The 115,343-nt window shown below is 71.7% G+C and carries 99 protein-coding genes and 1 riboswitch (2 of these 100 running past the window's edge); of the genes, 66 read left to right on the top strand and 33 right to left on the bottom strand.

Translation table 11 applies throughout. From position 1 onward, the window contains the following. Both ACQVFL_RS17450 and ACQVFL_RS17445 read right to left on the bottom strand, forming a co-directional pair. Positions 1-315: the 5' portion of a tetratricopeptide repeat protein gene (locus ACQVFL_RS17450; protein WP_431727023.1), read on the bottom strand. The gene continues 1,500 nt to the left of window position 1, outside the view; 315 of the gene's 1,815 nt are visible here — the first part of the coding sequence; its start codon is at positions 313-315; its stop codon lies off the left edge, out of view. A 368-nt stretch (positions 316-683) separates the two neighbouring features. Then, the gene (locus ACQVFL_RS17445; RefSeq protein ID WP_431727022.1) at positions 684-1,064 is read right to left on the bottom strand and encodes a hypothetical protein; all 381 of its coding nucleotides are present in this window, start codon (positions 1,062-1,064) and stop codon (positions 684-686) included. Between the two features lie 244 nt (positions 1,065-1,308). Here ACQVFL_RS17445 and ACQVFL_RS17440 point away from each other — a divergent pair, with 244 nt between their 5' ends. Continuing rightward, a complete protein-coding gene (locus ACQVFL_RS17440; RefSeq protein ID WP_396699399.1) occupies positions 1,309-1,437 on the top strand; it encodes a hypothetical protein in 129 nt (42 codons plus the stop codon). Between the two features lie 241 nt (positions 1,438-1,678). Here ACQVFL_RS17440 and ACQVFL_RS17435 read toward each other — a convergent pair whose 3' ends face one another. Then, entirely contained in the window at positions 1,679-2,029 is a 351-nt protein-coding gene (locus tag ACQVFL_RS17435) for a hypothetical protein (RefSeq protein WP_431727021.1), read from the bottom strand. Between the two features lie 322 nt (positions 2,030-2,351). Between ACQVFL_RS17435 and ACQVFL_RS17430 the strand changes: the two genes are divergently transcribed. Then, entirely contained in the window at positions 2,352-3,155 is an 804-nt protein-coding gene (locus tag ACQVFL_RS17430; RefSeq protein ID WP_431727020.1) for an AfsR/SARP family transcriptional regulator, read from the top strand. Positions 3,156-3,184: 29 nt separating this feature from the next. Then, a complete protein-coding gene (locus ACQVFL_RS17425) occupies positions 3,185-3,637 on the top strand; it encodes a nuclear transport factor 2 family protein (protein WP_396699395.1) in 453 nt (150 codons plus the stop codon). A gap of 46 nt (positions 3,638-3,683) precedes the next feature. Here ACQVFL_RS17425 and ACQVFL_RS17420 read toward each other — a convergent pair whose 3' ends face one another. Next, positions 3,684-4,391: an SDR family NAD(P)-dependent oxidoreductase gene (locus ACQVFL_RS17420; RefSeq protein ID WP_431727019.1), complete on the bottom strand. Its 708-nt coding sequence runs from the start codon at positions 4,389-4,391 to the stop codon at positions 3,684-3,686. Between the two features lie 82 nt (positions 4,392-4,473). Continuing rightward, positions 4,474-5,385: an MBL fold metallo-hydrolase gene (locus ACQVFL_RS17415; RefSeq protein ID WP_431727018.1), complete on the bottom strand. Its 912-nt coding sequence runs from the start codon at positions 5,383-5,385 to the stop codon at positions 4,474-4,476. Between the two features lie 95 nt (positions 5,386-5,480). Between ACQVFL_RS17415 and ACQVFL_RS17410 the strand changes: the two genes are divergently transcribed. The 7 genes from ACQVFL_RS17410 (at position 5,481) to ACQVFL_RS17380 (ending at position 11,728) form a co-directional block, all read left to right on the top strand. Beyond that, a complete protein-coding gene (locus ACQVFL_RS17410; protein WP_396699390.1) occupies positions 5,481-6,335 on the top strand; it encodes an AfsR/SARP family transcriptional regulator in 855 nt (284 codons plus the stop codon). A 14-nt stretch (positions 6,336-6,349) separates the two neighbouring features. After that, entirely contained in the window at positions 6,350-7,423 is a 1,074-nt protein-coding gene (locus ACQVFL_RS17405; RefSeq protein ID WP_431727017.1) for a phosphotransferase family protein, read from the top strand. 65 nt (positions 7,424-7,488) lie between these two features. Further along, positions 7,489-8,022, top strand: coding sequence for a flavin reductase family protein (locus tag ACQVFL_RS17400; protein WP_396699386.1), 534 nt, complete (start codon positions 7,489-7,491; stop codon positions 8,020-8,022). Further along, a complete protein-coding gene (locus tag ACQVFL_RS17395; RefSeq protein ID WP_396699384.1) occupies positions 8,019-9,071 on the top strand; it encodes an LLM class flavin-dependent oxidoreductase in 1,053 nt (350 codons plus the stop codon). The genes ACQVFL_RS17400 and ACQVFL_RS17395 overlap by 4 nt, the downstream gene beginning before the upstream one ends. An 8-nt stretch (positions 9,072-9,079) precedes the next feature. Beyond that, positions 9,080-9,997: an amino acid ABC transporter permease gene (locus ACQVFL_RS17390; RefSeq protein WP_396699382.1), complete on the top strand. Its 918-nt coding sequence runs from the start codon at positions 9,080-9,082 to the stop codon at positions 9,995-9,997. Between the two features lie 8 nt (positions 9,998-10,005). Beyond that, positions 10,006-10,791, top strand: coding sequence for an amino acid ABC transporter ATP-binding protein (locus ACQVFL_RS17385; RefSeq protein ID WP_396699459.1), 786 nt, complete (start codon positions 10,006-10,008; stop codon positions 10,789-10,791). Positions 10,792-10,801: 10 nt separating this feature from the next. After that, on the top strand, positions 10,802-11,728 hold the full coding sequence (locus tag ACQVFL_RS17380; RefSeq protein ID WP_396699380.1) for an ABC transporter substrate-binding protein: 927 nt from the start codon (positions 10,802-10,804) through the stop codon (positions 11,726-11,728). A gap of 13 nt (positions 11,729-11,741) precedes the next feature. On the opposite strand, the gene ACQVFL_RS17375 is transcribed toward ACQVFL_RS17380, so the two are convergent. Further along, positions 11,742-12,773: a ketoacyl-ACP synthase III family protein gene (locus ACQVFL_RS17375; protein WP_431727016.1), complete on the bottom strand. Its 1,032-nt coding sequence runs from the start codon at positions 12,771-12,773 to the stop codon at positions 11,742-11,744. Between the two features lie 260 nt (positions 12,774-13,033). On the opposite strand from ACQVFL_RS17375, the gene ACQVFL_RS17370 reads away from it, so the two are divergent. Genes ACQVFL_RS17370 through ACQVFL_RS17355 form a run of 4 tightly spaced genes read left to right on the top strand, consistent with a single transcriptional unit; the run spans position 13,034 to position 16,820 of the window. Beyond that, the gene (locus ACQVFL_RS17370; protein ID WP_431727015.1) at positions 13,034-14,038 is read left to right on the top strand and encodes an acyltransferase domain-containing protein; all 1,005 of its coding nucleotides are present in this window, start codon (positions 13,034-13,036) and stop codon (positions 14,036-14,038) included. A 23-nt stretch (positions 14,039-14,061) separates the two neighbouring features. Beyond that, positions 14,062-15,330 (top strand): beta-ketoacyl-[acyl-carrier-protein] synthase family protein, encoded by a 1,269-nt coding sequence (locus tag ACQVFL_RS17365; RefSeq protein WP_396699374.1) that lies wholly within the window; start codon positions 14,062-14,064, stop codon positions 15,328-15,330. Further along, on the top strand, positions 15,327-16,538 hold the full coding sequence (locus ACQVFL_RS17360; RefSeq protein WP_396699372.1) for a ketosynthase chain-length factor: 1,212 nt from the start codon (positions 15,327-15,329) through the stop codon (positions 16,536-16,538). The genes ACQVFL_RS17365 and ACQVFL_RS17360 overlap by 4 nt, the downstream gene beginning before the upstream one ends. A gap of 30 nt (positions 16,539-16,568) precedes the next feature. Then, a complete protein-coding gene (locus ACQVFL_RS17355) occupies positions 16,569-16,820 on the top strand; it encodes an acyl carrier protein (RefSeq protein ID WP_396699370.1) in 252 nt (83 codons plus the stop codon). Positions 16,821-16,872: 52 nt separating this feature from the next. On the opposite strand, the gene ACQVFL_RS17350 is transcribed toward ACQVFL_RS17355, so the two are convergent. The 5 genes from ACQVFL_RS17350 to ACQVFL_RS17330 form a co-directional block, all read right to left on the bottom strand. Next, complete coding sequence (locus tag ACQVFL_RS17350; protein WP_431727014.1) at positions 16,873-17,823, bottom strand: aromatase/cyclase; 951 nt, start codon at positions 17,821-17,823, stop codon at positions 16,873-16,875. 84 nt (positions 17,824-17,907) lie between these two features. Further along, the gene (locus ACQVFL_RS17345; RefSeq protein WP_431727013.1) at positions 17,908-19,098 is read right to left on the bottom strand and encodes an amidohydrolase family protein; all 1,191 of its coding nucleotides are present in this window, start codon (positions 19,096-19,098) and stop codon (positions 17,908-17,910) included. 41 nt (positions 19,099-19,139) lie between these two features. After that, entirely contained in the window at positions 19,140-22,229 is a 3,090-nt protein-coding gene (locus ACQVFL_RS17340; protein ID WP_431727012.1) for an AfsR/SARP family transcriptional regulator, read from the bottom strand. Positions 22,230-22,306: 77 nt separating this feature from the next. Next, positions 22,307-23,338, bottom strand: coding sequence for an LLM class flavin-dependent oxidoreductase (locus tag ACQVFL_RS17335; protein ID WP_431727011.1), 1,032 nt, complete (start codon positions 23,336-23,338; stop codon positions 22,307-22,309). A gap of 16 nt (positions 23,339-23,354) precedes the next feature. Beyond that, positions 23,355-23,813, bottom strand: coding sequence for a MarR family winged helix-turn-helix transcriptional regulator (locus tag ACQVFL_RS17330; protein ID WP_396696669.1), 459 nt, complete (start codon positions 23,811-23,813; stop codon positions 23,355-23,357). A gap of 198 nt (positions 23,814-24,011) precedes the next feature. Here ACQVFL_RS17330 and ACQVFL_RS17325 point away from each other — a divergent pair, with 198 nt between their 5' ends. The 3 genes from ACQVFL_RS17325 to ACQVFL_RS17315 all read left to right on the top strand — a co-directional run bounded on the left by ACQVFL_RS17325 (position 24,012) and on the right by ACQVFL_RS17315 (position 28,184). Beyond that, positions 24,012-25,502: a DHA2 family efflux MFS transporter permease subunit gene (locus tag ACQVFL_RS17325; protein ID WP_396696671.1), complete on the top strand. Its 1,491-nt coding sequence runs from the start codon at positions 24,012-24,014 to the stop codon at positions 25,500-25,502. A gap of 94 nt (positions 25,503-25,596) precedes the next feature. Continuing rightward, a complete protein-coding gene (locus ACQVFL_RS17320) occupies positions 25,597-26,574 on the top strand; it encodes a quinone oxidoreductase family protein (protein WP_431727010.1) in 978 nt (325 codons plus the stop codon). Next, positions 26,571-28,184: an FAD-dependent oxidoreductase gene (locus ACQVFL_RS17315; RefSeq protein ID WP_431727009.1), complete on the top strand. Its 1,614-nt coding sequence runs from the start codon at positions 26,571-26,573 to the stop codon at positions 28,182-28,184. Before ACQVFL_RS17320 ends, ACQVFL_RS17315 begins: the two co-directional genes overlap by 4 nt. On the opposite strand, the gene ACQVFL_RS17310 is transcribed toward ACQVFL_RS17315, so the two are convergent. Beyond that, positions 28,161-29,543: an AfsR/SARP family transcriptional regulator gene (locus ACQVFL_RS17310; protein ID WP_431727008.1), complete on the bottom strand. Its 1,383-nt coding sequence runs from the start codon at positions 29,541-29,543 to the stop codon at positions 28,161-28,163. The genes ACQVFL_RS17315 and ACQVFL_RS17310 overlap by 24 nt on opposite strands. Before the next feature lie 198 nt (positions 29,544-29,741). Here ACQVFL_RS17310 and ACQVFL_RS17305 point away from each other — a divergent pair, with 198 nt between their 5' ends. Further along, the gene (locus tag ACQVFL_RS17305; RefSeq protein ID WP_431727007.1) at positions 29,742-30,662 is read left to right on the top strand and encodes a zinc-binding dehydrogenase; all 921 of its coding nucleotides are present in this window, start codon (positions 29,742-29,744) and stop codon (positions 30,660-30,662) included. 26 nt (positions 30,663-30,688) lie between these two features. Beyond that, complete coding sequence (locus ACQVFL_RS17300) at positions 30,689-31,477, top strand: SDR family NAD(P)-dependent oxidoreductase (RefSeq protein WP_431727006.1); 789 nt, start codon at positions 30,689-30,691, stop codon at positions 31,475-31,477. A gap of 50 nt (positions 31,478-31,527) precedes the next feature. On the opposite strand, the gene ACQVFL_RS17295 is transcribed toward ACQVFL_RS17300, so the two are convergent. Together ACQVFL_RS17295 and ACQVFL_RS17290 are read right to left on the bottom strand one after the other, a co-directional pair. Next, on the bottom strand, positions 31,528-31,833 hold the full coding sequence (locus ACQVFL_RS17295; RefSeq protein WP_131054866.1) for an antibiotic biosynthesis monooxygenase family protein: 306 nt from the start codon (positions 31,831-31,833) through the stop codon (positions 31,528-31,530). Further along, positions 31,803-32,918, bottom strand: a complete 1,116-nt coding sequence (locus tag ACQVFL_RS17290) for an alkene reductase (protein ID WP_396696682.1) — start codon at positions 32,916-32,918, stop codon at positions 31,803-31,805. Before ACQVFL_RS17290 ends, ACQVFL_RS17295 begins: the two co-directional genes overlap by 31 nt. A gap of 312 nt (positions 32,919-33,230) precedes the next feature. On the opposite strand from ACQVFL_RS17290, the gene ACQVFL_RS17285 reads away from it, so the two are divergent. From ACQVFL_RS17285 to ACQVFL_RS17225, 13 genes are read left to right on the top strand one after another with little or no spacing between them, the layout of a single operon-like run. Continuing rightward, positions 33,231-34,886, top strand: a complete 1,656-nt coding sequence (locus tag ACQVFL_RS17285) for an ABC transporter substrate-binding protein (RefSeq protein WP_431727005.1) — start codon at positions 33,231-33,233, stop codon at positions 34,884-34,886. Positions 34,887-34,904: 18 nt separating this feature from the next. Beyond that, a complete protein-coding gene (locus ACQVFL_RS17280) occupies positions 34,905-35,915 on the top strand; it encodes an ABC transporter permease (protein ID WP_396696686.1) in 1,011 nt (336 codons plus the stop codon). Beyond that, a complete protein-coding gene (locus ACQVFL_RS17275; protein WP_396696688.1) occupies positions 35,915-36,799 on the top strand; it encodes an ABC transporter permease in 885 nt (294 codons plus the stop codon). The genes ACQVFL_RS17280 and ACQVFL_RS17275 overlap by 1 nt, the downstream gene beginning before the upstream one ends. A 2-nt stretch (positions 36,800-36,801) precedes the next feature. Next, positions 36,802-38,835: a dipeptide ABC transporter ATP-binding protein gene (locus tag ACQVFL_RS17270; protein WP_431727004.1), complete on the top strand. Its 2,034-nt coding sequence runs from the start codon at positions 36,802-36,804 to the stop codon at positions 38,833-38,835. After that, on the top strand, positions 38,832-40,883 hold the full coding sequence (locus ACQVFL_RS17265) for a hydantoinase/oxoprolinase family protein (protein WP_431727003.1): 2,052 nt from the start codon (positions 38,832-38,834) through the stop codon (positions 40,881-40,883). Before ACQVFL_RS17270 ends, ACQVFL_RS17265 begins: the two co-directional genes overlap by 4 nt. After that, the gene (locus ACQVFL_RS17260; protein ID WP_431727002.1) at positions 40,880-42,568 is read left to right on the top strand and encodes a hydantoinase B/oxoprolinase family protein; all 1,689 of its coding nucleotides are present in this window, start codon (positions 40,880-40,882) and stop codon (positions 42,566-42,568) included. The genes ACQVFL_RS17265 and ACQVFL_RS17260 overlap by 4 nt, the downstream gene beginning before the upstream one ends. Beyond that, complete coding sequence (locus tag ACQVFL_RS17255; protein ID WP_431727001.1) at positions 42,561-44,246, top strand: hydantoinase B/oxoprolinase family protein; 1,686 nt, start codon at positions 42,561-42,563, stop codon at positions 44,244-44,246. Before ACQVFL_RS17260 ends, ACQVFL_RS17255 begins: the two co-directional genes overlap by 8 nt. Beyond that, positions 44,243-45,490 (top strand): amidohydrolase family protein, encoded by a 1,248-nt coding sequence (locus ACQVFL_RS17250; RefSeq protein ID WP_431727000.1) that lies wholly within the window; start codon positions 44,243-44,245, stop codon positions 45,488-45,490. Before ACQVFL_RS17255 ends, ACQVFL_RS17250 begins: the two co-directional genes overlap by 4 nt. Continuing rightward, positions 45,487-45,900: a nuclear transport factor 2 family protein gene (locus tag ACQVFL_RS17245; RefSeq protein ID WP_431726999.1), complete on the top strand. Its 414-nt coding sequence runs from the start codon at positions 45,487-45,489 to the stop codon at positions 45,898-45,900. The genes ACQVFL_RS17250 and ACQVFL_RS17245 overlap by 4 nt, the downstream gene beginning before the upstream one ends. Further along, positions 45,897-46,901 (top strand): zinc-binding dehydrogenase, encoded by a 1,005-nt coding sequence (locus ACQVFL_RS17240; RefSeq protein WP_431726998.1) that lies wholly within the window; start codon positions 45,897-45,899, stop codon positions 46,899-46,901. Before ACQVFL_RS17245 ends, ACQVFL_RS17240 begins: the two co-directional genes overlap by 4 nt. Further along, positions 46,898-47,227, top strand: coding sequence for a TIGR04076 family protein (locus ACQVFL_RS17235; protein ID WP_431726997.1), 330 nt, complete (start codon positions 46,898-46,900; stop codon positions 47,225-47,227). The genes ACQVFL_RS17240 and ACQVFL_RS17235 overlap by 4 nt, the downstream gene beginning before the upstream one ends. Beyond that, a complete protein-coding gene (locus tag ACQVFL_RS17230; protein ID WP_396696704.1) occupies positions 47,227-48,225 on the top strand; it encodes an LLM class flavin-dependent oxidoreductase in 999 nt (332 codons plus the stop codon). The genes ACQVFL_RS17235 and ACQVFL_RS17230 overlap by 1 nt, the downstream gene beginning before the upstream one ends. An 11-nt stretch (positions 48,226-48,236) precedes the next feature. Beyond that, positions 48,237-49,331 carry an alpha/beta hydrolase family protein gene (locus tag ACQVFL_RS17225; protein ID WP_431726996.1) on the top strand — a complete coding sequence of 365 codons (1,095 nt, stop codon included), beginning with the start codon at positions 48,237-48,239 and terminating at the stop codon, positions 49,329-49,331. A 54-nt stretch (positions 49,332-49,385) separates the two neighbouring features. Here the strand turns inward: ACQVFL_RS17225 and ACQVFL_RS17220 are convergent, their stop codons facing one another. The 12 genes from ACQVFL_RS17220 to ACQVFL_RS17165 all read right to left on the bottom strand — a co-directional run bounded on the left by ACQVFL_RS17220 (position 49,386) and on the right by ACQVFL_RS17165 (position 62,333). Then, positions 49,386-50,030, bottom strand: a complete 645-nt coding sequence (locus tag ACQVFL_RS17220; protein WP_131054526.1) for a helix-turn-helix domain-containing protein — start codon at positions 50,028-50,030, stop codon at positions 49,386-49,388. A gap of 50 nt (positions 50,031-50,080) precedes the next feature. Continuing rightward, positions 50,081-50,704 carry a GNAT family N-acetyltransferase gene (locus tag ACQVFL_RS17215; RefSeq protein ID WP_431726995.1) on the bottom strand — a complete coding sequence of 208 codons (624 nt, stop codon included), beginning with the start codon at positions 50,702-50,704 and terminating at the stop codon, positions 50,081-50,083. Next, positions 50,701-52,281, bottom strand: coding sequence for an ABC transporter ATP-binding protein (locus ACQVFL_RS17210; protein ID WP_431726994.1), 1,581 nt, complete (start codon positions 52,279-52,281; stop codon positions 50,701-50,703). The genes ACQVFL_RS17215 and ACQVFL_RS17210 overlap by 4 nt, the downstream gene beginning before the upstream one ends. Next, positions 52,278-53,111, bottom strand: coding sequence for an ABC transporter permease (locus ACQVFL_RS17205; protein WP_431726993.1), 834 nt, complete (start codon positions 53,109-53,111; stop codon positions 52,278-52,280). The genes ACQVFL_RS17210 and ACQVFL_RS17205 overlap by 4 nt, the downstream gene beginning before the upstream one ends. Continuing rightward, positions 53,108-54,052 carry an ABC transporter permease gene (locus tag ACQVFL_RS17200; RefSeq protein WP_431726992.1) on the bottom strand — a complete coding sequence of 315 codons (945 nt, stop codon included), beginning with the start codon at positions 54,050-54,052 and terminating at the stop codon, positions 53,108-53,110. Before ACQVFL_RS17200 ends, ACQVFL_RS17205 begins: the two co-directional genes overlap by 4 nt. After that, complete coding sequence (locus tag ACQVFL_RS17195; protein WP_396696718.1) at positions 54,049-55,596, bottom strand: ABC transporter substrate-binding protein; 1,548 nt, start codon at positions 55,594-55,596, stop codon at positions 54,049-54,051. The genes ACQVFL_RS17200 and ACQVFL_RS17195 overlap by 4 nt, the downstream gene beginning before the upstream one ends. Positions 55,597-55,625: 29 nt before the next feature. Next, a complete protein-coding gene (locus ACQVFL_RS17190; RefSeq protein ID WP_431726991.1) occupies positions 55,626-56,918 on the bottom strand; it encodes an MFS transporter in 1,293 nt (430 codons plus the stop codon). After that, positions 56,915-57,943, bottom strand: a complete 1,029-nt coding sequence (locus tag ACQVFL_RS17185; RefSeq protein ID WP_431726990.1) for a dipeptide epimerase — start codon at positions 57,941-57,943, stop codon at positions 56,915-56,917. The genes ACQVFL_RS17190 and ACQVFL_RS17185 overlap by 4 nt, the downstream gene beginning before the upstream one ends. After that, complete coding sequence (locus tag ACQVFL_RS17180; protein ID WP_431726989.1) at positions 57,940-58,995, bottom strand: PLP-dependent cysteine synthase family protein; 1,056 nt, start codon at positions 58,993-58,995, stop codon at positions 57,940-57,942. Before ACQVFL_RS17180 ends, ACQVFL_RS17185 begins: the two co-directional genes overlap by 4 nt. Further along, on the bottom strand, positions 58,992-59,819 hold the full coding sequence (locus ACQVFL_RS17175; protein WP_431726988.1) for a Rossmann-like domain-containing protein: 828 nt from the start codon (positions 59,817-59,819) through the stop codon (positions 58,992-58,994). The genes ACQVFL_RS17180 and ACQVFL_RS17175 overlap by 4 nt, the downstream gene beginning before the upstream one ends. Beyond that, positions 59,816-61,114 carry an ATP-grasp domain-containing protein gene (locus tag ACQVFL_RS17170; RefSeq protein WP_431726987.1) on the bottom strand — a complete coding sequence of 433 codons (1,299 nt, stop codon included), beginning with the start codon at positions 61,112-61,114 and terminating at the stop codon, positions 59,816-59,818. The genes ACQVFL_RS17175 and ACQVFL_RS17170 overlap by 4 nt, the downstream gene beginning before the upstream one ends. A gap of 697 nt (positions 61,115-61,811) precedes the next feature. Further along, positions 61,812-62,333, bottom strand: coding sequence for a levansucrase (locus ACQVFL_RS17165; protein ID WP_431726986.1), 522 nt, complete (start codon positions 62,331-62,333; stop codon positions 61,812-61,814). Positions 62,334-62,753: 420 nt separating this feature from the next. On the opposite strand from ACQVFL_RS17165, the gene ACQVFL_RS17160 reads away from it, so the two are divergent. Continuing rightward, positions 62,754-63,899 carry a helix-turn-helix domain-containing protein gene (locus tag ACQVFL_RS17160; RefSeq protein WP_431729842.1) on the top strand — a complete coding sequence of 382 codons (1,146 nt, stop codon included), beginning with the start codon at positions 62,754-62,756 and terminating at the stop codon, positions 63,897-63,899. Between the two features lie 1,012 nt (positions 63,900-64,911). On the opposite strand, the gene ACQVFL_RS17155 is transcribed toward ACQVFL_RS17160, so the two are convergent. Next, positions 64,912-67,884, bottom strand: coding sequence for an NACHT domain-containing protein (locus ACQVFL_RS17155; RefSeq protein WP_431726985.1), 2,973 nt, complete (start codon positions 67,882-67,884; stop codon positions 64,912-64,914). Positions 67,885-68,622: 738 nt separating this feature from the next. Between ACQVFL_RS17155 and ACQVFL_RS17150 the strand changes: the two genes are divergently transcribed. The 3 genes from ACQVFL_RS17150 (at position 68,623) to ACQVFL_RS17140 (ending at position 71,413) form a co-directional block, all read left to right on the top strand. Beyond that, the gene (locus tag ACQVFL_RS17150; protein ID WP_431726984.1) at positions 68,623-69,852 is read left to right on the top strand and encodes a helix-turn-helix domain-containing protein; all 1,230 of its coding nucleotides are present in this window, start codon (positions 68,623-68,625) and stop codon (positions 69,850-69,852) included. 213 nt (positions 69,853-70,065) lie between these two features. Beyond that, positions 70,066-70,233 (top strand): hypothetical protein, encoded by a 168-nt coding sequence (locus tag ACQVFL_RS17145; protein WP_158573684.1) that lies wholly within the window; start codon positions 70,066-70,068, stop codon positions 70,231-70,233. Beyond that, positions 70,223-71,413, top strand: coding sequence for a helix-turn-helix domain-containing protein (locus ACQVFL_RS17140; protein ID WP_431726983.1), 1,191 nt, complete (start codon positions 70,223-70,225; stop codon positions 71,411-71,413). The genes ACQVFL_RS17145 and ACQVFL_RS17140 overlap by 11 nt, the downstream gene beginning before the upstream one ends. A gap of 81 nt (positions 71,414-71,494) precedes the next feature. On the opposite strand, the gene ACQVFL_RS17135 is transcribed toward ACQVFL_RS17140, so the two are convergent. Then, positions 71,495-71,956, bottom strand: coding sequence for a GNAT family N-acetyltransferase (locus ACQVFL_RS17135; protein WP_431726982.1), 462 nt, complete (start codon positions 71,954-71,956; stop codon positions 71,495-71,497). Positions 71,957-72,265: 309 nt separating this feature from the next. Between ACQVFL_RS17135 and ACQVFL_RS17130 the strand changes: the two genes are divergently transcribed. After that, positions 72,266-73,651, top strand: coding sequence for an RICIN domain-containing protein (locus tag ACQVFL_RS17130; protein ID WP_431726981.1), 1,386 nt, complete (start codon positions 72,266-72,268; stop codon positions 73,649-73,651). A gap of 85 nt (positions 73,652-73,736) precedes the next feature. Here the strand turns inward: ACQVFL_RS17130 and ACQVFL_RS17125 are convergent, their stop codons facing one another. Then, positions 73,737-74,507 carry a FadR/GntR family transcriptional regulator gene (locus ACQVFL_RS17125; protein WP_396696741.1) on the bottom strand — a complete coding sequence of 257 codons (771 nt, stop codon included), beginning with the start codon at positions 74,505-74,507 and terminating at the stop codon, positions 73,737-73,739. A gap of 147 nt (positions 74,508-74,654) precedes the next feature. Here ACQVFL_RS17125 and ACQVFL_RS17120 point away from each other — a divergent pair, with 147 nt between their 5' ends. From ACQVFL_RS17120 to ACQVFL_RS17105, 4 genes are read left to right on the top strand one after another with little or no spacing between them, the layout of a single operon-like run. Continuing rightward, positions 74,655-75,920 carry an ABC transporter substrate-binding protein gene (locus ACQVFL_RS17120; protein ID WP_431726980.1) on the top strand — a complete coding sequence of 422 codons (1,266 nt, stop codon included), beginning with the start codon at positions 74,655-74,657 and terminating at the stop codon, positions 75,918-75,920. A 4-nt stretch (positions 75,921-75,924) separates the two neighbouring features. Next, positions 75,925-76,890: a carbohydrate ABC transporter permease gene (locus ACQVFL_RS17115; RefSeq protein ID WP_431726979.1), complete on the top strand. Its 966-nt coding sequence runs from the start codon at positions 75,925-75,927 to the stop codon at positions 76,888-76,890. Continuing rightward, a complete protein-coding gene (locus ACQVFL_RS17110) occupies positions 76,890-77,717 on the top strand; it encodes a carbohydrate ABC transporter permease (protein WP_396696747.1) in 828 nt (275 codons plus the stop codon). The genes ACQVFL_RS17115 and ACQVFL_RS17110 overlap by 1 nt, the downstream gene beginning before the upstream one ends. A gap of 1 nt (position 77,718) precedes the next feature. Beyond that, a complete protein-coding gene (locus ACQVFL_RS17105) occupies positions 77,719-78,975 on the top strand; it encodes an enolase C-terminal domain-like protein (RefSeq protein ID WP_431726978.1) in 1,257 nt (418 codons plus the stop codon). A 190-nt stretch (positions 78,976-79,165) separates the two neighbouring features. On the opposite strand, the gene ACQVFL_RS17100 is transcribed toward ACQVFL_RS17105, so the two are convergent. Then, positions 79,166-82,711 carry a ThuA domain-containing protein gene (locus ACQVFL_RS17100; protein WP_431726977.1) on the bottom strand — a complete coding sequence of 1,182 codons (3,546 nt, stop codon included), beginning with the start codon at positions 82,709-82,711 and terminating at the stop codon, positions 79,166-79,168. A gap of 437 nt (positions 82,712-83,148) precedes the next feature. On the opposite strand from ACQVFL_RS17100, the gene ACQVFL_RS17095 reads away from it, so the two are divergent. From ACQVFL_RS17095 to ACQVFL_RS17070, 6 genes are all read left to right on the top strand, one after another. Further along, a complete protein-coding gene (locus ACQVFL_RS17095; RefSeq protein WP_396696753.1) occupies positions 83,149-84,660 on the top strand; it encodes a sugar ABC transporter ATP-binding protein in 1,512 nt (503 codons plus the stop codon). Continuing rightward, positions 84,657-85,631, top strand: coding sequence for an ABC transporter permease (locus ACQVFL_RS17090; protein WP_396696755.1), 975 nt, complete (start codon positions 84,657-84,659; stop codon positions 85,629-85,631). The genes ACQVFL_RS17095 and ACQVFL_RS17090 overlap by 4 nt, the downstream gene beginning before the upstream one ends. After that, a complete protein-coding gene (locus ACQVFL_RS17085; RefSeq protein WP_431726976.1) occupies positions 85,628-86,611 on the top strand; it encodes an ABC transporter permease in 984 nt (327 codons plus the stop codon). Before ACQVFL_RS17090 ends, ACQVFL_RS17085 begins: the two co-directional genes overlap by 4 nt. Before the next feature lie 10 nt (positions 86,612-86,621). Beyond that, complete coding sequence (locus ACQVFL_RS17080) at positions 86,622-87,806, top strand: substrate-binding domain-containing protein (protein ID WP_396696759.1); 1,185 nt, start codon at positions 86,622-86,624, stop codon at positions 87,804-87,806. Positions 87,807-87,812: 6 nt separating this feature from the next. Next, a complete protein-coding gene (locus tag ACQVFL_RS17075) occupies positions 87,813-88,664 on the top strand; it encodes a sugar phosphate isomerase/epimerase family protein (protein WP_431726975.1) in 852 nt (283 codons plus the stop codon). Between the two features lie 70 nt (positions 88,665-88,734). Further along, entirely contained in the window at positions 88,735-91,128 is a 2,394-nt protein-coding gene (locus tag ACQVFL_RS17070) for an RICIN domain-containing protein (RefSeq protein ID WP_396696763.1), read from the top strand. An 81-nt stretch (positions 91,129-91,209) separates the two neighbouring features. On the opposite strand, the gene sodN is transcribed toward ACQVFL_RS17070, so the two are convergent. Continuing rightward, complete coding sequence (gene sodN, locus ACQVFL_RS17065) at positions 91,210-91,614, bottom strand: superoxide dismutase, Ni (RefSeq protein ID WP_396696765.1); 405 nt, start codon at positions 91,612-91,614, stop codon at positions 91,210-91,212. A gap of 243 nt (positions 91,615-91,857) precedes the next feature. On the opposite strand from sodN, the gene ACQVFL_RS17060 reads away from it, so the two are divergent. Both ACQVFL_RS17060 and ACQVFL_RS17055 read left to right on the top strand, forming a co-directional pair. Next, entirely contained in the window at positions 91,858-92,784 is a 927-nt protein-coding gene (locus ACQVFL_RS17060; RefSeq protein ID WP_431726974.1) for a CDP-diacylglycerol diphosphatase, read from the top strand. A gap of 481 nt (positions 92,785-93,265) precedes the next feature. After that, the gene (locus ACQVFL_RS17055; RefSeq protein ID WP_396696769.1) at positions 93,266-93,934 is read left to right on the top strand and encodes a Crp/Fnr family transcriptional regulator; all 669 of its coding nucleotides are present in this window, start codon (positions 93,266-93,268) and stop codon (positions 93,932-93,934) included. A 97-nt stretch (positions 93,935-94,031) separates the two neighbouring features. Here ACQVFL_RS17055 and ACQVFL_RS17050 read toward each other — a convergent pair whose 3' ends face one another. Then, a complete protein-coding gene (locus tag ACQVFL_RS17050) occupies positions 94,032-95,324 on the bottom strand; it encodes a hypothetical protein (protein WP_431726973.1) in 1,293 nt (430 codons plus the stop codon). A 375-nt stretch (positions 95,325-95,699) separates the two neighbouring features. Further along, positions 95,700-96,239, bottom strand: a complete 540-nt coding sequence (locus ACQVFL_RS17045; RefSeq protein ID WP_431726972.1) for a DUF4240 domain-containing protein — start codon at positions 96,237-96,239, stop codon at positions 95,700-95,702. 103 nt (positions 96,240-96,342) lie between these two features. Then, positions 96,343-96,471: riboswitch (cobalamin riboswitch) on the top strand. Positions 96,472-96,570: 99 nt separating this feature from the next. On the opposite strand from ACQVFL_RS17045, the gene ACQVFL_RS17040 reads away from it, so the two are divergent. The 17 genes from ACQVFL_RS17040 to hydA all read left to right on the top strand — a co-directional run. After that, positions 96,571-97,626, top strand: a complete 1,056-nt coding sequence (locus ACQVFL_RS17040) for a peptidase (protein WP_396696775.1) — start codon at positions 96,571-96,573, stop codon at positions 97,624-97,626. A 41-nt stretch (positions 97,627-97,667) separates the two neighbouring features. Further along, positions 97,668-98,156, top strand: a complete 489-nt coding sequence (locus ACQVFL_RS17035; RefSeq protein WP_431726971.1) for a hypothetical protein — start codon at positions 97,668-97,670, stop codon at positions 98,154-98,156. A 346-nt stretch (positions 98,157-98,502) separates the two neighbouring features. Then, positions 98,503-99,951 (top strand): cell wall anchor protein, encoded by a 1,449-nt coding sequence (locus tag ACQVFL_RS17030; RefSeq protein ID WP_431726970.1) that lies wholly within the window; start codon positions 98,503-98,505, stop codon positions 99,949-99,951. Continuing rightward, entirely contained in the window at positions 99,948-100,886 is a 939-nt protein-coding gene (locus tag ACQVFL_RS17025) for a hypothetical protein (protein WP_431726969.1), read from the top strand. The genes ACQVFL_RS17030 and ACQVFL_RS17025 overlap by 4 nt, the downstream gene beginning before the upstream one ends. Further along, positions 100,879-102,117, top strand: a complete 1,239-nt coding sequence (locus ACQVFL_RS17020; protein WP_431726968.1) for a CbiQ family ECF transporter T component — start codon at positions 100,879-100,881, stop codon at positions 102,115-102,117. Before ACQVFL_RS17025 ends, ACQVFL_RS17020 begins: the two co-directional genes overlap by 8 nt. Further along, positions 102,114-103,742 (top strand): ABC transporter ATP-binding protein, encoded by a 1,629-nt coding sequence (locus ACQVFL_RS17015; protein ID WP_431726967.1) that lies wholly within the window; start codon positions 102,114-102,116, stop codon positions 103,740-103,742. Before ACQVFL_RS17020 ends, ACQVFL_RS17015 begins: the two co-directional genes overlap by 4 nt. After that, entirely contained in the window at positions 103,742-104,653 is a 912-nt protein-coding gene (locus tag ACQVFL_RS17010; protein ID WP_431726966.1) for an ECF transporter S component, read from the top strand. Before ACQVFL_RS17015 ends, ACQVFL_RS17010 begins: the two co-directional genes overlap by 1 nt. A gap of 376 nt (positions 104,654-105,029) precedes the next feature. After that, entirely contained in the window at positions 105,030-105,986 is a 957-nt protein-coding gene (locus ACQVFL_RS17005; RefSeq protein WP_396696789.1) for an ABC transporter permease, read from the top strand. A 38-nt stretch (positions 105,987-106,024) separates the two neighbouring features. Next, positions 106,025-106,816 (top strand): ABC transporter ATP-binding protein, encoded by a 792-nt coding sequence (locus ACQVFL_RS17000; protein WP_396696791.1) that lies wholly within the window; start codon positions 106,025-106,027, stop codon positions 106,814-106,816. Next, complete coding sequence (locus ACQVFL_RS16995) at positions 106,813-107,634, top strand: ABC transporter permease (protein ID WP_431726965.1); 822 nt, start codon at positions 106,813-106,815, stop codon at positions 107,632-107,634. The genes ACQVFL_RS17000 and ACQVFL_RS16995 overlap by 4 nt, the downstream gene beginning before the upstream one ends. A 21-nt stretch (positions 107,635-107,655) precedes the next feature. Next, entirely contained in the window at positions 107,656-108,834 is a 1,179-nt protein-coding gene (locus tag ACQVFL_RS16990) for an ABC transporter substrate-binding protein (protein WP_396696795.1), read from the top strand. Between the two features lie 112 nt (positions 108,835-108,946). After that, a complete protein-coding gene (locus ACQVFL_RS16985) occupies positions 108,947-109,738 on the top strand; it encodes an IclR family transcriptional regulator (protein ID WP_161594958.1) in 792 nt (263 codons plus the stop codon). Between the two features lie 51 nt (positions 109,739-109,789). Then, complete coding sequence (locus tag ACQVFL_RS16980) at positions 109,790-111,274, top strand: NAD-dependent succinate-semialdehyde dehydrogenase (RefSeq protein ID WP_396696798.1); 1,485 nt, start codon at positions 109,790-109,792, stop codon at positions 111,272-111,274. Then, positions 111,268-112,149 (top strand): nitrilase family protein, encoded by an 882-nt coding sequence (locus ACQVFL_RS16975; RefSeq protein WP_431726964.1) that lies wholly within the window; start codon positions 111,268-111,270, stop codon positions 112,147-112,149. Before ACQVFL_RS16980 ends, ACQVFL_RS16975 begins: the two co-directional genes overlap by 7 nt. A gap of 106 nt (positions 112,150-112,255) precedes the next feature. Then, positions 112,256-112,819, top strand: coding sequence for an amino acid synthesis family protein (locus ACQVFL_RS16970; RefSeq protein ID WP_199489138.1), 564 nt, complete (start codon positions 112,256-112,258; stop codon positions 112,817-112,819). A 30-nt stretch (positions 112,820-112,849) separates the two neighbouring features. Then, positions 112,850-114,211, top strand: a complete 1,362-nt coding sequence (locus ACQVFL_RS16965) for an aminotransferase class III-fold pyridoxal phosphate-dependent enzyme (RefSeq protein WP_396696802.1) — start codon at positions 112,850-112,852, stop codon at positions 114,209-114,211. Positions 114,212-114,258: 47 nt separating this feature from the next. Continuing rightward, positions 114,259-115,343, top strand: the 5' portion of a protein-coding gene (gene hydA, locus ACQVFL_RS16960; protein WP_431726963.1) for a dihydropyrimidinase. The gene runs 331 nt beyond the window's last position; the window shows 1,085 of its 1,416 coding nt (coding positions 1-1,085); its start codon is at positions 114,259-114,261; its stop codon lies off the right edge, out of view.

Genomic DNA, 115,343 nt, shown 5'->3' with positions numbered 1-115,343 from the left:
CGTCGGTAGGGGACCCACGTCGAGCAGCCGCGCACCGTCGGGAATCAGACCGGTCAGCCGTCGACGGCTGGTCACCACGACCATTGCGGACTCCGAGGCCGGCACCAGTGGGCGGACCTGAGCCGCGGAGAACGCGTCGTCGAGCACCACCAGGATGGACCGGTGCGCGGTGACCGTCCGGTACAGCGCCGCCTGCTCCGGCAGATCCATCGGGATCCGTTCTGCCGCGACGCCCAGTGCGCGCAGGAAGGCGGCGAGAGCCGCGCCGGGGTCCAACGGCGGCTCACCGCTGAATCCACGGAGGTCGGCGTGCAACTGTCCGTCGGTGAACCTGTTCCGTACGGTGTATGCCCACTGGCGGGCCAAAGCGGACTTCCCGACGCCACCGGAACCACAGATCACGACGACCCTGCCGTCCCCGCAGAGAAGATCGTCCAGTGCCGCTATCTCGGTCGTCCGGTCCGTGAAGTGCCTCGACGGCGCGGGAAGTTGTCGGGGAACCATCCTCGATTCTCCCGTGCCGGCGAAATGGATGCCACCGTGAACGATCCCGGCCTGCACGCTCGGCCCGATAACCGCCCCGGAAAGCTCGTTGGTCGTTCCGCTCGGTGTGCTCTGATCAATTCCGTTGTGTGGGAATTCCAACCGACCATGCCTTTCGCCCACGACATGCGACTCGACGGCTAGAAGACCACGTCCCCCTTGATGTCGCGTGCCTGGACCACTCGCTCCGCCGTCCCGTTGAAATTGTTGACCACATTGTGCCGCGAGCTGTTGTCGATTTGATTCGACAGGCGATGCCAAGCCGCCCGCACGGCCGCGTCGAACGTCGGGTCACGGGACATCTCGCTGGCCAGGAACGAGGCCAGGGCGGCTTGGAGCGATCGGTCGTCCGGGTGCGCCATGGCGGCGGTGAGAGCATCGCCTTCCCGGGTCCCGCTGCAGAAGCGACCGCGGACGAGGCGGACGAGCGTGCCGGTCGCACTGCGCGCTCCGGACACGAGAGCCTCGGCTCCCTTGCTCGCCAGCGTGGTGGTGACGGCCAAGACCAGCTGATCGTCCATCGGCCCCCCGCCGAGTCGCAGATAGATAGGTCTCAGTGCTGTGGCGGCCAGCCTACCGTCCGTGAGCCAGTGGTCGGTGAGCCGTGCACCTGGTGTGGACTCTCGACTATGGCAAATGTTGACACATAAACAACCTTGTCCGACATTGCTTACTTTCTGTTATTTGACTATGTCAATTCGGTAAAGATATCCCATCTGGTGAAACGTCACGTCGCTCGCCATGATCGCTCTGTAGCCTTCGCCCATGGAAATGATCATCCCTACGGCGGTCGCCGCGTTGGCGGATTTTGTCGCCGACCCGCCGAATCTCGTGGCGTCGGTGGCGGCGCTCGGCGAAACTTTGCACGTCATGTGGGTGAAGTGGGTGTCGTAATAACCTATTGTTACTGTCTAACTACTATCTGATGATGTGCCGCCTATTGCTGGGCGGCACATTGTCGTTCGGGGCCTGCTGCGCCGGTCAGCGCACGTGTTGGCCGGCGCACAACCATCCCGGCTCGACGACCTCGGCGTAGACACCGAAGCAGGCCGCCTGGCCCAATCCGACCACGGGGACGCGATAGCCCGGGCCAGCGCGCTCGACACGCCCCGATCAGCGGGTACCTCCGGTTGGGTCAGCCCGGGCACCACACACCGACGAGCACCCGCAGCAACACGTCACCGAGGCGCAGTTCCTGACCCGGCTCGGGATCGCCGGGCGCGTCGAGCAGCAGGTTCGGCCGGAAACGGGCCGCGACCGCGCCGGCTCCACCGGGCCGTGCGCCCAGCGTGGACAGTGCGCCGGTGGTGACCAGGTGGACGGCACCGAAGTCGACGAAGCGTCCGCCCGGCTGCGCCCCGGCGAGCGCCGTGACGGTGTCCTGGCCGGGACCTGTGTCGTCCATCCGCTGCGGCACCAGGCCCGCGTCCTGCGGCAGTGTCCGGTGCAGCCTCGGGTCGGACGGCACCTCCCGGGTCAGTCGCACCGGGGGCCGAGGTGGTGGCCGAGTACCGTCTCCGCCTCGATGGTCCCGGCCCGTACCTCGCGGTCGCCGACGCGCAGCGTCAGCGTCGGATGCTGGCGAGTCCGCTGCTCGCGGCGGCCGGACGGATGTAAGGAGGGGTCCCCTGCTATACACCAGGCGATAGCAGGGGACCCCTCCTTACACCCCCGGCGCCTCGGTAAAGCCTATCTTTTCGGTAGGTTTTAGGAGGTCAGTGAGCTGGGGGCCGTCCGGCGGTAAGGGGATCGAAAGGGCTCCTCGGCATAGTCCTGGTCGCTGCGACAACGCGCGACAAGGGGGAGACATGCGGTTCAAGGTGTTGGGTCCGTTGACCATGATGCCGGGGCGACTGCCCAGCGCGCCGAAGCAACGGCAGTTGCTCGCACTCCTGCTCCTGCACGCCAACACCGTCGTCACCATCGACGACTGTGTCGACGAGCTGTGGGGCGAGCAACCTCCACACAGCGCGCACTCGACACTCCAGACGTACGTGATGAACCTGCGCCGGGTGCTGCGCCTGGAGGCGGAGGCACCGGGCGGCGGTCGCATCGTCACCCGGGAACGCGGCTACGCCCTGCACCTGGAGCCGGGCGAGCTGGACCTGGAGGACTTCCAGCGGGTGGCCGGCGACGGCAGCGAGGCGCTCGCCGCCGGTCGCCACCCGGAGGCGGCCCGGCTGCTGCGCGCCGCGTTGGAGATGTGGCGCGGACCGGCCCTGGTCGACGTGCAGGCCGGCCCGATCCTGCGGGGCCGTCTCGACGGTCTGCGCGAGGTCCACCTCGCGGTGCAGGAGGAGCGGGTGGAGGCCGACCTGCGCATCGGGCGGCACCGCGAGCTGCTGGGCGAGCTGCGCACGCTGGTACGTCGGCACCCCACCCACGAGAACCTCTGCGCCCAACTGGCGCTGGCGTTGTACCGCAGTGGTCGCACCACCGAGGCGCTGGCCGTGCTGCGGCACCTGCGCACCACGCTCGGCGAGCGGTTCGGGCTGGAGCCGTCACGGCGACTGCAACGCCTGGAACGGGCCGTGCTGCGCGCCGAACCGGCGCTGGACCTGCCCGCCGCGTCGTCCGCCGACCGCAGCGTGCACCACCTGCTCGTCAACTGATCCTCGTCACCGTCGCGAAGGAGGCAGCCATGCCGGTCACCGAGCCCGCCCGCACCCGACCGCCCGTCATCGACGCCCGTACGTACGCCGAGATCCTGCAGTTCTACGCCTGGCACTTCCAACTCCTCGACGAGGGACGGGCCGAGGAGTGGGCGGACCAGTTCACCGAGGACGGCGAGTTCGCCCAGAACGTCAAACCCGAACCGCGCCGGGGCCGCTCCGCGATCGCCGCGTCGATGCGCCGGGGGATGGACGGCATCGCCGAGCGCGGACTCGTCCGTCGCCACTGGTACGGCGGCGTGACCGCCGAGCCGGCGGGGGAGGACACGGTACGGACCCGCTACTACGCGACCGTGTTCGAGACCTCGCGCGGCGGTGGTGAGGCGCGGGTGTACCTCAGCACCACCGCCGAGGACGTCCTGGAACGGCGTGGCGACGGCTGGTTCGTCCGTCGTCGCCACGTCGCCCATGACGGGACCTGAGCCGGGGCGGCGGCCCGCACCGGGCCGCCGCCACCAGGCATCCGGGCTAGTAGTCCAGGCCGCCGTCGACGTGCAGCACGTGCCCGTTGACGTACGAGCTGTCCGGCGAGGCGAGGAAGAGCACCGCGCGGGCCACCTCGTCACCGGTCGCGGCCCGGCCCGAGGCCAGCGAGCCCCGCAACCGGCCCCAGAGCCGTTCGTTGGCCAGGATCTGGCGACCCATGCCCTCGTCGACGACGCCGGGGGCGACGGCGTTCACGGTGATGCCGTCGCCACTCAGCTCGGCGGCGAGCACCCGGGTCAGCGTCTCGACCGCCGCCTTCGACACGCTGTACGCGCCGGCTCCCACGACCGGCCGCCGGGCCAGCAACGAGGAGACCGTGACGACCCGCCCGGCGCCGGAGGCCCGCAGCAGCGGCGCGGCGGCCTGTACGCAGTGCAGCACGCCGGTCAGGTTGGTGGCGAGCACCTCGTCCCACTGCGACACCGGCAGGCCGACCAGCGGACCGGGCCGGCTGATCCCGGCGTTGGCGACCAGGATGTCCAGCCCGCCGTACCGGTCCTGCACGCCGGAGACCAGCGCGTCGACCGAGGCGCGGTCGGCGACGTCGACCGGGAACCGGTCACCGCTCGCCGGTGCGCCGCGCGACGCGGACACCACGGTGGCCCCGGCGTCGGTGAGCGTACGTGCGATGACCCTGCCCAGGCCGGCGGTGCCGCCGGTGACCACCGCGACTCTTCCCTTGAGGACCATGAGAACTCCCTTCCGCGTCTGCCGGACCACCGGTCCGGCCGTGTCGTGGCCGGTGTCGCGCACCGGCCGTCGCCGCCCACCGCTACACCGACGTGACGAGCGGGCCGCCGTGCAGGTGGACCATGTCCCGGACGACCGGCCGCGACGACAGGTACGCCCCGGGTGCCTCGCCGCGTTCCTCCGCGTACGCCCGATGCAGGTTGGCGACGAGCCGCTCCGCCTCCGGCAGGTGGGCGAACGGATGGCCGGTGGCGCCCCGGGCCGCCGCCAGCGCGGGCAGCCGGTCGGCGACGCCCTGTCGGGCCAGCCCCCGCAACCAGTGCAGGTACGCCTCGGTGGCGTCGAGGACCTCCGGCCCGCTCACCTCACCGTGCCCGGACACCACCACGCGCGGCCGGAGCGCCCGGATCCGTGCCAGCGCGTCCAGCGAACCGGTCACCGACCCCATCAGCACGAAGGGCGTGCGTCCGGAGAAGACGACGTCCCCGGCGAACAGGACCCGCCGTTGCGGCAGCCACACCACCACGTCGTTGGTGGTGTGCGCGGGACCCAGGTGCATCAGCTCGACGCGTACCCCGCCCGGGTCCAGCGTGAGCTGCTCGCGCAGCGTGACGCCGGGCAGCCGCAGCCGGATCCCGGACCAGTCCACGTCGGGCCACAGCTCGCGCATGGCCAGCCCGGTCCGCGCCATCTCGGCGCGTGCCTGCTCGTGCGCCACGATCTCGGCGTCGGCCGGGAAGACGCAGTTGCCGAAGACGTGGTCACCGTGGTGGTGGGTGTTCACCACCACCTGCGCACGGCCCGGCGCGACCCGGCGTACCTGCGCGAGCAACGCCTCGGCCCGGTCCCGGGTGGCGGCGGTGTCCACCACCACGACGCGGTCGGTGCCGACGACGATGCCCGCGTTGCCGATACACCAGCCGCCCGGCCGCTGGACGTACGCGTACACGTCCGGTGCCACCGGCACCAGCGTGGCCTCTGGCCTGGCCGTCATCTCACCTCCGGTTCCACGGCGGGGTCACCGCCTCCAGTGAGCCCAACCGGGCTCGGTTCCGGCTGGAGCCGCCGTCTCGACCGGGAGGTCCGGCGATGACCATCGACGTCCTGGGTGGCCTGCGGGTCGGTGGCCCCGGCGGGGACGCCGGCCCCACCGCGCCCAAGCAACGTCAGTTGCTCGGTCTGCTGGTGCTGCGGGCCGACGAGGTGGTGCCGGCCGCCACCTGCATGCGGGAGCTGTGGCACGACCATCCGCCGCGCAGCGCGGCGACCACCCTCCAGACGTACGTCATGCACCTGCGCCGGGTCCTGGTTGACGCGGACGTGCCGGCGCGGGTGGTCACCTGTGAGCGCGGCTACCGGCTGCGGGTCGACCCGCTCGACACCGACCTCGGTGTGGTCCGCGCGCGGGTGCGGGAGGGCGAGGAACGGGCCGCGGCCGGCGACCCGACCCGGGCCGCCCGGTCGTGGCGGCAGGCGCTCGCGCTGTGGCGCGGCGCGGTGCTGGCCGACGTCCGCACCGGCCCCGTCGCCCAGCAGATCGCCGGTCACCTCGACCAGTGGCGGCTGTTGCTGGTCGAGCGGTACCTGGAGGCGGAGCTGCGCTGCGGCCGACACCGGCAGGTGGTGCCCACGGCCACCGCCCTGGCCGGCCGCCATCCGCTCAGCGAGCCGATCCACGCGAGCCTGATCACCGCGTTGCACCGCAGCGGTCGGCAGGCCGACGCGATTCGGGTCTACGAACGACTCGCCGCCGCGCTTGGCCGCGACCTCGGTGTCCCACCCTCGGAGCCGCTGCGGCGACTCCACCAGGCCGTCCGCACCGGCGCGGCATGGCTCGAACCGCCGCCGCCCGCCGCGCCGGTGCTCAGCCTGGACGCGCTCGCCGCGCTCGACGCCGGGCGGCGGCCCTTCCTCGTTCCCACGCCACCCGCTGGCACATCCTGATCGGAGGCGGCCCCGTGCCGATACCCGTGCAGCGTGACCCCGAACTGACCCGTACCCGGCTCGCGCAGTGGCTGCGGGACACCCTGCCCGCCCGCGACGTGGTGGTGGGGCCGGTGACCGTGCCACCCACCGCCGGCTTCTCCGCCGAGATCCTGCTCTGCGACGCCAGGTGGCGTGAGCACGGCCGGGAGCGCACCGTGCCGCTCGCGGTACGGGTCGCACCGACCGGGCATCGCATCTTCCCCGACCTGCGGTGGCGGGAACAGGTCGCCGTGCAGGTGGCGCTCGCCGACACGGCCGTGCCGGTGGCGCCGGTGCTCGGCCACGAACCCGACCCGCAGCCGCTGGGCGCGCCGTTCGTGGTGATGGCCCGCGTCGTCGGCGACGTGCCGGCGGACCTGCCGTCGTACCACCGGCAGGGCTGGCTCGCCGACGCGACGCCCGCGCGGCAGCGGGCGGTGTGGTGGCGGGCGCTCGCCGCGATGAGCCGCCTGCACCGCCTCGACCCGGCGACCCTGCCGGTCACCGCCGCACCCACCGGTGACCTGGAGTTCTACGCCGGACACCTGGACCACTTCGGTGCCGACGGCAACCCGGCCGTCGCGGCGGCGTTGGCGTGGCTGCGCGCCCACCGGCCACCGGCACCGACCGCGCCCGCACCGCTGTGGGGCGACGCCCGACTGGGCAACATCGTGTTCGCCGGGGACCGGCCCGCCGCCCTGCTCGACTGGGAGATGGCCGACGTCGGCCGCCCCGAGAGCGACCTGGCCTGGTTCCTGCACATGGACCGCTTCCTGAGCGCCGGCATCGGCGCCGCGCGCCTGCCCGGCCTGCCGACCCGCGCCGAGACGGTGGCGTACTACGCCCGGCTGCTCGGCCGCCCGCTGGAACACCTGGCGTACCACGAGGTCGATGCGGCGTTCCGGTTCTGCGTCGTCACCGCCCGGGTGGTGCGGCTGCTGGAGGCAGGCGGCGTCGTGCCGCCGGGGTCGGACTTCCCGCTGCACCGCAACGCGACCGCCCTGCTGCGCCGTCGCCTCGCGGAGGCCGGTGTCGATCTCTCCAGCGCCGGTGTACCTGGCCTCTAGCGAGGACCGCCAGTGTCGGCGGAGCGCGGGCCGGCCGCGCAGCACGGCGGGTGGGAGGGGTACGCATGGCGGTCGACGCGTCCACGTTCCGGGCGCTGTTCGGCACGGTACCCGGCGTCGTGGCGGTGGTGACCACCCTGGACGGCGACGAACCGGCCGGACTGACCACCAGCGCGGTGTGCGAGGTGTCGCTGGACCCGCCGCTGCTGCTGGTCTGCCTGGACGAACGGTCCCGCACCCTGCCCCGGATCCTGCGCAGCGGCGCCTTCACGGTCAACTACCTCGCCGGGCACCGGCGCGATCTCGCCGCCCGCTTCGCCGGCAGCGGCGTGGACAAGTTCACCGACGTGCCCTGGACGGGTTCGCCGGGGGCCCGGGGCGCACCACGGCTCGACGACGCGTCCGCCGCCCACGCCGAGTGCACGGTGCGGCACGCGGTGCCGCTCGGCGACCACACCGTGGTCGTCGGCCTGGTCGAGGCGGTCACGGTGACCGGGCACGCCCCACTGCTGTACCGGCGCGGGACGTACCGCGCCTGGTCCGACGCCGCCACGGTCGCACCGGTCGTGGCCCGTCCGAACCCGAGGGAGCTGGCATGAAGTTCGGCATCAACCTGTTCCCGACCGTCGGCCCGCAGGACAAACCGGCCGGGCAGTACTTCTCCGAGAGCCTGCGGCTGGCGGAGCTGGCCGACGAGTTGGGCTTCCACCACGTCAAGACCGTCGAGCACTACTTCTCCCCGTACGGCGGCTACAGCCCGGACCCGGTCACCTTCCTCGCCGCCGCGGCCGCCCGGACCCAGCGCATACGCCTGGTCACCGGCGCGGTGCTGCCCGCCTTCACCCACCCGGTCAAGCTCGCCGGCAAGCTCGCGATGCTCGACGGCATCTCCGGTGGTCGGCTCGACGTCGGCTTCGGCCGGGCGTTCCTGCCCGACGAGTTCCACGCGTTCGGGATACCGCTGGACGAGAGCCGGGCCCGCTTCGACGAGGGGGTGGCCGCCTGCACGCTGCTGTGGACCACCGAGAACGCGGTGTGGGAGGGCAGTTTCCACCGGTTCGGCCCGGTCACCCTGCTGCCCCGGCCGGTGCAACAGCCGCACCCCCGGATCCTGGTGGCCACCGCCAAGTCACCGGAGTCGGCCGAGGCCGCCGGCCGCAACGGCCACGGCGTGATGCTGGTGCCCTCGATCAACTCGCGGGAGCAGGTGCAGGACGTGCTGGCGCTGTACCGCAAGGCCGCGGTGGCGAACGGCTTCACCCCGACCGACGAGGACGTCCACATGAGCTACAACGCGTTCCTGGCCGAGGATCCCGACGAGGCGCGCAGGCTCGGGCGCGGCTACTCCGAGCAGTCCCACCGGACGCTCGCCGACGCGGTGTCGGCCTGGGCGCACACCCGCAGCACCGACTACCCGGGTTACGAGAAGATCGTGGAGCGGGTCGGCAAGGGCGACTTCGACCGGCAGGTCGCCGCCGGCAAGGCCCTCGTCGGCTCACCGGAGCAGGTGATCGCGGCGGTGGAGAACATCCGCGAGTGGTTCGGCGACGTGACGCTGAGCCTCCAGGTGGTGTCCGGCAACGTCCCGTACGAGCAGGCCGCCCGCTCCCTGCGGTTGTTCGCCTCGCACGTGCTGCCCCGGTTCTGACGGCACCGGTGACCACCCGCACGGTCGTACCGACCGACACCTACCTCACCGCCCCGCCCGCCCCACCGGCGTACCGGCGCAGCCGCCGGGTGGCCGCACTGGCCGGCCTGGTGGTGCTGCTGCTCGTGTTGCAGAACCTGGCGCGCAATCCCGCACTCCAGTGGGACGTGGTGGCGCAGTACCTCACCGCCGACGTCATCCTCGACGGGCTCCGGATCACTCTCCTGCTCACCGCGATCGCCCTGGTCGGCGGCTTCGCCCTGGGTACGCTGCTGGCGGTCATGCGGCTCTCCGGCAGCCTGCTGCTGCAGTCGGTGAGTTGGGGGTACACCTGGCTGTTCCGGTCCGTGCCGATCCTGGTGCAGCTCCTGTTCTGGTACAACATCTCGCTGCTCTACCCCCGCATCACCGTCGAGGTGCCGTTCGGTCCGACCCTGCTGGACGTGCAGACCCGAGGTCTGATCAACGGCTTCCTCGCCGCGGTCATCGGGCTGACGCTGCACGAGGCGGCGCACGCCAGCGAGATCGTGCGCGCCGGCCTGCTGTCGGTGGACAAGTCGCAGACCGAGGCGGCCCAGGCGCTGGGGCTGTCGCGGACCCGGACGTTGTGGCGCATCGTGCTGCCACCGGCGATGCGCGCCATCGTGCCGCCCTCGGCGAACCAGGCCGCCGCGCTGCTCAAGGGCACCTCGGTGGTGAGCGTGATCGCCGGACAGGATCTGCTCTTCTCGGTCCAACTGATCTACAACCGCAACTACCTGGTGATCCCGCTGCTGCTGGTGGCGACGCTGTGGTATCTGCTGTTCACCACCATCCTTAGCGGACTCCAGTACCTCCTCGAACGCTACTTCGGACGCGGCAGCGGCCGGAACGGCCTGCCCCTGCGCGCCCGCCTGCGGGCCCTCGCCGAGGGAGCGGAACGGTGAGCACCACGATGCACGACGACGACCCGCTCCGGCCGATGGTGCAGCTCGTCGGCGTCCGCAAGGCGTTCGGCGCCACCACCGTGCTCGACGGGGTGGACCTCACCGTCGACCGGGGGACCGTCACCTGCGTCGTCGGCCCGTCCGGCTCGGGCAAGAGCACCCTGCTGCGCTGCGTCAACCGTCTGGAACGCGCCGACGCCGGCATGGTCCTGGTCGACGGCCGACCGGTCGGCCAGGTGCTGCGGCGCGGCCGACTGGTCGAGGCGTCGCCACGGCTGCTGGCCCGGCACCGCACCGAGGTCGGGATGGTGTTCCAGGCGCTGAACCTGTTCCCGCACCTGACCGTCGTCCAGAACCTCGTGGAGGCACCCATCGCGGTGCAGCGGCTGCCCCGCGACGCGGCCCTCGCCCGCGCCCGCGAGCTGCTGGACCGGGTCGGCCTGGCGCACAAGGAACGCTCCTACCCGCGCGAGCTGTCCGGCGGCGAGCAGCAGCGCGTCGCCATCGCCCGCGCCCTGGCGCTGCGTCCCAAGGTGATGCTCTTCGACGAGCCGACCAGCGCGCTGGATCCGGAACTCATCGGCGAGGTGCTCTCGGTGGTCCGCGACCTCGCGTCGGGCGGCATGACGATGCTGATCGTCACCCACGAGCTGCGCTTCGCCGCCGAGGTCGCCGACGAGATCGTCTTCATGGACCGCGGTCGCATCGTCGAGCAGGGGCCACCCGCCACGATGCTCGACCGCCCTCGCGAGGAGCGCACCGCGCGGTTCTTCGCCACCATCCTCAACCGTTGAAGGAGACAATGTGTATTCGTCGCGTCACACCCGCTGGATGGTCGCCGTGACGGCGACCGCCGTGCTCGGCCTGCTGACCGGATGCGTCCACGCCGCGCCGGCCCCCACCGGTGGGGAGGCGCCCGCCGACCTCGGCGCCCAGGACGTGGTGTCGCAGGTGCAGGCCGCACCGGACATCGCGGCGCTGCTGCCGGCCGAGATCCGCGAGCGCGGTCGGTTGACCGTCGGCTCGGCGGTGGGTACCCCGCCGATCGCCTTCCACCCTCAGGACGGTGGCCCGCCGCGCGGCGTCGACATCGACATCGCCGACGCCGCCGCCCGGGTCCTCGGCCTGACCGTCAGCCGCGAGCAGGTCAGCGGCGCGTCGCTGCTGACCGGGCTGACCGCCGGCCGGTTCGACGTCGGCACCGCCAACTTCGCGGTCACCGAGGAACGCAAGAAGGTGCTGGACTTCACCGTCTACCTCACCGACGGCACCGGTTTCATGGTCCGCGACGACAGCTCGTTGCGCGAGGTCACCGACGTGTCGCAGCTCTGCGGGCTGACCATCGGCACCGGCGTGGGCAGCACCTTCGAGCAGGACCTGCGCCAGCGGGAGCGGGTGTGCGTCGACGCCGGCAAGCCGTACAAGATCAGCACCTACAGCGACGCCGCTGCGCACTTCCTGGCCCTGCGGGAGGGACACGTCGACATCCTGGTCAGCACCTCCAGCGTGCTGCGCTACGCCGCGAGCCAGCAGCCCGGGCTGCGCTTCGTCGGCGAACTCGGCCGCCGTGACGTCGGCCTGGCCACCAGCAAGGGCGCCGGTCTCGCCGAACCGCTGCGGGCCGCGGTGGACCGGCTGATCGCCGACGGTACGTACCGCCGGATCCTGACCAAGTGGCACCTGGAGGCCAGCGGGGTCGAACGGTCCACGGTGAACCCGGCGGCGGCCTGAGGCGTAGCGCCGCTCACCCCGCCCACCCGGGCACCTCGTCGATCTCCAGCACCGCACAGGTCCACGTGTATCCCGCTCCGACCCCGGCGAGCAGCACCCGCTCGCCGGGGCGCAGCGTTCCACTCTCCACCAGGTGCGCGAGCCCGCTGAACTGGTCGCCGGCCCCCAGGTGCCCGACCGTGCTGGCCCAGGCCCAGGTGGTGACGGCCCGATCCAACTGCCACGGTCGCAGGTACGAGGAGGTGAGCCGCCGCAACCCGAAGTGCGGCAACACGAACCGGTCCACGTCGGCGAAGGTCAGCCCCGCCTCGGCGAGCGCCCGGTCCACCGCCTCCGACTGGCCGGCCACCACCCGACTGATGCTGTACGACACCCCGGTCCGGGCGACGAACGCCTTCTTGACCGCGTCCAGGTCCACCGGCTGCCGCTGGGCCAGCGGCGCCGCGCCGAACGGGTCGTCGCCCCGGTGTAGACCCTCCAGGTCCGACTCGGAGACCGTCACCAGACTCAGCAGGCGCGCGAACCCGGCGTGTCGGGAGAGCACCAGCGCCGTACCGGCGTCGCCGTAGACCGTGCCGGGATCGCTGTTCCACCTGTCGAAGCCCGGTGGGCAGAAGCGGTCCCCGGTGGTGAGCAGCGCCGCAGCCCGTCGCGGCGCGGCGGTGAGGTACGCCGCCGCGAGATCGAGGGCGGCGAGTCCACCGTTGGAGAGCTGCCGCACCTCCAGCGCCGGACAGCGGTTGCCGAGCACCATCCGCTGGATGTACGACGCCGGCGCCCACACGTCGTGTCCCTGGTGATAGACGGTGGCGTGCAGCAGCAGCGCCACCTCGTCCGGGGTGTGCCCGGAGCGTTTGACGGCCAGCTCGGCGGCGCGTACCGCCAGCTCCGGCCCGGACTCATCGCTCGACACGCTCACCGCGTCGAGGCCGGTCTGCGTCGCGAGCCGCTGACCGCACCGGCCGTCGGCTACCGCGTCGCGCACCCGCGTCCGCCCCGGCACGTACGCGGCCACGCCGGCCACCCGAACACCGTCGAATCGCATCTGTCTGCCGCTCCCTCGGATCGCCGGATTCGCGACGGGCTCCGGGCGTCCACCGCCGCCGGAACGTCGCTCGTGGCGTCGGTCCGGCGGCGGATCGCCGGCCGGTCGTGGGGCGGGCGATGGCGCGGAGCGCCGGGGTTCGCCTCGGCACCGCCGTCGCGTACCGCCACGGTCGCGCGCCGTGCTCGGCCGGGACTCGAGAACCCGTCGAGCGGGTACGGCTTCAGTCGCCCTCAAGGGGCAGGTGCGACGGTCGGGGCATGTCTGCACCCACGACCCGACGCGTGGCCCTGCTCTTCCCCGGGCAGGGCGCCCAACGATCCGGCATGGCGGTGGGCCTCTACCACGGACACCCGGGCTTCCGCCGCCACGTCGACGAGGTGTTCGCGCTCTGGGGCCCGGAGGGTGACGCGATCCGCGCCGACTGGCTCGCCGCGCGCCCGGCCGTACCCCTGGACGACCTGCGCCGCGCGCAGCCGCTGTTGTTCGCGATCGGCTGGGGGCTCGGGCGGACACTGCTCGACGACGGCCCGGAGCCGGTGGCCCTGCTCGGCCACAGCGTCGGCGAGGTGGTGGCGGCGACCCTCGCCGACGTGCTGAGCCTGTCCGACGCGGTACGCGTGCTCCGCGACCGGCTCGGGCACCTCGCCGACGCCCCGCCCGGCGGCATGCTCGCCGTGGCGGCCACCCCCGAGCAGGTGCGGCCGTACCTCGGTGACGGGGTGGTCGTCGGCGCGGTCAACGGGCCGGGACAACTGCTGCTCGCCGGCCCGGAGGCACCCCTGACCGATGTCGAGCAGCGGCTGCGCGCCGCCGCCGTGACCTGCCGTCGGGCCCGGTCGACCACCGCGTTCCACAGCCCCGCACTGGCCGTCGCCGCCGCGCGTGCCGAGCCACTGCTGCGCACCCTGCCGCTGCGTCCGCCGCGCCTGTCGCTGTTCTCCTGCTACACCGGCCGCCGGATGACCGCCGAGGTGGCCACCGACCCGGCCTACTGGGCCGCCCAACCGGCCGCACCGGTCCGGTTCGGCGCGGCGCTGGACGCCCTGCTGGCCACGGAGCCGCAGGTGCTCGTGGAGGCCGGTGCGCCGCACGGACTGACCGCGCTGGCCCGTCGGCACCCGGCGGTGCGGCAGGGCCGCTGCACGGCGCTGGCGGTGCTCCCGACGCACGCCGGCAGCCGCGACGCGGACCTGGTCGCCGTCGCCACGGCCCGGACCGCCGTGGACGGCGTCCGTTTCCAGGAGGGCTCGACCGTCGCTTGAGCACCCGCTGCGACCGTCGGACCATGAGCCGTCGCGTGGTCGTCACCGGACTCGGGGCCGTCGCCCCGGGTGGTAGCAACGTCAAGCAGTTCTGGGACCTGCTCTCCTCAGGCCGCACCGCAACCCGGGGCATCACCGCCTTCGACCCGTCGCCCTACCGCTCCCGGATCGCCGCCGAGTGCGACTTCGACCCGGTCGAGGCCGGGCTCAGTCCACAGGAGGCCCGGCGGATGGACCGGGCCACCCAGTTCGCCGTGGTCGCCGCCCGGGAGGCGGTCGCGGACAGCGGCCTCGACCTGCCGGGCGAGGAGGGGCACCGGGTCGCGGTGTCGCTGGGCTGCGCGGTCGGCTGCACCACCAGCATGGAGCGGGAGTACGTCGTGCTCAGCGACGGCGGCCGGTCCTGGCTGGTCGACCCGACGTACGCGGTACCGCAGCTCTACGACTGGTTCGTGCCCAGCGCGGTGGCCGCGGAGGTGGCACACGTCGTCGGCGCGCAGGGCCCGGTCGCCCTGGTCTCCGACGGCTGCACCTCCGGCCTCGACGCGGTCGGGCACGGCGCCGAACTGATCCGCGAGGGCAGCGCCGACGTGGTGGTCACCGGCGGTACCGACGCGCCGATCTCACCGATCACCCTGGCCTGCTTCGACGCGATCAAGGCCACCAGCCCGCGCAACGACGATCCGGAGCACGCGTCGCGCCCCTTCGACTCGACCCGCAACGGCCTGGTGCTCGGCGAAGGGGCCGGGGTGCTGGTCCTGGAGGAACTGGAGCACGCCCGCCGCCGAGGCGCCCCGGTGTACGCCGAGGTCGCCGGCTTCGGCAGCCGCTGCAACGGCTACCACATGACCGGGCTGCGCGCCGACGGCGTGGAGATGGCCGAGGCGATCCGGGTGGCGCTGGCCGAGGCGCACCTGGCACCCGAGCAGGTCGACTACGTCAACGCCCACGGGTCCAGCACCAAGCAGAACGACCGGCACGAGACGGCGGCCTTCAAACGCAGCCTCGGCGAGCACGCCTACCGCGTGCCGGTCAGCTCGATCAAGTCCATGATCGGGCACTCGCTCGGCGCGATCGGTGCGCTGGAGCTGGTGGCCTGCGCCCTGGCGATGGAGCACCACCTGGTGCCGCCCACGGCCAACCTGCACGTACCCGACCCCGAGTGCGACCTCGACTACGTGCCGAACGTCGCCCGCGAACACCGCACCGACACGGTGTTGAGCGTCGGCAGTGGATTCGGCGGCTTCCAGAGCGCGGTGGTGCTGGCCCGGCCCGATCGGCGGGCGGCGTGAGCGCCCCGGTCGTGACCGGACTCGGCGTGGCCGCGCCCACCGGTCTCGACGTGGAGGCGTACTGGCAGGCCACCGTGCAGGGGCGCAGCGGCATCCGGTCGATCACCCGCTTCGACGCCACCGGCTACCCGCTGCGGGTCGCCGGTGAGGTGCCCGACTTCGTCGCCGAGGAGCACCTGCCGGGACGGCTGCTACCCCAGACCGACCGGATGACCCGACTCAGCCTGTACGCGGCCGAGCAGGCCCTGAGCGACGCCGGGGTGCCGGCGGTCGAGGGCGTCCGGTACGACGTCGGCGTGGCCACCGCCTCCTCGATGGGCGGCTTCGAGTTCGGGCAGCGGGAACTGGAGAACCTCTGGAGCAAGGGCGGCAGCCACGTCAGCGCCTACCAGTCCTTCGCCTGGTTCTACGCGGTCAACTCGGGACAGATCTCGATCCGGCACAACCTGCGCGGCCCGGGAGCCGCCCTGGTGACCGACCACGCGGGCGGGCTCGACGCGATCGGGCACGCGCGACGGCAGATCCGTCGGGGCACTCCGGTGGTGCTCACCGGCGGCGTCGACGGCGCACTATGCCCGCTCGGCCTCGCCGGCTGGCTCAGCACCGGCGGGTTCAGCAGCCGTACCGACCCGCGACGGGCGTACCTGCCGTTCGACTCGGACGCCGACGGTGCCGTGCCCGGCGAGGGGGGCGCACACCTGGTGCTGGAGGACGCGGACTCCGCGCGGGCCCGGGGTGCCCGGGTCTACGGCGAACTGGCCGGCTACGTCGCGACGTTCGACCCGGCCGGTGTGCCCGCGACCGGGCTGCGCCGCGCGATCACCGGCGCGTTGCGCGACGCCGGCATCACCCCCGACGACGTGGACCTGGTCTTCGCCGACGGCGCCGGGGACCGCGCGGCCGACCGGACCGAGGCGACCGACCTGGCGGAGGTGTTCGGGCCACGGCGGGTGCCGGTCACCGCGCCCAAGAGCACGGTCGGCCGGCTCCAGGCCGGCGCCGCCGCTCTGGACCTCGCCACCGCGCTGCTCGCCATCCGCGACGGCGTCGCGCCGCACACCGTCGGCGTCGACGCCCCCGCTCCCGACTGCCCGATCGACCTGGTCACCGGCGAGCCCCGGTCGCTGCCACTGCACCACGTGCTGGTGGTGGCCCGGGGCCGGGGCGGCTTCAACGCCGCCGCCGTGCTCCGCCGCGTCGCCTCGTGATCCGGACCGACCCGACCCGAAAGGACGATCATGACCGCCGACCAGCCGCTCCACCTCGACGATCTGCGCCGCATCCTGCGCGCGTCGGCCGGCGAGGACGATTCCGTCGACCTGGACCGCGAGATCCTGGACACCCCCTTCGTCGACCTGGGTTTCGACTCGCTCGCCCTGCTGGAGACCGTCTCCCGGATCTCCCGCGAGTACGCCGTGACGCTGCCGGACGAGGTGGTCGAGAGCTGCGACACGCCACGATCGCTGCTGGACTACGTCAACCGGGTCTGAGCAGCGTGACGGGCGCGGCGAACCGACCGGTTCGCCGCGCCCGTCACGCTGCTCAGTCGGCGACCGGTTGCAGGTGCCGACGCGCCTGCTCCAGCGTGCGACGACTGTTGGTGCCCAGCGAGCGGCGGACCAGGTCCCGGGCGTCGGCGAGGGTCGCCGATTCGCCGAGCAACGCGCCGACCCGGTCCGGGCGCAGCACCACCGTGTGCTGCGACGTGGCGACCACGCCGTCCCGCTCGGGGCGCAGCGTCCAGGTGCCGGTGTGCGCCGCGAGCAGCGGCGGCAGCACCGTCTGCTTGTAGACGATCCGGTCGGCGGGGAAGCAGACCCGCACCGACCTGGTGGTGTGCACGCTGTCGTCCGGCGCGACCGTGTCCATCTCCAGGATCTGCACGCCGGGCTCGTCCTCGGTCAGCTCCACCCGGGCCACGTGCGGCAGCCGTTCCCGCCACCGGTCGGCGTGGTACAGGAAGTCGTACACGTCCTGGGCCGGAGCGGCCACGAACACCTCGTCGGCGAAGGAGAGCAGCGTGCCGTCCTCGGCGGACTCCGCCGCCGCGCGTAGCGCCGCCAGCTCGGCGGTGCTGTTGTGCTCGACGGCCCGCGCCACCCACTCGGCGGCCTCGGGGTCGTCGTCCACCACGGAGTAGTCGTGCAGCAGGACGACCCGGGTGCCGCCGTCGATCGGTTCGAGTCGCCATTCGCCACCCATCGAGGCCACCGGCGCTGCCGACACCTCCTGCCGGAAGGCGATCCGGCCCTGCGCCGGTGTCAGCGTACGGCGGGAGACCCAGGAGCGGACCACGCCGTTGGCGGTGGCCCACAGCCGGAGGCGTTCGCGGTGCTGCGGCCCGTCGGCCGCCCGCTCGATCAGGTCCACGTGGACCGTGGGAGCGAACGTGTACGGCCAGCGGGTGACGTCGGCGATGATCGGGTACACCGCGTCGACGGGTGCGCTCACGTCGACGGTGTGGCGTGTGGTGTGGACGGTGGGATCGGGCACGGGGGACCTCCTGCCGGCTCGGTCGGGATACCCGCCGAGCCTCCCGCGCGCCGATCGACGTCCGGTCCAGCACCGTTGGAGGAGCTACCGCACCCGCCGTCCGGCGCGCAGGACGGCGGCGACGCGCCGCAGCGCACCGGGCTCGACGGTCGGGTCCCCGTGCACCGCGAGCAGGTCGGCGTCGTACCCCGGTGCGATCCGGCCGATCCGGTCGGCGAGTCCGCAGACCTGCGCGGCCCCGGAGGTCACCGCCCGCAGCGCGGCCGTGGGCGGGACGCCGAGACCCACCATCGCCTCGACCCCGTACGCCAGCGAACCGTGCGGCTTGCCCGGACCGCAACCGGCGTCGCTGGCGCAGGCGACGGGTACGCCACAACCGGCCACCCGGCGCAGGGCCGCGTGCACCGCCGCCCGGCGCGGGTCACCGCCGCCACCGCCGCCACCGCCGCCACCGCCGCCACCGCCGCCACCGGGTCCGGCGGTGCCGAGGGTGAGCGTGATCCGGGTCCCGGCCGCCGCCATCCGGGCCAGCAGCGGCGGCTCCGCGCGCACGCCGTCGGCGGTGACGAAGGTGCAGTGCTCGATGCCGTCGAATCCGGCCGTGACCGCGGCGGCGATGCCGTCGGCGGCATGACAGTGTCCGGTGACCGGCAGCCCGTACCGGTGCGCCTCCCGCACGATCGCGGCCAACTCCACCGGCCCGAACTGCATCTCGTGCGGCAGCGAACCGGGGGTGAGCTGGCCGCCGGTCACCACGACCTTCACCACGTCGACCCCGCGTTCGGCCCGCTGGCGCACCGCGGCCCGGATCGCGTCGACGCCGTCGACCTCCCCACCGAGGAACCAGCAGTGCCCGCCGTACGACGTGATCGGTGGTCCGGCGACGAGCAGCCGGGGCCCCCGGTGCGGCGTGTCGGCGGTCTCGGCCCGGACCCGGAGCCCCAGGTAACCCCGGTCGCCGAGGTCGCGCGCGGTGGTGACACCGGCGTCGAGCGTCGCCGTGGCGGCGCTCCGCATCCGGGTCAGCAGCGTGTCGTCGTCGGCGACGGCGAGACTGCCCATGGTGTCCGGCGACGCGTCGAAGGCCAGGTGGACGTGGGCGTCGACGAGACCGGGCAGCAGGGTCGTGTCACCCAGGTCGACCAGCTCGACACCGGATGGCGGTGGGCCGTCCAGGACCGCTTCGATCACGCCGCCGGAGAGCACCACGGTGGGCCGCGCCATCGGCACCGGGTGGACCCCGTCGAACAGTCGCCGTGTCCGTAGCGCGAGCATGTGCCCCCTCCGGGTGCCGCCGTCGTTGCCGGGGCAGCGTGTCAGCTCGCGCTAGAGGTTCGCCGGAGCCCGGCGCTGACCTGCCGGACGTGCGCCTGTAGACGCACCGAGGCGGCGGCGCGGGCCGCGCCGGCCGCCTGCCGGACGTTCTCGCGTGCCTCCCGGTGGTGGCCGCGTCGCTGGGCCAGCACGGCCAGCCCGATCAGCGCCTCGCATCGGGCCTGCGGGTGGCCGACGCGCTCGGCCTCGCGCAACGCTCTCCGGTACTCCGGCTCCGCCAGATCCGCCCGGCCCTCGTCCTGGTGCAACGCGGCGCGCAGGTTACGGGTGTTGACCAGCAGCGCCACGTACCCGCCCTCCTCGGCGAAGGCCATCGCCCGGCCGACGTGCCGGTGCGCCCGGTCCCGGTGCCCGGTGGCCCGACCGACCCGGGCCAGGCCGTAGGAGGCGAGCGCCACGGAGTGCGCCGACCGGGCGCACCGCCCGAGCCGCAACGCCTCCCGCAGCCACCGGACCGCCTCCCGGTGCGCGCCCAGGTCACCGCAGACCGTGCCGAGCCGGGCCAGGATCTCCGGCTGGGCCGAGCAGGAGCCGATGCGCTCGCCGATGCGCGCCGCCGTCATCAGGTGTCGGCGGGCCATCCGCAGGTCACCGCGCCCGTGGTGGGCCATCCCGAGATACAGCAGGCAGCGCGCCTGCGCCTGGCGCAGGCCGAGTCGCCGACACAGCCGCAGGCCACGGTGCAGCAGACGGATGGCCTCGTCGAACCGTTTCCGGGGGCGCTGGAGCCGATGCATGGCCAGCGCGGTGACCGCGACGATCTCCAGCGGGGCCGGCCCGTGTCGGTGCAACCGGTCGCGGGCGTACCGCAGGTGCGGCTCGGCGGCGGCCAGGTCGTGCAGGCCCTGCAACGCCAGGCCGAGGTTGAGCCGGGCGATCGCGGCGTGCACCGGCTCGCGGGCCGGATCGGTCGCGTCGACAGCGGCCTCGGCGGCCAGCCGCCAGTCGGCGTGGTGCCGGTCGGCTCCGCACGGACCGCGCAGCGCGTCGGTCAGCCGGACCGCCAGCGGCACCAGACCCGTCGACGCGGCGTGCACCGCGACCGCGACCAGGTTGCGCCGTTCCCGGGCCAGCCAACCACGGGCCGCCCGGCGCCCGTCGAACGTCGACGTCCGATGGGTGGTGGGCAGCCGCACCACGTCCGGGTGGCACAGCCGCACCGCCTCGTCGGCCGTGCGCAGATACCACTCGCCCAACCGGCGCAGCGCCGCCCGACGGTAGGCGGGTGCGTCCTCGGCGCGTCCCCGCTCGGCGGCGTAGCGCGCCATCAGGCTGTGCAGCCGGACCGCCCCGTCGCGGCCCTGCTCGACGAGTTGGGCGCGGACCAGTTCGTCCAACCCCTGCGCCGCGGTGGCGACCGGCAGACCGGCCAGCTCCGCGACGGTCTCGGCGCGGTGCGACACTCCCGGCACGAGCGCCAGCAGCCGGAAGATCCGCCGGGTACGCGCCGGCAGCGCGGTGTACGCGAGGTGGAACGCGGTCCGTACCGCCGCGCGCCGGCTGCCGGGCAGACTCAGCGCGTCGAGCGGATTGGCCCCGAGCAGCTCGACGAACTCGCCGATGCCCTGGGTCGGATGGGTGGCGAGGTGGGCCCCGGCGATCCGTAGCGCCAACGGCAGCCGGTCGCAGTGGACGACGAGCGCGTCCAGCGCGGCGCGTTCCCGCGTCACCCGGTCCGCACCGATCATGACGGTCAACAGTGCCGTCGCCTCGGCGGGGGAGAGCACGTCGAGGGCGACGACCCGGACGCCGGGACATGCGACGAGCGCCTCCGGCCGGCCGCGGTGCGTGACGAGGACCGCGCAGTCGGCGGCGAGCGGGAACAGGCCGCGCAGCGCCGAGGCGTCGTGCAGGTCGTCGATGACGATGAGGACACGGCGGCCGGCGAGGCGGCGCTGCAACGCGCGGGCAGCGGCGGCGGGGGTGGTCGGTGGACGGTCCTCCCCGGCGGCAGTCAGCAACTCGGCGAGGAGCTGCGACCAGTCACGGCCGGCGCCGTCGGCCTCGCTGGCGTGCACGTACCACTGGCCGTCGGGGAACCGGTCCCGCAGCCGGTGTGCGGTCCGGACCGCCAGCGCCGACTTGCCGACGCCGGGCGCTCCGGTCAGGCAGACCACCGGTGGCCCGTCCGCAGTCGACCGCAACGCCGCGTGCAGATCCGCCAGGAGGTCGGCCCGACCGGCGAAGTCGGCGACGTCCGGCGGCAGTTGGCACTGTGCCCGCCAGCCGGTGCGGGCGGCCCCCACGGGCGGGTCCGCCAAGGCGCGCGGCGTCCGGGTTCGCGCGGTGTCGCCGGTCTCGGCGAGCAGTCGGCGGTAGCGCTGCCGCAGCTCCAGGCCGGGCGTCGCGCCGAACTCCTCGCGCAGCCGGTCCCGAGCCCGGTGGTACGCGGCGAGCGCGGCGGCCCGGTCACCGCTGCCCGCGAGCGCCTCCATGAGCTGCGCCCACAGGCGCTCCCGCTGTGGATGGGCGACCACGGCGGTACGCAGTTCCCCGACGACCTCGGCGTGCCGGCCGAGGGCCAGTTCGAGCTCGAAGCGCCGTTCCGTCAGGTGCAGGAGGTCCGCCACCAGGCCGGTGACCACCTCCTGCCGGATCCGCACCGACGGCACCAGCGCCAGCGGTTCCCCGCGCCACTCCGCCAGTGCCTGCCGTACCCAGTGCACCTCGACGTCCGGACGTCCGACGCGTCGGGCCTCCCGGGCCCGGATCGCCGCCTCGCGGTAGCGGTGCAGGTCCAGGGACCCCGGCGGCACGACGATGCGGTAGGCCCCAGGTCGTGCCTCGATCGGCGCGGGGACGTCGGGGCGGATCTCGGCGAACAGCGACCGCAGCCGGGAGAGGTGCACGTGGAGAGCGGCGCGGGGATTCTCCGGCGGCCGGTCGTGCCAGGCCGCGCCGACCAGTTGCGGCGCGCCGACCCAGGTGTTCGCCCGCAGCAGCAGGGTCGCGAGGAGGACACGTTGCTTCGGGGCGGTCACCGGCACCGGGCGGCCGGAGAGCGTCGCGACCAGAGGTCCCAGGACCCGGTAGTCGTCGTCGGTATGCCCGATGCCGGCTGTCGCGCTCACGCGGCCTCCTGGACGGTGGGCCTCTTACCGTCGCGGCTCGGTGTTTCCGGACGGGAAATGCGTGCCGGTCACATCTGTCATGTGGGTTGCAGGGTGGCGAGCGCCGACCGTCGGGGCACATCGCGTGGACGCAGACCGCACGCCTGGGCCAACAGCGCGTACGAGCGCACCCGCGCCCGGTGATCGTGGATCGTGGACAGGACGACGAACTCGTCCACGCCCACCGCCTCGCTCATCGCGGTGAGCTGTCGCGCCACCTCGTCGGGGGAGTCGACCAGGTAGCGCGGCCACTCGGTGCGCTCGGTCAGCAGATCCTCGCCGAGACCGGGCAACTGGGCGAGCGCCACCTCGGCGGGCGGCACCGGACGCAGGTCGCCACGGGACATCCGGTGCCGGAACAGGCGCTGGCTGGCGAAGACGTGCTCCGCCTCCGCGCGCGTCGGCGCACAGTAGACACCGATGCCGACCATGACCCGAGGGGTGCCACCGGTTCGCGGGTCGAAATGCCGCCGGTAGGTCTGCACCGCCTCGGTGACCAGCTCCGGGCGGCCGAAGTGCGCGAACGAGTACGGCAGCCCGAGTCGACCGGCCAGGGCCGCGCTCGGTGGACTGGCGCCGAGCAGCCACACCTGGGGCGTGTCGTCCACCGACGGCATGATGCCGCCCTGGTCGCCGGCAGCGCCCAGGAAGGCCCGCACCGCGTCGACCTGCTCGCCGAAGGCGGCGTCGGAGGAGGTGTAGAGGTGCGGGTTGAGCAGCCGGGCGTCACGGGAACTTGCTCCGGCGCCCCGCCCGATGCCGAGGTCGACCCGGCCCGGCGCGAGAGCCTGGAGCACCCGGAAGGTCTCGGCGACCTTGAACGGGCTGTAGTACGGCAGCAGCACCCCGCCGCTGCCGATGCGGATCCCGCTCGTCTCGCCGCTGAGCCGAGCCACCATGACCTCGGGCGCGGGGCTCGCGAACGACGGCGTGGCGTGGTGCTCGGCGAGCCAGTAGCGGTGATAGCCGAGTGCGTCGGCCGCGCGGGCCAGGTCGAGAGTGTGGTGCAGGGCCTGGGTCGGGGTGGACCCCTCCGGGATCATCGACTGGTCGAGGATCGACAGATGCACGGGTGCTCCCTGCGGGTCAGGCGTCGGCGGGTAGGCCGACGGGGCGGGTGAGCCGCGCGACGACGGAGGCCAGGCGCTCGTCGAAGGCGGCGGCGTCCAGTGCGGTGGCCAGCTCCGACCGGCACGCCTGTGCGGCCTGGTCGTGCCGTTCCAGGCCGGACTCGGTGATCTGGCAGTAGACCCCACGGCGGTCGTGTGCGCAGCTCACCCGGGCCGCGAGCTGCTTGGCGGTGAGGCGGGTGACCAGGCGGCTCATCGAGGACTGGTCGAGGGCGACCGCGTCGCTGAGGTCCTGGATGCGCATGCCCCGGGGGTTGCCCCGGGTCAGTTCGTCGAGCACGAGCAGCTCGGTGAGGGTCAGGTCGAAGTCGCGGGTGAGTCGCCGGTCCAGCGTCTGCCCGAGTCGGCCGGTGAGGACGGTCAGTTGCCGCCACAGGGCGAGCAGGTCGGGCTGTCCGTCGCGTCGCTCCGCCATCGCGCCCCCTTCGTCTGCTGACGCCCTACCCTACATGTCGCTGCTCATTCAATGTAACAGCATCTTTTATTCGTGCCTTCCGGCAAGTTCGAACAGGGAAACAGGCGTGCGGGACGACGTGGTGCGCCAGAATATGTGTGCACATGCATGTAGTATCCCAGCGTCAATCCCCGATCACCCGGCTCGGAGGTCCACATCATGTCCAGCGACACGCCGTCCCTGGCGGCAACCGACGGGGCCGCATCGCGGCGGGCACCCGACGACGCACCAGATCCCACCGGCCCGGCCGTCGACGACCGCCTCGATCCGGCGTTCCTCAAGATGGCCGGCGTCCTGCTGCTGGCCCTGCTCATGGCGCTGCTCGACGAGACGATCGTCAACGTCGCGGTGCCCCGCCTGACCGCCGTCTTCGACGCGCCCCTGTCGACCATCCAGTGGGTCACCGCGGTCTACCTGCTCGCCGTCGCGATGGCCACCCCGGTCGCCGGATGGGGGGTGGACCGGTTCGGCGGCCGACGGGTGTGGATCTTCGCCGTCGTGCTGTTCACCCTCGGCTCGCTGCTGTCCGGCCTGGCCTGGTCCGCCGAGAGCCTGATCGCGTTCCGCGTGGTCCAGGGCCTCGGCGGCGGCATGATCTTCCCGGTCGTGCAGGCGCTGATCGCCCGGGCCGCCGGCCCCGCCCGGGTCACCAAGGCGATGGGCCTCATCTCGATCCCGCTCACCGTCGGCCCGGTGCTCGGCCCGATCCTCGGCGGCTTCTTCGTCGACGACATCAGTTGGCGGTGGATGTTCTTCATCAACCTGCCGGTCGGCGTGGTCGCGCTGGTGCTCGCGCTGCGCGTACTGCCCGCCGACGGTCCCACCGGGGACGCCGCGGCACCGAAGCTCGACCTGCTCGGCCTGGCCCTGCTCTCGCCCGGGTTCGCCGCGCTGATCTACGGCCTCGTCACCGCCGCGCACCGTGGTGACTTCGGCGACGGGCGGGCGGTCACCGCCTTCGTGGTCGGCGCGGCCCTGCTCGTGGCGTACGTGCTGCACTCCCTGCGCACCGCCGCGCCGCTGATCGACGTACGGCTGTTCCAGAAGCGCGGGTTCACCATGTCGGTGGTCACCATGCTGCTCGTCGGCGCGGTCGCCAACGCGCTGCTCTTCCTCACGCCGCTCTACTACCAGCAGGCACGCGGGTTCGGGGCACTGCACGCCGGCCTGCTGATGGTCCCCTCCGGCATCCTCGGTGCGGCCGGCGCCATCGCCGTCGGCAAGGCCGGTGCCCGCCTCACCGCGCGGGCCACCGCACCGATCGGCATGCTGCTCGCCGCACTCGCCGCCGTGGTGCTCTCCGGAGTCGGCCCCGACACCTCGCAGACGGTGACCGCAATCGCGTTCGGTGTCGGCGGGTTCGGCATCGGGTTCACGGTGCCGGGCGTGATGGCGTTCATGTACCTCGCCGTCGGTGCCGCCGACGCGCCCCGGGCCACCAGCGCGCTGTTCATCCTCAACCAGATCGGCGGGTCGCTGGGCATCGCCGTGGTGGCGGTGGCCCTCCAGGACCGTCTCGCCGCCGCCGGCACCTTCGCACCCGACGCGTACGGCCGGACGTACTGGTTCGTGGTCGGGTTCGCGCTCGTGGCCGGACTGGCCGCCGCGTTCGTGCCCGGACCGCTGCGCGCGCCACGACAACCCGCGTGACGCTGGGGGCGTCCTCGACCCGGCCGCGAGTGCCCGCGGCTAGAACCGGCGGTGGCGGCACCGCGCCGCCGGTCGACGGAAGGGGAGCCCCCGCATGCGCGTCATCCGTTACTCCGAGCACGGCGGTCCCGAGGTGCTGACCGTCGACAAGGTGCCGGTGCCGGAGCCCGGCGAGGGTCAGTTGCGCGTCCAGGTCGAGGCCGTGGGCGTCAACTTCATCGAGACCCAGCTACGCTCCGGCACCGCGCCGTTCCCGTCCCCGGTGCCCAGTGCCCCGCGCGGGGACGTGGTGGGCCGGGTGGAGGCGGTCGGACCGGGCGAGCACCGCTTCGCGGTCGGTGACCGGCTGGCCGCCTGGGGCGTGGCCGACGCGTACGCCGACCGGGTCCTCGTCACCGACGGGCAGGCCGTCGCCGTACCCGACGACGTGTCGGCACCGGTCGCCACCGCGCTCGCCTCGACCGCCCAGGTCGCCGCGAACGTGCTCAGCGTCGGCCGGCTCGCCCCCGGTGAGTCGGTGCTCGTGCACGCCGCCGCCGGGGCGATCGGACATCTGGTGACCCAGTTGGCGAAGCTGCGCGGCGCCGGGACCGTGATCGGCACCGTCGGCTCGCCGGAGAAGGCGGCGTTCGTCCGCGAGCACGGTGCCGACGTCGTGGTCGACTACACCGCACCCGACTGGTCCGAACAGGTGCGGGCGGCGACCGGCGGCGCCGGGGTGGACGTGGTCCTGGACAGCGTCGAAGGGCCGGTCTTCGCGCCCAGCCTCGCGCTGCTGAAGCCGCTCGGCCGCCTGGTCTACTACGGATTCGCGGGTGCCGACGGCGACGTGGCGCGGGTCGCCCTGACCGACCTGCTCGGTCTCAAGAGCATCGTGGGCACCGCGTTCGACGCCTGGCTCGCCGCCGCGCCCGAGGAGGCGCGACGCAATCAGCGGGAACTGACCGAACTGGTCCGCGACGGTCGGCTGCGGGTGGCGGTGCACGCCGTCCTGCCCCTGGAGGAGGCGGCGCAGGCCCACCGGCTCATCGAGGACCGCCGCCAGCTCGGCCGCGTGGTGCTGGTCCCGTGACCGCCGCCGAACACCGGCCGCTGCTGGTGGTCGGTGCCGGCCCGGCGGGCCTGAGCACCGCCATCTTCGCCGGCCTGCACGGGGTGCGCCCGCTGGTCGTGGAGCGCCGGGCCGGTACGTCGACCGGGGTCAAGGCCACCGGCCAGTATCCGCACACCATGGAGGCGTTGCGGGTGGCCGGTCTGGTGGACCGGATCCGCGACCTGAGCCGTCCGGACCGCACCGAGTTCTCCATGGTGCTCGCGCCCCGGCTGGGCGGGCCGGTCACCCGGACGCTGGTCAGCGGCCGAGAGCTGACCATGCGACACGTGTCGCCCGAGGACTGGGGGACGGCCAGCCAGTCCGGTGCGGAGGCGGCCCTCGCCGAGCGGGCCCGAGGGCTCGGCGCCGAGGTGCGCTTCGGCACCCGGCTGCTCGGGTTCGCGCAGGACGAGGACGGTGTCACCGCGTTCCTGGAGGACACCGAGACCGGTACGCGCCACCGGGTGCGGGCGTCGTACCTGGTCGCGGCCGACGGGTGGCGCAGTCCGGTGCGGGAGTCGCTCGGCGTACCCCTGCGGGGGCGGGGCGTGGTGGGGCAGGTCCTGCGGGTGCTGTTCAAGGCCGACCTCAGCGAGCCGCTGGCGCACACGCCCGGTGCCGCCGACGGCTCCCGGTTCGCGGCCTTCCACGTCGACCGGGCGGTGCTGTTCAACACCGAGATCCCCGGCCTGTACGGCTACTTCCGCAACCTCACCCCGGAGCTGCCGGAGGGCTGGCACCGGTCCCGGGAGGCGATCGCCCGACAGATCACCGTCGACCTGGGACTCGACCCGGACCTCCCGATGGACATCACCGAGTACGGCGAGACCTCGATCGCCTGCGCGGTCGCCGAGCGGTTCCAGGTGGACCGGGTGCTGCTGGCCGGCGACGCCGCCCACGTGATGCCGCCGACCGGTGGGCTGGGCGGCAACACGGCGATCATGGACGGGTGGTACCTGGGCTGGCGGCTCGCCGCGGTGATCCAGGGCTGGGCGGGGCCCGACCTGTTGTCGACGTACCAGGCCGAGCGGGGGCCGTACGCCCGGCTGCTCGTCGAGCAGCAGTTCGCCAACCTGGTCGAACGGATCGCACCGGAGCTGCGCGACGACGAGGTGCCCGCCCCGCTGCCACCGGCCGTGCTCACCTTCGGCTACCGGTACCCGGCCGGTGCGGTCCTGCTCGAACCCGGCGACGACGGCGCGCTCGTGGAGGACCCGACCACGGCCACCGGCCGACCCGGATCGCGGGCGCCCTTCCTGCCGCTCACCGGCCCCGACGGCACCGACACCTCCACGACGGCGTTGTTCGGCACGGGGTTCGTGCTGCTGACCGGGTCGGCGGGGGCGGCCTGGGCGGAACCGGCCACGCGGGTCGCCGAGCGGCTCGGCGTGCCCCTGGTCGTGCACCCGATCGGTCCGACGGGGGAGTACGCCGACCGGGACGGCCAATTCGGCGCCCGCTACGGCATCGAGCCCGACGGCGCCACGCTGGTGCGGCCGGACCGGTTCGTGGCCTGGCGGTCGGTCGGTCCGCTGCCCGATCCCGAGACACGGCTGGAGCAGGTGCTACGGACCCTGTTGCGTCGATGAGACGCGTGCGGTGGCGGCCGGCGGCTCCCCGGTCCTGTGGTGTCGGGAGGCGTGCGGGTCGCCGCCCCACGCCTGCGGCGCGAACGGTCGGGCACCGCGCAGCGCCACCAGCTCCGGCACGATCGTGTCGCCGACGGTCAGCACCGCGCACCGGGAGGTGCCCGGCAGCAGGTCGTACACCTGCTCGGCGTCGCGGACGTCGTCCAGCACCAGCAGCACGCGCCGGTCGGCGAGCCGGGCCCGGTACGCGGTGACCAGTTCCCGGCGGCGCAGGGGCACCGCGTCGGCGGCCACGCCGGAGCGGCTCAGCAGCCCGGCGAGCACCTCGGCCGGGTCACGGGGCCGGCCGGCGGGGTCGGTCAGTCGTACGTACCACTGCCCGTCCGGGAACGCCGCGCGTAACCGTCGGGCCAGCGCCGCCACGTCTGCGGTGCGGTCCGGTCCGGGCGGACCGGCGAGACACACCAGGGGCAGCGCGGTGCCGGCGTCCCGGCCGGCCAGCGCGGCGGCGACGGCCGGCCAGCCGGATCCGCGCGGCTGCCGGTCGGCGTCGACCGGCGGCAGGTCGGTGTGGGTGTGCCAGCCGTCCCCGGCGATGCGTCGGTAAACCGCCTCCAGTTCCGGCCCGGGTGTCAGACCCAGTCGGGTCCGCAGCGTCGCGCGGGCCCGCTCGTAGGTGGCCAGGGCCGCCGCCCGGTCACCGGCGCGTTGCAGCGCGGTGACCAGCAGACACCACAGTCGCTCGCACACCGGGTACGCGACGACCAGGGCCCGCAGCTCCGTCACGAGTTCGCCGGGCGGTCGGGTGGCCAGCTCCAGTTCGTAGCGTCGTTCGAGCAGCCGTAACCGCTCCTCGACCAGTACCGGGGTGACCTCCTCGGCGAGCGAGGGAACCACCGCGAGGGAGGCCACTGTGGCCGGTCGCGCCGGATCCGCGTGCCACTGGGCCAACGCCGCCCGGACGTGGGCGAGTTCCCCGGCCGGATCGTCGCCGCGTCGGGCCTGCTCCGCCCGGCGGGCGGACGCGCGGAACCGGTGCAGGTCCACGGTCTCCGGTGGGGTGCGCAACGCGTAGCCCCCACCGAGGGACCGGACCCGGGGGCGGGGCGAGGTCACCGGTGCGCCGGGGCGGTCACCGAGCACCGCGCGCAGCCGGGCCACGTGCACGTGCAGCGCGGCGGCGGGTCGGGCCGGTGGGCGGTCGCCCCACAATCGCGGGTAGAGCTCGTCCAGTGGCACCTCCTCGTTGACCCGCATCAGCAGGGTCAGCAGGAGGGCCTGTTGCTTCGGGGCGCCGATCCGCACCGGTCGCCCGTCGATCGTGACCTGTAGCGGCCCGAGAATGCGAAAGTCGGTCACCGATGTCCCCCGTCGAGCGGCGGAATGCACGCACAGTGTCAGGGCGACTACCGTCGCCCGCCTCGGACATCGTGCTCGGGTCGGGCGGCACCGGCAACGCGAATCCCAGTGACGCCCATCTCACCGGCGACCCTCCACCAGGACTCCAGCACCCGCCGGTACGAAGGGCGGGAACCCGTCGTACCGGTGGAGGTCGATGTGAAAGCACTGGTCACGTCCGTGGACGAGCCCGACGGACTCCGACTGGAGTCGGTACCCGAGCCGCGTCCTGCGCCTGGCGAGGCGCTCGTCGAGGTGCACGCCGTCGCGGTGAACCGCGCGGACCTCCTGCTCGCCGCCCGGCAACCGCCCGGCGCCCGGCTCGGGCTGGACGTCGCCGGCACGGTGGTCCGCGCTGCCGAGGACGGCACCGGGCCACCGATCGGCACACCGGTCGCGGGCGTGGCGGCGTCGACCGGATGGGCGCAGCTCGCGGCCGTGCGGACCGATCGGCTCGCGGCGATACCGGCCGGGGTGGAACCGGCCGTCGCGGCGGCGGTGCCGGTAGCCGGTCTGACCGCCCTGTACGCGCTGCGGCGTGCCGGGTGGCTGCTGGGTCGCTCGGTGCTGGTGACCGGTGCCAGCGGTGGCGTCGGCGGCTTCGTGACGGACCTCGCGGCGGCCGGCGGCGCCGCCGTCCTCGGCTGGGTGGGCACCCCGGAACGGGGCCACCACCTGACCGAGCGGGGCCACCTGGTGCACGCCGGCTACGCGGCACCGCCGCAGGAGCCGGTGGACGTCGTCGTGGACAGCGTCGGCGGAACGGTGTTCCGGGAGGCGTTCGTGCGGTTGCGCCGGGGCGGGGTGGCGGTGGTGTTCGGCAACACCGTGCGCGCCGAGCTGGTCCTGCCGCCGGACTGGGGTCACGCCCGTGCCGGGGTACGCCTGGAGCACCTGTTCCTGCTCGACGAGCTGGAACGCCACCGGGCCGACGAGGACCTGGCGACGCTGTTCGGGCTCGTGGTGGACGGGCGGCTGCGTCCACACGTCGGGCTGCACGCGGACTGGACCGATGCCGCCACGGCGGTGCGGGCCCTGCTGGAGCGCCGGGTCACCGGCCGCGTCGTACTCACCCTGTGATCGACCGATCGAGGAGGACAACGGAGATGACGACACCGAGACGTACCGGCGCGGCGCTGGTGACCGGCGGTACGAGCGGGATCGGGCTGGCCGTGGTGGAGACGCTGGCCGAGCAGGGCTTCCCGGTCTACTTCTGTGCCCGCGACGCGGCACAGGTGGCCACGGTCGTCGACAAGCTGCGCGGGCGTGGCCTGGAGGTCGACGGCGTGGCGGCCGACGTGCGGTCCCCGGACGACGTGGTCCGGCTGGTCGCCGCCGCGGTGCAGCGGTTCGGGCCGGTGACGGTGCTGGTGAACAACGCCGGCCGCTCCGGTGGCGGGGTCACCGCCGAGCTGGACGACGCGCTCTGGGAGGACGTGCTCGCCACCAACCTCACCTCGGTGTTCCGGGTGACCCGCGAGGTGCTGCGCGCCGGTGGCATCCGGGAGGCCGGGTGGGGCCGCATCGTCAACATCGCCTCGACCGCCGGCAAGCAGGGCGTCGCGCTCGCGGCGCCGTACACCGCCTCCAAGCACGGGGTGGTCGGCTTCACCAAGGCGGTCGGCTTCGAGCTGGCCGGCACCGGCGTCACCGTCAACGCGGTGTGCCCCGGGTACGTGGAGACGCCGATGGCGGTCCGGGTACGCCAGGGGTACGCGGCACACTGGCAGACCACCGAGGACGCGGTGCGGCAGCGGTTCGAGGCGAAGATCCCGCTGGGCCGGTACTCGACGCCGGAGGAGGTCGCCGGGCTGGTCGGTTACCTGGTGACCGACACCGCCGCCTCGCTGACCGGGCAGGCGCTCAACGTCTGCGGCGGTCTCGGGAACTACTGACACGGGCCACGGCCGCCGGAGCGCGCTCCGGCGGCCGTGGACTCGGTGGATCAACCGGTGACGCGGTCGGCCTCGTACTGGAAGACCGGCTCGGTCAGGTGCGGTTCGCCCTTGATGATGCCGGTCAACCGGTCCAGCCGGGTCCGGAACTCCGGCTCGTGCAGCGCGGTGCGGAAGGACTCCTCGTCGGTCCACTCGGCGATGTTGTAGTACGTCGACGGATCCTTCTGCGACCGGCTCAGCACGTACCGGATCAGCCCCGGTCGGGTCTGCATGTACTCGGCCACGCTGGCGTAGTGGCGTTCGAGGTCCTCGGCGGCGCCGATCAGCGTGAGCTTGTTGACGAATACGACCATGAGGCGGTGTTCCCTTCCGTGTCGTCGATGCGGGGGTAGTCGAGATAGCCCCGGCGACCGCCCTGATAGAAGGTCGTCGGGTCCGGCGGGTTGAACGGGCCGCCGTCGGCCAGGCGGCGGGGCAGGTCGGGGTTGGCGAGGAACTGCTTGCCGAAGGCGAGCGCGTCGAAGCCGACGGCCAGCGCGTCCGCCACCGCGGCCCGGGTGGCCTCCGGACCGAGGTTGCCGGTGCCCGGGTTGAGCACCACCGCCCCGTCCCAACGGGCCCGGACGACCCGGGTCAGCTCGGGGTCGGAGCCGTGCACCAGGTGCAGGTACGCCAGGTCGAGCGGGCGCAGCGCCTGGAGCAGGGCGGGGTACACCTCGGCGGCGTCCGGCTCGGTCATGTCGTTGAGGCCGAACCCGGGCGACAGCCGCAGCCCGACCCGGTCCGCGCCGACCGCCGCGCCGACCGCCTCCGCCAACTCGACGGCGAAGCGCACCCGCCGGTGCGGTGCGCCGCCGTACTCGTCGGTGCGGCGGTTGGTGGCCGCCGACAGGAACTGGTGGACCAGGTAGCCGTTGGCGCCGTGCAGTTCCACGCCGTCGAATCCGGCGGCGACGGCCGTCTCGGCACACCGCACGACGTCCTCGATCGCGTCGGTGATGTCGGTCGGCGTCATCTCTCGCGGCTCGGGGTGCTCCTTCGGCCCGTCGAACGTGCGGGCCAGTCCGGCGGCCGGCACCGGCGACGGCGCCAGCGGCCGGTGACCGTACAGGGCCGGATGACCGATCCGTCCGGCGTGCATGATCTGGAGCACGATGCGGCCACCGGCGTCGTGGACGGCGCGGGCCACCGCCGTCCACGCCTGGGTCTGCGCGGGGGTGTGCCACTGCACGCTGTACGCGTGGCCCACCGCCCGGGGTGCCGGGTTGGTCGCCTCGCTGACGATGAGCCCGGCGTCGGCCCGCTGGGCGTAGTAGTCGGCCACGTACGGCAGGGGAGTCCCGTCCCGGGTGGCGCGGCCGCGGCCCATCGGGGCCATCACGATCCGACTGGGCAGCCGCAGGCGACCCAGTCGGACCGGATCGAAGAGCGTCGGCATCGGGGCAACCTCCTCGCTGGGTGGTGCCTGATGCTCGCCCGGGATTCTCAAGGGCCCGTGGAGCCTGGCTACAGATCAGGCCCGACCTCCGGCGGGCGAGGGCCTGGTGAACAGCCGTACGTACCAGTTGTGTGAACTTGTGTGAACACTTGCGCCGCACTTCATCAGCCGTTCGGCCGGGTCTGGGTGCCAATTTCGGGAGTTCCGCTGTGAACAAGGGTTGGGGTCTTGTTCACCTCCACCTAATCCGATAGAACACGAGTGGGTCCGCTGCGCGGCCCGTCCGCCTCGTAGTTCTAGGAGGACTACTTCATGGCACGTACACCTGGTGTGGGCCCCTCCTCGCCCGCCATCTCCCGACGCGGGGTGCTGCAACTGGGCGGCAGTTTCGCGCTCCTGCTCACCACGGGCGCCTGCGCCGCGAACAGCGGCTCGAACTCGGACGACTCGACGTCCGGCGGCCCGACCGCCAGCACGCTGCGGATCGCGGTGTCGAGCTACCTGTCGAGCTGGGATCAGGACTTCGTCGGCTTCGACCTGACCGCGCTGATGATGTTCAAGAACGTCTTCCCCTACATGATCGACTACGGCGTCACCACCGCGGGTGACAGCCAGATCCTCGACACCCAGAACATCACCCCGACCTTCGCCGAGTCCTTCGAGCCGGACGCCGAGCAGAAGGTGTGGACGTTGAAGCTGCGCCGGGGCGTCACGTTCGCCAGCGGCAACGAGATGACCGCGGCCGACGTGAAGTGGTCCAAGGACCGCGCCTTCGCCGCCCAGGCGAACGTGGCCGGCATCTACCGCACCATCGGTCTGACCGAAGCCGACCAGGTCAAGGTCGTCGACGACTACACCGTCGAGTTCCACCAGGCGTTCCCCAGCGCGCTGACCCGGCAGATCCAGGCGATCTCGCTGTACGTCTTCGACTCGGAGGAGGCCAAGAAGCACGCCACCGCCGACGACCCGTGGGCCAAGGAGTGGTTCGCCAAGAACGCCCCCACCGGCGGCTACTACAACGTCGCCAAGGCCACCCAGGGGCAGGAGATCGAGCTGGCGGCGAACACCGGCTACCCGGGCCCGGACGCCCCCAAGACGCCGACCATCCGGATCTCCGTGGTGCCCGCCGCCTCGAACCAGCGGCTGCAACTCCAGGCCGGTGACATCGACATCGCCCTCGGCGTCAGCCAGCGCGACATCGAGGACCTGCGCAGCACCGACGGGGTCAAGGTGATCTCGGCGGCCAGCAACCGCCAGGTCGCGATCCAGATGTCGGTCACCTCGGCGCCGTTCGACAACGTCGACGTCCGCAAGGCGTTGGCCTACGCGGTGCCGTACGAGCAGATCATCAACAACGTCTACGGCGGCGACGCCCGTGCCGCCAAGAGCCCGGTGCCGCTGGACATGCCCGGGTACGACGAGAGCGGCTACCCGTTCACCCACGACGTGGACCGGGCCCGTGCCGCGCTGAACGCCGCAGGCCGTGCCTCGGTCGAGTCGGAGCTGGTCTTCGAGGCCGACAACGAGGAGCAGCAGCGCATCGCGGTGCAGGTGCAGAGCGAGGCGGCGAAGGCCGGCATCAACCTCAAGCTGACCCCGCTGGACCCGGCCACCCTCGGCGAGCGGCGGACCCGCAAGAACATCCCGCTCCAGCTCACCTCCGGCCAGCTCTGGGTCAACGACGTCGAATACATGCTCGCCACGAGCTTCGTCAAGGGCGCGAACCTCAACTACTCGAACTACACCAACGCCGAGATCGAGCAGATCTACGAGCGGTCGCACACCACCGTCGACGAGGCCGACCGCAACGCGCTGTGGCGGCGGGTCCAGCAGATCCTCGCCGAGGACGTGCCGTGGGTGGTGATCTGTCAGCCCAACTTCAACCTCCCGGTGCGTGAGGCGGTGGCCGGCTGGGTGCAGCCGATGGACGGCCTCGCCCGGCTGCGCTACCTGACCAGGTCGGCCTAGGCGCGGCCGGCTCCCTTCATGCGAATCCTCCGTTTCGTCGTCAGGCGGCTGCTCCAGCTCATCCCGGTGTTGCTCGGGGTGGTCGTCCTGACCTTCCTCATCGTCCGGGTGCTGCCCGGCGACCCGGTCCGCAGCATCCTCGGCCAGAACGCCAGCGAGGCCGACGCCGAGGCGGCCCGCGCCCGGTTCGGGTTGGACCAGCCGCTGTGGCGGCAGTTCCTCGACTACCTCGGCGGGCTGGTCACCGGTGACTTCGGCACCTCCATCCAGAGCGGCGGTTCGGTCGGCGCGGAGATGGCGCTGCGGATCGGGCCCACCCTGGAGCTGGTGGTCATCGCGGTCTCCATCGCGCTGGTGGTGGCCACCGTGCTGGGCGTCTGGTCGGCCCGGCGGGCCAACAGCGTCGGCGACCACGGCGTGCGGATCTTCGCCCTGGTCGGCAACTCCATCCCGGAGTTCTGGCTGGGCCTGGTGCTCGTGCTGGTCGGCTACAGCATGCTGGGCTGGTTCCCGGCACCCAGCGGACGGGTCGACCCGGACACGAACCTGACCCCGTTGACCGGCGCCGGCCTCGTCGACGCGGCCCTGACCGGGAACGGACCGGCGCTGGCCAGCGCTGCCGCGTACCTGGCGCTGCCGGTGCTCACCCTGGTCGTCGGCGTGATGGCACCGCTGCTGCGCAGCGTCCGGGCGTCGGCGCTGGAGGTGCTCAACTCCGAGGCGTACACCGCGGCGGCGGCGCACGGGCTGCCGCAACGGACGCTGCTCTACGGCTACCTGCTGCGCTCCACGCTGCTGCGGCTGCCGGCCCTGGCCGCGTTGGTCTTCGGCACCGCCATCGGCTCGACCGTCCTGGTCGAGTACGTCTTCTCCTGGCAGGGCTTCGGCCAGTGGGCGCTGCGCGGCCTGCTGTACCGGGACTACCCGGTGGTGCAGGCGTCCGTTGTGGTGATCGCGCTCTGCTACGTGCTGGTGTTCCTCATCGCCGACGTGGTCCACGCGATCCTCGACCCGAGAGTGAGGATCTGATGGCAGACCTGCGCGGTGTCGGCCCCGGGGACGCCGGCGCCGACGCGGTGATCGTCACCGGCAGTCGGGACGACCGCTTCTCCCGCATCCTGATCATCACCGGCGCGACCATCCTGGCCGTGGTCGCCCTGGCCGCCCTGGCCGCGCCGCTGCTCTCCTCCTGGGGCGCGACCGAGGTCGACCCGAACGCCACCCTGGCCGCCCCCGGCGGTGCACACCTGCTCGGCACCGACACCAACGGCATGGACGTCTGGAGCCGGGTGCTGCACGCGGCCCGGCTGGACCTGGGCATCGCGGTCGCCGCGGTGGCCCTGGCGGTGGTGGTCGGCACGCTGCTCGGCCTGGTGGCCGGCTACCGGGGCGGCTGGATCGACGACGTGCTCATGCGGGTCGTCGACATCTTCCAGGCGTTCCCCACCTTCATCCTGGCCCTGGCGGTGGCGGCCCTGCTCGGCAACGGCACGGTCAACCTCATCATCACCATCGCGGCGGTGAACGCCCCCGCGTACGCCCGACTGGTCCGCGCCGAGGTACGCACCCAGCGCGAGCTGCCGTTCGTCGACGCCGCGGTGACCTCCGGGGCCTCGACGACGGGCATCCTCTGGCGGCACCTGCTGCCCAACAGCCTCACCCCGGTCCGGACGATCGCGCCGCTGAACTGCGGCTGGGCGATGCTCACCCTGGCCGGGCTCTCCTTCCTCGGGCTGGGCGTCAGCATCCCGGAGGCCGAGTGGGGCGCGATGATCAGCCTCGGTGCCCCGGACGTGGTCGGCGGTCGATGGTGGACCAGCGTGCCGCCCGGCCTGGCCCTGTTCGTCTCCGTGCTGGGGTTCAGCCTGCTCGGCGAGGGCCTGCAGGAACGCGCGAACGCGAAGCGGCGGTAACCATGCTCTCCATCGAGAACCTCTCCGTGGTCATCCACCGGGCCGGTCGGCAGGTGGCCGCCCTCAGCGACGTCAGCCTCACCGTCCGGCCCGGCGAGGTGGTCGGACTGGTCGGCGAGAGCGGCGGCGGCAAGAGCATGGTGGCCCGGGCGGTGGTCGGCCTGCTGCCCACCGGCGCACACGCCAGCGGGCGGGTCCGCTTCGACGACGCGGACGTGCTGCGGATGGACGAGACGGCCCTCGCCGCCCACCGGGGACGGGGAGCGGCGATCTGCTTCCAGAACCCGCGCGGGGCGCTCAGCCCCACCCGCACCGTGGGACGCCAGCTCACCGACCGGCTCGTCACCCACCAGGAGATGTCCGCCGGACGCGCCCGCGAGGCCGCGCGGGAGCTGTTCGAGGCGGTCGGCATCCGCAACCCGCAACGCCGCCTGGAGGCGTACCCGCACGAGCTGTCCGGCGGCATGGCCCAGCGGGTGATGATCTCGCTGGCCACCGGTTGCGCCCCCGGCCTGCTGATCGCCGACGAGCCGACCACCGGCCTGGACGTGACGCTCACCCGGGAGATCCTGCGCCAGTTCCGGCACGCCGCCGACGTGGACGGCCGCAGCGTCCTGCTGATCTCGCACGACCTCGCCTCGATCGCCGAGGTCTGCGACCGGGTGGTGGTGCTCTACGCCGGCACCGTGGTCGAGAGCGGACCGGCCGACCAGGTCTTCCGGGAACCGGCGCACCCCTACACCCGGGCGCTGCTGCGCTCGGTGCCCGACGTCGGCGGCCGACCGGTGGTGGCCACCCCCGGCGCCATGCCGCTGCTGCGCGAGGCGCCGCACCAGTGCCCGTTCGCGGCCCGCTGCCCGCACGCCGACGACACCTGCACCACCAGCCGTCCGCCCACCACCCCGATGGACGCGCCTGCCGACGACGCATCCGCCGCCGACTGGTCGCTGGCCTGCTACCACCCGCAGACCGGCCCGATCACCACCGACGAGGCGGCACCCACGCCCGCCGTCGCCGCCGACGCGACGGAGTCCGGGTCCGCCGTCCTGGAGATCGAGGACGCGCACGTGGTCTACCGCAGCCGCTTCGGCTCCGGCGGACACCACGCGTTGCGCGGGGTGAGCCTGCGCCTGGGACCCGGCGAGACGCTCGGGGTGGTCGGCGAGAGCGGCTGCGGCAAGAGCACCCTCGCCAAACTCATCATGGGGCTGGTCGCGCCCAGTTCCGGCTCCGTCGCGGTCGCCGGGCAACACCTGGTCCGCCAGCCGGGCCGCCGGGCGCCCCGGGGTCGGGAGCTACGCCGGCTGCGGACCCGCGCCCAGCTCGTCTTCCAGGACCCGATCGGGTCGCTGAGCCCGAGGCGTACCGTCGGCGACTCCATCGCCGAGCCGCTGCGCGCCGCCGGCCTGCCCGCCGCCCAGCGGGAGGCCCGGGTCGCCGCCGTGCTGGACCGGATGGAACTCGACCGGTCCATCCTGCGGCGCTACCCGCACGAGCTCTCCGGCGGCCAGGCCCAGCGCATCGGCATCGCCCGCGCCCTGGTCGGCGAGCCCGACCTGATCGTCTTCGACGAGCCCACCTCCGCCCTCGACGTCACCGTGCAGGCCCAGATCCTCGACGTGATCGCCGACGTCACCGCCGACACCGACCGGGCCTCGGTCTTCATCTCGCACGACCTGGCCACCGTCCGGGGCTTCGCCGACCGGGTGGCGGTGCTCTACCTCGGTCGCGTGGTGGAGGAGGGGCCCGTCGACGTCGTGTTCGACACCCCCCGCCACCCCTACACCCGGGCACTGCTGGCCAGCGCACCGCGACTCGGCGCGCCGCCCGCGTCCGTCGCGGGGGTGGAGCTGGTCAAGGACCTGGAGGAGACCGACGCGGCCACCGGATGTGCGCTCGCCGCCCGGTGCCCCTTCGTCACCGACACCTGTCGCTCCCAGCCGCAGAACCTTCAGTCGTACGGCGCGAGCCGGGCCGCCTGCTGGCGCGTCCCGGAACTTCCCGCCCTGATCGGAAAGCAGGCCGACACGCCATGACCCGTCGTCCCATCCGGCTGGCCGTCGACATCGGCGGCACGTTCGTCGACGCGATGGAACTGGACACCCGCACCAACCGGGTGCGTTTCCGCAAGGCGTCGACCACCCCGGCCCGGCCCGCCGACGGGGTGCTCGCCGCCATCGAGGCGCTCGGCACCGACCTGTCCGAGGTGGAGCTGTTCACGCACGGCACCACGCTGGGACTCAACGCGGTGCTGGAGCGGCGCGGCGGCCGGACCGGGATCATCACCAACGAGGGCTTCCGCGACATCTTCCTGATCGGCCGGGGCAACGTGCCCGCCGACCACATGTACGACTTCCAGTACCAGCGCCCGCCGAGCCTGGTGCAGCGCCGTTTCACCGCCGGGGTACGCGGTCGACTCGACCACCGGGGCCGGGTGGTGGAGGACCTGGACCCGGCCAGCGTCCGCGCCGCCGCCCGCACGCTGGTGGTGGACCACCAGGTGACCTCGATCGCGATCTGCTTCCTGCACTCGTTCCTGGACCCCACCCACGAGCGCGAGGCGGCCCGGCTGATCCGCGAGGAGTTCCCCGAGGTCAGCCTCTCGCTCTCCACCGACATCGTGCGCGAGTACCGCGAGTACGAGCGGACCAGCACCACCGTGCTGGAGGCGTACATCCGGCCGATCTTCGAACGGTACGTCGACGAGTTGGAGTCCGGCCTCGCCGAGCGGGGCTTCACCGGACAGTTCCTGATCATGCGCTCCGGCGGTGGCTCGATGACCAGCGCGGTGGCGAAGACGTCACCGACGCACACCGTGCTGTCCGGCCCGGCCGGCGGCATCGTCGGTGCCGCGTACCTCGCCTCGGAGCTGGGCCGGGAGCGGCTGCTGACGTTCGACATCGGCGGCACCTCGCTGGACGCCTGCGTGATCGAGAACGGCACCGCCGTGGCCGCGTACGAGGCGCAGTTGGAGCACTTCCCGCTGCTGATCCCGACGTACGACATCCGGACCATCGGTGCCGGTGGCGGCTCGATCGCCTGGCTGGACCGGGGGCTGCTCAAGGTGGGCCCGCAGAGCGCCGGGGCCGACCCGGGGCCGGTCTGCTACGGCCGGGGCGGCACCCGTCCGACCGTCACCGACGCGGCGGTGGTGCTCGGCTACATGGACCCGGAGCGTTTCCTCGCCGGCACCATGGGCCTGCACGACCAGGCGGCGCGGGCGGCGATCGACGAGCAACTGGCGCAGCCGCTCGGGCGGGACGCCACGTCCGCCGCCGCCGGTGTCTTCGACGTGCTGCTGGCCCGCACGGTCGGCGCGGTCCGCCAGATCACCGTGGAGCGGGGGCACGACCCCCGGCACTTCTCGCTGCTCGCCTTCGGTGGCGCCGGGCCGCTGCTGGCCCCGTTGCTGGCCCGTGAGATGGGCATCGGCGAGGTCGTCGTGCCGTTCGCGCCGTCCGGCTTCTCCGCCTGGGGCATGCTGTCGGCGGACATCGTCAACGACTTCAGCCGTACCGTGATGGCCGGCCTCGACGAGGTGGGACTGGACGAGCTGGAGGAGCTGTTCAAGGCCGTCGAGGCCGAGGCGGTCGCCTCGCTGGTGGACCAGGGCGTACCGGCCGACCAGGCCGTGTTGGAGCGCCAGTTCGAGGTGCGCTACCTGGGCCAGGAGCACAGCCTGATGGTGACCGTCGGGTCGACGCTGGATCGTGACGCGGTGCGCGGCGCCTTCGACGAGGTGCACCGGGCCCGGTACGGCCACACCATGGACAACCCGCTGCAACTGCTCAACCTGCGGGTCCGGGGCATCGGCCGGACCACCCGCCCGGAGTTGGGCACCCACCCGCGCGGCGACGGTGACCCGTCCCGGGCGCTGCTCACCCACCGCGACGCGTACGACTTCGGCTCGCGTGCCGTGGTCCCGTTCGCGGTGTACGACCGGGCCGTGCTGGAGCCGGGCGACACGTTCAGCGGTCCGGCGCTGGTCGACGAGGGCACCTCCACCACGGTCGTGCCCAGTGGCCAGCGCGTCACCGTGGACGAGCACCGCTACCTGCTGGTCACCCTGGAGGAGTCGGCATGACCACACTGGACGGCGCACAGGTCGAGGTCGTCCGCAGCTATCTGCTGTCGGCGGCCGAGGAGATGCGGGCCACCCTGATCCGGACCTCGTTCAACCCGGTCATCTACGAGGTGCACGACTTCGGCCTGTCGATCTACGACGCCGACCTGCGCCTGGTCGCCGAGGCCACCGGGCTGACCTTCTTCCTCGGCGCGAACGACTTCTCGCTGGCCAAGGGCGTGGAGTACGTGGGTCGGGAGAACCTGCACCGGGGTGACGTGGTGCTGCTGAACTACCCGTACTGGAATGCCGCGCACGCGTACGACGCGACGCTGTTCGCGCCGGTGTTCCGGCCCGACCCGGCGGACGCCGACGCCGACGGCGACCTGGTGGGCTTCCTCTGTGTCCGGGCGCACTGGATGGATCTGGGGGCGAAGGACCCGGGGTACGTGTTGGACTCGACGGACATGCACCAGGAGGGGTTGATCTTTCCGGGGACGAAGGTGGTGTCCCGGGGTGTGCCGGTGCGGGAGATCCACGAGTTGATCCGGTTCAACTCGCGGATGCCGGACGCGGTGTTGGGTGATCTGCACGCGCAGATCGCCGCGCTGCGTACCGGCGAGCGCCGACTGCTGGAGATCATCGAGAAGTTCGGCCGGGACACCGTCTCCGCCGCCGTCGACCACATCATCGCCGACGGCGAGGCCCGCACCCGGGCCGCGCTGGCCACCCTGCCGCAGGGCACCTGGACGGCCGAGGACTGGGTCGACGACGACGGCATCACCGAGGACCCGGTCAAGATGCGGGTCACGGTCACCGTCAGCGACGAACGTTTCGTGGTGGACTTCGCCGGCTCGGCACCGGCCACCCGGGGGCCGATCAACATGCCGTTCGGCGCGACCGAGGCGATCTGCAAGGTCGTCCTCAAGTCGTTGACCTCGCCGGACGAGCCGTCGAACGCCGGGACCGTCGCCCCGCTGGAGGTACGCGCCGAGCCGGGCACCCTGTTCCACGCGGTCTACCCGCAGCCGACCTTCACGCTCTGGACCGGCATCGTCGCCGTCGAGCTGATCCTCAAGGCGTTGGCGCAGGGGATGCCGGAGCGGTTGCCGGCGTCCAGTGGTGGTGACGTGCCGGGGTTCATGATGGTCGGCGCGCACCCGGAGACCGGTCAGATCTTCGCGGTGAGCAACAACGACCTGGTCGGCTGGGGCGGCACCCCGGAGCACGACGGCATGGAGGCTGCCACCCACGTCTCCGGCAGCACCGGGCGGGGCACCCCGATCGAGGTGATGGAGGCCCGCACCGGGATGTTCTTCGAGCGGGTGGAGATTCGGACGGATTCGGGTGGTGCGGGGCGGTTTCGGGGTGGGTGTGGGTTGCGGCGGGATATTCGTTTCGTGTCGTCGGGGGAGTTTCTTTCGGTGATCAAGAAGACGCGGAGTGCGCCGTGGGCGTTGGCGGGTGGGTTGTCGCCGGAGCCGAATCAGGTGGTGGTGTTTCCGGGTACGGATCGTGAGGCGCGGGTGAGTACGCGTCGGACGGTGGTGGTGTCCGGTGATCGGGTGTCGTTGTTGACCGCTGGTGGTGGTGGTCATGGTGATCCCTCGTTGCGGGATCCGGAGGCGGTACGTCGTGACGTGGCGGAGGGGTACGTCTCCGCCGAGGCCGCCCGTGAGGTCTACGGGGTGGACGTCGATGGGTGAGCCCCCGGTCGACGGCGCGACCGTCGAGGTGATCGGCAGCTACCTCACCTCCGCCGCCGAGGAGATGCGGGTGACGCTGGTGCGTACCGCCTTCAACCCGGTCATCTACGAGGTGCACGACTTCGGCATCTCCGTCTACGACCGTCACCTGCGGCTGGTCGCGGAGTCGACCGGGCTGTCCCGGTTCCTCGGCGCGAACGACTACTCGCTGGCCAGGGGCGTGGAGTACGTGGGTCGGGAGAACCTGCACCCCGGCGACGTGGTGCTGCTCAACTACCCGTACTGGAACGCCGCGCACAGCTACGACGCCACGCTGTTCGCCCCGGTCTTCCTGCCCGACCCGCAAGGCGCCGACGGGGCGGAGCTGATCGGCTTCCTCTGCATCCGCGCGCACTGGATGGACCTCGGGGCGAAGGACCCGGGGTACGTGTTGGACTCGACGGACATGCACCAGGAGGGGTTGATCTTCCCAGGAACGAAGGTGGTGTCCCGGGGTGTGCCGGTGCGGGAGATCCACGAGCTGATCCGGTTCAACTCGCGGATGCCGGACGCGGTGCTGGGTGACCTGCACGCGCAGATCGCCGCGCTGCGCACCGGCGAGCGCCGCCTCACCGAGGTGTACCGCCGGCACGGCACGGCCACCGTGGACGCCGTGGTCGAGCGGCTCATCGCCACGGCCGCCGAGTCCGCTGCCGAGGCGGTCGCCGCGCTGCCGCAGGGCACCTGGACGGCCGAGGACTGGCTCGACGACGACGGCGTCACCGACCAGCCGATCCTGATGCGGGCCACGGTGACCGTCGCCGACGGCACGTTCACGGTGGACTTCGCCGGTTCCTCACCGGCGGTCCCCGGCCCGGTCAACCTGCCGTTGGGCGCCACCATCGCGACCTGCCGGGTCGCCTTCAAGGCGATCACCACCCCCACCGAGCAGAGCAACGCCGGGCACTTCGCCCCGCTGCGGGTACGCGCCGAGCCCGGCACGCTGTTCCACGCGGTCTACCCGGCGGCGACCTTCACCCAGTGGACCGGGACGGTCGCCCTGGAACTGATCTACAAGGCGTTGGCGCAGGGGATGCCGGAGCGGTTGCCCGCGTCCAGCGGTGGTGACGTGCCCGGGTTCATGATGGTCGGCGCGCACCCGGAGACCGGTCAGATCTTCGCCGTGAGCAACAACGACCCGGTGGGCTGGGGCGGCACCGTCGACCACGACGGGATCGGCCCGGCGAACCACCTGTGCCAGACCCAGGCCCGCAACACCCCCGTCGAAGTCCTGGAAGCCAAGACCGGGATGTTCTTCGAGCGGGTGGAGATTCGGACGGATTCGGGTGGTGCGGGGCGGTTTCGGGGTGGGTGTGGGTTGCGGCGGGATATTCGTTTCGTGTCGTCGGGGGAGTTTCTTTCGGTGATCAAGAAGACGCGGAGTGCGCCGTGGGCGTTGGCGGGTGGGTTGTCGCCGGAGCCGAATCAGGTGGTGGTGTTTCCGGGTACGGATCGTGAGGCGCGGGTGAGTACGCGTCGGACGATGGTGGTGTCCGGTGATCGGGTGTCGTTGTTGACCGCTGGTGGTGGTGGTCATGGTGATCCCTCGTTGCGGGATCCGGAGGCGGTACGTCGTGACGTGGCGGAGGGGTACGTCTCCGCCGAGGCCGCCCGTGAGACCTATGGGGTGATCGCATGAGCGACGTCGAGCCGAACCTGCTGCTGGCCCACTGCACCGTGCTGGACGCGCGGGTGGTGGACGGGGTGGACCCGATCCCGGACGCCGCCGTCTGGGTACGCGGCGACCGGATCGCCGCCGTCGGTCCGTACGCCGAGGTGACGGCGCAGGCGCAGGCCGCCGGTGCGGTCCGCGAGGTGGACCTGGACGGGGCGTACCTGACGCCCGGTCTGGCCAACATGCACACCCACTTCTCGCTGTCGCTGCCCGGCACCGGCGGCGACGACGTCAAGATGATGGGTCCGCACGACCTGGCGTACTACATGGCCGACGGGGCCCGGCGCACGCTGCACTGTGGCGTGACCACGGTGCGCTGCGTCGCCGAGAAGGACCACGCCGACTTCGCGTTGCGCCGCGCCATCGCCGCCGGCCGGGCCCAGGGCCCCCGCATCCACACCGCCGGGCGGGCACTGGTCTGCACCGGCGGGCACGGCCACGAGAGCAGCGACACCCTGGAGTGCGACGGACCGGTCGGGTTCCGCCACGGCGTGCGCAGCCAGATCAAGGCCGGCGCGGACCTGATCAAGGTGATGATCTCCGGCGGCATCGCCGGTGAGCACGAGCGCATCAACACCCCGCAGTTGTTCACCGACGAGCTGGCCGCGGTGCTGGAGACGGCACACGCCTGGGGCCGCAAGGTCACCGCGCACGCCGGACCGGCCGAGGTGATCGGCGCGGCGGTGGAGCTGGGACTGGACTGTGTGGAGCACGGCTACCAGCTCACCCCGCAAGTGGTGGCGCGGATGGCGGAGCAGGGCACCGCCCTGGTGCCGACGCTGCTGGTGACCCGGTGCAAGGAGTTCTTCGACGAACTCGGCGTACCGGAGTGGATGCAGTGCCGGTCGCTCGGGGCCGGACCTCGGCACCTGGAGAGTTTCGCGATGGCCGTCGAGGCCGGGGTGGAGGTGCTGCTCGGCAGCGACATGCCGCCGTTCTGGCACTTCGAGGGCACCAACGCCACGGTCCGGGAGCTGGAGTACATGGCCGAGCGGATCGGCCCGGCGCGGGCGTTGCACGCCGGCACCCGGGGGCCGGTGCGCTGGCTGGGTGTCGAGGAGGACCGGGGCACGGTCGAGGTCGGCAAGCTGGCCGACCTGATCGCGATGGACGAGGACCCGCTCACCGCAATCTCGGCGTTCCGGGGTGTGCGCTGGGTGATGAAGGGCGGACGGATCGCCCGGGACGACCGGACGGAGACGGCATGACGATCGTGGCAACCGACGCGGCACTCATCGCCGCGCTCATCGACGACCTGTACGCGGCCTTCCTCGCCGGGGACCGCCAGCGCTTCGACGGGCACCTGCACGCCGACGTGACCACCTGGGAGACCCACCTGCCCGGGCCGTTGCGGACCCGGGCGGAGCTGGACGCCTACCGCGACCAGCGCGACGCCGCCGGACAGCGCCCGCAGTTGGCGGTGCTCGCGGCGCAGGACAAGCGCATCGACGTGTGGGGCGACGTGGGCCTGGCCCGCTATCTGCTGATCGCGCGGGCCGAGGCCGATGACCCGCCGTCGTCCGCCCGCGTCACCGACGTGCTGCGCCGCGTCGACGGCCGGTGGCAGATCGTGCACCACCACGCCGAGTCGCTCCGCGAGCCGGTGGCGGCGCGATGATCCGGCGGCTGGTCGCCTACGACACGGGTGAGCCCGGTCGGGTGCTGTCGGTGGCCGAGCGGCCCGACGACCCCGCGCCCGGCCCCGGCGAGGTCCAGCTCGCGGTCCGCGCCGTGGGGCTGAACTATCTCGACGTCTCGCTCTGCCGGGGCGAGTACCCGGTGCGGCCGGAGCCGCCGATGACGCCGGGTGTCGAGGCGGCCGGTCGGGTGGTGGCGGCCGGTGCCGGTGCCGAGCACCTGCTGGGCCAGGAGGTCATCGCCTGCCCGGCGCTGCCGCGCGGTGCCCTCGGCGACACCGTCACGGTCGACGCGACCGTGGTGGTGCCCCGTCCGTCCACCGTGGACCCGACGATCGCGGCGGCACTGCCGGTCACCTACCAGACCGCCTGGTTCGCGCTGGAACGCGCCGGGGTCACCGCCGGGAAGACGGTGCTGGTGCACGCCGGTGCCGGTGGGGTCGGCATCGCCGTCACCCAACTCGCCGTCGCCCGGGGCGCGCGGGTCGTCGCGACCGCCGGTGGCCCGGCGAAGACCGAGGTCTGCCGGGCCCAGGGTGCGGCCGTGGCGATCGACTACACCGGCGAGGACTTCGTGGCGGCGGTCCGGGCGGCCACCGACGGGCAGGGCGTGGACGTGGTCGTCGACCCGGTCGGCGGCGACCTGCTCGCCCGGTCGCTGGACTGCCTGGCCTTCGAGGGCCGGCTGGTCAGCGTGGGCGCGGCCGGTGGTCCGCCACCGCCGGTCGACCCGGCCCGGCTGATCGCGGCGAACGCCGACCTGATCGGACTCTCCTGGGGCTCGCAGTACCCGTGGCGTTGCCCGGAGGCGGTCGCCGCCGCCTACCGGGCGCTGTTCGACCTCTGCGACTCCGGCGCGGTCCGGCCCCCGGTCAGCCGGGTGGTGTCGCTGGCGCAGACCCCGGAGGCCCTGGACGACCTGGCCGCCCGACGGACCACCGGCAAGATCATCGTACGGCTCGACGAGGAGGAGCGAGGATGAGCGACAGCCCGGACGGCGACATGGAGATCTACGACCTGACGGTGACCGTGGACCGCATCGAGGGGCGCTCGGTCTGCGGCATGGCCGTCGGCGACTCGTTCGACCTGGTCAACAGTGCCCACCTGAAGCTGCCCGAGGGCAAGCACTTCTGCGTGTACGCCCTCGCCGCCGTGCTGCCCTTCCTCGCCGCCAAGCAGCGGGACCTGGCCGCCGGGGACTGGCTCGACCAGGACTCGCACTTCGCCTGCCCGGACCCGGAGGAGCGGCTGATCATGAAGGTGGAGCGGACCTGCCGACGCCGGATGAACTCGGCGGACCTCACCTGATGACGGTCGAGATCGGACTCGGTCTACAGAGCGACAAGCCGTCCGGCGCGTACGCCCGGCTGGCCCGTGCCGCCGAGTCGCACGGATTCGACGTGCTGACCGTCTTCGGTGACCTGATGTACCAGCCGCCGATCTTCCCGCTGCTGGAGATGGCCCAGGCCACCAGCCGGGTACGCCTCGGCCCGGCCTGCCTGAATCCGTACAGCCTGGCGCCGTACGAGATCGCCGGTCAGCTCGCCGCGCTCGACCTGGCCTCGGCCGGACGGGCCTACCTGGGGTTGGCGCGCGGCACCTGGCTCGGCGCGGTCGGGCTGCCCCAGCCGAAGCCGCTGGCCACCATCGAGGAGGCGGCGGCGGTCGTCTACCGCCTGCTGCGCGGTGACCGGGACGGCTACCGGGGGCAGGTCTTCACGCTGGCCCCGGAGACCGCGCTGCGCTACGCCGTGCAGCGCCCCGATCCGCCGCTGCTGATCGGGGCGTGGGGCCCGAAGGGCGCGGCCCTGGCCGGCCGGATCGCCGACGAGATCAAGGTGGGCGGCAGCGCGAACCCCGACATGGTGCCGGTGGTCCGGGACCGGCTCCGGGCCGGGGCCCTCGCCGCCGGACGCGACGTGGACGAGGTCGGCATCGTCCTCGGTGCGGTGACGGTGGTCGACACCGACGGCGAGGCGGCGCGGGCCAAGGCCCGTACCGAGGTCGCCATGTACCTCGCCGTGGTCGCCGACCTGGACCCGACGGTCACCCTGCCGGACGGCCTGGTGGCGCGCGTCGGTGAACTGGTCGACGCGGGCGCGCACGACGCCGCCGGGCGGCTGATCCCGGACGAGGTGCTCGACCGCTTCGCCTTCTCCGGCACCCCCGAGCAGGTCGCCGCCCAGGCGCAGCAGCTCATCGACGCCGGGGTCCGGCGGGTGGAGTTCGGCACCCCGCACGGGCTGACCGACGACCGGGGCGTCGACCTGCTCGGCACCGCCGTCCTGCCCCTGCTGCGTCGCTGAAGGAGAACCGGATGGACGTCACCGTGCTGGTCGGCCCGGACCTCGTCGCCGACCTCGCCCTGCTGGAGTCGCTCACCACCGCCACCGCCGCCGACCTCGGCGGCACCGGTCGCCTGGTGGCCGCCGACTCGGCCGACGCGCTGGAATCGGCGCTGGCGGCCACCGCCGCGCCGGTGGTGGTGCTGCCCGGCCCGACGGCGTCCGCGTGGGCCCTGATGAGCGGGGCCGCCCCGCACGTCGTCTGGTACGACCTCACCGTGGCCACGGCCGTCGCCGGTGCCCGCCACCTCTCCGGCCGGGGCGTGTGGGGGTTGGCCTGGGCGATCCGCCACGCGGTGCACCAGCACCGGTCCCCGGCGGTGCGCGTCCCCTACGGCGCGCATGCCGACCAGTGGGGCGAGCTGCGACTGCCCACCACGGACCCGGCGCGTCCGGTGCCGGTCGCGGTGCTGCTGCACGGCGGCTTCTGGCGGTCGCACTGGGGAGCCGACCTGATGGACGCGCTCGCCGTGGACCTGGCCGCGCGCGGCTACGCGGCGTGGAACGTGGAGTACCGGCGGCCGGACCGGCACGGCTGGGACGCCACCACCGCCGACGTGGCGGCGGCGCTGGCGGTGCTGCCCGTCGTGACCGACGCCGGTGTGCTGGACCTGGACCGGATCGTCGTGTTCGGCCACTCGGCCGGTGGGCAACTGGCCCTGCGGGCGGCGGCGGACCTGGCGGCTGACCTCGCCCCGGGGCCACGGGTCGCCCTGGCGGTGTCGCTGGCCGGTGTGCTGGACCTGGCCGAGGCCGACGGCCGTCAGCTCGGTGACGGTGCGGTCAGCGCCGCTCTCGGCGGCACCCCGACGACCGTCCCCGAGCGGTATGCGGCCGGTGACCCGATGGCGCGGCTGCCGGTCGGGGTGCCCACGCTGCTGGTGCAGGGGGCGGGCGACAGCCCGGACCTGGTCGACATCAACCGCCGGTACGCGGTGGCGGCGCGGGCGGCCGGTGACGAGCTGACCCACCTCGAACTGCCCGGCGACCATTTCGACGTGATCGGTCCCGGCTCGGCGATCTGCCAGGCCACCATGGAGCAGGTGGGGCGCAGCCTCGGGCGGTGAGCCCGCCCGGAGTTGCCGGCTTGTTTCATCACAGTGAACAAGCCGGGGCCGCCGTCAGAACAGTCGGGGCGTGACGACCGAGACCACGGTGGTCACCGCGTCGGTGTCGTTGTACATCGTGTGCGGCACCGTGGAGCGCAGGTGCACGCTGTCGCCCGGATGCAGCCGGTGCTCGACGCCGTTGACCTCGTAGAGCAGCTCGCCGGAGATGACGTAGGCGAACTCCTCGCCCGCGTGGCCGTACGCGTTCTCCCGCCGACCGCCGGGGGCGATGTGCACCAGCATCGGTTCGAGCAGCAGGTCCGGCCCACGTTCGGAGAGCATCCGATAGGTCTGCTGACCCGAGACGTACTGCGTGGCGGTGGTCTCCGCCCTGGTCAGCGAGAAGTGGTGGGGCAGCGTGGTGACGGTGCCCCCGACCGGCGCGGTGCTGGCGTCGAAGAAGTCGCCCACCGTCCGGTCCAGTGCCTTGGCCACGCTGCCGAGCGCGGTCAGCCCGATGGACGAGATGCCGCGCTCGACCTGGGACAGGAAGCCGATGGACAGCCCGGAGCGGGACGCGAGGCCGCGCAGGGTCAGCCCGCGTTCCTTGCGGTACTGGCGGATCCGGGCACCGACCAGGTCGGCCGGGGTGTGACCGTTGCTCCCGTCGTCGGGGCGGGCCTGCTCCGGGACCGGATGACTGCCCGTGGACCGCATGGGGACCTCCTGTCGCGCTGGCCGGAACCCGTCCGGACCCGTGTTCGATGCTATCGAACGGAGGTGGCCCTTGGGGAAGCCCCCGACCGTGCCGAATCGGCGGCGATCTGGTCCCCGTGTGCCGGTCTGCGGCCGGGGAGCGGGATCTCGAAGTGGACGGTGGGGGAGGCGTGGGGATCACCGTCGCGCGGGTCGTGCACCAGCTCGGCCACGCCGCGCCAGAACGCCTCCGCGCCGGGCACCCGGGTGTCGGTGTGCAGATAGACCACCCGGTAGTCGGGTTGCCCGGCGGCGAACGTGACGGCACGCCGCACGAGGGCCCGGGCGAGCCCGTTGCGCCGGTGCTCGGGACGGACGTAGACCCGGAAGAGCTGCGCCGTGCTCGCCGCCGGGTAGCGCTCCGCCAGCCAGCGCGGGTGCGGCGGGCTGTTCGGCGCGGCGGCGCGTACGGCGGTGGTGGCGACCACCTCGTCACCCTTGGTGGCGACGAACAGGGCGTGCCGCGCCGGGCGCAGGTAGGTGCCGGCCAGGTCGATGACGTCGGCGTGCCAACGAGGCTGGTAGCCGTAGCCGAAGTCCCGGTAGAAGGTGTCCAGCATGACGCTGCGGGCACCGTCGAGGTGCTGCGGCCCGGCGGTGCGGAGGTCGTACGGTCCGGTCGTCTCGTCGGTCATGTCCTGCTCATCTCCTCGGTGTCGGGTGTGGTCGCGGGTAGCGCGATCGTCGGGTCCAGCAGCGCGCGGGTCAGCGTCGACCGGGCACCGGCGGGCAGCTCGGCGGCCCGACCGTGCTCGACGACCCGACCATGGTCGAGTACGACGACGCGGTCGGCGAGCCGGACGACGACCTCCGGGTCGTGCGTGATGACCAGCAACGCCAGGCGGTGCGCCTGCCGCAGCTCGTCCAGCAGGCTGAGGATCCGGTCCCGGTTGACGCCGTCCAGCCCGGAGGTGATCTCGTCGCAGACGAGCAGACGCGGCCGGGTCAGCAGGGCCCGGACCAGGGCGGCACGTTGCAGTTCGCCCCCGGAGAGCCGGTCCGGCCGACGGGTGACCAGGTCCCGGTCGAGGCCGACCTGATCCAGCAGGGCACGCGCCGCCGCCAGCACGTCGGCGGGTCCCTGCCGCCGCAGCCGGACGGCGGGCCGGGTCACCTGCGCCAGCACCGGCGCGTACGGGTGGAAGCTGGCCCGGGGGTCCTGGAAGACGTACTGCACGGCGGCGAGGTCGGCCGGGTCCCGTCGATCGAGGGAGGCGGCCAGCCGACGGCCGTCGAGGGTGACGGTGCCGGTGTCCGGCCGGTGCAGCCCGGCCAGGCAGCGGGCGAGGGTGGTCTTCCCGCTGCCGGAGCGACCGATCAGCGCGAGGCACTGCGCGTCGCCCAGCGTCACGTCGACGCCGTGCAGGACGGTGCCGCCCCGGTGCGCGGCGGTCAGCCCCTCGGCCCGCAGCAGCGCGGCTGCGGTCAGTGCCTCGGCCCGCAGCAGCGCGTCGGTGGACGGGGACCCGGCGTCGGGACGGGCCGCCGGAGCGGACCGGGTGGGCTCCCCGACGACCGTGTGCGCCGGACCGGCGGCGACCACCACGCCCCGGTCCAGGACGATCGCGTCGTCGGCGATCGCGCGGACCAGATGCAGGTCGTGGCTGAGCAGGACGACGGTGACCCCGGTGGCGGCCAGGCGGCGCAGCTCGGCGGCCACGTCGCGGCGGTGCAGGCCGTCCTGCCCGGTGGTCGGCTCGTCGGCGACCAGGACCCGGGCCCCGGCCAGCAGGGCGTGTGCGACGACCAGCCGTTGCTGCTGCCCACCGGAGAACTGGTGCGGGTAGCGTCGCAGCGCTTCGGCGTCGGCGGGCAGCCCCACCCGGGTCAGCACCGCCCGGACCGCCTCCCGGACGGCGGCGCGGCGGGCCCGCCGACCGGGGACCGGACGGTGTCGGCGGGCGATCTCGTGCAGCACGGGACCGATGCGGCGTACCGGGGTGAGCGCGGCCGAGGGCTGCTGCGGGACGTACCCGACGAGCCCACCGGGCGCCGGGGTTCCGGGACCGACCACGCGACCGTCGATCTCGACCCGGCCGGTGAGGCGTACGCCGGGACCGACCTCGCCGAGCAGCGCCCGCCCGAGGGTGGACTTGCCGCTGCCGGACGGACCGACGACGGCGAGCACCCCACCGGACGGCACCGTGAACGACACGTCCCGCAGCAACCGGTGTCCGTCGGCGACGGCACCCAGCCCGTCGACCCGGATCATCGGACCTCCTCCCGGGTACGCGCGCCGTCCGGCTCCGCCACCGACTTCCGGCCGGTCACCAGCGCGTCGGTGACCAGGTTGACGCCGACGGCGAGCGCGACGAGCAGCGCGGCCGGGACGACGACCGCCCACGGTTGCAGGAAGATCCCGCCCCGGTTGCGGTCGACCATGACCGCCCAGTCGGCGGCGTCCGGGGCGACCCCGATGCCGAGGAAGCTGGCCGTCGCGACGAGATAGACCGCGCCGATGAACCGCACCCCGGCGTCGGCGAGCAGGACCCGGCGGATGCCCCGCACGACGTAGCCCATCGCCCGCCGCCACCAGGTCTCCCGGTAGAGCCGCATCGCCTCCATCACGGTGCCGTGCGCCAGCGGCAACGCGGCGGCGCGGGTGATCCGCGCGACCTCCGGCAGGGTGACGACCGCGACGATCACCACCAGGGTCAGCGGCCCCCGTGGTGCGGTGGCGGCCAGCAGGATGAGCAGCAGCAACGACGGGATGGCGAGCAGCAGGTCCAGCGGGCGCATCAGCGCCTCGTCGAGCCGCCGGTGCCGGGTGAGCGCGGCGACCAGGCCGAGCGGCACGCCCAGCAGATAGGCCAGCGCGGTGGCGGCGACCGCGACCGCGACGACGGACCACCCGCCGAGCAGCACCTGCCCGACGACGTCCCGGCCGACGAAGTCGGTGCCGAGCAGCCCCGCGCCGTCGAACGGTCGGGTCCGCGCGTCGGACTCGGTGACCAGCAGCGGACCGGCGACCGCGACCAGCAGCGGCACGGCGAGCAGCACGATCCCGACGACCGCCCGGGGTCTCCGCCGTCGGGCCGTCACCGGACACCGACCGTACGCGGGGCGAGCCGGAACGCCACCAGGTCCGCGACCAGGTTGACCAGCACGGTGGTGACCGCCACGACCACGCAGAGCCCCTGGACGGTGGGTACGTCCCGGGCGGCGACCGCGTCGACCAGGGCGGTGCCCAGCCCGGGGATGACGAAGACCGCCTCCACCACGATGACGCCGCCGAGCAGCCAGTCGGTGGTGCGGGCGACCTGCTGCACGACCGGCGCGGCGGCGGTCGGCAGCGCGTGCGCCAGCCACCGCCGCCGGGTGGAGAGACCGAGACGGCGGGCGTGCTGGACGTACTCCGCGCGCAGGGCGTCCACCATGCCGGCGCGGGTCAGCCGACTGATCGAGCAGATCGGCCGGGCCAGCAGCACCAGCAGCGGCAGCACCAGCACACCCGGCTGGGCGAGCAGGTCGGCGCCGACAGCGGTGGGCGGGAACCAGCCCAGCCGGACGCCGAAGACCGCCACCAGCAGGATGGCCAGGGCGAACTCGGGCACCGCGTACAGTCCGACCGCGAGGGTGGTGAGTGTCCGGTCGAGCCGGCCCCCCTCGCGGCGGGCGGCGAGCATGCCGAGCCCGACGGCGAGCGGCACCAGCAGCACCAGCGTGGCGACCGCGAGCAGCAGCGTCGCGGCGGCCCCGCCGACGATCAGGTCCAGCACCGGCCGCTGCGAGATCAGCGAGGCACCGAGGTCGCCGTGCAGCAGCCCGACCAACCAGTCCAGGAAACGCCACCAGGCCGGTCGGTCGAGGTCGAGCTGCGCCCGGATCAGCGCGATCCGCTCCGGGTCGGGATGGTCACCGGCGATCACCACGGCCGCGTCCCCGGGCAGCGCCTCGGTGAGGACGAACACGACGGTGGTGATGCCGGCGACCTGCCCGACACCGAGCAGCAGCCGCTGCACGGTGTAGCGGGTCAGACTCAAGCCAGCCACACCTTGTCGAAGCGGGCCCAGTCCAGGGTGTTCGCGGGCGCCTCGGCGGAGACTCCGCGCACCGTCGGGGCGGTGGCCACCAGGAAGTCGGCGAACCCCCACACCAGCAGCCCGCCCTCGGCGTGCAGCATCCGCTGCATGTCCCCGTACGCGCGACGGCGACCCGCCTCGTCGGGGGTGGAGACGGCGGTGCCGTAGAGCGCGTCGAACTCGGGCCGCGTCCAGCGGGTGGCGTTCGTGGTGGAGGTGGTCAGCAGCCGCTGCGAGATGTGCGTCTCGATCGGCATGGCGCCGCTGCGGAAGGTGGCCAGCACGCCGCCGTCGAGCACGTCCCGCCAGTAGGTGTCCTTGTTGCGTTGCACCGGCTCGACGGTGAGCCCGACCTGACGGGCCTGGTCGGCGAAGACGCTGGCGGCCTCGACGAAACCGGCGGCGACCGGCGCGGTGTCCAACGGGATGCGCAGTCCGCGCGCACCGGCCCGGTCCACCAGCGCGCGAGCCCGGTCGAGGTCGCGGGTGCGCTGCGGGATGTCGTCGGCGTAGTACTGGAAGCCCTTGCCGAACAGGTCGTTGCCGACCTGCCCGGTGCCGGAGAGCACCGTCTCGACGAGCTGCTCGCGGTCGGTGAGCAGGAACATCGCCTCGCGCAGGTCCCGGTTGTCGAACGGGGGACGGTCCACCTTCATCGTGAAGCCGAGCAGGTTGCTGTTCGGCATCCGGGTGATGGCGACCCGGTCGTTGCCGGTGTGCGTCCGCGCGGTGGTCGGGCTGACATCGTGCGCGTAGTCGACCTGCCCGCCGAGCAGGGCGTTGATCCGGGCCGACTCCTCGTTGGCGATCACGTACTCCAGCTCGTCGAGGTGCGCGGCACCCTCCCAGTAGTCCGGGTAGCGGGCCAGCAGCAGCGACCGGCCGGGGGTGAAGCTGCTGACGGTGAACGGGCCGGAACCGATCGGCCGGTCGAACGACTCGGCGCCTTCCGGCACGATGTACGCGCCGAACGTGGCGAGGACGTTGCCGAACTCGGCGAACGGCCGGTGCAGGGCGAACTCGACGGTGCGGTCGTCCACCGCCCGGCTGGCCCGCAGGTCGATCAGGGAAAGGCTGGCGCGGGCCCGGAACGCCCGGTCCGGGTCGACGATGCGGGCGTAGCTGGCCAGCACGTCGGCGGCGCGGACCGGCCGACCGTCGTGGAAGGTGGCCTCGCGCAGCGCCACCCGCCAGCGGGTCAGGTCCGCGTTCGGTTCCCAGCTCAGCGCCAGCCGGGGCTGGATCGACACGTCGGGGCCGTAGTCGGCCAGTTTGTCGAAGACGGCCTTGGCCCGGGACGCCTCGTTGAACAGGTTCGCCAGGTGCGGGTCGAGCGTCTCGGTGGCACCGCCACCGGCGAACGCGACCCGCAACCGGCCGCCCCGCCTCGGGGTGTCACCGGCACCGGGGCCGCTGGTGGAGTCGCCGCCGCAGCCGGTGAGCAGGGCGGTGGCCAGGGCGGCGCCGCCGCCGAGCAGCGTGCGGCGGGACAGGTGGATCGACATGGGGTTTCCTCTCGAAGGTGTTGCGGTGTTCAGGCCGCGCCGGGGCGGCGAGGGGTGACGGCGGGCAGCCGCGCGTCGCCCGGTGCGGTGTCGGCGGCCGGTCGGGGGCCGAGCAGGTTCCGGCGGTGCAGCACCCGCACCGCCGCGGCCGAGGCCAGCCCGAGGGCGGCACAGAGCAGCCACGCCCCGGCCGGGACCCGCTCGGCCGTGCCGCCCGCTCCGGTCTGCATGAGCCCGCCGACGGCGGTGGTGGCGAGCGCCGCCACCACACCCGAGGCGAGATAGAAGACGCCGAAGTAGGTGCCGGTCAGCCCGGTGCGGGCGAACCCGGGCAGCAGCTCCAGCACGAACGGCTGTGCCACCATCACCCCGACCGCCAGCGCCAGCGTGGTGACGAGCACCGGCAGCACGCGTACCGCCGGGGGACCGCCGAGCGGCACCAGCGGCACCAGGAAACCAGCGCCGGTCACCGCCATCCCGGCGGCGATCGCGGTACCCCGATCGACGCGGCGACGCAGCCGCGCGGTGATGCGGACCTGCCCCGCCACGGTGACCACGGTGGAGACGACGAAGAGTGCGGCGACCGCCAGCGGCGTGCCGGTGACCGCCTCCGCCTGCACCGGCAGCACCAGATAGAGCTGGGTCTGCAACGCGAAGAGCGCGCTCAACGCCACCGTGAACGCCAGGAACCGGCCGTCGGTCAGCGACTCCCGCCAGTCCCGGCCGACGCTCTGCCCGCTGGCCGTCACCGGCTGGGCCGGCAGCACCAGCGCCTGCGCCACGGTCAACGCGGCGAACACCAGCGCGGCCCCGGTCGCCGCCGCCCGGAAGTCCACCAGCAGCAGCGCGCTGCCGACCAGCGGCCCGATCAGCGCCCCCGCGCTGGCGAACACGTTGAACAGGGCGAACGCCTCGGCCCGCCGGTCCGGGGCGGCCTGGGCCAGATAGGCGCGCACGGCCGGGTTGAACAGGGCACCGGCCAGCCCGGTCAGCACCGAGGCGACCAGCAGCGCCGACAGCGACCCGCCGACCGCGAACACCGCGAAGCCGACCGCCCGCAGGCCACACCCGGCGATGATCACCCCGCGTGCGCCGAGCCGGTCCGCCGCCGAGCCGCCGAGCAGGAACAGTCCCTGTTGGCTCAGGTTGCGGACCCCGAGGACCAGGCCGACCAGGGCGGCCGAGAGCCCGATCTGGTCGGTGAGATAACCGGCCAGGAACGGCAGCAGCATGTAGAAGCCGACGTTGACGCCGAGCTGGTTGACCACCAGCAGCCGGATCGGCACCGGGAAGCCGCGCCACGACGCCCAGGTGGCCCTCACCGGCGTTCCTCCGCTGCGGGTGCCACGCCGAGCCCGGCCGCCCCGGACAGGCGCAGCACACCGTCCCGCCCGCCGATCCCGGTCCACGGGTCGTCGGCGAGCAGCAGATGGCCGTCCAGGTCCACCCAGCGGGCCAGACCGGCCAGGTGCACCGCCGGGGCGATGCCGAGCGAGCTGGCCACCAGGCAGCCGAGCATCACGTCCAGGTCCCGCTGCCGGGCCGCCTCGATCATGTCCCCGGCGGCGGTGATGCCGCCGCACCGCGCCAGCTTCACGTTCACCCCGGCGACCGCGCCCGCCAGTCGGTCCAGGTCGGCCGGACCGGCGGCGTCCTCGTCGGCGACCACGGGCGTGCCGCTGCGGGCACCCACCCAGGCCAGCAGGTCGGGGCGGCCCGGCGGGATGGGCTGTTCCACCGCGTCCAGCTTGTGCGGCGCGAGCGCGTCGAGCTGACGCACGGCCTGCTCGGCGGACCAGCCGCCGTTGGGGTCGAGCAGCAGCCGGGCGTGCGGCGCGGCGGCCCGGACCGCCGCCACCCGGGCCAGGTCGTCCGCGTCGCCGGCCTTCACCTTGAGCACCGAGAACCCGGCGGCGACCAGCCGTCGGGCGGTCGCCGCCGCCTCCGGCACCGGCACCAGCCCGATGGTGTACGCGGTGGCCACCGGCGTCGGCTGCGGCGCCCCCACCAGCCGGTGCACCGGTACGCCCCGGGCGTGCCCGAGCAGGTCGTGCACGGCCGCGTCGAGCGCCCCACGCACTCCCGGCGGCCCCGGATACGCGCCCAGCTCGGCCCGGAGCGTCTCCGGGTCCGGGCGGCTTGCCACCCGCTCCGCCCACCCGGCGCAGCACGCCTCGATCGCCGCCCGGTCGAGTCCGAGATAGTGGCTGGTGACGACCTCGCCGTGCCCGGTGACACCGTCGTGCGTCACGGTCAGCCGTACCGCCTCCCGACGGGCCATCACCGACCGGGAGATGCGCAGCGGCTCCCGCAGCACCAGCGGGTATGCCTGCCAGGTCAGCCTCATGCCGGTACCCGTCCCCGGTCGGCAACCGGATCGGTCACCGTCCGGCACCGGCTCCACCGGGTGACCTCCACCGCGCCGGGGTGCGGGATCTCCACCGGATACCCGTGGCCGGAGCCGAGCAGTCCGTGCCGGGCGCACCAGCCGTCGTCGAAGATGCTGTCGAGATAGCGGTGCGGGCCGTCCGGGAAGACCGTCACCACCCGGGCGTCCGGCCGGGTCCGGGCGGCCCAGGCGGCGACCCGGGCCACCGCCCCGGTGCTCCACCCGCCGGTGACGAAGCCGGTACGCGCCAACCGCCGGCAGGTGTCCACCGCCTCCGCCGGACCGACCCAGTGCACCTCGTGGAAGGCCGGATAGTCCACGTTGTCCGGATGGATGCTGCTGCCCAGGCCGCGCATCAGCCGGGGACGGGCGGGCTGACCGAAGATCGTCGACCCGACGGTGTCCACGCCGATCAGCCGCAGGTGGGGCCAGGAGCGCCGCAACGCCCGCGCCAGCCCGGCGCTGTGCCCGCCGGTGCCCACACTGCACACCAGCACGTCCACCGCGTCGACCTGGGCGGCGATCTCGTCACCGAGGCTCGCGTACCCGGCCACGTTGTCGGGGTTGTGGTACTGATCCGGCCAGTACGCCCCCGGCAGCGCCGTGAGCAGCTCGGTCAACCGGTCCCGGCGGGCCTGCTGCCACCCGCCGGTCGGGTGCGGCCGGTCGACCACCTCCAGCCGCGCCCCGTACGCGCGCAGCAGCGCCCGCATCGACGGCTCCAGCTCCCGGTCCACCACCAGCACCACCGGGTGCCCGAAGGCGTGCCCGGCGAACGCCAGCCCGATCCCCAGCGTGCCGCTCGTCGACTCCACCACCGGCGCGCCGTCACGCAACTCGCCCCGACGCCGCGCCCCGGCCAGCATGGTGACCGCCGCGCGGGCCTTCATGCCACCCGGCGCGGCACACTCGACCTTCGCCCAGAAGCCGCCGTGCGGGTGCGGCAGCGGCGCGTCGACGTACACCAGCGGGGTGTGTCCGACCAGGTTCAACAGTTGTGGCGCGCTCATCCGGACACTCCGTAGCGGTAGAGGGTCGTCGGCCCGCCGTCGAGCCAGAAGAACGGGTACGGCTCGGCCGACACGGCGGTCAGCCCGGCGCCCAAAAACCACGGCAGCACCGCGCTGCCGGTCTGCGCGAACGCCACGAACGGTTTCCGCTCGGCGGCGGCGTGCGCCAGCAGCGACGCGAACGTGTCGTTGCCGAGGGTCATGCCGGAGGCCAGGATCGCGTCGCAGCGGTCCAGCACCGCCGTCGCGTCGGGCAGGTGCGGCTCTCCCCACTCGGTGCGGCCCCCGGCCAGGTCGCACGGCAGATACCGGCGACCGGTCGCCCGCAGCCGCTCCAACAGCGAGTTGACCACCCCGACGACCAGCACCGTGCGGCTGCTCGTCGGCAGCAGGTCCACCACCGCCTCGGCGCGCGCCCGTGACTTGGCCAGCGACCCGCCACCGGGCACGGTGACCGTCGCGTCCGCCGCCTCGGCGTGCGGGCGCACCGCCATCAGGTACGCGTCCAGCGCGGCCACCCGCACCGGCAGCAGTGGGTGGGCGAGCAGGTCCGCCACGGACGCGCCGACGCAGTCGTACGCGGTCTCGTCGGGTAGTTCGCCCGGCTCGATCGCGCACGATCCGACCGCCGCGTCGACCCGCAGACTCAGCACGTGGTTGCGGTAGCCGTGCGCCCGCGAGGCGTGCCGCACGCCCTGCCGGGTGACGAACCCGACGCTGACCGTGGCCCGCGCCGGATCGGCCCCGAGCCGTCCCGCGCGCACCGCCTCCACCAGCGCCGACATCGACCGGTACGCCGGTCGGGCCGGCGAGGTGGCCGTCACGCCCCGACCCCGACCCGGGCGTCGGCACCGGCCGGAACGCTCTCGTCGAGGTACCCGACCCGGGCCTGCCCGGCCAGCCGGTCGGCGACCGTCCGCGCACCGGCACCGGCGGTGTCGACCACCATCACGTGACCCAGGTAGTCGTTGTTGCTGCTGGCGTCCCCGACCCGGTGGCCGTCCGGCTTCACCGACCAGTCGACCACCCGAGGATCCGTCGACCAGGCTCCGGTGCCGTCGATCCGCGCCACGACACCGGGTCGCGGCGGCAGCACGAACGCGATCGCGGCACTGCGTACGCCGGTGTCGGCCGGGGTGAGGTCCGGGTGTTCGCCGAGCGCGAGCTGCGCGTACACCATCGGCAGGTCCACACCGGTGACCCGGCGCACCAACTCGGTGATCTGGTTGCCGGCGGGCCGGGGGTTGACCTCCACCACGCGCGGCCCGGTGGGTGTCAGCCGCAGCTCGGTGTGCCCGACCGCGCGGTCCAACCCGACCGCCTCCAGAGCGGCCACCGCCACCTCGCCGATCCGCTCACGGGTCGCCGGGTCCAGCACCGCCGGGAACATGTGGCCCGTCTCGACGAACCCGGAGGCACCGCCGAGACTCTTGTCGGTGATCCCGACGACCGTGGTCACACCGTCGACGGTGACCGTCTCCACGCTCACCTCCGGGCCGGTCAGCAGCTCCTCCAGCAGCACCACCGGCACCCTCGGCTGCCGCCGGGCGTTGACCGGGAACGCGGCGAGGGCGTCGAACGCGGCGCGCAGCTCGGTCGGGTCCGCCACCTGCCGTACGTACATGCCGGCGCACAGGTCCACCGGCTTCAGCACCAGCGGATACCCCAGCTCGCGCGCGGCCTGCGCGGTGGCCGCCCAGCCGTCGGCGAGCGCGAACCTGGGCTGCGGCACACCGGCGCGGGCCATCGCCGTCCGGGCCAGATCCTTGCGGTACGCCCGCCGCACCGCCGCCGGATCCGCACCGGGCAGCCCGAGGTGCGCGGCCACCTGGGCGACCGTGTCCAGGTAGTAGTCACACGAGGTGAGCACCCCCTCGAAGCGCAACGCCGCGTGCAGCCGTCCGGCCTGCTCCAACAGCGCGGGTACGTCGTTGGTGTCGACGGTCAGCACGTTCTGCGCGGCCAGCAGCGGATGTGTGCCGCCGGGCGGCGCACCGCGCAGGTAGTGGTGCAGGTCCCGGGTCAGGAACGAGAACCGGTGTCCGGCCTCCAACACCGCTCGCGGCAGGAGGTGGCTCATCGCCCCGACCCAGCTCTCCACCAACAACACGTGCGCCATCGACGCCTCCCCACTCAGCAACAGGCGATGGCAATGGTAACGGTTTTCATTTGCGGGAGGAAGGAGGGGTGCGGCGCGGCGTGTCGGAGGGTGACGCCGTGCCGACAGTCGTGCGCCCGGGACCGAGGGTGACCTGACGGCGCTGCGGGGCGTCTACGCCGAACTGCACCCGGACGGCCCGGAGCTTCACGCCGCAGAGGTCAGTGGTGCGATTCCAGCATCGCCCACCGATAGTCCCTGGAACTGGGCAACAAGAGTCTGTGGTTGGCAGTACGCGAACCGCCTCGGCCAGGTGTGCGGAGGGCTGGGGGAACGTCTTCTTGCGGTGGCGGCTGGCCGCCGCGCTTTGTCAGCGGCAGGTCCGTGCCTCGGATCAACGTCCCGCCGGCTCACTCGCTCGCCAGCCTCAAGGTCGTGCTCGATCCGGGATCGAGTGGTTACGGAAACGCTGGGATGCCACTCGATCCCGGATCGAGCGTGACCTTGGCATGGAGAGCACGACGCACGCTCATCGGCATGAGCGCGCAACTCGCCCTGATTCGATCGTCAGCGAACGCGTCGTGTGCGTTGGTGACATGGTTCAACATGGTTGATGGCTTCTCGTGGCTCATCACCGCCTGGACGTCGTCAACCGGTAGGCAGGTTCCGCTCGACGACCACCGCGCCAGATCCCCACCACGCGGAACGCCACCGCGCATCACGAGCTGTCGAGGGCGCCTTGACGGCCGGGGGCGGGAAAGTACAGGTCAAGCTTGCGGCGGAGGTGTCCCGAATAGACGAAGCCGAGGGCTGCGGTACGCCGGAAGCAACCAACGGTGCCGGCCGTAACGTCCACGACGACCGGGCGTGCCACGCTGGCGAAGCGCACCAACTGCTTCCTCTTCGACCAGGCCATCGCGGCCGGATCAATGTGCGTGCCGACGAGGCTCGGGAAGACGGCAACACCGGTTTGTAGGCCGCGCATCTGTCCCTTACGCGCCTCCGCATACTCGAATGTCGCGTTCGTGAATGACTCCAAGTCGTCCGGCGCGACGTCTGACATGGGGGCCACGATCGTGAGGAGATGCAGCTTCGTCGCCATCCACTGGATGCGGAAGTCCGAGCGGTGGCCGACAAGTACTCCGGTGCCATGCCAGTCCTCAGTGTGTACGTCGCAGCCGTCCGCAGTCAGCCGCGCTGAGGTCGCCTCGATGTATGCCTTCACCGCGTCGTCCACCATGATGTCCTCCCTTGTGCGGGATTACATCAAACAGGATCGACCAGGGTCATCCGTGGGCCAGCGAAGGCGGGCTCGAACGTCGCGAGTAGGGCAGAACGTGCAACCGCGCCAGCCGCAGACCGTAGGCGCTTTCGGGTATTCGGGACTGGGGGCACAAGACACCGTGAGGCGCCGGACAGCAATGAGAGCCTTCGGCGCCGTGTGCGCAGGGGATTGAGCAGCGTTCCCGCTGGTGGCACGTTGCTCGGAGGTCCGCTCAAAATCTGACGGCTCGCTTGATGATTGAGCGCGCCCGGGTGCTGTCGGTGCTGGTCGGTGTACCGTCCGGAGTGGCAGCCTGCCGGGAATGGTCGGCAGGGGATCTCATCTGACCTGGGAGTGCCGCTGATGGCTCGTCGGCCGATACCTGTTGATCCCTCGATTGGTGATCGTATTCGTGCTCGTCGGGAGCTGCGTGGTTGGAGTGTGCGCTACGCGGCCAGTCGGGCGGGGATCTCCCACACCTCGTGGTCGCGGATCGAGCGTGGCCAGCAGCGCACCGACCGGTACATGGTGGTGGATCTGGCGGCGGCTCTCGAATGCTCGGTAGTGGACCTGACCGGGCAGGCGTACACACCGGCTGATCGGCAGCTCGACGCGGCGCGCATCGACGCGGAGCGGGTGTGGCGGATCATGATGGACACGCCGATGTCCATGCGTTCCGATGCGGTGGCGACCGTCGAGCAGGTACGCCGAGAGGCGGCGCTCGTGCGTGGCCTGTATGGGCGGTGTGACTACGCGGGCGCGTTGCGGCGGCTTGTCGACCTGGTGCCGGCGATGCACGGCCTCACTGATCGGCGAGTGGCGTTGACGGAGATGGTGCCGGTGTACGGCGTGGCGATGGGGTCGTTGCTGAACGTCAGCTACCCGGCGCATGCGTGGCTGGCGGCAGAGCGGTGTGCCGAGGCGGCCGGGTTGCTCGATGACCCGGTGGCGGCCGGGGTTGCGGCGGCGAACCGGGCGCGGGTGTCGGCCTATTCGGGGGCGTACGGTCCGGCGCGGGCGCTGTGTGACGTCGCGGCTGCCGATCTTTCGGGCAGTGGGGCTGACGGCGCGTTGGACGTGTTGGGGTTCCTGCACTTGGCGCGGGCCCATCACCTCGCCGGGCTGCGGGATCAGGCGGGTGCGGAGGAGCACCTTGCCGAGGCGGGACGGATCGCGGCGCACACCGGGGAGACCGACAGTTGGGATCTCGCCTGGGGGCCACGGAACGTGGCGCTGTGGCTGATGGCGTTCCTGCTCGACACGGGTCGTCCGGAGGCGGCGTTGCAGACGGCATCGGGCGTGGAGCTGGCGGGCCTGCCAGCGGTGCGGCAGGTGTATTTCTGGCTCGACATGGGCCGTGCCGCTGAGGCGGTCGGCCGGGACCGGGATGTGGTGCGGATGCTGCTTGCTGCCGAACGGGTCGGATCGCAACACGCCCGTTCGTCGGTGTCGGCGCGGGAGACGGCACGATCGCTGCTGCGTAAGGGTGCGACGTCGACGGAGCTGCGGGGGCTGTGCGAGCGGTTGAGCCTGGCCGCTTAGATGGGGCAAAGTTCCAATAGGGCGGCAGGGTGCCATCGCAGAGGGCGCATGTGAAGTCGGCGTCTCGCACAATGTTGCGTTCTCCGCAGGCTGTGCAACGTCTGAAGGTCAGGGCGGCGGTGAGTCCGCCTGGATGCGGCACGCCGAGACGATCAAGTGCTGCGGCGACGGCGGGCCAGCAGTCCGGATTTGGGCAGTAGCCGGTCGACTGGTTGCTGACCTCTTGGACGTAGTGTCGGGTGTTGTTCTCGACGAAGGTGATCTCACCGGCGGCCAAGACGTCTTGCCCGGCAGCGCAGGCGACGTGCTCGCTCTGACGGGGGTGCTGGCCGGAGGACAGCGTGCAGGTCGACGACGAACGTGGCGGGCTCGTTGAGCCCGTTCGCATGCCGTTCGTTCAGCCACGTACTAAGCGCGCTGGGCGTGTCGGCGACGACGATTCCTGCCGGGCACAGCGGACGGGCGAGGATGATCCGATGGTCCGACGTAGCGGTACCGCTTGTAGCGGGTCACCGCGCGAGGCTACCTACGCCGGCATCGGCCGTCTATCGAGATAGACGGATAGTCGCCGCTTGACTAGCCCTGGCCAGAGGCCCGGACGACTTGAGTTGCCGTGGACTGCGAGTGCCCGCTAGCTATCCCGCCCCGAGGGAGCGGATATGTAGGCATGGAAAGCCGCTACTTCCTCGTCCGTGACGGTCGGCATGAAGTTGAGGTGCTCGGTGGGATGCGGGCACGGGCCAGCGCCAGCACGTCGCTGGTCTTGGAGGTCCGGCCGACCTCCACCTCACCGTCCGGCCCGTCCACTAGCGCCGCATATGAGCGGTCCGCCTCGTGTCGAACACGCACCCCCGCACGGATGTCGACTTCTCGCTCATCTGCTGATGATGGCCGCACCCATAGATATTCATCACATTAAATGTCTAGCTCGAGGATCCATGTACTCCCTGCGCCGATGCCGTAGTTCGGATCATGAACGTGTGTCGGCATCAGCCGACGGAAGACAGTAGGGTCAGTTGCGTGCAAGGTGTACGACCTCATTTACAGGTAGCTCGCCTCTTCGCCGCCACTCAAGGACGCAGAGCTCGCTGGTCAGGTGGGCCAGGGTTGGATGCCAATTCGAGCCGCGCCGAACTTTCGATGGAAAGATTCGGCGATTCAGCAGTCGGATTAGGCTTGGACTGATGGGTGCGTGGCTCTGTTCAGCCAATTGCAGCTCTAAAGTAGCTGCGGCGGACGCTACTCGCGCGATTAGAAGGAGGTGATCCATGTTGGTGGAATCGAACTCTTCCGACTTCTGGTTCTTCTTTGTCTTTTGGGGAACTGACTCGTCGGAGTTCTTGTCGGATGCGAAGCCTCGAAGAATGCCTGTAGTCGCGGCAACTAGGCGAAGCATCCCAGGCCCCTGTGCTTCCTCTCGTCGACCACCTCTCTCTCGGATGAGTGTCTCGGCCTTCTTGAAGACCTGTTCGGCACTCACCGCGTTCCTTTGTGTTGGATAGACAAACGACGGGAGGCAGGGTAGATCTCGGCCAATCATATCCAGGGAGTTGCCGCGCCAGTCGTCATAATAAACGGAGGCGGTGATGGTTTTGCCGAGAGTGGCGTCAAATGCAGTCAATGTCAGTTGGGATTTATCGAGGAGGAATTTCATGCCGGCTGGTGGGTTCCGGAAGTCCAGGCAGGTGGCAAGGCTCACGAGAGCTAAAAGTCGACGGGGAATGTTACGTTCAATGGCATAAAGCACCTGCTGGTTCTGCGTCTCGGCACCTGCCTCTTCCTCGTGAGCCAAGAATCGCAGGAAGGCAACGGCGTCTTGGCGCAACTGGTCCCGTGCGCGCTGCTCGAAGTCATTGATCGGTGGCAGGTGATCGGCAAATAGTGTCAAAGTCTTGCCTGGGCCTGAAGTCCAAATCGCGCTCTCTGATATATTTAGCAAATCGTCCGAGACGGCCGCGCTTACTTCCGTAGATGTTGGTAACCGGACCTCACCGACGATGCCCGACGCCCACCTGATAAATTGTTGCACCTCTGTTTCACTGTTAATTAGGGCGGGGCGTTGAGGGTCGAACTTTGGAGTCAGATCTGATGGCCGATGCAGGCAGAAGTCGTATTCGCGGATGGAAATAGGGCTCCTGCTGAGCCATGTGTCTTCATTAACGCGAACCGCCTCCCGCATGGTCCGTCCTAGAATCACCGTGGCCGCCATCGCGCGAGATTCGGTGTTTCCCCCTGCCGCATTCGAACTTAACGCTTCCTCGAGCTTAGCGCGCAGCTCTGGAGATAGTTCTCTGGCTTCGTCGGAGCAGCCGACCGCCAGCTCTAGCGCCGCTTGGCTCGGGGCTTTCGCTAAACACGCCTCCACAACAGCGTCAGCCCCTTGCTGCGCGACGTAGAGCAGGGTCGTTTCGCGCCACCACGGGTCGGTAACACCTTCGACGAGCACCGACTCCATCTTTTTTTCGGAGATATATCGCGAACACAAGAACTCTTGGAAGGTGAGATGAGGAAAAGCGTAAATTCCCGTTTCCCTTTCTAATAATAAACCGCATTCATCTCTGATGATCTGCAAGAAATCCCGTGTGCTCAGTCGGATGCTCATTCGTTTGAGATGTGGCGCGATGATTGTGGCTGCCTCGTCGGCGGCTACTCGAACCTTTCTTCTCTTCATCATCTCGAAGGCGAGGTGCTGAATCACATACTCCTTCTGATCCAGGGAGAGATCGCTGGATATTCGCTTTGCGTCCTGGCGTCGTCCTAGAAGTACCTGGCAAATCTCGCGATAGAGATCGGCACGTGTGCCTGGGAGTGCTCCCCGGTAGTAGTGCACGTGAGCGATCATTGTAAGGAGCAGGGGATTCATGGCAAGAGTGTGCAGGTTGCTGTTCGAACGCAAACGCCGCATTAGATCCTTGGCGCCATCCTGTGCTCTGAACGTAACCCCGGCATCGGCTCGGCCAGCACGCCGCTGTTCAGTCGCAGAATACCACTGATTGACGAATAGTTCGATTTGATGTTCAGTGAAGGGTCGAACCCGTGCCGATGTCGCGCGACTGACTGGATAGGACTTGTAGCCGTGTGGCCGTGAGGTAACTACGAAATTGTTGTCGGGATAGGTCGCAATTTGGCGATCGACCCAATCCACAACCTGACGCCGATGTTCAGGTTCTACTACCTCATCAAGGCCATCGAGCAGGACGACGCACCGCCCCCTGCCAAGTTGCTTCTCGAACCAACGGGGCGGATCGACTGCCGCTGGTGAACTCGTAAGCGAGGATCTCACCAAGTCCGCAAGGGTGGAGTCACCATTTTGGATAATCGATTTGGTGTGCTCTCTGAGGAAGAGAAGAATGGGCATCTTGGCCCTGGGTGCTCCAAGGCGTCGGGACTTTCGCCCACGATGCAACATCGTAAGCGTCATGTATTTGAGTAATGTTGTCTTGCCGCTGCCCGGCGGGCCCAATATCGCAAGCGGATCCGGGCGCTTGTCGTGTCGATGTAGTAGTTCCCACACGTGTAGACGGGTCCCTCGCAAGAATCGGTCTGTTTGAGGCTCGCCTCCCTCGAGTAGCCCGCTAGGTATTTCGTGGATAGATTGGGGAAAAAGGCTGATATCGACGAATACTTGATCCGCCGCTAGTGAATATATGCCGCGCAGTGGTAGGCCTTTAAGGTCCATGTCAAGATATAGTTCCCGCAAGTATCTGTGATACTTCCGTCCGTAACGCGAGAATGTTCGTATTAGCCACTGGTCGATGACGTCCACGAATCTATCTGACCATCGCTCCTGTAGCTTATCCATGACTTTGCTCAGGAAGATCCACAGAAGCAACCCTGCTTCCCAGGCGATGATTCCGGCGATCAGGATAGCGGGATTATTCCTGTAAACGTTCTGAAGAAAATAGGCTCCGGCTGCAGGGGGGATGGCGGCAGCAAGCAGCGTGGCGGCAAGCACGGCGCGGTTGGTTCGTTGCGAATCGGACATGTCGGTCCTCAAGTGCGTTTGGTCTTCGGGTGAGGTGAGGTGGTGGGCAGCCTCGTGAAGGATGCATCTTAATGGATCTGGCCAAGGTGAGACATTCGCATCTGCCGGGGCTGTTCCCGAAGAGCGAGAAGGCATAGCGGTCAGGGAGTGGCAGTCCGAAACTCGACATGTGTCGACTATTTGCCACTTGTGTTGCAACCTGGAATTGGGTGCTTTCAAGATTTGATCTCTCTGCGGCTTGCGGATGTTGCCACCAGTGCCACGGCGGGCCGCACGATATAGTCCTCCGTCGCGTTGTGGCCTCCTGCACGAGGAGCGCTGTGTCTTCCGCCCGACGCAGGCGAACCATGAGGCTCCGGCCAGACTCGATAGGTGTGATTGGCGCATCCCCGCCGTATGCGGGTTTGTCGGTTCGGTAGCCTTCGCCGCACGTTCGCATGCCGTTCGCCTGCTTGGTGACGCGACGTCGGTCGGTGTGGCAGCTTGCGGTTGTCCGAGGGCTCCCTCGCTGTCACGTCTGCGCTGGTGGTGCAAGAGACGGCCGGACTAACCCCTGGTTTGGTTGACGCATGGAACTGATATAGACGACTCACGGCATCCCGCTGGCGAATGTGGGGCAGCGCTCGGCCCGGGTGTTCGGTGTCGTGGCCTTCGGGTCGATGAGGTGTACCGTCCGGAGTGGTGGCCCGCCGGGCGGTCGGCGGGTTCGGGCTCAGTCGGTTCTCCGGGGAGGCTGCCATGCTCACTACGATCGGTGATCACCTACGCAGACTGCGCAGCGAATCCACTCTCACTCAGGAGCGGCTCGCGGAGCGGGCGGGCGTCAGTGTGGAGACGATTCGGAAGCTGGAGCAGAACGAGCGGACCAGCGCCCGCATGTCCACGTTGAACAAGCTGGCGACTGCTCTTGGCGTTCCGACGTCCGCGTTGATGGGTTCCGCTGCGCAGGCGCAGGCCATGCGTGAGCCTGATGCCGCGCCGCTGGGTCTTGTCGATGTCCGGCGCGCTCTGACGCCGGTCTCGGGTCTCGACGGGCGTTCCGTAGTGGACGACCCCGAGATTGGCCCACCGACTGCCGCTGACGTGCGCCGTTCGATCAAGGCGGCGAACACGATCTACCACGCCAATGACTACGCGGCAGCTCTCACGTTGATCCCTGGCCTGCTCGATGAGGCGCGGACGTTTGTCGACGTCGCCGACGGTGATGAGCGGTTGGTGGCGCATGCGCTGGCGTCGCAGGCTCACCAGTTGGCGGGTCGCCTCCTGATCCAGCTACGCCGTGTTGACCTTGCGCATGTCGCGCTTACAGCCGCACTGGATCACGCTCGTTGCAGCGGGGATCAGATGGTTGGTGCCGCAGCGGTGGCACCGATGTGTTGGCTGTTGCTGCGGCAGGCCCGGTTCGAGGAGGCCGAGGTGCTGGCGGTACGGACCGCCGATCAGGTGGAGCCGAAGCTGTCGACCGCCTCACCTGCCCACCTGTCCGCCTGGGGCTTTCTGCTGATCAAGGGCGCGTCGGCGGCGGTCCGCGATGCGCGACACGACGACGCCCGGGACATGCTCGACCTGGCGGCGGCCGGTGCGCACCGGCTTGGTGACCGGCCTAACCCGGACGCCGATATCACGGGCAACGACTATTCGGCCGAGGGTGTGCACCTGATGCGGGTGGAGTCGGCGGTTATCGCGGGCCGTCCCGACGAGGCATTGGCTCTCGCGCAGCAGGTGCACCGGTCTCCGCAGGTGACCCCGTCATCGCGGCAGCGGCACTACCTGGACGTCGCGTGGTCCCACGCTCAGACGGGTGCGTACGCGGACGCGACCGGTGTGCTGATGGATCTCCGGGATCGGGCACCGGCATGGTTGCGGCAGCAGCGGTATGCCCGGGACATCGTCCAGTCGATCGCCGAGAAGCGTCGGCGGGCGATGACCAAGGAGTTGGCCGAGTTGGCGTCTCTGGTCGGGGCGTAGTCGCACAACACGTACCACCTTTCCCGCAGGTCGCATGGCGTGGCCTGCCGTGTACCTGTCCACCCTCATTGCGCCCCGTGAACATGGCATTACGGGGTGCGACCGGTGCGTGAGGTGCCGCCACCAGTTCTCAGGTGAGCCGCGCCCCTTCTGCCAGCACAGCAAAGGTCGTCTTTCGAGCGCACCTTGCTGTGTCTTTCGAGGAGGTAGCGGGTGGACGGTATGCAGCGCGAGCCGGTGCAGAGTCGCGGCGAGCAGGCGGAAGCGGCGGAGCGGGAGGCCGCGAAGCAACGCATCCTGGCGCAGGCCGAGGCGGAGCGGATACCGGTCGAGGAGACCACCCGGGCGGTGCCGGATCGGCGGTGGCGTCGTGCCCGGTGATCCCGTGCCGATCGGGCGACGGGTGGCCTATCTGCGGGCGCGGCGGAACCTGTCGCAGCAGACGTTCGCCGACCGCCTGGGAAAGTCGAAGAGTTGGGTGGACAAGGTCGAACGCGGCGTACGGTCGTTGGAGCGCCTGTCGGTCATCCGCGACATCGCCACCGTGCTGCGGGTGGATGCCGCGACCCTGCTCGGCCGTGACGTCGAGCCTGCCGATGCGGTCGAGCGTCATGAGGGTGTCGCTCGGATCAGGGCGGCGATGTCGACGTACGAGATGGCTCTCGGTCGCCCGTCGGCGCGCGGCGAGGTGATGCCGCCGGAGCGGGTGGCGCGGGAGGTCGCGCATGCGTGGACCACCTACCAGCACGCCCGATACCCGCACCTGATCGACCTGCTGCCGGGGCTGTTGACCACGGTGCACCGGGCGTACGCCCAGGCCCCGGAGGCGGGTCGGGCGTTGGTGGTGGAGGCGTACCGGGTCACTACGGCGTTGTTGGTCAAGCTGGACGAGCACCAGCTTGCCTGGCTGGCCGCCGACCGGGCCATGTCCGCCGCCACCGGCGACCGGCTGTTGCTGGCGTGCGCGTCGGTGCAGCTCGGTCAGGTGCTCCGGACGTCGGCGCGGGCGCGCTCGGTGATGCTGGCCGCCGCCTACCAGATCGCCCCAGCCGACCCCGACACCGGCGATCCGCCGGAGGTGTCGCTCTGCGGCAGCCTGCTCGTGCAGGCCGCCCTCATCGCCGCGACCTGCGGCAACGACCGCGCCGCCGCTGATCTGTTGGACGAAGCCGCCGAGATGGCCGCCCGCGTCGGCGAGGGACACGACCACCACCGCACGGCGTTCGGCCCGACCGCCGTCGAACTGGCCCGGGTCACCGCCGCCATTGAACTCGGCGACACCTCGGACGCCGTCGCGCGGCACGAGAAGGCGATCGGGCGCGACGAGTGGCGGTGGCTGCCCGTCGAGCATCGCGCCGCGCATCTCGTTGACGCCGCTCGCGCCTACCTGGACACCGACGACGCCACCAACGCGGCCCGAGTGCTGATCCAGGCCGACGCCACCGCGCCCGCCGAGATCCGACACCGACCGGCGGTGCGAGAGATGGTCGCCCACGCGGCCCGTGACCAGGACGCGTCGACGACGATCACCCAACTCGCCATCAGCCTCGGGCTGGTCTGACCACGCCTTCCTGTCCCGGAACCCGGTGCACCAACCCGTCTCCCCGGACCGGGGCGAGGCAGGTGACGACGGGAGGGTGGTTCAGGTCGCCGGTTCGTGGGCGTACTCGGCGATCCGGAGGCCGGGGATGACCTCGCGCTCGCCGATCAGGCGGAAGTCGAGACGCTCGTAGAGCCGGCGGGCCGGGAGGTTCGCCGCGCCCGTGGCGACCACGGTCCGCCGGTCGCCGGCCGAGGCGAGGAGCGTCCGCACCAGGGCGGTGCCGGTGCCGCGACGGTGGGCCGTCGGGTCCACCACGAGTCGGTCGATGTCCCGCTCGGTGGGGTTCTCCGACCAGGCCACCGCACCGACCAGCCGTCCGTCGTGGTGGGCGCCGAGCCAGCGCAGCGGCGCGGTGCGCAGCGCGTCGAGCGTCTCGTGCAGGGGCGGGATCCGGTCGTCGCCGATGAGCGACGCCTCCACCGCGTACGCCGCGTGCTGGATCGACAGCAGCGTCCGGGCCAGTGTCTCGTCTGCGCCGGGGTTGATCTCGGTGATCCGCACCGCGCCATTCTGGTCCCCGGCGAGGCGCAGCGCAGCCACTTTCCGGGTCAGCCCTACATCTGTCGTTTGACGTATGACGTTTGCATCGTTAGATTTCGATGAGCGAGCGGTCCGGTCGTCCGGCGTCGACACCACGCCCCGACCTGGTGGACCGCTCCCTCGTGGGCTCGTGTCGCCGGATCGGGCGCCGCCGTCCGGGCATCCCCACGACACACCGACGTGCTGACGCCACCACCCGACGCCGGCACCCCCAGCCGGGCGCGCGCGGGCGGTCCCGCCCGCAGGCGACCCCGACCGAAGGAGTGGACAATGACAGTCATCGGCGAGGCCCGTCCCGCCTCCCCGCCGAGACGCGGTCGACGATCCGTACTGGCCGCCGCGCTCGCCGTGGTCATGACGGCCGGCACGGTCGTGGCGGTGAGCGCCACGCCCGCGTCCGCCGCGACGGTCGACACCACCGCGTGGTACGTGTTGGTGAACCGGACCAGCGGCAAGGCGCTGGACCTGTACGCCTCGGCCACCAACGACGGCGCGCGGATCACCCAGTGGACGCGCAACAACGGCGCGAACCAGCAGTGGCAGTTCGTCGACTCCGGCGGCGGCTTCTATCGGCTCAAGTCCCGGCACTCCGGCAAGGTCCTCGACGTGCAGAACCTGTCCACCGCCGACGGTGCCCCGATCGTCGCCTGGTCGGACAACAACGGGGCCAACCAGCAGTTCCGGTTGGCCGACTCGGACGGCGGCCACGTCCGGCTGGTCAGCCGGCACAGCGGCAAGGTCGTGGAGGTCCAAGGCGCGTCGACCGCCGACGGGGCGAACATCGTCCAGTACGCGGACTGGAACGGCGGCAACCAGCAGTGGCAGCTCGTCCGCGTCGACGGGAGCAACCCCAACCCGCCGGGCGGCACCGGATGCGGCCGTACGCCCACCCTGTCCAGCGGTACGCACACGATCCAGAGCGGCGGCAAGAGCCGGTCGTTCATCCTGCGCGTACCCGCCAACTACCAGCCGAACAACCCGTACCGGCTGATCTTCGCCTTCCACTGGCGTGGCGGCACCATGCAGGAGATCTCCAACGGCGGCACCAGCGGGACCGCCTGGTCGTACTACGGCCAGCAGGAGCAGTCCAACAACAGCGCGATCCTGGTCGCGCCGCAGGGGCTCGGCAACGGCTGGGGCAACGCCGGTGGCGAGGACGTCACGTTCGTGGACGACATGATCCGGCGGATCGAGAGCGACCTCTGCGTCAACCCGAGGCAGCGTTTCGCCACCGGCTTCAGTTGGGGCGGCGGCATGAGCTACGCCCTGGCCTGTGCGCGGGCCGACGTGTTCCGGGCCGTCGCGGTGATCGCCGGTGCCCAGATCAGCGGCTGCTCCGGCGGCACCCAGCCGATCGCGTACTTCGGGCTGCACGGCATCTCGGACAACGTGCTCAACATCGGTCAGGGGCGCGCGCTGCGCGACACGTTCGTCCGTAACAACGGGTGCGCGGCGCAGAACCCGCCCGAGCCCGGTGGCGGCAGCCGCACCCACATCACCACCGTGTACTCCGGCTGCCGGTCGGGTTACCCGGTGCAGTGGGCGGCCTTCGACAACGGACACATGCCCGGCCCGGTGGACGGGACGTACGGCGAGAGCGGCATCACGACCTGGACCAAGGGCGAGATCTGGCGGTTCTTCGCGCAGTTCTCCTGACCTCGGCAGGACAGCGGGATCACCACGGCAGCCGTCACCGGTCGACGACCGGTGACGGCTGCCGACGGCGAATGGAGGGGCGGTGTCAGCGTTGCAGTCGGGTCGGCTTGCCGGAGCCCTTGCGGCGGACCAGCCACGCCTCGGTGATGTGGGTGAACATCGCCTCGGCGGCACCGGCCGGGTCGCGGGCGGCGATCCGTTCGTAGATGCGACGGTGTCCCCGGTTGGACGCCACGCAGAGCGAGCGCTGGGTGCGACCCATGTACCGCGCGGTGTTGGCGACCTGGCTCTCCAGCGAGCGGACCACCCCACGGGCGATCCGGTTGCCGGACGCCTGCATCACCGTGTCGTGGAAGGCCCGGTCGTGCTCGTGGTAGGCGACAGTGTCGTCGACGAGTTCGTCCATCCGGTCGACCAGCGCCCGCAGGCGCTCGATGGTCTCGCCGTCGGCCTGCCGGGCGGCGACGTGCGCCATGTCCGATTCGAGCAGCCGGCGGGTGACCACCAGGTCGTCCAGGATGGCGAGGCTGTCGTCCTCGGCGATGGTGGCGGCGAGGACGAGTTCGTCGAGCATGTCCCAGTTCGAGGGCTCGGTGACCGTGGTGCCGGCGCCCTGGCGTACCTGCACCAGGCCCTTCTCCTGGAGGACCTTCACCGCCTCCCGGACCACGGTCCGGCTCACCGAGAAGGTCTCGCAGAGCACGGGCTCGGGGGGCAGGGGAGACCCGGACGGATGCATCCCGCGCACGATCCGCTGCACCAACTCGGCGGTGACGGCGCGCGCCAGGTTCTGCGGCCGGCGGGTCCAGGCCGGGGCGGCCGTGGCGTCCACGGTCGTCTCCTGCGATGGCGTCATGTCCCCTCCGATTTGCTTGCCGTGGCACGACGTCCGGTGGTCAGTGTACGTCCGACCGTTGACGTCAGACGTCATACGAGTTACGTTTTCGCACATTGTTGGCCTGCGGTGGAGCCGTCGGCCATTCCCGTTCAGAGGTGAACAACGATGAAACGCGCACTCTGGTCCGCCGTCCTCGTTGTGGGACTGGTAGCGACGGCCGGCTGTGGAAGCGCCACCGGATCGGGCGGGTCCGGCGGTGGCGCGGACGGCAAGCTGGTGGTGTGGGACTGGAAGTCCGGTGAGGCGTCCGCCGCCGCGTACCTCGACAAGGCCAAGGCGGACTTCGCCACGAAGCACCCGGACGTGACGGTCGAGTTCGTCGCGCAGCCGTTCGACCAGTACTACACCCTGCTGGGCGCGGCGATCCAGGCCGGTAAGGGCCCGGACGTCATGCTGTTCAACGGCGGCGGCCAGATCCGGGACCGGGTCGACGCGCTGGTGCCGCTGGACGAGTATCTCGCCGAGGACCGGGAGCGCCTGGCCGGCTGGGACGCCTTCACCGAGGAGGGCCGCACCTACGCCGGTCCGGTGACGTTGCAGGGCCACCCGATCTACTACAACAAGGCGCTGTACGAAAAGGCCGGGCTCGACCCCGCCGCCCCGGCGACGACCTGGACCGAGTTCCTCAGCGACTGCGCCGCCATCGCCAAGGCCGGTGCCAAGTGCTTCGCACTCGGCAACAAGGAGGGCGCGGGCATCCAGTTCTGGCTCTCCGCACTGGGCTCCGCCACGCTCACCGCGCAGGAGTACGACGACTGGGTCGCCGGCAAGCGCGACTGGAACTCACCGCACGTCAAGCGGGTGTTCCAGCTCTGGCAGGAGGCCGGCGACGCCGGGCTGAACACCGACGGCGCGAACTCGACCGCGATGTTCAACGACGGGTTCGCCCTCTTCCAGTCCGGCAAGGCCGCCCACGTCATCGGGCTGATGTCGGACGTCGGGCACTGGAAGGACTTCAACGAGTTCCTGACGCCGGAGAAGCTCGGCGTGATGAACGCCCCGGTGGTCACCGAGGGCACCACCCCGAGCCTGCCCTTCGACGGCGGGATCGGCTACGGGGTGGCCAAGTGGACCAAGGACCCGAAGGTCGCCGCCGACCTGGTCCGCTCGCTCACCTCGACCGAGGCGCTCAAGGCCTTCTACGCGGACGCGGGCGCGATCGCCGCCGACACCACGATCGACGTGTCGCAGGGCGGCCCGGCGGTGGCGGGCATCGTGGCCGAGACCGCGGACGGCAAGCCGGCCCTGCACGTGGCGCTCTCCTCCAAGACCCTGGACCTGATGGGCAGACTGTCCCAGCAACTGCTCAGCGGCTCGGCCGGCGTCGACGAGGTGGTGCGGCAACTGGCCGCCTCCGACCAGGCGGGCTGAGTTCGTGCCGATCGGGAACGCGCAGTCGTCGGTCCGTCCGGCTCCGGCCGGACGGACCGACGCGGCGGCCGACCGTCGCCGGACCGGTGCGGCGCGGGCCGCCGGCCGTCTGCGCTCCGAGCGCCTCGCACCGTACGTCCTGGTCGCCCCCGCCGTGCTGATCATCGTGGTGTTGCGGCTGTATCCGCTGGTGCTCGGCGTCAACTTCTCGTTCACCGGGGACGGGGCCCGCGACGGCACGGCGGTGGGCGTCGACAACTACCGGGAACTGCTGGCCGACCCGCTGTTCCGGACCGCGCTGGGCAACGTCGGGTGGCTGGTGCTGCTGCTGCCGGTGGCGGTGGCGATCCCCGGCCTGCTGGCGACCTTCATCTACCTGCGGGTCCCCGGGCACCGGCTCTACCGCAGCGTCTACTTCTTCCCGGCCGTGCTCTCCCCGGTCATCGTCGGCGCGATCTTCAACCTGCTGCTCGCGGTGGACGGCCCGCTCAACTCCCTGCTCGGCCCGGCCGGTGTCGGCCCGATCGACTGGCTCGGCGACCCGGACATCGCGATGTTCGTGGTGGTCGGCGTGCACGTCTGGGCCACCTTCGGGATGTCCCTGGTGGTCTTCCTCGCCGGGTTCGCGACCCTCGACGCCGCCCTGCTGGACGCCGCCCGGGTGGACGGGGCCTCGCTGCCCCAGGTGATCCGGCACGTGATCGTGCCGGGGTTGTCCCGGACCATCCAGTTCGTCTTCGTGACCACGATGATCGGCATGTTGACCTCGATGTTCGGGCTGCTGTTCGTGATGACCAGCGGCGGCCCGGAGGGGTCCACCTACCTGCCGGAGTACTACATCTGGATCCAGCAGGGCCAGATGAACCGGCCCGCCCTCGCGTCGGCCGCCTCGACGGTCCTCTTCGTGATCATGCTCGTGGTGGGGCTGGTGCAGATCAAGCTGCTCAGCCGGGCCGGAAGGGAGAACTGATGTCCCGACTGCGGCCGGGGCGGTGGCTGATCGCCGTCCCGATGCTGGTGCTCGCCCTGGCGACGATCTACCCCCTGCTGTTCACCGCGAACGTCGCGATGAAGACCCGGCGCGACTACATCCTCGACCGCTTCGCCCTGACCGACAGGCTGCGCTGGGACAACATCGAGACGGCGTGGAGCAGCGTCGGCATGAGCCGATACTTCGTCAACTCGGTGATCGTGGTGTCGTCGTCGGTGCTCCTGCTGTTGCTGCTCGGCTCGATGGCCGGCTTCGCCCTCAGCCAGGTGCGCTTCCGTGGGTCGCGGGCGCTGTTCCTCGGCTGCCTCGCGGGTCTCTTCGTGCCGTTCCAGGTGATCATGGTGCCGCTGGCCCGGATCATGGCCGACACCGCGCTCATCGACACCTACCCCGGGTTGATCCTGGTCTACGTCGCCCAGTTCCTGCCCTTCACCGTCTTCCTGATGACCAGCTACTACCGGTCGATCCCGCCGGAGATCATCGACGCGGCCCGGATCGACGGCAACAGCCTCTACGGCGTGTACCGCCGGATCATGCTGCCGCTGGGCACCCCGGCGCTGCTCTCCGTCGGCATCCTCAACGCCCTGTTCTGCTGGAACGACGTCCTGATGTCGCTGGTCATGATGCCCTCGGCCGACCAGCGCACCCTGATGGTGGGCGTGACCTCGCTGCGCGGGCAGTACTCCGACGACATCCCGACCTTCGCCTCCGGGGTGCTGATCGCCGCGCTCCCCGTCCTGCTGGTCTACCTCTTCCTCCAGCGCCAGATCGCCGACGGCGTCGCCGCCGGCTCCACGAAGGGCTGACATGCGGATCACCGGATATCGGACGCTCACCACGGTGCAGGAATGGGGCCGCCCCGTCGGTGACGCCAACGGCGTCCTCGCCGACGGGGTGGTCCCGGTGTCGATCGTCGTCGTCGACACCGACGAGGGGATCTCCGGAGTCGGCCTCGGCCCGCACGTGGAGATCGAACGCGTCTTCGCGGCCCTCGACGGCGAGGACCCGCGCGCCGTCCCGACGCTCTACGACCGGATGCTGCGCCACAGCTTCAAGGCCGGACACGCGGGCGCGGTCTTCGGCACCATCGGCGCGCTCGACACCGCCCTCTGGGACATCAAGGCGCAGGCCGCCGGCCAGCCACTCTGGCGACTGCTGGGCGGACGCGACCGGCGGGTGCCCGCGTACGCCTCCGGCCTGGACATCGGCCTGGCCGACGACGAGCTGGTCGACACCTACCGCGCGTACGCCGCGCACGGCCTGCGCGCCGCCAAGCTCAAGGGCGGTCTGGACATCGCCCGCGACCGGCATCGCCTCGGCCTGGTCGAACAGGTGCTGACCGAGGCCGGGCACGGACGGCGACCCGGTCTGATGCTCGACGTCAACGAGGCGTGGACCCGCAAGCAGGCCGTCCGCCACGTCGGCGAACTCGAACGCACCCTCGATCTCATCTGGATCGAGGAGCCCGTCCGCCGCTGGGACGCCGAGGGCCTGGCCACCGTCGGCCGGGGGGTGCGTGCCTCCGTCGCCACCGGCGAGAACCTCACCGGGCTGGAGCAGTACCGGCCGCTGATCGCCGCCGGGGCGGTCGACATCGTCCAGACGGCCGCCGTCTGGGGAGTCACCCACTTCCTGCGTACGTCGGCCCTGGCGCACGCCCACGACCTGCCGGTCAGCCCGATCGGCAACAGTCCGGTCGGGCTGCTGCACGCGGCGACGTCGGTGCCCAACCACCTGACCAGCGAGTTGCAGGATCTGCGTCCACCGGTCGGCGTCACGCTCGACCTGCACGTGGAGGACGGTGCCTTCGTCCTCGGCGACGCGCCGGGCCTCGGCGTCCGCGTCGACGAGCGGACGATCCGCGCCGCCGTCCGCCCTCCGGCGGCCCGCAGCACCGAGGGGCCCGACGTCCGGCCCGGGTCGGCGGGACGACGGTTGCTGCCGGAACACGGCGCTCCGGCACCGGCCCGGACGGCGTACCTGCCGACCGGCGCGACGGTCGGCGGCGTGAACGGCCACGGCGGGCGTGCCGGCGCACCGCTGGCCGAGTCCGACGGCCACTGAGCCGACCGGGTCTGCGCACGCCGTCCGAGTCCGCACAGGCGGCCCCGGGTTCGCGCACGTCGCCCCGGGTCCGCACAACCCGTCCGGGTCCGCGCACGCTGACCGGGTCCGCGCACGGCGGTCGGGACCGGCTCCCGTGGTGCGGAGGCCGGTCCCGACTGCTGTCATCGGCGGATCAGCGTCGTGGTCGTCAGGCCGCGCCGAACCGCCACTGCTGGTTGGTGCCGCCGTGGCAGGTCCACTGCACCAACCGCGCGCCGTCGGTGGTGGCCGCGCCGTTGACGTCCAGGCAGAGGCCGCTCAGCACGCTGCGGACCGTGTAGACGCCGCTGGTGCCGGTCGCCGTGACGGTGAACCTCTGCTGGTTGCCGGTGCCGCAGGTGGCCTGCTGGAGGAAGGCACCCGCGCTGGTGGACGAACCGACGATCTCCGCGCACTTGCCGCTGTGCACCGCCCGGAGGGTGACGGCACCGTTGCCGGCGTCGACCGCCTGCCACTTCTGGTTGTTCCCGCCGCTGGCGGCCCACTGGTGGATCTGGGCGCCGTCGGCGGTGGAGACCCCGTTGACGTCCATCACCTTGCCGCTGTGCTGCGCGGTGAGGGTCCAGGTCCGCCCGGCCACCCCGCCGGTGCCGCCGACACCGACCCCCGCACCGCCGAACGTGTGCGAGTCGAGGTCGAACCAGTTGTTGCCGCTGCCCTTGAAGACCAGGTACAGGGTGTGCGTACCGGCCAGGGCGGTGACGTTCACCGGTGGTGTCGACTGGTAGTTGTCCCAGCCGCCGGTGGCCGGCACCGGCGTGGTGGCCAGCAGCGTGCCGGTGGGGGAGCCGGCCCGCAGCTCGATCGTGCCGCCGCCGGAGGGTGACGACAGCCGGTAGCTGACCGTGCTGATGCCGGAGAGGCTCATCGGGGTGAAGGCCACCCAGTCGTTGTTGGAGATGTCGCCGATCCGCTTGCCGCTCTCCGCGCTGGCCTGGTCGACCACCCGGGTGCCGGACTGGCTGCTGTAGTACTCGGCCTGCTTGTGCTTGGGCTGGAGGATCACCTGTGCGTGCCCGGTCAGCGGTGCGGCCCCGCCCGCCCCGCCGTTGTCGGTGTACCGCGCGTTGAGCACGTAGAACAGGTTCGCGCCATCCGGATGCCCGCCGAGCAGGTCGGTGGAGATGGTGCCGGAGCAGCCGGGCAGGTCGGTGGTCTCGTGCGCGTGGTCGTCGTGCCCGAGCGCCGGGTTGAGGATCACCTTGGCGCAGTCGATCGCCGCCCCACCCGGGTCGGAGACGCTGATCTGGTAGGAGACCCGGTCGCCGAAGGTGAGCATGCCGCCGTGCGCCGGTGTGGTGATGGTGACCACCGGGGCGGTGTTGCCGACCGTGATCGCCACGTTGGCGAAGCCGGTCTTGCCGGTGCTGTCGGTGACCCTGAGCTGGGCGGTGTAGTTGCCGTTGGCGGTGTAGACGTGCGACGGGTTGGCCGCCGTCGACGTGGTGCCGTCACCGAAGGTCCACTGGTAGCTGAGCGTGTCACCGGGGTCGGGGTCCGCCGACCCGGCGCTGGAGAACTGCACCGTCAACGGGGCGTTGCCGCTGGTGGGCGTGCCGGCGGCCTTCGCGATCGGGGACCGCCCACCCTGGACGTAGTCGATCCGGTAGAGACCCGAGTCGCTGTTGCCGCCGCCGAAGTTGGTGCCCCACTCCAGCAGGTAGAGCGATCCGTCCGGGCCGAACTCCATGTCCATCGGCTTGTTGAACCGGGTGGTGGGCAGGAACGCGTTGGTCCGGGTGACCGCCGTCGCCGAGTCGAAGTGCACCTCCTTGAGGTAGCTGCGCGACCACTCGTAGAAGAAGTGCACCCCGTCGTAGTACGGCGGGAACTTCGTCTGCGACGGGTTCGCCGCGTTGTAGCGGTAGACCGGGCCGCCCATCGGCCCCGAGCCGCCGGAGCCCAGCTCCGGGAAGGTGGTCGAGGTGCCGTAGCCGTACCACATGTTCGGCGCGACCACCGGGCGCAGGCTGGTCAGGCCGGTGTTGTTGGGGGAGTTGTTGACCGGGGCGGCGCAGTTGAACTTGGCCCCGACCGCACCGGTGTCCGGGTTGTACGGCGCGTACGGCTGGTTGTCGCCGTGGCAGAACGGCCAGCCGTAGTTGCCCGGTGCCTTGATCACGTTCAGCTCGACGAGACCCTCCGGGCCACGGTTGGTGGTCGGCGGGTTCCGGTCCGGCCCGTAGTCGGCCAGGTAGACCCAGCCGTTGGCCGGGTCGATGGAGAAGCGGAACGGGTTGCGGAAGCCCATCGCGTAGACCTCGGGCCGGGTCTGCGCCGTCCCCTGCGGATAGAGGTTGCCGGAGGGGATGGTGTAACCGCCGCTCGCCGAGGGCCGGATGCGCAGCAGCTTGCCCCGCAGGTCGTTGGTGTTGCCGGCGGTGCGGGCCGCGTCGAGCATGTGCTTGCCCGAGCGCCAGTCCAGCGGCGCGTAACCCTGCCAGTTGGGGTCGAGGTTCGGCGCGACGTCGTCACCGGTGCCGATGTAGAGGTTGCCGTCCGGCCCGAACTCCATGTACCCGCCGGTGTGGCCGGGCTCCGGGTACGTCCGGTCGCGGTACGCCGGGATGTCGATGACGGTGACCCCGCTGGACATGGTCAACGTGTCACCGCTCAGCGTGTAGCGGGAGACCCGGTTGATGTCGGTGGAGCTGCTGGCGGGGGAGTGGTACAGGTAGACGTACCCGTTGGTGGCGAAGTTCGGGTCCAGGGCCAGCCCGGTGAGGCCGTCCTCGCCACCGGTGTAGACGCTGAGCGTGCCCGCGGTGACGGTGCTGTTCGTACTCGGCTTGAAGATCTTGATCTGGCCGCCGCGCTGGACGTAGATCACCCGGCCGTCGGGGGTCACCGCCAGGGCCATCGGGTCGACGGTGTTGGTGTCCAGCGAACGCTTCTCGAAGTTGCCCCAGACCGTGCCGCCGCAGTCGCCGGGTTCGTTGCCGGCGGCCCACTTCACCCCGCCGAGCACGTGGTTGCGGAAGTGGGTCTCGCTGTAGGACTCGATGGCGTGGCCCATGGCGGTGGCCCAGACCCGACCCCCGCCGACGCTGCGGCACCAGGAGATCGGGTGGTCCGGACCCATCGCCCGGGAGCCGGGGTTGTACGTCCGCTCGTCCGCCGTGACCAGCACGTGTACGTCACCGCGCGGGTTCTTGTCGAAGTTGTACCACTCCTCGCTGCGGTTCCAGCGGTCCGGCAGGGTGGCCGTGGAGGGGTGCTTCTTGTCGGCCACGATGGCGGTGCCGGGCAGGACGCCGGGGGAGTGTTCCGGCATGTGCGCGCCGCCGTTGACGGTCTGGTCCCACCACGGGTATTCACCCTCGATGCCCATGTCGGTGGCGTTGTGGACGGCGACGATCCCCTTGCCGGAGGCGAGGAAACCCTCCACCGCCTGACGCTGGGCGGCCGAGGTCCAGACCATGCCGGAGGTCTGGAACATCACGAGGACGTCGAAGGTGGCGAGGTTGGCCGGGGTGAACACGGACGAGTCCTCGGTGTGCACCACCTCGAAGTTGTTGGCCGCCGCCTGCTGTTGGAACATCGCGACGCCGGCCGGGATGGAGTCGTGCCGGTAACCGGCGGTCTTGGTGAACACCAGGGCCCGGAAGGCGGGAGCCGCCGCCGCCGGGTTCACGACCGCGAAGGTCAGTAACAGACCCGCGATCACTCCGATGATGGTTGTCGTGCGACGCATGGCGTCTCCTCGTTGGACGGGCAGGGGATACGGGTGGCGCGCCGACGCTTGCGGTGGTGACTCACCGTCATGTCGGACCGAGGTGCCGTTCCGTGGGGGTGGGGAGCCGGAGCGCATCCTGCATCGATGTCGTCGGATGTTAACGACGCCATGAACGGTGTCTCCGTGTCGGTGCTGGCTCTCGCGCAGGTGTGACTCTCCCGGTCCGCGCCGATGGGACGGTGCCCGAAAGTCCCTGGCGGGAGGGGGATTGCGAACTCATACCCGAACATCTATCTTCATACGTGTGATGTTTCGGTTGTGTCAAGCGAAAGTTTGAGCACGACAACACGAAGTGCCGCACTTCGATGAGGAAACAGTATCGACCGTCCACGCTGGAGGATCTCCGGCGGCGGACGGCATCCGATCATGGCTACTATCCGTGAGGATCTTCGACGATGTCAGACCGGCGTCCGGCGCCCCTGCTCGCGCTGCGGGGAATCAGCAAGTCCTTCCTCGGCGTCCGCGTGCTCGACGGGGTGGATCTCGACGTCGCCGCCGGTGAGGTGCACGCCGTCGTCGGCGAGAACGGCGCGGGCAAGTCCACCCTGATGAAGATCGTCTCCGGCGGGTACGCCCCCGACACGGGCACCGTCGCCCTCGACGGCGAGCCGCGCGTCTTCGGCGGCCCGCGCGACGCCCAGCGGGCCGGCATCGGCATCATCCACCAGGAGTTCAACCTGCTGCCGGAACGCACCGTCGCGGAGAACGTGTTCCTGGGCCACGAACCCACCCACCGTGGCCTGGTCGACCGTCGCCGGATGCGCGAACGCACCCGGCGACTCCTCGCCTCGGTCGGGGAGACGGCCCTGCCGGCCGACGCGCCGGTGGGGCGGCTCAGCGTCGCGCAGCAGCAGGTCGTGGAGATCGCCAAGGCGCTCGCCCTGGACGCCCGGCTGATCATCATGGACGAGCCGACCGCCGCCCTGGCCGACCACGAGGTGACCCTGCTCTACGCCCTGGTGCGCCGCCTCCAGGAACAGGGCATCGGCATCCTCTACGTCTCGCACCGGCTCGCCGAGGTCTTCGACCTGTCCGACCGGATCACCGTCCTCAAGGACGGCCGCCGGGTGACCACCACGGACACCGCCGACACCAGCGCCGACGACCTCGTCCGGCACATGGTCGGCCGCGAACTGTCGCACTACTACCCGCCGCGCGCCGCCCCGGCCGACGTCGGCGCGGTCCGGCTCACCGTCCGGCGCGGCGGGAACCGCAGACTGCGCGACGTCGAGCTGGACCTGCGCGCGGGCGAGGTGCTCGGCGTCGGCGGGCTCCAGGGCTCCGGCCGCTCCGCGCTGGCCCGAGCCCTGTTCGGGGCCGCCCCGTTCACCACCGGCGAGGTCAGCCTCGACGGCAGGCCGGTCCGGTTGCGCTCCCCGCGTGCGGCGATGCGGGCCGGGATCGCCTACGTCACCGAGGACCGCAAGGGCGAGGGCACGATCGGCCGTCAGTCGGTGCTCGACAACGCGTTGCTGGCCGGTCGGGCCGCCTTCCCGATCCGCTCCGGCCGGGCCGCGCGCACCGCCCGGGTGCGGGAACTGCTCGCCGCCGTCGAGGTCCGCGCCGCCGGTGACCACCAGGAGATCCGCTTCCTCTCCGGCGGCAACCAGCAGAAGGTCGTGCTGGCCCGGTGGCTCGCCCTGCACCCCCGGGTCCTGCTCTTCGACGAACCCACCCGCGGCATCGATGTGGGCGCGAAGTCGGCGATCCACGACCTGGTCCGCCGCCTCGCCGCAGAGGGCGCCGCCGTGCTGATGATCTCGTCCGACCTGCCCGAGCTGCTCGGCATGAGCGACCGGATCGTGGTCATGCGTGACGGCCGGATCGTGGGTGAACTGCCCGCCGGCAGCCGCGAGGAGGACGTGGTCGGGCTCGCCCTCGGCACGGTATGGGAGACCGCCGCGTGACCACCCGCGCGCTGCTGCCCGCCCGCCGCCCGGTGCCCGGGGTGTTCGTGGCCCTCGCGCTCACCCTCACCATCGGCTGGCTGGTCGTCCTGCTCGACGGCGGTCAACTCGTCAACCAGTCGACGACGGTGAGCCTGCTGCACGTCGCCGCCGGACTGGGCTTCGTCGCCGTCGGGCAGACCCTGGTCATCCTCGGCGGCTCGCTGGACCTCTCGGTCGCGTACGTGGTCAGCCTGAGCACGCTGGTCGCCGCCGAGACGATGGCCGGGCGGGACAGCGCGCTGCTGCCCGCGATCGGCCTGACGCTGCTGGTCTGCGCCGGGATCGGGCTGCTCAACGGCCTGCTCGTCACCGCCGGGCGGATCAACGCGTTCATCGCGACGCTCGGCGTCGGGCTGCTGCTCAAGGGATACCTCGACAACGGGTACGCCGGCCCGGCCGGGACCACCTCACCGACCCTCGTGCAGACCCTCGGCTACCAGCGCGTCGGTCCGGTGCCGCTGGCCTTCCTGCTGCTGCTCCTGGTGGCCGGGGCGGGCTGGTTCGCGCTGGCCCGGACCAGGTTCGGTCACCACCTGCTCGCCGTCGGCGGTGACGAGGAGGTCGCCCGGCTCTCCGGCGTACGCACCGACCGGGTGCGGGTCACCGCGCACGTGCTCTGCTCGCTCTGCGCCGGGATCGCCGGCATCTACCTCGCCAGTCGGCTCGGCTCGGGTGCGCCCCGCGTCGGCTCGGAGGGCCTCTACGACCTGGAGTCGATCGCCGCCGTGGTGATCGGCGGCACCGCACTGGCCGGCGGCCGGGGCGGCGTGGTCGGCACGGTCGGCGGCGTGCTGCTGCTCGCCACCATCGACGCCGTCTTCAACCAGCTCGCCGTCGACGCGTTCGCCAAGCAGGTGGTCCGGGGCGTGGTCATCATCGCGGCGGTGGCCGTCTACGCCCGTCGGAGCATGCGGAAGGCGGCCGGGTGAGCACGCAGACCCTTCGGCGTCGGCTCCGACCGGCGCAGTGGACCCGGCCCGGTGGCCTGGCGCCGATCCTGGCGATCCTGGTGGTGCTGCTGGTCCTGATCACCGTCCGCCAGCCCGACTTCCTCAGCCCGCCGTCGCTGATGTCGTTCCTCGGCCGCTCGGCACCGATCATCCTGCTCGCCGCCGGTCAGTACTTCGTGATCGTCTGCGGCGAGTTCGACCTCTCCGTCGGCGCCCTGGTCACCGCGCAGGTGGTGGTGGCCGCCCGGCTGATCGACAGCGACCCGACGCGGACCTGGCCGGTGGTGCTGGTGCTGCTCGTCGGCGGCGCGCTCGTCGGACTGGTCAACGGCCTGGTCACCACGCGGCTCGGGGTGCCCTCGTTCGTCACCACCCTCGGCATGTTCCTGATCCTCGTCGGCGCGGTCTACCTCTGGTCCGACGGCGCGCCGAAGGGCGGGCTCACCGAGGAGTTCCGGCAGTACGGCCGGCGCGCCGTCGAGGACGTGCCGCTGCTCGGCCGCATCCCGTACGCGTTGCTGATCCTGGCGGTCGTCGCCACCGTGGCGGTGCTGCTGACCCGCGCCGACTTCGGGCGGATCCTGGTCGCCGTCGGCGACAACCCGCGCACCGCCCGGCTCAGCGGGGTGCGCGTGTGGCGTACCCGCACCGCCGCCTTCGTCCTCAGCGGCCTCGCCGCGGCGGTCGCGGCGATCCTGATCGGCGGCTACAGCGGGGTCTCCTTCCAGGCCGGTGCCGGTCTGGAGTTCGGTGCCATCACCGCCGTGGTCCTCGGCGGTGTGGCGCTGGGCGGCGGCCGGGGCTCGGTCGTCGGCGCGATGCTCGGCGCCACCACCCTCGAACTGCTCTTCGCGCTCATGAACTTCTACGGCATCTCGGGTGCGCTCCGACCGGCGGTCCAGGGCGCCATCATCCTGGCCGCCGTCGCGGTCGCGGCCCGACGGTCCACGTCCAGATGAAGGGGATCCGATGAAACGCTTCCTGGCCGCGCTCGGCGCGGTGACACTGCTGGCCCTCGCCGGCTGCGCCACCGACCAACCGGTGGCGAACCCGTCCGGTGCCTCGTCCGCGCCCGCCGGGGCGGGCACCGGCGAGCAGTCCTCCTTCTTCGCGCAGGCCGCCTACGACGCCGAGTTGGCCCTGTTGCAGGCCACCCCGACCGGCCCGGCGGACAAGCCGTGGGAGCAGGCGCTCGACCCGGTGATGGTGGACACCGCCTCCTACCAGAAGGCCGGGCCGCACCGGATCTGCTTCTCCAACGCGGCGCTGAACAACCCGTGGCGTCAGGTCGGCTACAAGACCATGCAGGCCGAGGTGGCCGCACAGGGGGACCGGATCGCCGAGTTCGTGCACGTGGAGGCCGAGGGCAAGGACCAGAAGCAGATCGCCGACATCAACGACCTGCTCGGCCGCGACTGCGACGCCCTGATCGTCTCGCCGAACACGACCGCCACCCTCACCCCGGCGGTGGAGGCCGCCTGTCGCACCGGCCTGCCGGTGATCGTCTTCGACCGCGGTGTCGACACGGACTGCCCGGTGACCTTCATCAACCCCATCGGCGGATACGGCTTCGGTCACGTGGGCGCGGAGTTCGTCAGCCAGCGGATGAAGCCCGGCGGCAAGCTGCTCGCGCTGCGCATCCTGCCCGGCGTCGACGTGCTGGAGACGCGCTGGTCGGCGGCGAAGGTCGCGTTCGACAAGGCGGGCGTCGACGTCGTCGGCGTCGAGTTCACCGACGGCGACCCGGCCAAGACCAAGAAGATCGTCGACGACTACCTCCAGCGGTACGGCACCATCGACGGCGTCTGGATGGACGCCGGGGCGGTCGCGGTCGCGGCGGTGGAGGCGTTCCAGGACGCCGGCAAGCCGGTGCCGCCGATCAACGGCGAGGACCAGCTCGACTTCCTCAAGGTGTGGAAGGAGGCCGGGCTGACCGCCATCGCGCCGACCTACCCGACCTACCAGTGGCGTACGCCGATCATCGCCGCCCTGCGGATCCTCGACGGCGAGCAGGTGGCCGACCCGTGGAAGCTGCCGCAGCCGACCATCACCCAGGAGAACCTGGACCGCTACCTCGACCCGGACATGCCGCCGCTGCACTACGCGATGTGCGGCTGCACCGACCTGCCCGGGTACCCCCAGCGCTGGAAGTAGGCCCCGGTGTACGAGATCGGCGTCAACCCCTGGGTGTGGACCTCACCGGTCGACGACGCGGCCCTGACCGAGCTGGTGCCCCGGATCGCCGGCTTCGGCTTCGACACGGTCGAGCTGCCGATCGAGCAGCCCGGGGCCTGGGATCCGGTCCGGACCCGGGACCTGCTCGCGGCGCACGGGCTGAGCGCGGCCGGTGTCTGCGCGGTCACCCCGCCCGGCCGGGACCTGGTCGACGCCGCACCGGCGGTGGTGGCGGCCACCGTGGCGTACCTCAAGGGCTGCGTGGACAGCGCGGCGGCCGTCGGCGCGCCGAGCGTCGGCGGTCCGGTCTACGCCTCGGTGGGCCGGACCTGGCGGATGTCGGCGGCCGAGCGCGCCGCCTGCTACGCGGACTTCCGCCGGGCCCTGGCCCCGGTCGCCGAGTACGCCGGTACGCGGGGCGTCTCCATCGGGGTGGAGGCGCTCAACCGGTACGAGACCAGTGTGGTCAACACGATCGACCAGGCGGTGGACCTGATCGACGGTCTGCCGTCGAACGTCGGCCTGATGATCGACACGTATCACATGAACATCGAGGAGGCCGACCCGTACGGCGCGCTCGCCGTCGCCGGGCCGTACATCAAGCACGTCCAGGTCAGCGGCACCAACCGGGGCGCTCCCGGCAGCGACCACCTGGACTGGCCGCGCCTGTTCGCGGTGCTGGCCGGCACCGGCTACCGGGGTGCGGTCTGCATCGAGTCGTTCACCGCCGAGAACGAGACGATCGCCACCGCCGCGTCCATCTGGCGGCCCCTCGCCCCGTCGCCGGACCGGCTCGCCCTCGACGGGCTGGCCTACCTGCGCGGGCTCCTGGGCTGAGTCGGCCGCTACCCGCACGACCACCATCCGCACGACCACCACCACCCGTCCCAGCCGAAGGAGACCTCCCGTGACCGGACCGCCTCGTCCCACCACACCCCGACGGGTGCTGGCCGCAGTGACCACGGTGGCGCTGACCAGCGTGCTCACCGCCACCGTCGTGGCCACCTCCGCCGCCCCGGCCCTCGCGGCCACCACCACCCTGTACGCCTCGCCGACCGGCAGCGGCAGCACGTGCAGCGCCACCGCGCCGTGCTCGTTGACCGGCGCGCAGACCGCCGTCCGTGCCCTGAACAGCGCGATGTCCGGCGACATCGTGGTGCAACTGGCCGACGGGGTGTACCGGCTGTCCGCGCCGCTGCGCTTCACCGCCGCCGACTCCGGCACCAACGGATACCGCGTGCTGTGGCAGGCCGCCCCGTCGGCCCGGCCGGTGATCAGCGGCGCCCGCGCGGTCACCGGTTGGTCGCTGGTGGACGCCGGACGCAACATCTGGCGGGCCAACGTCGGCGCCGGGCTGGACAGTCGACAGCTCTACGTCGACGGTGCCGTGGCCACCCGGGCGCGTACCCAGGTCAACCGGGCCGACTTCACCGCCGACAGCACCGGGATGCGCTTCACCAGCAGCGCGTTGGGCTACCTGAACAACCTGGCCAACCAGAGCCGCGTCCAGATGGAGAGCGTCAACTCGTTCACCGACCGGTACGTGTCGGTGCAGAGCATCAGCGGCAACCAGATCCGGATGCAGCAACCCGGCTGGAGCAACAACAACTTCGGGTACGACACCTTCACCAGCCCGCACCGGGCCGGGCCGCTGTACCTGAGCAACGCCTACGAGTTCCTGGACGCGCCGGGGGAGTGGTACCTGGACCCGGGCACCGGTGCCCTGTCCTACATCCCGCTGGCGGGGCAGAACATGAGCACCGCCCGGGTGGAGCTGCCGACGGTGCAGTCCCTGATCCAGATTGGCGGCACGTACGCGGCCCCGGCCCACCACATCACGTTCAGCGGGGTCACCGTCACCGGCACGAGCTGGCTCGGCGCCAGCGGCAACCAGGGGTACGTCGACCAGCAGACCGGCGCGTACATCGCCGGGAACTGGAGCTGGCCCGCCTTCACCTCCTGCCACAACGGCTGCCCGCAGTTCGAGGCCACCCGCCCCAACTGGCAGCAGATGCCGGCCGCCGTGCAGATCTCGGCCGCCGACAACGTCACCTTCAGCGACTCCTCGTTCGTCAACCTCGGTCAGACCGCCATCGGCATCGGCAACGACGCCAACGCCCACGGCAGCGGCGTCGGCCTCGGGGCCAGCAACATCACCATCACCCGGTCCGAGATCGCCCGCAACGTGGCCGGTGGCATCGTCGTCGGTGGCGTACGCGCCGACGCCCACCACCCGAGCGACCAGCGCATGGTGAACCGGGACATCACCATCAGCAACAACCGGCTGCACGACCTGGGCATCGAGTACCGGGGCATCGTCTCGGTGCTGACCACGTACGTCACCAACTCCACCGTCTCGTACAACGAGGTCTACAACATGCCGTACACCGGCATGTCCATCGGGTACGGCTGGGGCTCCAACGACGCCGGGGGCAGCAACCACTACGCCGACCGGGGGCTGTACAACTACCAGCCGCGCTACAGCACCGCCACCACCGCGTCCAACAACCGGCTCGTCGGCAACTACGTGCACGACGTCATGCAGCAGATGAACGACGGCGGCTGCATCTACACGCTGTCGGCGAATCCGGGCGGACTGATCGCCGACAACTACTGCCTGCGGACCAACGGCCACTTCGGGCTCTATTTCGACGAGGGCTCCCGCTACTTCACCGCCCGCACCAACGTCTTCGCCTCGACCGGCACCTGGGCCACCGCCAACTACTGGTACGCCGAGAACATGGGCAACTTCACCGTCACCACCAACTGGTCGACCAACGGCAGCAGCAACGTCACCAACGGCGATCGCGGCAACGTGGTCAACGGCAACGTCACGGTGAGCAACAACAACTGGCCCGCCGGGGCGCAGGCGGTGATGGCGGCGGCCGGACCGCAGGGCGGCGGCGGTCAGCAGAACGTCCAGCTCGTCGGCGGGCAGTCCGGCCGCTGCCTGGAGATCGGCGGATCGAGCACCACCAACGGCACGCAGGCCCAGCTCTGGGACTGTCACGGCGGCACCAACCAGCGCTTCACGTACACCGCCGCCCGGCAGCTCGTGGTCTACGGCACCAAGTGCCTCGACGCGTCCGGCCAGGGCACCGCGAACGGCACCCTGGCGATCATCTGGGACTGCAACGGCCAGCCCAACCAGCAGTGGACGGTCAACCCGAACGGCACGATCACCGGTGCCCAGTCCGGGCTCTGTCTCGACGCCAGCGGGAACGGCACCGCGAACGGCACGAAGGTGCACCTCTGGGCCTGCCACGGCGGCACGAACCAGCAGTGGAACCTGCGTAGCTGAAGACGTCGGGTGGGACGGGTCCGGCCCCGTCCCACCCGACCCCCGGCCCAGGCCGGGCGGCACGTGCCGCCCGGCTCACGGTCACTGCCTCTTGGTCTCCCAGAAGATGGTCGAGATCTCCTCGATCCGGGCCAGGAGTCGGTCGGCCACGGCCGGGTCCGCGGATCCCTTCGCGCCGCCGGCCCCGGCCAGCTTGGTCGCCTCGTTGAAGAGCCGGTGCAACTGCGGGTACGCCTCGAAGTGCGGAGCCTTGAAGTAGTCGGTCCACAGCACCCACAGGTGATGCTTGACCAGCTCGGCCCGCTGCTCCTTGATGACCAGCGAACGGGTCCGGAACTCCGGGTCGTCGCTCGCCTGGTACTTCTCACAGATCGCCTTGATCGACTCTGCCTCGATGCGGGCCTGGGCCGGGTCGTAGACCCCGCACGGCAGGTCGCAGTGGGCGCTCGCCACCGTGCGTGGCGTGAACAGACGTGACAGTCGCATGGCTTGCCCTTCTCCGTGTCCTCGGTCCGAACGCTAAGTCCTCAACCCCACTTCAGGTCAACGCGGCGGTCGGAGACGGTGATCACCAAGCCGACGGACACGATCAGGGGACCGACTCCCGGCACCGAGGAGGTTTCGGGTCCTTCGCCTTAATGTCGACATCGCGTCCGAATCGTCCTTCCTGGCGTGCTGGTCCGGGACGGACACCGGCGCATCCACACGGATCGGGAACCCTGGAGGCTGATGGTGGGCGACGACAGGACCGGCACGGAACTGGGCAGACGCCAGTTCGTCAGGCTCTCGGGAACGGTCGGTGCCACCGGCCTGCTGGGTCTGGTCGCCGCCGGGCGGGCACGGGCCGACGGCGGCTCCCCTGACGGGGGACATGCTCCGACGCCCCCGGATGCGCCGGGCGCGCCGGGCACCGCCGCCTGTCCCACGCCGTCCGCCCTCTGCGGTTACCCGAGCGACACCGGTGGCCGGTACGACCTGTGGGACCGGGTGCAGGTCTGCACCGGAGCAAAGCCCGGACCGCCGTTCCCGCAGTGCCTGCGCACCACCGCGACGTACGTGCTCCTCAACGGCGGGTCCGGGTCCAACCACGACTACCTGCTCGTCCCGACCTGCCGTGTCAGCGGCATCGAGTGCCCGTTCATCACCACCGCCGCCGCACCGAACTACTGGCTCGACGCGTGGCTCAACGCCCAACCCGGCCAGCCCGGACACGTGGTCTATCCGCACGTCGGGCTCGGCGTCAACTCGGCCGACCCGATGATCCGGCAGCAGGACCAACTCCACATCCACCTGGCCGGGATCCACTCGGGCATCCAGACCCAACTACAGAACTACGACGCGTCGATCACCAACAACCCGGCCCGGTGGCGCGACCAGATCGTGCCGATCTGGGGACTGACCAGCACCGGAGCCCCCGCACCGCGCTCCTACCGGGTCCTGCACGTCGCCAACCTCAACGACAATCTCTTCCGGCTCCTGCTCGACAGCGTGGTACGACCGACCGGATCGAACATGGCGGCCCAGGCGATGGCGGTGACTCCACGCCTGATCGGCAACGGGGGCTTCTACGTCCTGAACAGCGAGCCGGGGCTGACCGTCCCGCCGGGCCAGCCCGGTGGCACCGGCACCGTCGACTTCCTCCTCGCGTACGCCTGAGACAGCCGGCCGGACAGCCGCGTACGCAGTGTGTCGTGTTCGGTCCGCGAGTGGCCGGAACCGACATGCTACACCAGTCGGGGTGGCGTGCCGCGCGGTGCGGCACGCCCTCGCACGGTGGGCGACAAGCGGTGCGAGCGGTCATTTCACGGGTTGACGTCGCCGCCGAATCGGACCCATCCTGGCCGGGTGGCCATACCTGAGGAACCGTTCGGTGTGCCGGTGCCGGTAAAACGCGCGACTGACGCCCGGCGGAGCGACTCGCTAGCGTATCAGGAACGGACGTCAAGATCATTGATGGTCCGGTGCGATCCCTGGTGCGGTGTGACCGACACCGAGTGGACCCGCCGCGCACCGCGCTGACGAGAGATCGGGACGGTGGACGGAGATGAACCTGGCCGGCACGCGGACCGCCACGAGTGTCCTGGACGACATGCTCGTGCCGCGCGGATCCGAGCTGACGAACCGTCTCATGAAGGGCGTGCGAACAACCCTCTACTCGCACACCGTGGCGGCCCGACGGGTCGCGCTCGCGGCCGGCGAGCTGTTGCAGACGGACGGCGCGGACGCTCGCGTCTACTTCATCGACAGCGGCGCGATCTGCCTGGAGCACTATTCTCCGAACGGTCGCCGGACAATTATCGACGTGTTGTCGAAGAACGAGTACTTCGGCGAGGACTCGCTTCCCGGAATGCCGAACCAGTACATTCCCGCCGCCGTGGTCGACACGAATCTGATCGTGCTCGAAAGCGTCGTCCTGCGGGACCTGCTCGACGAGGCGAGCATCTGCGACGTGTGGTTGCAGAGCCAGATGTTGAAGGCGCGCCGACACCGCTCACTACTGCTGCAACACACCACATCCGACTGCGAGGCGCGCCTGGCGATGCGCCTGCTCGACCTGGCGCAGGGGTTCGGCACCGCGTCCGGCCGGAGTATCCGGATCGGCCTCAAGCTGCGCCACGAGGACTACGCCGCGATGATCGGCACGACCCGCTCCCGGGTCGGGCTGTTCCTGCAACGCTTCACCGACCGCGGGATGATCCGGCGGTCGCCCTGCGGAGCCATCCACGCCGACCCGAGTGCGATCGTCGGCTACCTGATGGAGCGGATGGGCCTGGGCCCGCTGCGCCGCCCCGACGCCGTCGCGTGAGCACCGCACACCGATCCGCCGGCCGGCACCCCGTACGCCTCCGACTCCCACCCGCGACCACGATCGGCCGTGAGGGGGAGTCGGAGGGCGGAAGGGGTCACTGCCGGCCGCTCGGCTCCACGACCGTCGGGGTGGCGGCGCGGGCCTGCGCCCGGGCCGAGCGGACGGCGTGCCGGCGACGCCGCTCCCGCGCGTTCTGGTAGAGGCTACGGCCCCAGAGCAGCAGCCCGCCGCCGTCGAGCAGGAAGCTGATCACCGCGATGGTGACGAAGTCCAGGGACCCCATCATGGAGTCCTGGCCGGAGACGAAGAGCAGGAACTGGTAGATGAAGCCCCACAGCAGGGGTATGCCGACGAAGATCAGGGTGAGCAGGGCCATCAGGCGCCCGCCGATCCAGGCCAGGGCGTACCAGCGCACCACCCGCATCTCCCGCCGGGGCAGCCCGGACTGGTCCACCCGGGGCGTGCGCCGCACCATCCGCGCGACCAGGTTGCGCAGGTAGTCCTCGGTGTCGGACATCAGGTTCCGGCACCCGAGCGCGGTGGCGACGATGTAGTAGCCGTCGGTCCGCAGGAACAGGAACGTCTGCCAGATGATCCGGACCAGGTACGTGAACAGCAGCGCCGTGAGCAGCAGCGCGCCCCACTCCGGCAGTTGCAGGTAGCCCTGCCGGCCCGCCCAGAGGGCGAAGACGAAGGCCGAGGCGAGCACGCCGTCCACCAGGGTCCCGGCGATGAACGCGACGAAGCGTTGCCGCTTCGGCGCCATCCAGATCGTGCTCATGTCGGTCTGGACCACCAGGATGTACATCTGGTTGCCGATGACGAGCCGCGACGGTACGCCCGCCGCCCGCGCCGCGACCATGTGCGCGGCCTCGTGGATCGCGACCCCGACCAGGGTGAGGATGAACGTCGCCCAGGTCAGCGCCGCGAAGTGGATGGGGAACAGCAGCGTCTCGCCGGGCGTGGGCAGCAGGTCGGGATCGTCGGCGGCGAGGTACACACCACCCGCGATGACCAGGACGCAGAGCAGCAGCACGGGCAGGCTGACCATGCGGCGGGCCACCGTCGGGCTGAGCCAGTTCAGGCTCCAACTGCGCCGGGGGCGGGACGTCGCGGCCGGAGCGGGGGCCGGGGCCGGGGCGGGTGCAGCGGCCCCGCCGTCGACCTCGACGAAACCCTCGTCGCCCAGCGCGTCCAGGAAGTCGGTGATGTCGGGCGTCTCGGCGTACTTCTGTTCGTACTGGCGGACCGCCTCGCCCACCGAGTTGCCGGCGGCCAGCGAGTGGAGCAGATCCAGCCCTTCGGCGGGGATCGACAGGAACACCTGCCGCTCGACGTCGCCGATGATGACGGTGTCGCCCTCCGCTCGGTGGTCGAACGGGCGCACGCGGACAAGTGTGTCTGGTGGGTAGCCGGCCATGGTCAGTCGTCCTTTTCGCTCATCTCATCCGGGTCGTTGAAGGCCGGCACCCGGAGTTGCCGTCCGGGTGCCGGCCTTCAGGTGTGTCACCGTCAGGAGACGACACACGCAGCGGCGACAGCGCTGGTCTTCACCGACTCCAGCCGGCGAACCGTGAGCTTCTTCATGAGAATCACCTCCCTCGCGACATCGGGCAGCACTACGGTGCCGGTCGCGAGGGAGATCGTCTGCTCACTTATGTGCATACGCCGATAGCGTGTGTGTGGCATTGAGCGAATCGAACCGAACATACCTCACAAGCGACGTCGGTCCGGTGGTGTCCTGGTCGTGCCGACCCGTGCGCTACGCGTCGGCCCAGCCGGCCGGATTCGTGCACGACTCCCGGCTGATCCCCGAGCCGGTGTCCGGCCAGTCGCCGAACCGCTCGTGGTGCAGGTGGGAGAAGAGGTAGCAGAAGCCCTCGCAGCCGGCGTCGGGCACCGCCGTCACCGGATTCGCCTTGACCGCCTCGTAGAACTCCCGGCCCAGCGCCACGATGTGGCCGCGCGCGTACAGGAAACCGTCGTCGGAGCCGTCGATGATCTCGTGGATGTCGGCGCGGTCGATGTCGTACAGCTTGCGCTCGACCACCCGGTCGAGGGCGACCAGCTCGGCGCGGGGCAGCTCGGTGGAGAGCCGACGTAGTTCGGCGACGAAGGGGTCGAGCCACCGGTCCATGGCGTACCCGTCGTCGTGCGCGGGATCGCGGTCGACCAGGGCGCGACGCAGCGCCGCCTGCTCCGGACCCAGTCCGGCCCACGCCTGCTCCACCAGCGCCCAGAAGCGGTCCTCCTCCTCGGCCGTCGGCAGCGTCGGGGAGACCTCAAGATCACTGTTCGTCATGGTCGGACGATAACCGCGAGCACCGACAGTGGGAGCCGACGTGACGCACCGCGTGCGACCGGTCGCACATTGACAGCGGCGGCGGGAGCCGACCAGACTGGCCCGACAATTCCACAGCCGCGGTCACGTGTGGGGGAAGTCCGGTCGAAGTCCGGCGCTGGCCCGCAACGGTGGGCCGCCGGGGGTTACCCCGGTGGCGAGCCCGAATACCCGACGTGTCCGCGAGTCCCTGCTCCTCACCCGTCGTGGCCCACGGGTCGGAGGCCGGCCAGCCACGTCCTGACGGGCGGGCCGGGTTCCTGACGACCGCCGGGCCGGAAAGGCGCGCCCGATGGTCGTCCGCCTGAGCCGGTACCGCCTGCTCACCCTCCTCTGCGGCGTGTTCGCCGCTCTCACCCTCACCCTGACTCTCACCGGTCCGGCGACCGCCGCCCCCGTCCAGGTGGGTAGCGTCCGGTCCGACGCCGCCGCCGGTTGGCTGGCCCGCCAACTGGTCGACGGGGAACGATTCGAGACCGTCTTCGACGGCGTCGCGTACCCGGACCAGGGGTTGACCCTCGACGCGGTCCTCGCCTTCGCCGCCGCCGGTGTCGCCGACGACTTCGGTGCGTCCGCGCTGGACTGGGTCACCCGCCCGGACGTCCGCGACGGCTACGTCGGCGACGGCACCACCGAGGCGTACGCGGGCGCGACCGCCAAGCTCGCCCTCGCCGTCGCGGTACGCGGCGGCGACCCGACCGACGTCGGCGGGGTGGACCTGATCGCCCGGCTGCGCGGGTTGCAGGCGCCCGACGGCCGGTTCACCGACCGGTCGGCGTGGGGCGACTACAGCAACACGTTCAGCCAGTCCTTCGCGATCCTCGCGTTGCGTCGGACCGCAGCGGGTACGCCCCCCTCGGCCGCCGGGTGGCTGGTCGGCACCCGGTGCCCGGACGGTGGTTACCCGGTGCTGCCGGCGCAGCCGGTCTGTAGCTCTGACGTGGACGCCACCGCCCTCGTGGCGCAGGCGTTGCGGGCCGCCGGACGGCACTCCGCCGCCGCCGCGGCACTGCACTGGCTGGTGTCGGTGCAGCGGGTCGACGGCGGCTTCGCCAACGCCGACGGGATTGCCAACGCCAACAGCACCGGGCTGGCGGCGCAGGCGCTACGCGACGGTGGCCGACCGCTGTCCTGGCTGCGGGCCCGGATCTTCCTGGCCGGGTTGCAGGTCGGCTGCGGCGCGCCGACAGCCGACCGGGGGGCCGTCGACTTCGACGGCGGCACCTTCGACCCGGGCACCGCCACCCGCGCCACCGCCCAGGCCGTCCTCGGTCTCACCGGCACCGGGTACGCACGGCTCTCGTCTGCCGGTGCCGCCACCGGCGCACCCACCCTGCCCTGCCCCTGAACCACAAACCGATCCCCGTTCCCCCAGACGAAGGAGCGCCCATGTCCCATGTCCAGAGTCCCGCCCGCCGGTGGTTCGCCGGCCTGTTGGCAGCGGCCGTCGTCGCGCTCGGCCTGATCGCCGTCGAACCGTCGCCGCGCGCCGCCCACGCCGCCGCCTGCACCGGCACGACGGGGGTCACCGTCGTGGTCGACTACGGTCCGCTCGGTGGCGGCGTCCAGGTGGCGTGCGCGCTCGGCGACCCGGCCACCGGACTGGCCGCCCTCCAGGGCGCCGGCTTCGCGGTGACCGGTACCCAGCGGTGGGGCCTGGCGTTCATCTGCCGGATCAACGGCCAGCCGACCGCCGCCACCGAGCCCTGCGTGAACACCCCGCCCGCCAGCGCCTACTGGTCCTACTGGCACGCCTCCGGCAGCGGCGCTACCTGGACCTACAGCACGCTGGGCGCGACCAGCTACGACCCGGCACCGGGCACGGTCGAGGGATGGTCCTTCGGCACCGGCACGGCACCCAGCATCACCGCCCCCTGACCTGCGGATAGCCTGACGGGCCGCAGACGCCCGCCGGGTGTCGACGCCGTCTGGCGCCGCAGGGTGACCGGGCGGTACGGTGTCGACACCCGGCGTGCCGGGCCACAACTGAATGCGTCCCGTTCGGGGGGAAGCCGGTCGAAGCCGGCGCTGACCCGCAACCGTGAGCGAGCCCTGTCTCGCGAGCCGGAATGCCCCGAACCGGACGAGCGGCTTCCACTGTCGAGGTCTACAGGGTGGAGTCCGGGCAGCCGACTTTCGGCACCTCGTCGCGACCGCGCGTACGGGATGCCGCCGCCCGTGCCTTCCGGAGCTTTCACCGACCGCTCTGCGAAAGGCACCCCTCATGCTCTCCTGCTCGCTCCGGCGCGTCGGCGCCGGACTCGGCGCGGCCACCGCCACCGCGCTCGCCGTCGTCGTCGCCACACCACTGGGCGGGGTGGCCGCACCGACCGCGACCCACACCGCCGCCGCCGGAGACGCCGCGCGCTGGCTCGCCGGTGAGTACGCCGACGGCATCCTGCCCGGTCCGTTCGGCGGTGCCGACTGGGGCCTCACCATCGACGGCGTGCTCGCCCTCGCCGCCACCGGCGTCGACCCGTCGACCCGACAGTCGGCGACCGCACAGATCGCCGCCAACGTGCGCTCCTACAACAGCTACGACGACTGGGGCATCGAGGGATTCACCGACGGCGGGGCCACCGCCAAACTGCTCTACGCCGCCTCCGCCGCCGGTGGCGACCCGACCGACTTCGGCGGCTGGGACCTGCGCGCCGAGACCCTGTCGCTGGTCTCCGGTGCGGACACCGGCCATCAGCACGGCCGGATCACCAGCCGCACCACCGAGGCGTCCGGTCAGGACCCGTCCAACACCTTCGACCAGAGCTTCGCCGTCCTCGGGCTGGCCCGCAGCGGTGGCGCACCGCAGGAGACGGCCGACTTCCTGGTCCGCCAGCAGTGCGCGGCCGGCGGCTTCCGGCTCTATCCCGACGCGGACGGCGCTCCGTCGCCGAGCTGCGACGCGCAGGGCAACGCCACGCTCGACGTCGACTCCACCGCGATGGCCGTCCAGGCGCTGCTGGCCAGCGGTGCCGACGGCGCGGACGCCGCCGCCCAGCGTGGAGCCCAGTGGCTGGCGGCACAGCAACGCGCCGACGGGTCGTTCGGCGGGTCGGGGCCGACCAGTGGCGCCAACTCCAACAGCACCGGCCTCGCCGGACAGGCTCTGGCCGCGGCGGGCCGGGACAACGAGGCCACCCGGGCCGCCGAGGCGTTGGCAGCGCTCCAACTCACCACGGGCAACGGCGGTGCCGCCGCGACCGACGCCGGTGCCATCGCGTACAACACCGACGCGCTGACCGAGGCGGTCGGCGCGGGCATCACCGACAACCTCCGGGACCAGTGGCGTCGCGCCACCGCCCAGGCGCTGCTCGGCCTGGCCCAGGTGCCGCTCGGGCGGATCGGTCTCGACCTGCCGCCGACCGGCGGCCCCACCCCGTCGTCCAGCGCGTCGCCGACGCCCACCGGCTCACCCACGCCGACCGCGTCACCGACGCCGAGCACCTCACCGACACCGACCGATCCGCCCACCGTCGACCCGACGCCGAGTGCGTCCCCGAGTGAGACGCCGTCCACGCCGGTCGCCACGCCGACCGTGAGCACCAGCCCGGTCGCGGGCGGGCCGGGACGCCTGCCGACCACCGGCGTGGCCATCGGCGGGTACGTGCTCACCGCGCTGCTGCTCGTCGGCGGGGGAGCGGTCCTCCTGGTGCTGGGCCGTCGGCGGGCCACATGAGCGGCCGGACGGTCCGCACGGCACTGGTGCTCGCGGTGACCGCCGCGAGTACGGCGCTCGGCGCGGCTCCGGCACAGGCCGCCGGTCGCGCCGGCCACTGTCCGGACGCCGACGGGGTGACCGTGGTGGTCGACTTCAAGGAACTCGGCGGTGGGGTGGTGGTCCGCTGTGCCCCGGGCGACCAGGCCACCGGTCTGTCCGCGTTGAAGAACGCCGGGTTCCAGATCGCCGGCACCCTGCGCTGGGGTGAGGGCTTCATCTGCCGGATCGAGGGCAAACCCGCCGCTGCCACGGAGAAGTGCGTGGACACCCCACCGGCCAGCGCCTACTGGTCGTACTGGCACGCGCCGGACGGCGGTTCCTGGACGTACAGCGACCGGGGCGTGCTCAACCGCACGCCACCGGCGGGCAGCTTCGAAGGCTGGTCGTTCTCGCTGAACCGCAGCGCCGACAACGCGCCCCGACCCGCGGTGGCACCGAACCGACCGGCACCGCCGCCGCGCACCACCCCACCGGCACCGCCGCCGCCCCGCACCTCGGCACCGGCACCGCCACCACCCGTACCCGCCCCGCCACCGCCGGGTGCCCCGCCGCCCGTCGCCCCGCCGCCGGCCGCGGGCGCACCCGTGGCGCCGGGCGTCGGCGTCCCGACCGGTGGGGGCGGTACGCCCGTCGCCTCGGCCCCGGTCGCGCCGACCGGCGATGCGTCCGGCCCGCCGCCGGAGGTGCCGCCGACGGCGGGCACCGTGCCGCCCCTGGGCGCCGCGCCCGCGCCGCCGACCGACCCGAGGGGCTCGCTGCCGCCGGTCGAGGTCACCGGGGCACGGGACGACGGCGGCCTGCCGCTGGGCACTCTGGCCGGGCTGTTCCTGCTGGTCGTGTTGGTCGGCGGTGGCGTCCTCGCGGCCCGTCGTCGGCGTACCCCGGATGACTGACCGGGCCGTCGTCCGTCCGCCCGCACGGGTGTCGGTGCGGTCCGGGGCCGGGTACGCCGGGACCGGTCGGCTGCCGCGCGGCCTGCACCCGGGCGCCTGGTGGTGCTGGGCGCTCGGGCTGGCGACCGCGGCCAGCCACACCACCAATCCGCTGCCGCTGGCGATGATCGTCGCCGCGGCGGCGCTGGTGGTGGTCCGTCGCCGCGGCGACGCCCCGTGGGCACTGGCGTTCCGGATGTACCTGGTGCTCGGTGCGGTGATCGTGGCGATGCGGGTGCTGTTCCGCCTCGTCTTCGGCGGTGGTCAGGGCGACCACGTCCTGCTCCACCTGCCGGAGATCCCGCTGCCCGCCTGGGCGGCCGGTATCCGGCTGTTCGGGCCGGTCGCCGCCGAACAGCTCCTCGGCGGCTTCTACGACGGGCTGCGGCTGGCCACGATGCTGGTCTGTCTCGGTGCCGCCAACGCCCTGGCCAACCCGAAGCGGCTGCTCAAGGCCGTACCCGGCGCCCTGTACGCGGTCAGCACGGCGGTGGTGGTCGCCCTGTCGGTCGCCCCGCAACTGGTCGAGAGCGTGCTGCGGGTACGCCGTGCCCGCCGACTGCGCGGCGCTCCCGGGCACGGCCTGCGCGCGCTGCGCGGCATCGCCCTGCCGGTGCTGGCCGACGCCCTGGACCGGTCCCTGGCCCTGGCGGCGGCGATGGACTCGCGGGGTTACGGGCGCACCGCCGCCGTACCGGCCGGTCAGCGTGCTCTGACCGGTGCCCTGGTGCTCGCCGGGCTGGTCGGTGTCTGCGTCGGCACGTACGGCCTGCTCGACGCGACCGTGCCGGGCTACCTCGGTCTGCCGATGCTGCTCGGCGGCCTGGCCACGGCGGTGGCCGGAATGCTGCTGGCCGGGCGGCAGGTGCGGCGCAGTCGCTACCGCCCCGACCGGTGGCGGGCGGCCGAACTGGCCGTCGCCGGGTGCGGCCTGGCCACCGCCGTGGTGATGACGATGGCCGGCACGGTGGACCCGGAGCGGCTCTACCCGCCGGTCAGCCCGCTCACCTGGCCGGAGTTGACGCCCCTGGTGGTGCTCGCGGTGCTGGTGGCGGTGACACCGGCCTGGCTTGCCCCGCCGGCACCGACGACGAACCCGACCCCGCGACCGCTGCCCGTCCCACCATCGGCGACCGGCGGCACCGACCACACGTCGCGCCGCGACACGGCGCGGCCGGAGGCGCACCGATGATCGACTTCGACCGGGTCACCGTCCGGTACGCCGAGAGCCGCGAGCCGATGCTGCGCGACGTCCGCCTGCACATCCCGGAGGGCGAGCTGTGTCTGGTCGCCGGGCGTACCGGGGCCGGCAAGTCGACGCTGCTGCGGGCGATCAACGGCCTGGTGCCGCACTTCACCGGCGGCACCCTGCACGGCACCGTCACCGTGCACGGCCGGGACACCCGGGCCCATCCGCCGCGCGATCTCGCCGACGTCGTCGGCGTGGTCGGTCAGGACCCGCTCGCCGGCTTCGTCACCGACACCGTCGAGGAGGAACTCGCCTACGGCATGGAACAACTCGCGCTGCCCGCGCCGGTCATGCGCAAGCGCGTCGAGGAGACCCTCGACCTGCTCGGCATCGCCGAGCTGCGGGACCGGCCGCTGCGGACACTCTCCGGCGGGCAGCAGCAGCGGGTCGCCATCGGCGCGGTCCTCACCAGCCATCCGCAGGTGCTGGTGCTCGACGAACCGACCTCGGCGCTGGACCCGACCGCCGCCGAGGACGTGCTGGCCGCCGTCACCCGCCTGGTCCACGACCTCGGTGTCACCGTGGTGGTGGCCGAGCACCGGTTGGAACGCGTCGTGCAGTACGCCGACCGGCTGCTCTATCTGCCCGGCGACGGCACCGTCGTCGACGGGCCACCGGAGGCCGTACTCGCCGGCATCGAGCTGGCCCCGCCGCTGATCGAGTTGGGCCGCGTCGCCGGCTGGACACCCCTGCCGCTCTCCGTCCGCGACGCGCGGCGTCGTGCGGGCGACCTCCGGCAGCGGCTCGCCGACGCGTCGCCACCACCGGCCGCGCCGGTGCCGGAGGGCGTACCGGCGCTGACCGCGCGGGGCGTCGTGGTGCGGTACCCGGGCACGGTGGCGGTGCGCGGCGTCGACCTCGACCTGCACTCGGGGCAGGTCGTCGCGCTGATGGGCCGCAACGGCTCCGGGAAGTCGAGCCTGCTCTGGGCGGTGCAGGGCAGCGGCCCACGCCAGGGCGGCACGGTGACCGTGCCCGGCCCGGACGGCGATCCGGACCCGAAGGCGCTGTCCGCCGCGCGGGCCCGCCGCCGGGTCGGTCTGGTCCCGCAGACCCCCGGCGACCTGCTCTATCTGGAGACGGTGGCCGCCGAGTGCGCCCAGGCCGACCGGGAGTCCGAGGTGCCCGCCGGGACCTGCCGGGAGTTGCTGGACCACCTCACCCCCGGGCTGCCGGACGACCGGCACCCTCGGGACCTGTCGGAGGGGCAGCGGCTGGCCCTCGCGCTCGCGGTCCAGCTCACCGCCGCCCCGCCGGTGGTCCTGCTCGACGAGCCCACCCGGGGACTGGACTACCGGGCCAAGCGGCAGTTCGCCACCGTGGTCCGTCGGCTGGCCGCGCAGGGCCGGGCGGTCGTGGTCGCCACCCACGACGTCGAACTCGTCGCCAGCCTCGCCGACCGGGTGGTGGTGATGGCGCAGGGCGAGATCGTCGCCGACGGCACCGCCGCCGAGGTCATGCTCGCCTCACCGGCGTTCGCGCCCCAGGTCGCCAAGGTCCTGGCCCCGCAGTCCTGGCTGACGGTGGACCAGGTCACCTCGGCACTGGCCCGTGCCGAGGTGGCGTGATGAGCGTGTTGCGCGTCGCCCCGCGTACGGCTGTCATCCTGACCCTCGCCTCGGTCGCCGCGTTCGCCACCTTCACCTGGCCGTTCTTCGTGCCCGCCCAGCCGGAGGCGACGGCGCGGACCACCGAGGCACCGCTGGTCTTCGTCGTCGTCCTGCCGGTCCTGCTCGCCCTCGTCCTGGCCGAGCTCAGCTCGGGTGGCATCGACAGCAAGGCACTGGCGATGCTCGGCGTGCTCGCCGCCGTCAACGCCGCGTTACGCCCGCTGGGTGCCGGCACCGCCGGGATCGAGACGGTGTTCTTCCTGCTGGTGCTGGCCGGTCGGGTGTTCGGGCCCGGTTTCGGCTTCCTGCTGGGGGCCATCTCGCTGTTCGCCTCCGCGCTGCTCACCGCCGGGGTCGGACCCTGGCTGCCGTTCCAGATGCTGGCCGCCGCCTGGCTGGGGCTCGGCGCGGGGCTGCTGCCGTCCCGGTTGCGGGGCCGGGCCGAGATCGCCGTGCTGGCCGGGTACGGCGCGGTCGCCGCCTACGCGTACGGGCTGCTGATGAACCTCTGGTTCTGGCCGTTCAGCGTCGGCGCGGACACCCAGCTCTCGTACGTCGCCGGTGCGCCGGTGCTGGAGAACCTGCACCGCTTCGCGGTGTTCACGGCCGTCACCTCCACCTTCGGTTGGGACACCGGCCGGGCGGTCACCACCGCCGTCGCCATCGTCCTGGTCGGACCGGCGGTCCTGGCTGCCCTGCGCCGGGCCGCCCGCCGGGCCGCGTTCGACGCCCCGGTGACCTTCGCCGCGCCCGCCGCGCCGCCGGTGGGGCCGGGGTCGGGTGCACCCACCGGCACGCGGGTCGCCGGGCCCGACGCGGTGCCGACCGTCCCGACACGAACCGGGGACGGTCCGCCACCCGAACGGTGAGCGGGCACATCCGGACGGCGTGCAGGTGTGCCCGGACGTGGTCGGCGGCCGACGCCGGGGCGTCCGGACCGTTCTGACACCCCACTGCCGCGCTCCGCGTACGGCGTCGAGGCCGACTCCCGGCACGGGGAGTGCCTGACGCATCGCGTGGCGTAGCGGAGGTGGGTGGACGGCTGCCCGTATTGCGGTATCCGCAGGTGGGGGCCGGTTACAAGGTCGTAAATCGTGATCTGAGGACGGCTCAGAACCGTTGACGTGGCCTCGCTCACGCTCCTATGGTGAACCACCAGTTCACTCAGTGATCCGATCCGGGCCGGGGGAAGCCCGGCGGATCCCACGCCAGACGACGCTTCCGAGGGATTCGGAGAGTGCCTGCATGACCGTGACAAGAACGACCACCGCCGCGGTGGCCGCCCAGGGCGGACCCGCCGGTCAGGTGGACCCGCCGACACCACGCCGCCGAAACGCCCGACTGGCCGCCGCGAGCAGGAGCGGTCGCAACGCGGCCGGAGCCGTCCTGGTGGTGGCGGCGCTCGCCGGCCTCTGGGAGGGCTACAAGGCGTTGGGCCGGGCCGTCGGCGACGTCGTGCCCGGCACCCGGATCGCCTTCCCCGTCGCCACCGACGACCTGTCGATGCCGCACGTGTGGACGATCCTCGGCGCACTCGTCGAACCGGCCCGGCGCGGCGACCCGACCACGCTCGGCGTCTACCTGCTCGGCGAGACCAGCGTGACGTTGCGCGAGGCGTTCTACGGCCTGCTGGCCGGCTCGTCGCTCGGCCTGCTGCTCGCCGTCCTCTTCCTGAACGTGGTGCCACTGAGCAAGGGGCTGATGCCCTGGCTCGTGGCGTCGCAGACGGTTCCGCTGGTGGCCATCGCCCCGATGATCGTGATCTGGGGCGGCAAGGCCGGCGCACCGCCCTGGGTGGCGGTCACCGGCATCGCCGCCTACCTCGCCTTCTTCCCGGTCACCATCAACACCCTGCGGGGACTCAAGTCCCCGCCGAAGGTCCAGTTGGAGTTCATGCGCAGCGTCGGTGCCGGCCGCTGGCAGGTACTCGGGTGGCTGCGGATGCCCGCGGCGCTGCCCTTCGTCTTCGCCGGGCTGCGCCTCGCGGCGACCGCGAGCGTGGTGGGCGCGATCGTCGGCGAGCTTTCCGCCGGCACCGGCCGCGGCATCGGCCGGGCCATCCTCACCTTCGCCTACTACTACTCCAACGGCCCGGAGAAGTTGTACGCGGCCGTCCTGGTCGCGGCGGCGGCCGGCATCGTCTTCGTGCAGTCCCTGGCACTCATCGAGCGCGTGGCGCTCCGGAACCGGCAGACCCGGTGACCACCCCTTCCGCCTCCACAACTCCTGGAGAGAAGCTGATGTCTGAGGCCGCGATCATTTCCGTGCGAGGAGTCACCAAGCAGTTCACCGGCGGAGACCGCACGGTGACGGCGCTTGAGGACATCGACCTGTCGATCGAGCGGGGCGAGTTCGTGTCCCTGCTGGGGCCCAGCGGCTGCGGCAAGAGCACCCTGCTGCGGATCCTGGCCGATCTCACCGAGCCGACCGACGGCACGGTGTCGCTCAACGGCAAGACGCCGGCGGCGTCCCGGTCCGACCGTGACTACGGCATGGTCTTCCAACAGGCCGGCCTCTTCGAGTGGCGGACCGTGCAGCGCAACGTCGAGCTGCCGTTGCAGGTGGCCGGCGTGGACAAGGCGACGCGGCGGGCCAAGGCACACGAGATGCTGGACCTGGTCCGGCTCTCCGACTTCTCCCGCCACTTCCCCTGGCAGCTCTCCGGCGGCATGCAGCAGCGGGTGGCGATCGCCCGCGCGCTGTCGGCGGACCCGGAGATCCTGTTCATGGACGAGCCGCTGGGCGCACTCGACGAGATGAACCGCGAGCGACTGCAGGGCGAGTTGCTCCGGATCTGGTCGGACACCCGCACCACCGTCGTCTTCGTCACGCACAGCATCTCCGAGGCGGTCTTCCTGTCCTCGCGGATCGTCGTGATGTCCGCCCGGCCCGGCCGCATCGCCGCCAGCATCGACGTCGACCTGCCGTACCCGCGGACCGCGGCGACCCGGACCACCGACGCGTTCTTCGCCAAGGTCACCGAGGTGCGCGCGGCGCTGCACGGCGCCCCGGCCGAGCAGGCGGCCCGATGAGCACCACGCCGCTGACCTGGAGCGCCCCGTCCGCCGCCGCGCTGCGGACGGCCGTCGGCCGGTTCCTGCCGGTCGTGCTCACCGCGGTGGTGATCCTCGGCTCGTGGCAACTGGTCGTCACGATCTTCGACGTCCCGTCGTTCATCGTGCCGGCGCCGGTGGAGATCTCGTCCGCGTTCCGCTCCGAGTTCGGCACGATCATGTCGGCCTCGGTGATCACCGTGCGGGCGGTGCTCCTCGGCCTGCTCCTCGGCGCGGTCGCCGGGGTCTCGGTGGCCCTGGCGCTCAGCCGCTTCCCGGGCGTGTCCGGCCCGGTGCTGACCGCCGCCGTCATCATCAACTGCGCCCCGATCGTGGCTCTCGCACCCATCTTCAACAACTGGTTCGGGGTCACCAACCCGATGTCCAAGGCGGGTGTGGCCGCGGTGATGGTCTTCTTCCCGGTCCTGGTCAACACCACCAGGGGACTCCTCCAGGTCTCACCCCTGCACCTGGAGATCATGCAGTCGCTCGCGGCACAGCCTCGACAGGTGGCGCTCATGCTGCGGCTGCCCAACGCGTTGCCGTACCTGTTCAACGCGCTCAAACTCGGCAGCACGCTCGCCGTGATCGGCGTGATCGTGACCGAGTACTTCGGTGGACCGAGCAACGCGCTCGGGGTGTACATCGCCTACCAGGCGGCCCTGCCCCGCTTCGAGTACGCCTGGGCGGGGATCGCGGTGGCCAGTGCCCTCGGTCTGCTGCTGTTCGGTGCCACGTCCCTCTTGGAACGCCTCCTGATGCCCTGGCACGAGTCCCTGCACGACAGCGACTCCTAAAGAGCCCGGATCCCCCACGAAATGTTGGAGTCAGATATGGCCCTGCACCTACGGCGGACCTCGCGGAGGAACCGCCCGATCACGATCGCCGCCACGCTCACCGCCGTCCTGCTCGCCGCCTCGGCCTGCGGCGGCATGTCCGACGGCCCGAGCGAGTCCGCGGCCGAGGCCGCCAAGAACTGTGAGTCGACCACCAAGGTCCGGGTGGTGCTCCAGTGGGTCGCCCAGGCCCAGTTCGCCGGCTACTACGCGGCCAAGGAGAAGGGGTACTACGCCGAGGAGTGCCTCGACGTCACCATCCAGGAGGGTGGCGTCAACATCGTCCCCCAGCAGGTGCTCTCCGCCGGCAACGCCGAGTTCGCGGTCAGCCACGTCACCAAGACGATGGTCACCCGGGAACAGGGCGCGGACCTGGTCAACATCGGCCAGGTGTTCCAGCGCGGCGCGTACCTCCAGGTCGCCTGGGCCGACTCCGGCATCAAGGAGCTGACCGACCTCAAGGGCAAGAAGGTCGGGAGCTGGGGTTACGGCAACGAACTCGTGCTGTTCGCCGCGATGAAGGACGCCGGTGTCGACCCGACCAAGGACGCCGAGATCATCCAGCAGCCGTTCGACATGTCGCTGCTGCTGCGCAAGGAGGTCGACGCCGCCCAGGCCAAGACCTACAACGAGTACGCCCAGTTGCTGGAGACCAAGAACCCGGACACCGGCGAGCTGTACCAGCCGTCGGACTTCTCCGTGATCAACCTCCAGGACGCCGGCTACACCAGCCTCGAGGACGGCGTCTACGCCCGGGGTGACTGGCTCAACGAGCAGGCCAACCAGGACACGGCGGTGAAGTTCCTCAAGGCGTCCTACCGGGGCTGGGGCTTCTGTCGCGACGAGCTGGACGACTGTGTGGACATCGTGCTCAACGCCGGCAGCGCGCTGGGCAAGGGACACCAGACCTGGATGCTCAACGAGATCAACAAGCTGATCTGGCCGGCCGCCAACGGCGTCGGGATGATGGACCAGGCGGCCTGGGACCAGACCATCAAGATCGCGATGGGCGGCGGCGTGCTCAAGGGCGTGCCGGACTCCGACGCGTTCCGCACCGACCTGTCCAAGCGCGCCAACGACGAACTCTCGGCCGACGGCTTCGACGCCAACGGCAACTCCTACACACCGGAGACCGTGACGATCACGGAAGGCGGTAGGTAGGCGGGCGGTCGGGTGCCGGCGGTTCCCGCCGTTCGGCACCCGACCGCAGCCGATGGCTTCTGCCAAGATGTGGGCCGTATCTCACGGCTGACGGCGATTGATGGAGGTAGCGATGGCGCCCAGTGAGGCGGGCCTGGTGCGACGCACGATCTGGCTCCTGCGGGCGGTGGCGGCGCACCCGGAAGGTGTCGGGCTCAGCGAGGTCGCCCGCGAGGCGGGTATCCCGAAGGCCACCTGCTACCGGGTGCTCACCGTGCTGGAGCGGGAGAGCTGGCTCACCCTGGATCCGATCACCCGTCGCTACCGGGTGTCCCTCGGTCTGCTCTCCATCGTGGGCGGACTCCTCGACGGCGGTGGCGCCTACGGCCACATGCGCGAGGTGCTGCGCAACCTCGCCGAGGAGACCCGGGAGACGGCCGGCTTCGACGTGCTGCTGCCGCCGCAGGTGATGGTCGTGGCGCAGGTGCCGGGTCCGTCGCTGATCGGGCAGACGCTCAAGCCGGTGCCCCGTACCCAGCCGGTCTGGGCCACCTCCACCGGCAAGGTGCTGCTGGCGGCGCTGAGCGCGGAGTCGGTGTGGGAGGACTTCACCGAGGAGTTCGCCGAGCACGCCCCGCCGGAGGTGGGCGACCTGGAGTCCTTCGTGGCCTCGCTGGACGCGGTCCGGGAACGCGGGTTCGCCTTCGCGTACGACGAGCTGGAGGTCGGGGCGGCGTCGGTCGCCGCGCCGGTGCGGCTGCGCGGCAACACGCCGTACGCGGTCTGGATCGGCGGGCCCACCTACCGGATCACCCGCGAGCGCATCGACACCATGGCGGAGTCGGTGATCAAGGCCGCCCGGCAGCTCACCGACCTGCTCAGTAACGCAGACATCGACATTCCGAGTGCCTTCGCCAGACGCTAGGGCACCCGCCGACCGCACGGCTCGTCCACGCGTGCGGTGAAGGAGGAGACAATGGCCGTACCAGCCGAGGTGTTGGCGGCGGCACTGACGGTGGTCGACAAGACCCCCAAGGGGCTGTACGTCGACGGCGAGTGGCGCGCGGGCCGGGACGGTGCCGTCCTGCCCGTGGAGGATCCGGCGACCGGCACGACCATCGCGGAGGTGGCGGACGCCTCGGTCGAGGACGGGCGGGACGCGTTGGCCGCCGCCGCCCGGGCCCAGGCCGGGTGGGCCGCGACCGCGCCCCGGGAGCGGGGCGAGGTGTTGCGTCGGGCGTTCGACCTGATCACCGAGCGCCGCGACGACCTGGCCCGGATGATGACCCTGGAGATGGGCAAGGCGTTCGCCGAGTCCCAGGCCGAGGTGGCTTACGCCGCCGAGTTCCTGCGCTGGTTCGCCGAGGAGGCGGTCCGCATCGACGGCGGCTACCTGCCGGCGCCGGGCGGCAACTCGCGGGTCGTGGTGATGCGCCAACCGGTCGGCCCCTGCCTGCTGGTGACCCCGTGGAACTTCCCGATGGCGATGGGCACCCGCAAGATCGGTCCCGCCCTGGCGGCCGGGTGCACCGTCGTGGTCAAGCCGGCCAAGCAGACGCCGCTGTCCATGTTGGCGCTGGTGCAGATCCTGGAGGAGGCGGGCCTGCCCCGGGGCGTGGTCAACGTGATCACCACCTCGCAGTCGGGCCGGGTCACCTCGGCCCTGCTCACCGACGAGCGACTGCGCAAGCTGTCGTTCACCGGGTCGACCCCGGTCGGCCGGACCCTGCTGGCCCAGTCCGCCGAGCGGGTGCTGCGCACCTCGATGGAGCTGGGCGGGAACGCGCCGTTCCTGGTCTTCGGCGACGCCGACCTCGACCTGGCCGTCGAGGGGGCGGTCCAGGCCAAGATGCGCAACGTCGGCGAGGCGTGCACCGCCGCGAACCGCTTCTACGTGCACCGTTCGGTGGCGCCGCGCTTCGTCGAGGCGCTCGCCGAACGGCTCGGTGGGCTGCGCGTCGGGCACGGCCTGGACCCGTCGACCGACGTCGGGCCGCTCATCGACGGCGGCGCGGTGACCTCGGTCGCCGAGTTGGTCGACGACGCCACGCAGGCGGGTGCGGCGGTCGTCACCGGTGGCGGGCCGGTCGCCGGGGCGGGACACTTCTTCGCGCCGACCGTGCTCTCCGGGGTGCCGGACGGCGCCCGGTGCGTCCGCGAGGAGATCTTCGGCCCGGTCGCCCCGGTGGTGGTCTTCGACGACGAGGACGAGGCGGTCGGCCTGGCCAACGACTCCGAGTACGGCCTGGCCGCGTACGTCTTCACCGAGAACCTGGGCCGTGGGCTGCGGGTGACCGAGCGGCTGGAGAGCGGGATGGTGGGGCTCAACCAGGGCGTCATCTCCAACCCGGCGGCCCCCTTCGGCGGGGTCAAGCAGTCCGGGACGGGCCGCGAGGGCGGGGCGGTCGGCATCGACGAGTACCTGTTCGTCAAGTACGCGGCGGTCCGGGCGCAATGGTGACCCGCTTCCTGCTCGCCGGGGTGCAGATGGCGCCGGTCTTCGGCGACGTCGCGGCGAACATCGCCGGCACCTCCGCCTGGATCCGGGCGGCGGCCGATCAGGGTGCCCGTCTCGTGGTGCTGCCCGAGGCGGCCTCGGCGGGGTACGTCTTCGCCGACCGGGCGGAGGCCGCCCGGTACGCCCAGCCGGTGCCGGAGGGGCCGACGGTCACCGCGTGGGCGCGGCTCGCCGCCGAGCTGGACGTGTGGATCGTCGGCGGGGTGACCGAGCGCGACGGCGACGCGGTCTTCAACTCGGCGGTGCTGCTCGGTCCGACCGGGCACCTCGGCACGTTCCGCAAGGCCCACCTGTGGAACGACGAGAAGGAGATCTACGACCGCAACTCGGACGGCTTCCCGGTCTACGACACGCCGCTGGGCCGCATCGGCATCGGGATCTGTTACGACGCCTGGTTCCCCGAGACGTTCCGCAGCGCCGCGTTGCAGGGCGCCGACCTGGTGGTGCTGCCGTCGAACTGGGTGCCGGTGCCGGGACAGCCGACGACCGCGCCCGCGATGGCGAACCTGATGTGCATGACCGGGGCGCACTCCAACCAGTGCTACGTGGCCGGGATCAGCCGGATCGGGGTGGAGAACGGTCAACCCTTCGTCGGCCGGTCCGTCCTGGTCGGACCGGACGGCTGGCCGATCGCCGGCCCGGCCAGCGGCAACCGCGAGGAACTCGTGCTGGCCGAGGTGGACCTGATCGGTACGCGGGCGCAACGGTGGCACAACCCGTTCAACCAACCGTTGGCCGACCGGCGGACCGATCTCTATGTGGCCGGCGACGTCGACCGTGCCGTCACCGCTGTGACCTGCGTGGACGGCGACAGGTGAACCTCGCCGGATAGCCGGATACGTCCCTGAGGGCTATTGACTCGCACCCTCTGCAACGCCAGGATATGAACCAATGGTTCATCCAATGAACCACTAAGGAGTGATCGTGAGCATCCGGGTTCGCAAGCTGATCCGTCACCTCGAAGAGACGCGGCTGGAGAACGGCAGAGCGGTGCAGCCGGTGCACCGGGTCGCCTTCGCCGGCGTGGTCATCGAGAATCCCTACCCCAGCGAGTACGTGCAGGACCTGGTCACCCTCGCCGACGAGATCGGCCAGGAGATCGGCGAGCTGGTCGGCCCCGCCTGCGTGGAACTGCTCGGCGCCGAGGTCGAGGCGTTCGGCAAGGCCGCGCTCGTCGGCATCGACGGCGAGGTCGAGCACGGCTCGGCGTTGATCCACAACCTGCGCTTCGGCAACGTGTTCCGCACCGCGGCCGGCGGCACCGAACTGCTGCCCGCCGCCGAGAAGGTCGGCGTGCCCGGCAGCCCGATCGACATCCCGCTCAAGCACAAGCTGGACTCCAAGACCCGCTCGCACCACCAGACGGTGACCCTCCAGGTGGCCGACGTGCCCCGGCCCCGGGAGATCCTCGTGGTCTGCGCCGCGTCGAACACCGGACGTCCGCTGGCCCGCCTCGCCGCCTTCGGCGCCGAGCTCAAGAGCAACTGACCTGAGCGCGCGACGGGACGGAGCCAGCCGATGACCATCACCGACACCGACACCACCACCTGGACCAGCGAGCGGCTCAAGGAGGCCGACAAGGAGTACGTGATCCACTCCTGGTCGGTGCAGGGCAAGCTCGACCCCATCCCCGTGGCCGGCGGATCCGGTTCGTGGTTCTGGGACTACGACGGCCGCCGGTACCTCGACTTCCAGTCCCAACTGGTCAACCTGAACCTGGGCCACCAGCACCCCCGACTGGTCGAGGCGATCCGCGCCCAGGCCGAACAGCTCTGCTACATCGGACCCGGCTTCGCCGAGCGGTCCCGGGCGGAACTGGCCGAGATGATGGCCGGCATCACCCCCGGTGACCTCAAGATGAGCTTCTTCACCACCGGCGGCGCGGCGGCCAACGAGAACGCCGTGCGGCTGGCCCGGCACGTCACCGGCCGCCAGAAGATCATCGCGCGGTACCGCTCGTACCACGGCGCGACCGCGGGGGCGATGTCACTGACCGGTGACCCGCGTCGGTGGGCGGCCGAGCCGGGGATGAGCGGTGTGGTGCGGATGCTCGACCCGTACACCTACCGCTGCCCGGCCGGGCACCCCGACCCGTGCCCGGTCTGCTCCGGCGGCCCGCACCTGGAGGAGATCCTCCGCTACGAGAACCCGGAGACCGTCGCCGCCGTCATCGTCGAGCCGGTCACCGGCACGAACGGCCTGCTCTACCCGCCGGACGGCTACCTGCGCTCGCTGCGCGAGGTCTGCGACCGGTACGGCATCCTGCTCATCTTCGACGAGGTGATGGCCGGATTCGGGCGTACCGGCGAGTGGTTCGCCTGCGACCACTGGGACGTGGTGCCGGACATCCTCACCACCGCGAAGGGGTTGAACTCCGGGTACGTGCCGCTCGGCGCGATGACGGTCTCCACCCGGATCTCCGAGTGGCTGCGGGACAACATGTTCTGGGGCGGCCTGACGTACGCCGGACACCCGCTCGCCTGCGCCTCCGGCGTGGCGTCCCTGCGGATCATGCAGGACGAGGGCGTGGTGGGCAACGCGCGGGCGATGGGGGAGCGGCTCGGTGCCGGTCTGGCCACGCTGGCCCAGCGCCACCCGAGCATCGGCGAGATCCGGGGCCGGGGGCTGTTCTACGGCGTGGAGCTGGTCCGCGACCGCGACACCCGCGAACCGCTCGTGCCGTTCAACGCCAAGGGACCGGCCGCCGCGCCGGTCGGCCGACTGCTCAAGGCCGCGATGCAGCGGGGCGTCTACCTGACCGCCAACTTCAACGTGCTGCGGCTGACCCCGCCCCTGGTCATCAACGCCGAGGAGATCGACCTCGCCCTCGGTGTCCTGGACGAGGTGCTCGACCTCGCCGACGAGCACTACCAGAACTGAGCGACGGCCCGGCGGGTGACGGACCCGCCGGGGAGAGGAGAGGCACGATGCCGACGACGCTGATCACCAACGGCACGGTCGTCAACGCCGACGCCGCGGTCCGCGCCGACGTGCTGGTACGCGACGGCCGGATCGTCGCCCTCGGCACCGGCACGGACTGGACCGCCGACCAGGTGGTGGACGCGACCGGCAAGCTGGTCATGCCGGGTGGCATCGACGCACACACCCACCTGGAGTATCCGGTCGACGGCTTCAGCACGCACACCGCCGACGACTTCCACAGCGGCACGGTCGCGGCGGCGTGCGGCGGCACCACCACGGTCATCGACTTCGTCAAGAAGGAACCCGACCGGACGCTGTACGACACGTACCTGCGGCGGCGGGACACGGCGGCGGCCAAGGCCGTGGTGGACGTCGGCCTGCACGCCATCGTCCCGCCCCGCGCCGCCCAGCCGGACGTCCTCGACGACCTGCGCCGGCTGGTCGGCGAGGGCGCGACGAGCTGGAAGTTCTTCATGGCCTACCCGGGCCAGATGGTCGACGACGACGAGCTGCTCGACGGCTTCGAACTGGCCCGCGACCTCGACGTGCTGCCGATGGTGCACGCCGAGAACGGACACATGGTGGCCCGCGAGGTGCGGCGTCTGGTGGACAGCGGCCGGACCGCCGAGAACTTCCACATGCGGGCCCACGGGCACGACTCCGAGGCCGAGGCGGTGCACCGCGCCGTCGTGCTCGCCGAGCGCATCGGCACACCGCTGTACGTGGTGCACGTCTCCAGCGCGGAGGCGGCCGACGAGATCAGCCGGGCCCGGGCCGCCGGGTCACGGGTCTACGGCGAGACCTGCCCGCAGTACCTCGTCGTGGCCTACGAGGACTACGCCGACCTGGGGGAGCGGGCCGCCGCGTACGTCTGCTCCCCGCCGATCCGGGAACGCAGCAACCAGGACGGCCTGTGGCGGATGCTCGCCACCGGCGCCCTGTCCACCGTCGCCACCGACCACGCCGGCTTCTGCCTGCACCAGCCCGAGGACCTGCCGCCGCAGAAGCTGCGCAGCCCCGGTTACTTCCCGAAGGTGCCCAACGGGGTCCCCGGCGTCGAGGACCGGCTGATGGTCCTCTGGCAGTCCGG

The sequence above is a fragment of the Verrucosispora sp. TAA-831 genome (assembly GCF_050780145.1).
Taxonomy (GTDB): Bacteria; Actinomycetota; Actinomycetes; order Mycobacteriales; family Micromonosporaceae; genus Micromonospora.
This window is presented reverse-complemented; position numbering and strand designations above follow the sequence as displayed.

Bases quoted from the DNA above. Each gene is read 5' to 3' on its own strand.
- ACQVFL_RS17225 (WP_431726996.1), top strand. From the start codon at position 48,237: ATGGACGTCACCGTGCTGGTCGGCCCGGACCTCGTCGCCGACCTCGCC.
- ACQVFL_RS17410 (WP_396699390.1), top strand. From the start codon at position 5,481: ATGACCATCGACGTCCTGGGTGGCCTGCGGGTCGGTGGCCCCGGCGGG.
- ACQVFL_RS17325 (WP_396696671.1), top strand. From the start codon at position 24,012: ATGTCCAGCGACACGCCGTCCCTGGCGGCAACCGACGGGGCCGCATCG.
- ACQVFL_RS17290 (WP_396696682.1), bottom strand. From the start codon at position 32,918: ATGCCGACGCTCTTCGATCCGGTCCGACTGGGTCGCCTGCGGCTGCCC.
- ACQVFL_RS17250 (WP_431727000.1), top strand. From the start codon at position 44,243: ATGAGCGACGTCGAGCCGAACCTGCTGCTGGCCCACTGCACCGTGCTG.
- ACQVFL_RS17270 (WP_431727004.1), top strand. From the start codon at position 36,802: ATGCTCTCCATCGAGAACCTCTCCGTGGTCATCCACCGGGCCGGTCGG.
- ACQVFL_RS17255 (WP_431727001.1), top strand. From the start codon at position 42,561: ATGGGTGAGCCCCCGGTCGACGGCGCGACCGTCGAGGTGATCGGCAGC.
- ACQVFL_RS17120 (WP_431726980.1), top strand. From the start codon at position 74,655: ATGAAACGCGCACTCTGGTCCGCCGTCCTCGTTGTGGGACTGGTAGCG.
- ACQVFL_RS17105 (WP_431726978.1), top strand. From the start codon at position 77,719: ATGCGGATCACCGGATATCGGACGCTCACCACGGTGCAGGAATGGGGC.
- ACQVFL_RS17320 (WP_431727010.1), top strand. From the start codon at position 25,597: ATGCGCGTCATCCGTTACTCCGAGCACGGCGGTCCCGAGGTGCTGACC.
- ACQVFL_RS17375 (WP_431727016.1), bottom strand. From the start codon at position 12,773: ATGCGATTCGACGGTGTTCGGGTGGCCGGCGTGGCCGCGTACGTGCCG.
- ACQVFL_RS17235 (WP_431726997.1), top strand. From the start codon at position 46,898: ATGAGCGACAGCCCGGACGGCGACATGGAGATCTACGACCTGACGGTG.
- ACQVFL_RS17025 (WP_431726969.1), top strand. From the start codon at position 99,948: ATGAGCGGCCGGACGGTCCGCACGGCACTGGTGCTCGCGGTGACCGCC.
- ACQVFL_RS17150 (WP_431726984.1), top strand. From the start codon at position 68,623: ATGCTCACTACGATCGGTGATCACCTACGCAGACTGCGCAGCGAATCC.
- ACQVFL_RS17430 (WP_431727020.1), top strand. From the start codon at position 2,352: ATGCGGTTCAAGGTGTTGGGTCCGTTGACCATGATGCCGGGGCGACTG.
- ACQVFL_RS17425 (WP_396699395.1), top strand. From the start codon at position 3,185: ATGCCGGTCACCGAGCCCGCCCGCACCCGACCGCCCGTCATCGACGCC.
- ACQVFL_RS17355 (WP_396699370.1), top strand. From the start codon at position 16,569: ATGACCGCCGACCAGCCGCTCCACCTCGACGATCTGCGCCGCATCCTG.
- ACQVFL_RS17030 (WP_431726970.1), top strand. From the start codon at position 98,503: ATGCTCTCCTGCTCGCTCCGGCGCGTCGGCGCCGGACTCGGCGCGGCC.
- ACQVFL_RS17395 (WP_396699384.1), top strand. From the start codon at position 8,019: ATGAAGTTCGGCATCAACCTGTTCCCGACCGTCGGCCCGCAGGACAAA.
- ACQVFL_RS16985 (WP_161594958.1), top strand. From the start codon at position 108,947: ATGGCGCCCAGTGAGGCGGGCCTGGTGCGACGCACGATCTGGCTCCTG.
- ACQVFL_RS17230 (WP_396696704.1), top strand. From the start codon at position 47,227: ATGACGGTCGAGATCGGACTCGGTCTACAGAGCGACAAGCCGTCCGGC.
- ACQVFL_RS17005 (WP_396696789.1), top strand. From the start codon at position 105,030: ATGACCGTGACAAGAACGACCACCGCCGCGGTGGCCGCCCAGGGCGGA.
- ACQVFL_RS16980 (WP_396696798.1), top strand. From the start codon at position 109,790: ATGGCCGTACCAGCCGAGGTGTTGGCGGCGGCACTGACGGTGGTCGAC.
- ACQVFL_RS17280 (WP_396696686.1), top strand. From the start codon at position 34,905: ATGCGAATCCTCCGTTTCGTCGTCAGGCGGCTGCTCCAGCTCATCCCG.
- ACQVFL_RS17300 (WP_431727006.1), top strand. From the start codon at position 30,689: ATGACGACACCGAGACGTACCGGCGCGGCGCTGGTGACCGGCGGTACG.
- ACQVFL_RS17110 (WP_396696747.1), top strand. From the start codon at position 76,890: ATGTCCCGACTGCGGCCGGGGCGGTGGCTGATCGCCGTCCCGATGCTG.
- ACQVFL_RS17185 (WP_431726990.1), bottom strand. From the start codon at position 57,943: ATGAGGCTGACCTGGCAGGCATACCCGCTGGTGCTGCGGGAGCCGCTG.
- ACQVFL_RS17020 (WP_431726968.1), top strand. From the start codon at position 100,879: ATGACTGACCGGGCCGTCGTCCGTCCGCCCGCACGGGTGTCGGTGCGG.
- ACQVFL_RS17045 (WP_431726972.1), bottom strand. From the start codon at position 96,239: ATGACGAACAGTGATCTTGAGGTCTCCCCGACGCTGCCGACGGCCGAG.
- sodN (WP_396696765.1), bottom strand. From the start codon at position 91,614: ATGCGACTGTCACGTCTGTTCACGCCACGCACGGTGGCGAGCGCCCAC.
- ACQVFL_RS17215 (WP_431726995.1), bottom strand. From the start codon at position 50,704: ATGACCGACGAGACGACCGGACCGTACGACCTCCGCACCGCCGGGCCG.
- ACQVFL_RS17130 (WP_431726981.1), top strand. From the start codon at position 72,266: ATGACAGTCATCGGCGAGGCCCGTCCCGCCTCCCCGCCGAGACGCGGT.
- ACQVFL_RS17260 (WP_431727002.1), top strand. From the start codon at position 40,880: ATGACCACACTGGACGGCGCACAGGTCGAGGTCGTCCGCAGCTATCTG.
- ACQVFL_RS17240 (WP_431726998.1), top strand. From the start codon at position 45,897: ATGATCCGGCGGCTGGTCGCCTACGACACGGGTGAGCCCGGTCGGGTG.
- ACQVFL_RS17365 (WP_396699374.1), top strand. From the start codon at position 14,062: ATGAGCCGTCGCGTGGTCGTCACCGGACTCGGGGCCGTCGCCCCGGGT.
- ACQVFL_RS16995 (WP_431726965.1), top strand. From the start codon at position 106,813: ATGAGCACCACGCCGCTGACCTGGAGCGCCCCGTCCGCCGCCGCGCTG.
- ACQVFL_RS17330 (WP_396696669.1), bottom strand. From the start codon at position 23,813: ATGGCGGAGCGACGCGACGGACAGCCCGACCTGCTCGCCCTGTGGCGG.
- ACQVFL_RS17265 (WP_431727003.1), top strand. From the start codon at position 38,832: ATGACCCGTCGTCCCATCCGGCTGGCCGTCGACATCGGCGGCACGTTC.
- ACQVFL_RS17295 (WP_131054866.1), bottom strand. From the start codon at position 31,833: ATGGTCGTATTCGTCAACAAGCTCACGCTGATCGGCGCCGCCGAGGAC.
- ACQVFL_RS16965 (WP_396696802.1), top strand. From the start codon at position 112,850: ATGACCATCACCGACACCGACACCACCACCTGGACCAGCGAGCGGCTC.
- ACQVFL_RS17420 (WP_431727019.1), bottom strand. From the start codon at position 4,391: ATGGTCCTCAAGGGAAGAGTCGCGGTGGTCACCGGCGGCACCGCCGGC.
- ACQVFL_RS17035 (WP_431726971.1), top strand. From the start codon at position 97,668: ATGTCCCATGTCCAGAGTCCCGCCCGCCGGTGGTTCGCCGGCCTGTTG.
- ACQVFL_RS17060 (WP_431726974.1), top strand. From the start codon at position 91,858: ATGGTGGGCGACGACAGGACCGGCACGGAACTGGGCAGACGCCAGTTC.
- ACQVFL_RS17170 (WP_431726987.1), bottom strand. From the start codon at position 61,114: ATGGCGCACGTGTTGTTGGTGGAGAGCTGGGTCGGGGCGATGAGCCAC.
- ACQVFL_RS17275 (WP_396696688.1), top strand. From the start codon at position 35,915: ATGGCAGACCTGCGCGGTGTCGGCCCCGGGGACGCCGGCGCCGACGCG.
- ACQVFL_RS17415 (WP_431727018.1), bottom strand. From the start codon at position 5,385: ATGACGGCCAGGCCAGAGGCCACGCTGGTGCCGGTGGCACCGGACGTG.
- ACQVFL_RS17220 (WP_131054526.1), bottom strand. From the start codon at position 50,030: ATGCGGTCCACGGGCAGTCATCCGGTCCCGGAGCAGGCCCGCCCCGAC.
- ACQVFL_RS17440 (WP_396699399.1), top strand. From the start codon at position 1,309: ATGGAAATGATCATCCCTACGGCGGTCGCCGCGTTGGCGGATTTTGTC.
- ACQVFL_RS16990 (WP_396696795.1), top strand. From the start codon at position 107,656: ATGTTGGAGTCAGATATGGCCCTGCACCTACGGCGGACCTCGCGGAGG.
- ACQVFL_RS17345 (WP_431727013.1), bottom strand. From the start codon at position 19,098: ATGCTCGCGCTACGGACACGGCGACTGTTCGACGGGGTCCACCCGGTG.
- ACQVFL_RS17155 (WP_431726985.1), bottom strand. From the start codon at position 67,884: ATGTCCGATTCGCAACGAACCAACCGCGCCGTGCTTGCCGCCACGCTG.
- ACQVFL_RS17010 (WP_431726966.1), top strand. From the start codon at position 103,742: ATGAGCGTGTTGCGCGTCGCCCCGCGTACGGCTGTCATCCTGACCCTC.
- ACQVFL_RS17000 (WP_396696791.1), top strand. From the start codon at position 106,025: ATGTCTGAGGCCGCGATCATTTCCGTGCGAGGAGTCACCAAGCAGTTC.
- ACQVFL_RS17370 (WP_431727015.1), top strand. From the start codon at position 13,034: ATGTCTGCACCCACGACCCGACGCGTGGCCCTGCTCTTCCCCGGGCAG.
- ACQVFL_RS17080 (WP_396696759.1), top strand. From the start codon at position 86,622: ATGAAACGCTTCCTGGCCGCGCTCGGCGCGGTGACACTGCTGGCCCTC.
- ACQVFL_RS17125 (WP_396696741.1), bottom strand. From the start codon at position 74,507: ATGACGCCATCGCAGGAGACGACCGTGGACGCCACGGCCGCCCCGGCC.
- ACQVFL_RS17095 (WP_396696753.1), top strand. From the start codon at position 83,149: ATGTCAGACCGGCGTCCGGCGCCCCTGCTCGCGCTGCGGGGAATCAGC.
- ACQVFL_RS17180 (WP_431726989.1), bottom strand. From the start codon at position 58,995: ATGAGCGCGCCACAACTGTTGAACCTGGTCGGACACACCCCGCTGGTG.
- ACQVFL_RS17400 (WP_396699386.1), top strand. From the start codon at position 7,489: ATGGCGGTCGACGCGTCCACGTTCCGGGCGCTGTTCGGCACGGTACCC.
- ACQVFL_RS17165 (WP_431726986.1), bottom strand. From the start codon at position 62,333: ATGGTGGACGACGCGGTGAAGGCATACATCGAGGCGACCTCAGCGCGG.
- ACQVFL_RS17385 (WP_396699459.1), top strand. From the start codon at position 10,006: ATGCACGACGACGACCCGCTCCGGCCGATGGTGCAGCTCGTCGGCGTC.
- ACQVFL_RS17210 (WP_431726994.1), bottom strand. From the start codon at position 52,281: ATGATCCGGGTCGACGGGCTGGGTGCCGTCGCCGACGGACACCGGTTG.
- ACQVFL_RS17100 (WP_431726977.1), bottom strand. From the start codon at position 82,711: ATGCGTCGCACGACAACCATCATCGGAGTGATCGCGGGTCTGTTACTG.
- ACQVFL_RS17285 (WP_431727005.1), top strand. From the start codon at position 33,231: ATGGCACGTACACCTGGTGTGGGCCCCTCCTCGCCCGCCATCTCCCGA.
- ACQVFL_RS17195 (WP_396696718.1), bottom strand. From the start codon at position 55,596: ATGTCGATCCACCTGTCCCGCCGCACGCTGCTCGGCGGCGGCGCCGCC.
- ACQVFL_RS17015 (WP_431726967.1), top strand. From the start codon at position 102,114: ATGATCGACTTCGACCGGGTCACCGTCCGGTACGCCGAGAGCCGCGAG.
- ACQVFL_RS17040 (WP_396696775.1), top strand. From the start codon at position 96,571: ATGGTCGTCCGCCTGAGCCGGTACCGCCTGCTCACCCTCCTCTGCGGC.
- ACQVFL_RS17245 (WP_431726999.1), top strand. From the start codon at position 45,487: ATGACGATCGTGGCAACCGACGCGGCACTCATCGCCGCGCTCATCGAC.
- ACQVFL_RS17445 (WP_431727022.1), bottom strand. From the start codon at position 1,064: ATGGACGATCAGCTGGTCTTGGCCGTCACCACCACGCTGGCGAGCAAG.
- ACQVFL_RS16975 (WP_431726964.1), top strand. From the start codon at position 111,268: ATGGTGACCCGCTTCCTGCTCGCCGGGGTGCAGATGGCGCCGGTCTTC.